The 115,343-nt window shown below is 36.4% G+C and carries 105 protein-coding genes and 1 pseudogene (2 of these 106 running past the window's edge); 58 read left to right on the top strand and 48 right to left on the bottom strand.

Translation table 11 applies throughout. The annotated features are described in order from the left end of the window. Nucleotides 1-854, bottom strand: partial view of a site-2 protease family protein gene (locus tag GGR42_RS13140; RefSeq protein WP_167964958.1) — the 5' portion only. It extends 238 nt beyond the left edge of the window; 854 of the gene's 1,092 nt are visible here — the first part of the coding sequence; its start codon is at nucleotides 852-854; its stop codon lies off the left edge, out of view. 212 nt (nucleotides 855-1,066) lie between these two features. Here GGR42_RS13140 and GGR42_RS13135 point away from each other — a divergent pair, with 212 nt between their 5' ends. Next, a complete protein-coding gene (locus GGR42_RS13135) occupies nucleotides 1,067-1,399 on the top strand; it encodes a DUF1801 domain-containing protein (RefSeq protein ID WP_167964947.1) in 333 nt (110 codons plus the stop codon). A gap of 133 nt (nucleotides 1,400-1,532) precedes the next feature. Further along, nucleotides 1,533-1,922 (top strand): DUF302 domain-containing protein, encoded by a 390-nt coding sequence (locus GGR42_RS13130; RefSeq protein ID WP_167964945.1) that lies wholly within the window; start codon nucleotides 1,533-1,535, stop codon nucleotides 1,920-1,922. 11 nt (nucleotides 1,923-1,933) lie between these two features. On the opposite strand, the gene GGR42_RS13125 is transcribed toward GGR42_RS13130, so the two are convergent. Both GGR42_RS13125 and GGR42_RS13120 read right to left on the bottom strand, forming a co-directional pair. Then, complete coding sequence (locus tag GGR42_RS13125) at nucleotides 1,934-2,566, bottom strand: WG repeat-containing protein (protein ID WP_167964943.1); 633 nt, start codon at nucleotides 2,564-2,566, stop codon at nucleotides 1,934-1,936. A gap of 18 nt (nucleotides 2,567-2,584) precedes the next feature. Then, nucleotides 2,585-3,037, bottom strand: coding sequence for a DUF2267 domain-containing protein (locus GGR42_RS13120; RefSeq protein ID WP_167964941.1), 453 nt, complete (start codon nucleotides 3,035-3,037; stop codon nucleotides 2,585-2,587). Nucleotides 3,038-3,155: 118 nt separating this feature from the next. Here GGR42_RS13120 and hpf point away from each other — a divergent pair, with 118 nt between their 5' ends. Further along, nucleotides 3,156-3,458 carry a ribosome hibernation-promoting factor, HPF/YfiA family gene (hpf, locus tag GGR42_RS13115; protein WP_167964939.1) on the top strand — a complete coding sequence of 101 codons (303 nt, stop codon included), beginning with the start codon at nucleotides 3,156-3,158 and terminating at the stop codon, nucleotides 3,456-3,458. A gap of 2 nt (nucleotides 3,459-3,460) precedes the next feature. Continuing rightward, nucleotides 3,461-4,282, top strand: a complete 822-nt coding sequence (locus GGR42_RS13110) for a universal stress protein (RefSeq protein WP_167964937.1) — start codon at nucleotides 3,461-3,463, stop codon at nucleotides 4,280-4,282. 9 nt (nucleotides 4,283-4,291) lie between these two features. On the opposite strand, the gene GGR42_RS13105 is transcribed toward GGR42_RS13110, so the two are convergent. Further along, nucleotides 4,292-4,702 carry a hypothetical protein gene (locus tag GGR42_RS13105; protein WP_245201472.1) on the bottom strand — a complete coding sequence of 137 codons (411 nt, stop codon included), beginning with the start codon at nucleotides 4,700-4,702 and terminating at the stop codon, nucleotides 4,292-4,294. Nucleotides 4,703-4,783: 81 nt separating this feature from the next. On the opposite strand from GGR42_RS13105, the gene GGR42_RS13100 reads away from it, so the two are divergent. The 6 genes from GGR42_RS13100 (at nucleotide 4,784) to GGR42_RS13075 (ending at nucleotide 10,658) form a co-directional block, all read left to right on the top strand. Continuing rightward, the gene (locus tag GGR42_RS13100; RefSeq protein WP_167964935.1) at nucleotides 4,784-6,022 is read left to right on the top strand and encodes a PAS domain-containing sensor histidine kinase; all 1,239 of its coding nucleotides are present in this window, start codon (nucleotides 4,784-4,786) and stop codon (nucleotides 6,020-6,022) included. Then, complete coding sequence (locus tag GGR42_RS13095; RefSeq protein ID WP_167964931.1) at nucleotides 6,019-7,068, top strand: response regulator; 1,050 nt, start codon at nucleotides 6,019-6,021, stop codon at nucleotides 7,066-7,068. Before GGR42_RS13100 ends, GGR42_RS13095 begins: the two co-directional genes overlap by 4 nt. A 79-nt stretch (nucleotides 7,069-7,147) precedes the next feature. Then, nucleotides 7,148-7,993, top strand: coding sequence for a universal stress protein (locus tag GGR42_RS13090; protein WP_167964927.1), 846 nt, complete (start codon nucleotides 7,148-7,150; stop codon nucleotides 7,991-7,993). Nucleotides 7,994-8,078: 85 nt separating this feature from the next. Next, nucleotides 8,079-8,924, top strand: coding sequence for a universal stress protein (locus GGR42_RS13085; RefSeq protein ID WP_167964924.1), 846 nt, complete (start codon nucleotides 8,079-8,081; stop codon nucleotides 8,922-8,924). Nucleotides 8,925-8,945: 21 nt separating this feature from the next. Beyond that, a complete protein-coding gene (locus GGR42_RS13080) occupies nucleotides 8,946-9,794 on the top strand; it encodes a universal stress protein (RefSeq protein ID WP_167964922.1) in 849 nt (282 codons plus the stop codon). Nucleotides 9,795-9,806: 12 nt separating this feature from the next. Next, on the top strand, nucleotides 9,807-10,658 hold the full coding sequence (locus GGR42_RS13075; RefSeq protein WP_167964920.1) for a universal stress protein: 852 nt from the start codon (nucleotides 9,807-9,809) through the stop codon (nucleotides 10,656-10,658). Nucleotides 10,659-10,663: 5 nt separating this feature from the next. Here GGR42_RS13075 and GGR42_RS13070 read toward each other — a convergent pair whose 3' ends face one another. Then, nucleotides 10,664-10,936 (bottom strand): hypothetical protein, encoded by a 273-nt coding sequence (locus GGR42_RS13070; RefSeq protein WP_167964918.1) that lies wholly within the window; start codon nucleotides 10,934-10,936, stop codon nucleotides 10,664-10,666. 114 nt (nucleotides 10,937-11,050) lie between these two features. Between GGR42_RS13070 and GGR42_RS13065 the strand changes: the two genes are divergently transcribed. Then, entirely contained in the window at nucleotides 11,051-12,019 is a 969-nt protein-coding gene (locus GGR42_RS13065; RefSeq protein ID WP_167964915.1) for an ROK family protein, read from the top strand. Nucleotides 12,020-12,632: 613 nt separating this feature from the next. Next, nucleotides 12,633-13,004 carry a GerW family sporulation protein gene (locus GGR42_RS13060; RefSeq protein WP_167964912.1) on the top strand — a complete coding sequence of 124 codons (372 nt, stop codon included), beginning with the start codon at nucleotides 12,633-12,635 and terminating at the stop codon, nucleotides 13,002-13,004. A gap of 95 nt (nucleotides 13,005-13,099) precedes the next feature. Here the strand turns inward: GGR42_RS13060 and trxA are convergent, their stop codons facing one another. After that, the gene (trxA, locus tag GGR42_RS13055; protein WP_167964910.1) at nucleotides 13,100-13,399 is read right to left on the bottom strand and encodes a thioredoxin; all 300 of its coding nucleotides are present in this window, start codon (nucleotides 13,397-13,399) and stop codon (nucleotides 13,100-13,102) included. A 119-nt stretch (nucleotides 13,400-13,518) separates the two neighbouring features. Here trxA and GGR42_RS13050 point away from each other — a divergent pair, with 119 nt between their 5' ends. The 10 genes from GGR42_RS13050 (at nucleotide 13,519) to GGR42_RS13005 (ending at nucleotide 21,545) form a co-directional block, all read left to right on the top strand. Next, complete coding sequence (locus GGR42_RS13050) at nucleotides 13,519-14,367, top strand: universal stress protein (protein WP_167964908.1); 849 nt, start codon at nucleotides 13,519-13,521, stop codon at nucleotides 14,365-14,367. Between the two features lie 4 nt (nucleotides 14,368-14,371). Continuing rightward, on the top strand, nucleotides 14,372-15,217 hold the full coding sequence (locus GGR42_RS13045; protein WP_167964906.1) for a universal stress protein: 846 nt from the start codon (nucleotides 14,372-14,374) through the stop codon (nucleotides 15,215-15,217). 62 nt (nucleotides 15,218-15,279) lie between these two features. Beyond that, nucleotides 15,280-16,128 (top strand): universal stress protein, encoded by an 849-nt coding sequence (locus tag GGR42_RS13040; protein WP_167964904.1) that lies wholly within the window; start codon nucleotides 15,280-15,282, stop codon nucleotides 16,126-16,128. A gap of 12 nt (nucleotides 16,129-16,140) precedes the next feature. Next, nucleotides 16,141-16,554, top strand: coding sequence for a hypothetical protein (locus GGR42_RS13035; protein ID WP_167964902.1), 414 nt, complete (start codon nucleotides 16,141-16,143; stop codon nucleotides 16,552-16,554). 42 nt (nucleotides 16,555-16,596) lie between these two features. Further along, nucleotides 16,597-17,439: an ATP cone domain-containing protein gene (locus GGR42_RS13030; protein ID WP_167964900.1), complete on the top strand. Its 843-nt coding sequence runs from the start codon at nucleotides 16,597-16,599 to the stop codon at nucleotides 17,437-17,439. Between the two features lie 7 nt (nucleotides 17,440-17,446). Continuing rightward, on the top strand, nucleotides 17,447-18,817 hold the full coding sequence (locus tag GGR42_RS13025; protein WP_167964898.1) for an MBL fold metallo-hydrolase RNA specificity domain-containing protein: 1,371 nt from the start codon (nucleotides 17,447-17,449) through the stop codon (nucleotides 18,815-18,817). A 75-nt stretch (nucleotides 18,818-18,892) separates the two neighbouring features. Further along, nucleotides 18,893-19,315 carry a hypothetical protein gene (locus GGR42_RS13020; protein WP_167964896.1) on the top strand — a complete coding sequence of 141 codons (423 nt, stop codon included), beginning with the start codon at nucleotides 18,893-18,895 and terminating at the stop codon, nucleotides 19,313-19,315. Between the two features lie 118 nt (nucleotides 19,316-19,433). After that, complete coding sequence (locus tag GGR42_RS13015) at nucleotides 19,434-19,871, top strand: hypothetical protein (RefSeq protein WP_167964894.1); 438 nt, start codon at nucleotides 19,434-19,436, stop codon at nucleotides 19,869-19,871. Between the two features lie 29 nt (nucleotides 19,872-19,900). Further along, nucleotides 19,901-20,557 (top strand): hypothetical protein, encoded by a 657-nt coding sequence (locus GGR42_RS13010; protein WP_167964892.1) that lies wholly within the window; start codon nucleotides 19,901-19,903, stop codon nucleotides 20,555-20,557. Beyond that, complete coding sequence (locus GGR42_RS13005; protein ID WP_167964890.1) at nucleotides 20,538-21,545, top strand: 2-hydroxyacid dehydrogenase; 1,008 nt, start codon at nucleotides 20,538-20,540, stop codon at nucleotides 21,543-21,545. The genes GGR42_RS13010 and GGR42_RS13005 overlap by 20 nt, the downstream gene beginning before the upstream one ends. Here the strand turns inward: GGR42_RS13005 and cls are convergent. Both cls and GGR42_RS12995 read right to left on the bottom strand, forming a co-directional pair. Beyond that, nucleotides 21,540-22,943 (bottom strand): cardiolipin synthase, encoded by a 1,404-nt coding sequence (gene cls, locus GGR42_RS13000; RefSeq protein WP_167964888.1) that lies wholly within the window; start codon nucleotides 22,941-22,943, stop codon nucleotides 21,540-21,542. The genes GGR42_RS13005 and cls overlap by 6 nt on opposite strands. 154 nt (nucleotides 22,944-23,097) lie before the next feature. Continuing rightward, nucleotides 23,098-24,585 (bottom strand): cytochrome C, encoded by a 1,488-nt coding sequence (locus GGR42_RS12995; RefSeq protein ID WP_245201471.1) that lies wholly within the window; start codon nucleotides 24,583-24,585, stop codon nucleotides 23,098-23,100. A gap of 250 nt (nucleotides 24,586-24,835) precedes the next feature. Between GGR42_RS12995 and GGR42_RS12990 the strand changes: the two genes are divergently transcribed. Next, complete coding sequence (locus GGR42_RS12990) at nucleotides 24,836-26,542, top strand: GMC oxidoreductase (RefSeq protein ID WP_167964884.1); 1,707 nt, start codon at nucleotides 24,836-24,838, stop codon at nucleotides 26,540-26,542. 2 nt (nucleotides 26,543-26,544) lie between these two features. Then, entirely contained in the window at nucleotides 26,545-27,114 is a 570-nt protein-coding gene (locus tag GGR42_RS12985) for a gluconate 2-dehydrogenase subunit 3 family protein (protein WP_167964882.1), read from the top strand. Nucleotides 27,115-27,122: 8 nt separating this feature from the next. On the opposite strand, the gene GGR42_RS12980 is transcribed toward GGR42_RS12985, so the two are convergent. Genes GGR42_RS12980 through GGR42_RS12970 form a run of 3 tightly spaced genes read right to left on the bottom strand, consistent with a single transcriptional unit; the run spans nucleotide 27,123 to nucleotide 32,787 of the window. After that, the gene (locus GGR42_RS12980) at nucleotides 27,123-29,663 is read right to left on the bottom strand and encodes a PVC-type heme-binding CxxCH protein (protein WP_167964880.1); all 2,541 of its coding nucleotides are present in this window, start codon (nucleotides 29,661-29,663) and stop codon (nucleotides 27,123-27,125) included. Nucleotides 29,664-29,706: 43 nt separating this feature from the next. Next, nucleotides 29,707-31,044 (bottom strand): GntP family permease, encoded by a 1,338-nt coding sequence (locus tag GGR42_RS12975; protein ID WP_167964878.1) that lies wholly within the window; start codon nucleotides 31,042-31,044, stop codon nucleotides 29,707-29,709. A gap of 12 nt (nucleotides 31,045-31,056) precedes the next feature. After that, nucleotides 31,057-32,787 carry an IlvD/Edd family dehydratase gene (locus GGR42_RS12970; protein ID WP_167964876.1) on the bottom strand — a complete coding sequence of 577 codons (1,731 nt, stop codon included), beginning with the start codon at nucleotides 32,785-32,787 and terminating at the stop codon, nucleotides 31,057-31,059. A 285-nt stretch (nucleotides 32,788-33,072) separates the two neighbouring features. Between GGR42_RS12970 and GGR42_RS12965 the strand changes: the two genes are divergently transcribed. Beyond that, nucleotides 33,073-34,137, top strand: coding sequence for a sugar phosphate isomerase/epimerase family protein (locus GGR42_RS12965; protein WP_167964874.1), 1,065 nt, complete (start codon nucleotides 33,073-33,075; stop codon nucleotides 34,135-34,137). Nucleotides 34,138-34,174: 37 nt separating this feature from the next. Beyond that, nucleotides 34,175-34,960, top strand: coding sequence for an SDR family NAD(P)-dependent oxidoreductase (locus tag GGR42_RS12960; RefSeq protein ID WP_167964872.1), 786 nt, complete (start codon nucleotides 34,175-34,177; stop codon nucleotides 34,958-34,960). 44 nt (nucleotides 34,961-35,004) lie between these two features. On the opposite strand, the gene GGR42_RS12955 is transcribed toward GGR42_RS12960, so the two are convergent. After that, nucleotides 35,005-36,693, bottom strand: a complete 1,689-nt coding sequence (locus GGR42_RS12955) for an ABC1 kinase family protein (RefSeq protein ID WP_167964870.1) — start codon at nucleotides 36,691-36,693, stop codon at nucleotides 35,005-35,007. Nucleotides 36,694-36,873: 180 nt separating this feature from the next. Here GGR42_RS12955 and GGR42_RS12950 point away from each other — a divergent pair, with 180 nt between their 5' ends. The 3 genes from GGR42_RS12950 to GGR42_RS12940 are packed head-to-tail and all read left to right on the top strand — an operon-like array spanning nucleotide 36,874 to nucleotide 39,433. Continuing rightward, nucleotides 36,874-38,094, top strand: a complete 1,221-nt coding sequence (locus tag GGR42_RS12950) for a sulfite oxidase (protein WP_167964868.1) — start codon at nucleotides 36,874-36,876, stop codon at nucleotides 38,092-38,094. Beyond that, nucleotides 38,095-38,550, top strand: coding sequence for a monoheme cytochrome C (locus tag GGR42_RS12945; RefSeq protein ID WP_167964865.1), 456 nt, complete (start codon nucleotides 38,095-38,097; stop codon nucleotides 38,548-38,550). A gap of 7 nt (nucleotides 38,551-38,557) precedes the next feature. Continuing rightward, entirely contained in the window at nucleotides 38,558-39,433 is an 876-nt protein-coding gene (locus tag GGR42_RS12940; RefSeq protein ID WP_167964863.1) for a sterol desaturase family protein, read from the top strand. Nucleotides 39,434-39,565: 132 nt separating this feature from the next. Here GGR42_RS12940 and GGR42_RS12935 read toward each other — a convergent pair whose 3' ends face one another. From GGR42_RS12935 to GGR42_RS12920, 4 genes are all read right to left on the bottom strand, one after another. Further along, entirely contained in the window at nucleotides 39,566-40,003 is a 438-nt protein-coding gene (locus tag GGR42_RS12935; RefSeq protein ID WP_167964861.1) for a DUF1330 domain-containing protein, read from the bottom strand. A 56-nt stretch (nucleotides 40,004-40,059) separates the two neighbouring features. Further along, nucleotides 40,060-40,626: a Crp/Fnr family transcriptional regulator gene (locus tag GGR42_RS12930; protein ID WP_167964859.1), complete on the bottom strand. Its 567-nt coding sequence runs from the start codon at nucleotides 40,624-40,626 to the stop codon at nucleotides 40,060-40,062. Between the two features lie 215 nt (nucleotides 40,627-40,841). Further along, nucleotides 40,842-41,735, bottom strand: a complete 894-nt coding sequence (locus tag GGR42_RS12925; RefSeq protein WP_167964857.1) for a hypothetical protein — start codon at nucleotides 41,733-41,735, stop codon at nucleotides 40,842-40,844. A gap of 223 nt (nucleotides 41,736-41,958) precedes the next feature. Next, the gene (locus tag GGR42_RS12920; RefSeq protein ID WP_167964855.1) at nucleotides 41,959-42,414 is read right to left on the bottom strand and encodes a DUF1772 domain-containing protein; all 456 of its coding nucleotides are present in this window, start codon (nucleotides 42,412-42,414) and stop codon (nucleotides 41,959-41,961) included. A 487-nt stretch (nucleotides 42,415-42,901) separates the two neighbouring features. Between GGR42_RS12920 and katG the strand changes: the two genes are divergently transcribed. After that, nucleotides 42,902-45,133: a catalase/peroxidase HPI gene (gene katG / locus GGR42_RS12915; RefSeq protein WP_167964853.1), complete on the top strand. Its 2,232-nt coding sequence runs from the start codon at nucleotides 42,902-42,904 to the stop codon at nucleotides 45,131-45,133. A gap of 96 nt (nucleotides 45,134-45,229) precedes the next feature. Here the strand turns inward: katG and GGR42_RS12910 are convergent, their stop codons facing one another. Both GGR42_RS12910 and GGR42_RS12905 read right to left on the bottom strand, forming a co-directional pair. Next, on the bottom strand, nucleotides 45,230-45,922 hold the full coding sequence (locus GGR42_RS12910; protein ID WP_209023997.1) for an NUDIX hydrolase: 693 nt from the start codon (nucleotides 45,920-45,922) through the stop codon (nucleotides 45,230-45,232). Nucleotides 45,923-45,973: 51 nt separating this feature from the next. Continuing rightward, nucleotides 45,974-47,179, bottom strand: a complete 1,206-nt coding sequence (locus GGR42_RS12905; RefSeq protein WP_167964851.1) for a glycoside hydrolase family 27 protein — start codon at nucleotides 47,177-47,179, stop codon at nucleotides 45,974-45,976. A 54-nt stretch (nucleotides 47,180-47,233) separates the two neighbouring features. Between GGR42_RS12905 and GGR42_RS12900 the strand changes: the two genes are divergently transcribed. From GGR42_RS12900 to trxB, 10 genes and pseudogenes are all read left to right on the top strand, one after another. After that, nucleotides 47,234-48,778, top strand: a complete 1,545-nt coding sequence (locus GGR42_RS12900) for an alpha-N-arabinofuranosidase (RefSeq protein ID WP_167964849.1) — start codon at nucleotides 47,234-47,236, stop codon at nucleotides 48,776-48,778. Between the two features lie 7 nt (nucleotides 48,779-48,785). Further along, nucleotides 48,786-50,756 carry a glycoside hydrolase family 127 protein gene (locus GGR42_RS12895; protein ID WP_167964847.1) on the top strand — a complete coding sequence of 657 codons (1,971 nt, stop codon included), beginning with the start codon at nucleotides 48,786-48,788 and terminating at the stop codon, nucleotides 50,754-50,756. Between the two features lie 5 nt (nucleotides 50,757-50,761). Continuing rightward, nucleotides 50,762-52,765 carry an alpha-L-arabinofuranosidase C-terminal domain-containing protein gene (locus GGR42_RS12890; protein ID WP_167964845.1) on the top strand — a complete coding sequence of 668 codons (2,004 nt, stop codon included), beginning with the start codon at nucleotides 50,762-50,764 and terminating at the stop codon, nucleotides 52,763-52,765. Next, a pseudogene (locus tag GGR42_RS12885) lies at nucleotides 52,765-54,432 on the top strand (ribulokinase); the annotation flags it as partial. The gene GGR42_RS12890 and the pseudogene GGR42_RS12885, both read left to right, overlap by 1 nt. After that, nucleotides 54,415-55,143 (top strand): L-ribulose-5-phosphate 4-epimerase, encoded by a 729-nt coding sequence (locus GGR42_RS16845; protein WP_209024006.1) that lies wholly within the window; start codon nucleotides 54,415-54,417, stop codon nucleotides 55,141-55,143. The pseudogene GGR42_RS12885 and the gene GGR42_RS16845, both read left to right, overlap by 18 nt. Before the next feature lie 109 nt (nucleotides 55,144-55,252). Continuing rightward, the gene (gene araA, locus GGR42_RS12880; protein ID WP_167964843.1) at nucleotides 55,253-56,761 is read left to right on the top strand and encodes an L-arabinose isomerase; all 1,509 of its coding nucleotides are present in this window, start codon (nucleotides 55,253-55,255) and stop codon (nucleotides 56,759-56,761) included. Nucleotides 56,762-56,776: 15 nt separating this feature from the next. Next, nucleotides 56,777-57,964 (top strand): aldose epimerase family protein, encoded by a 1,188-nt coding sequence (locus GGR42_RS12875; RefSeq protein WP_167964841.1) that lies wholly within the window; start codon nucleotides 56,777-56,779, stop codon nucleotides 57,962-57,964. Nucleotides 57,965-57,989: 25 nt separating this feature from the next. Then, complete coding sequence (locus GGR42_RS12870) at nucleotides 57,990-59,609, top strand: sodium:solute symporter (protein ID WP_167964839.1); 1,620 nt, start codon at nucleotides 57,990-57,992, stop codon at nucleotides 59,607-59,609. Nucleotides 59,610-59,724: 115 nt separating this feature from the next. Continuing rightward, nucleotides 59,725-60,750 carry a formylglycine-generating enzyme family protein gene (locus GGR42_RS12865; RefSeq protein WP_317169695.1) on the top strand — a complete coding sequence of 342 codons (1,026 nt, stop codon included), beginning with the start codon at nucleotides 59,725-59,727 and terminating at the stop codon, nucleotides 60,748-60,750. 99 nt (nucleotides 60,751-60,849) lie between these two features. Beyond that, complete coding sequence (gene trxB, locus GGR42_RS12860) at nucleotides 60,850-61,812, top strand: thioredoxin-disulfide reductase (protein WP_167964835.1); 963 nt, start codon at nucleotides 60,850-60,852, stop codon at nucleotides 61,810-61,812. A gap of 75 nt (nucleotides 61,813-61,887) precedes the next feature. On the opposite strand, the gene GGR42_RS12855 is transcribed toward trxB, so the two are convergent. The 9 genes from GGR42_RS12855 to GGR42_RS12815 all read right to left on the bottom strand — a co-directional run bounded on the left by GGR42_RS12855 (nucleotide 61,888) and on the right by GGR42_RS12815 (nucleotide 70,948). Next, nucleotides 61,888-62,334, bottom strand: a complete 447-nt coding sequence (locus GGR42_RS12855) for a hypothetical protein (RefSeq protein WP_167964833.1) — start codon at nucleotides 62,332-62,334, stop codon at nucleotides 61,888-61,890. Nucleotides 62,335-62,437: 103 nt separating this feature from the next. Then, complete coding sequence (locus GGR42_RS12850) at nucleotides 62,438-63,490, bottom strand: aminotransferase class I/II-fold pyridoxal phosphate-dependent enzyme (protein WP_167964831.1); 1,053 nt, start codon at nucleotides 63,488-63,490, stop codon at nucleotides 62,438-62,440. Then, complete coding sequence (locus GGR42_RS12845; RefSeq protein WP_167964829.1) at nucleotides 63,490-64,500, bottom strand: dipeptide epimerase; 1,011 nt, start codon at nucleotides 64,498-64,500, stop codon at nucleotides 63,490-63,492. The genes GGR42_RS12850 and GGR42_RS12845 overlap by 1 nt, the downstream gene beginning before the upstream one ends. Nucleotides 64,501-64,604: 104 nt before the next feature. Continuing rightward, complete coding sequence (locus GGR42_RS12840) at nucleotides 64,605-66,266, bottom strand: serine hydrolase domain-containing protein (RefSeq protein ID WP_167964827.1); 1,662 nt, start codon at nucleotides 66,264-66,266, stop codon at nucleotides 64,605-64,607. A gap of 83 nt (nucleotides 66,267-66,349) precedes the next feature. Beyond that, a complete protein-coding gene (locus GGR42_RS12835) occupies nucleotides 66,350-67,162 on the bottom strand; it encodes a helix-turn-helix domain-containing protein (protein ID WP_167964825.1) in 813 nt (270 codons plus the stop codon). Between the two features lie 230 nt (nucleotides 67,163-67,392). Continuing rightward, nucleotides 67,393-68,115, bottom strand: coding sequence for a head GIN domain-containing protein (locus GGR42_RS12830; RefSeq protein ID WP_167964823.1), 723 nt, complete (start codon nucleotides 68,113-68,115; stop codon nucleotides 67,393-67,395). A gap of 102 nt (nucleotides 68,116-68,217) precedes the next feature. Next, nucleotides 68,218-70,044: a PspC domain-containing protein gene (locus tag GGR42_RS12825; protein WP_167964821.1), complete on the bottom strand. Its 1,827-nt coding sequence runs from the start codon at nucleotides 70,042-70,044 to the stop codon at nucleotides 68,218-68,220. Then, nucleotides 70,044-70,382 carry a PadR family transcriptional regulator gene (locus tag GGR42_RS12820; protein WP_167964818.1) on the bottom strand — a complete coding sequence of 113 codons (339 nt, stop codon included), beginning with the start codon at nucleotides 70,380-70,382 and terminating at the stop codon, nucleotides 70,044-70,046. The genes GGR42_RS12825 and GGR42_RS12820 overlap by 1 nt, the downstream gene beginning before the upstream one ends. Before the next feature lie 95 nt (nucleotides 70,383-70,477). Continuing rightward, nucleotides 70,478-70,948 (bottom strand): DUF4870 domain-containing protein, encoded by a 471-nt coding sequence (locus GGR42_RS12815; RefSeq protein ID WP_167964815.1) that lies wholly within the window; start codon nucleotides 70,946-70,948, stop codon nucleotides 70,478-70,480. 159 nt (nucleotides 70,949-71,107) lie between these two features. Between GGR42_RS12815 and GGR42_RS12810 the strand changes: the two genes are divergently transcribed. The 3 genes from GGR42_RS12810 (at nucleotide 71,108) to GGR42_RS12800 (ending at nucleotide 72,628) form a co-directional block, all read left to right on the top strand. Further along, nucleotides 71,108-71,563, top strand: coding sequence for a DUF4442 domain-containing protein (locus tag GGR42_RS12810; protein WP_167964812.1), 456 nt, complete (start codon nucleotides 71,108-71,110; stop codon nucleotides 71,561-71,563). A 75-nt stretch (nucleotides 71,564-71,638) separates the two neighbouring features. Then, entirely contained in the window at nucleotides 71,639-72,439 is an 801-nt protein-coding gene (locus tag GGR42_RS12805) for a TIGR00266 family protein (RefSeq protein ID WP_167964810.1), read from the top strand. A 21-nt stretch (nucleotides 72,440-72,460) separates the two neighbouring features. After that, nucleotides 72,461-72,628 (top strand): hypothetical protein, encoded by a 168-nt coding sequence (locus GGR42_RS12800; RefSeq protein WP_167964807.1) that lies wholly within the window; start codon nucleotides 72,461-72,463, stop codon nucleotides 72,626-72,628. 23 nt (nucleotides 72,629-72,651) lie between these two features. Here GGR42_RS12800 and GGR42_RS12795 read toward each other — a convergent pair whose 3' ends face one another. Further along, a complete protein-coding gene (locus GGR42_RS12795; protein ID WP_167964805.1) occupies nucleotides 72,652-74,226 on the bottom strand; it encodes a M81 family metallopeptidase in 1,575 nt (524 codons plus the stop codon). Nucleotides 74,227-74,368: 142 nt separating this feature from the next. On the opposite strand from GGR42_RS12795, the gene nudK reads away from it, so the two are divergent. Beyond that, a complete protein-coding gene (gene nudK, locus GGR42_RS12790; protein WP_167964803.1) occupies nucleotides 74,369-74,953 on the top strand; it encodes a GDP-mannose pyrophosphatase NudK in 585 nt (194 codons plus the stop codon). On the opposite strand, the gene GGR42_RS12785 is transcribed toward nudK, so the two are convergent. Next, nucleotides 74,950-76,233, bottom strand: a complete 1,284-nt coding sequence (locus GGR42_RS12785; RefSeq protein WP_167964801.1) for a D-alanyl-D-alanine carboxypeptidase — start codon at nucleotides 76,231-76,233, stop codon at nucleotides 74,950-74,952. The genes nudK and GGR42_RS12785 overlap by 4 nt on opposite strands. Nucleotides 76,234-76,369: 136 nt before the next feature. On the opposite strand from GGR42_RS12785, the gene GGR42_RS12780 reads away from it, so the two are divergent. Beyond that, entirely contained in the window at nucleotides 76,370-76,567 is a 198-nt protein-coding gene (locus tag GGR42_RS12780; RefSeq protein ID WP_167964799.1) for a hypothetical protein, read from the top strand. Nucleotides 76,568-76,663: 96 nt separating this feature from the next. Then, nucleotides 76,664-77,089, top strand: a complete 426-nt coding sequence (locus GGR42_RS12775) for a hypothetical protein (RefSeq protein ID WP_167964797.1) — start codon at nucleotides 76,664-76,666, stop codon at nucleotides 77,087-77,089. A gap of 1 nt (nucleotide 77,090) precedes the next feature. On the opposite strand, the gene GGR42_RS12770 is transcribed toward GGR42_RS12775, so the two are convergent. Further along, entirely contained in the window at nucleotides 77,091-78,029 is a 939-nt protein-coding gene (locus GGR42_RS12770; protein ID WP_167964795.1) for a LysR substrate-binding domain-containing protein, read from the bottom strand. Between the two features lie 106 nt (nucleotides 78,030-78,135). On the opposite strand from GGR42_RS12770, the gene GGR42_RS12765 reads away from it, so the two are divergent. Further along, nucleotides 78,136-78,615 (top strand): Dps family protein, encoded by a 480-nt coding sequence (locus GGR42_RS12765; protein ID WP_167964793.1) that lies wholly within the window; start codon nucleotides 78,136-78,138, stop codon nucleotides 78,613-78,615. Nucleotides 78,616-78,691: 76 nt separating this feature from the next. Here the strand turns inward: GGR42_RS12765 and GGR42_RS12760 are convergent, their stop codons facing one another. Continuing rightward, nucleotides 78,692-79,105: a DUF2141 domain-containing protein gene (locus GGR42_RS12760; RefSeq protein WP_167964791.1), complete on the bottom strand. Its 414-nt coding sequence runs from the start codon at nucleotides 79,103-79,105 to the stop codon at nucleotides 78,692-78,694. Between the two features lie 236 nt (nucleotides 79,106-79,341). On the opposite strand from GGR42_RS12760, the gene GGR42_RS12755 reads away from it, so the two are divergent. Continuing rightward, nucleotides 79,342-81,504, top strand: coding sequence for a TonB-dependent receptor (locus GGR42_RS12755; RefSeq protein ID WP_167964789.1), 2,163 nt, complete (start codon nucleotides 79,342-79,344; stop codon nucleotides 81,502-81,504). A gap of 69 nt (nucleotides 81,505-81,573) precedes the next feature. Here the strand turns inward: GGR42_RS12755 and GGR42_RS12750 are convergent, their stop codons facing one another. Continuing rightward, a complete protein-coding gene (locus GGR42_RS12750; RefSeq protein WP_167964787.1) occupies nucleotides 81,574-82,416 on the bottom strand; it encodes a DUF4249 family protein in 843 nt (280 codons plus the stop codon). A gap of 4 nt (nucleotides 82,417-82,420) precedes the next feature. Next, the gene (locus GGR42_RS12745; protein ID WP_167964785.1) at nucleotides 82,421-84,787 is read right to left on the bottom strand and encodes a TonB-dependent receptor; all 2,367 of its coding nucleotides are present in this window, start codon (nucleotides 84,785-84,787) and stop codon (nucleotides 82,421-82,423) included. A gap of 370 nt (nucleotides 84,788-85,157) precedes the next feature. Here GGR42_RS12745 and GGR42_RS12740 point away from each other — a divergent pair, with 370 nt between their 5' ends. Next, nucleotides 85,158-86,861: a PorP/SprF family type IX secretion system membrane protein gene (locus GGR42_RS12740; protein WP_245201470.1), complete on the top strand. Its 1,704-nt coding sequence runs from the start codon at nucleotides 85,158-85,160 to the stop codon at nucleotides 86,859-86,861. Between the two features lie 64 nt (nucleotides 86,862-86,925). Here GGR42_RS12740 and GGR42_RS12735 read toward each other — a convergent pair whose 3' ends face one another. From GGR42_RS12735 to rluF, 4 genes are all read right to left on the bottom strand, one after another. Next, nucleotides 86,926-88,002, bottom strand: coding sequence for a cellulase family glycosylhydrolase (locus GGR42_RS12735; protein WP_167964783.1), 1,077 nt, complete (start codon nucleotides 88,000-88,002; stop codon nucleotides 86,926-86,928). Nucleotides 88,003-88,118: 116 nt separating this feature from the next. Continuing rightward, the gene (locus tag GGR42_RS12730; RefSeq protein WP_167964781.1) at nucleotides 88,119-88,496 is read right to left on the bottom strand and encodes a hypothetical protein; all 378 of its coding nucleotides are present in this window, start codon (nucleotides 88,494-88,496) and stop codon (nucleotides 88,119-88,121) included. A gap of 24 nt (nucleotides 88,497-88,520) precedes the next feature. After that, on the bottom strand, nucleotides 88,521-89,123 hold the full coding sequence (locus GGR42_RS12725; protein WP_167964779.1) for an FMN-binding negative transcriptional regulator: 603 nt from the start codon (nucleotides 89,121-89,123) through the stop codon (nucleotides 88,521-88,523). 2 nt (nucleotides 89,124-89,125) lie between these two features. After that, nucleotides 89,126-89,857 carry a 23S rRNA pseudouridine(2604) synthase RluF gene (gene rluF / locus GGR42_RS12720; RefSeq protein WP_167964777.1) on the bottom strand — a complete coding sequence of 244 codons (732 nt, stop codon included), beginning with the start codon at nucleotides 89,855-89,857 and terminating at the stop codon, nucleotides 89,126-89,128. A 349-nt stretch (nucleotides 89,858-90,206) separates the two neighbouring features. On the opposite strand from rluF, the gene GGR42_RS12715 reads away from it, so the two are divergent. The 7 genes from GGR42_RS12715 (at nucleotide 90,207) to GGR42_RS12685 (ending at nucleotide 94,510) form a co-directional block, all read left to right on the top strand. After that, the gene (locus GGR42_RS12715; protein WP_167964775.1) at nucleotides 90,207-90,827 is read left to right on the top strand and encodes a hypothetical protein; all 621 of its coding nucleotides are present in this window, start codon (nucleotides 90,207-90,209) and stop codon (nucleotides 90,825-90,827) included. 11 nt (nucleotides 90,828-90,838) lie between these two features. Next, on the top strand, nucleotides 90,839-92,170 hold the full coding sequence (locus GGR42_RS12710) for a 2TM domain-containing protein (protein ID WP_167964773.1): 1,332 nt from the start codon (nucleotides 90,839-90,841) through the stop codon (nucleotides 92,168-92,170). 5 nt (nucleotides 92,171-92,175) lie between these two features. Then, nucleotides 92,176-92,478: a 2TM domain-containing protein gene (locus GGR42_RS12705; protein WP_167964771.1), complete on the top strand. Its 303-nt coding sequence runs from the start codon at nucleotides 92,176-92,178 to the stop codon at nucleotides 92,476-92,478. Nucleotides 92,479-92,494: 16 nt separating this feature from the next. Beyond that, entirely contained in the window at nucleotides 92,495-92,770 is a 276-nt protein-coding gene (locus tag GGR42_RS12700; protein ID WP_167964769.1) for a 2TM domain-containing protein, read from the top strand. A gap of 10 nt (nucleotides 92,771-92,780) precedes the next feature. After that, entirely contained in the window at nucleotides 92,781-93,098 is a 318-nt protein-coding gene (locus GGR42_RS12695; RefSeq protein ID WP_167964767.1) for a 2TM domain-containing protein, read from the top strand. 12 nt (nucleotides 93,099-93,110) lie between these two features. Further along, nucleotides 93,111-93,389 (top strand): 2TM domain-containing protein, encoded by a 279-nt coding sequence (locus GGR42_RS12690; RefSeq protein ID WP_167964765.1) that lies wholly within the window; start codon nucleotides 93,111-93,113, stop codon nucleotides 93,387-93,389. A 365-nt stretch (nucleotides 93,390-93,754) separates the two neighbouring features. Further along, on the top strand, nucleotides 93,755-94,510 hold the full coding sequence (locus tag GGR42_RS12685; RefSeq protein WP_167964763.1) for a LytR/AlgR family response regulator transcription factor: 756 nt from the start codon (nucleotides 93,755-93,757) through the stop codon (nucleotides 94,508-94,510). 97 nt (nucleotides 94,511-94,607) lie between these two features. Here the strand turns inward: GGR42_RS12685 and GGR42_RS12680 are convergent, their stop codons facing one another. From GGR42_RS12680 to GGR42_RS12665, 4 genes are all read right to left on the bottom strand, one after another. Continuing rightward, complete coding sequence (locus GGR42_RS12680) at nucleotides 94,608-95,792, bottom strand: LETM1-related biofilm-associated protein (RefSeq protein ID WP_167964761.1); 1,185 nt, start codon at nucleotides 95,790-95,792, stop codon at nucleotides 94,608-94,610. Nucleotides 95,793-96,540: 748 nt separating this feature from the next. Next, on the bottom strand, nucleotides 96,541-97,191 hold the full coding sequence (locus GGR42_RS12675) for a YceI family protein (RefSeq protein WP_167964759.1): 651 nt from the start codon (nucleotides 97,189-97,191) through the stop codon (nucleotides 96,541-96,543). Nucleotides 97,192-97,244: 53 nt separating this feature from the next. Beyond that, nucleotides 97,245-100,460 carry a VPS10 domain-containing protein gene (locus GGR42_RS12670; RefSeq protein ID WP_167964757.1) on the bottom strand — a complete coding sequence of 1,072 codons (3,216 nt, stop codon included), beginning with the start codon at nucleotides 100,458-100,460 and terminating at the stop codon, nucleotides 97,245-97,247. A 75-nt stretch (nucleotides 100,461-100,535) separates the two neighbouring features. Further along, entirely contained in the window at nucleotides 100,536-101,111 is a 576-nt protein-coding gene (locus GGR42_RS12665; RefSeq protein ID WP_167964755.1) for a YdeI/OmpD-associated family protein, read from the bottom strand. A gap of 86 nt (nucleotides 101,112-101,197) precedes the next feature. Between GGR42_RS12665 and GGR42_RS12660 the strand changes: the two genes are divergently transcribed. Together GGR42_RS12660 and GGR42_RS12655 are read left to right on the top strand one after the other, a co-directional pair. Beyond that, complete coding sequence (locus GGR42_RS12660; protein WP_167964753.1) at nucleotides 101,198-101,977, top strand: NUDIX hydrolase; 780 nt, start codon at nucleotides 101,198-101,200, stop codon at nucleotides 101,975-101,977. Between the two features lie 155 nt (nucleotides 101,978-102,132). Then, the gene (locus tag GGR42_RS12655) at nucleotides 102,133-105,540 is read left to right on the top strand and encodes a ThuA domain-containing protein (protein ID WP_167964751.1); all 3,408 of its coding nucleotides are present in this window, start codon (nucleotides 102,133-102,135) and stop codon (nucleotides 105,538-105,540) included. Between the two features lie 201 nt (nucleotides 105,541-105,741). Here GGR42_RS12655 and GGR42_RS12650 read toward each other — a convergent pair whose 3' ends face one another. The 7 genes from GGR42_RS12650 to GGR42_RS12620 form a co-directional block, all read right to left on the bottom strand. Further along, on the bottom strand, nucleotides 105,742-107,229 hold the full coding sequence (locus GGR42_RS12650) for an ArnT family glycosyltransferase (protein ID WP_167964749.1): 1,488 nt from the start codon (nucleotides 107,227-107,229) through the stop codon (nucleotides 105,742-105,744). 123 nt (nucleotides 107,230-107,352) lie between these two features. Continuing rightward, complete coding sequence (locus tag GGR42_RS12645; RefSeq protein WP_167964747.1) at nucleotides 107,353-108,534, bottom strand: PQQ-dependent sugar dehydrogenase; 1,182 nt, start codon at nucleotides 108,532-108,534, stop codon at nucleotides 107,353-107,355. A 290-nt stretch (nucleotides 108,535-108,824) separates the two neighbouring features. Beyond that, on the bottom strand, nucleotides 108,825-109,553 hold the full coding sequence (locus tag GGR42_RS12640) for a nitroreductase family protein (RefSeq protein WP_167964745.1): 729 nt from the start codon (nucleotides 109,551-109,553) through the stop codon (nucleotides 108,825-108,827). 109 nt (nucleotides 109,554-109,662) lie between these two features. Further along, entirely contained in the window at nucleotides 109,663-111,294 is a 1,632-nt protein-coding gene (locus GGR42_RS12635) for a M1 family metallopeptidase (protein WP_167964743.1), read from the bottom strand. Beyond that, nucleotides 111,294-112,625: a M28 family metallopeptidase gene (locus GGR42_RS12630; protein WP_167964741.1), complete on the bottom strand. Its 1,332-nt coding sequence runs from the start codon at nucleotides 112,623-112,625 to the stop codon at nucleotides 111,294-111,296. Before GGR42_RS12630 ends, GGR42_RS12635 begins: the two co-directional genes overlap by 1 nt. Then, on the bottom strand, nucleotides 112,625-113,266 hold the full coding sequence (locus GGR42_RS12625; protein WP_167964739.1) for a TMEM175 family protein: 642 nt from the start codon (nucleotides 113,264-113,266) through the stop codon (nucleotides 112,625-112,627). Before GGR42_RS12625 ends, GGR42_RS12630 begins: the two co-directional genes overlap by 1 nt. A 25-nt stretch (nucleotides 113,267-113,291) precedes the next feature. Further along, nucleotides 113,292-115,343 carry the 3' portion of a bifunctional alpha,alpha-trehalose-phosphate synthase (UDP-forming)/trehalose-phosphatase gene (locus GGR42_RS12620; RefSeq protein WP_167964737.1) on the bottom strand. 159 nt of this gene lie beyond the right edge of the window, so only the last 2,052 of its 2,211 coding nucleotides appear in the window; its start codon lies off the right edge, out of view; the stop codon is at nucleotides 113,292-113,294.

The following is a 115,343-nucleotide window of genomic DNA, read 5'->3' as shown; positions in this document are numbered from 1 at the left end:
ACTACCCCAACAATATTTTCGTTATCTACAACCACAAAGTCTTTTTCCGTAGAATCTAAAACAAGTTTAACAACTTCGCTCATTGTGTCATTGGGTTTTAACAAGCTAATTTTAGTCAGCATGGCTTCTTTAGCCTTAAACCCTTTTAATAAAGCGTTCTGTTTTACCATTTGATATTCACTCTGCGCTCCTATAAAGATAAAGAGTGCTATTAAAATTAGGAAGGGGTTAAATATAAAACCTAAAATAAAAAATAAGATAGCTAAAAACTGTCCCAATCCCGCGGCAATGGAAGTAGCGTTCACCCTATCCATTTTAAAGGATAACAATGCCCTTAAAACTCTTCCTCCATCCATTGGGAAGGCAGGGATTAAATTAAATATCACCAGCATAACATTGGCCATTAAGAGATAGAACAAAAAAACCTCTAAAGTGGATGTCCTCAAAAGTGTTTCTAGATTGGCGATATCCAAGCTAAAATAGGTCCTAAAGGGAACTACTAATGATAATAGAAGTACAATGACAACATTGACCGCCGGACCTGCAATGGCAACAAGCAATTCTTGTTTGGGTTTTTCTGGTATTTTTTCCATTGTGGCAACGCCACCAATAGGTAAAAGGGTTATTTTTTTTGTGTTTATTTTAAACCTTTTTGCCATTTGTGCATGTCCAAGTTCATGGAGTACAACACATAGAAAAAGGACAAGAACAAATGCAATGCTTATAAGGGTGGAGTTAAGGTTTCCGCCACGTTGAAAATCTAGATAGGCAATCCACAAGAGTAGAAGTGAAAAAGTCCAGTGTACTTCAATACTGGTTCCTAAAATTCGGCCTAATTTTAATACTCCTTTCATATAAAATATTTTTGGTGAAATTATTCAGGGCAGGAGTTTTTGGCAATGACAATTATCATATATGAAATAGAACAAACCGATTATTTTTATGTATTAACTGGAAGGATGATGCACTGGCTTAATACCTAAGGACAAGGAAGAGGATATAGAACAGATATTTAGTAATAATAATAAATGTCTATAAGTTGTAACAAGTGAAAGTAATAGTCTAAATGAAAGAAGAAAAAGTAGATGACTACATAAAAAAATTGAAATCTCCACAGAAGGAAATCTGTAGTGAATTAAGGGAAATCATTTTTAGGACATTCCCTAATATCATAGAGGAAATGAAATGGGGTGTGCCATCGTACGCTAATGGAAAGTATTATTTGGTTGCTTTAAAAAACCATGTCAATATGGGATTCTCCATCAAAGATTTATCCAAAGAGGAAATAGCTTTGTTTCAAGGTAAAGGAAAGACCATGAGAATTATTGAAATAAGATCTAAAAAGGAAATTGATGAGGTCAAAATTGTTAACTTACTAAAACTGGTTAAAGAAAATTAATAAGGTCTTACTATAACACTTTGAACAATTAAATAGGATGGAAGTTCTCCATAGAAAATTTATGTAAATCGATTAACTTAGTACATTACCAAAAAATCACAGTTGGTTTTCTACTTGTAAAAATAGAAATATTATGAAATACTATTATACCAATATTTTGAACAACATAGCTTTTGATGAAGTTGTAGAGAAAGTTACAGAACAATTAAAAAAGGAAGGTTTTGGAGTATTAACGCAGATTGACATTAAAGCTACATTAAAAAAGAAATTGGACGTGGATTTTTATAACTACCAGATTCTTGGAGCCTGCAACCCCTCATTTGCCCATAAAGCACTGCTTGCCGAGGATAAAATAGGAACAATGCTTCCGTGCAATGTAATTGTTCAAGAAAGGGAAAAAGGTGCTGTAGAAGTGTCAGCTGTAAATCCAATTGCTTCTATGCAAGCCATAGAAAACCCCTCTTTAATTGATATTGCCGGTGAGGTAAGTGAAAAATTAAGAAGGGTTATTGATAGTTTATAAGAAAAAACAACCTAAAGAACTAACTTTTTTATTTCCCAGCTTTTATCACTGGATTGTATGGCGATTAGATTTTTTGAAATCATTTTTGACCTAATTTCCGGAACTTCATATCTTTTTCTTACCATTTGTATGTGGTCTCTTCTAGATAAAAATTCTACTATTTCCCCAGAAGAATCCATAAGCACTTCATGGAACTTATAATCGTAAATCTTAAGATTGAATTCATTGTTGCCCTTGAATACTTTTTCATATATAATACCTGTGGTATATCCGTTTTCAAATGAAGAAACATTTAAAAATTTTGGTTCAATGACTTGTTCCCCTTTTGAGTTGATAAACCCATAATGAGGAATATTCTCAACCATCCTTTTAATCATACACAGGCCATTTTTAAAAAGAGGATACTTAATGGCATTAATCCCCTTATCTGTGGATTTCGCATCCTTGTTCCAATGTAAGTCATCTCTATAATCGATTACCAAAGCACCTTCCTCATTTACGAATCCCCATGAATTATCTTGCCTTACGGCCGCTAATCCTTCACTAAAAGGAGCTATTTCATCAATTTCGCCAATTGTTTGGGCAGAAACCATTGTGACAGGTATGCTTAAAATAAGTAATACTATAAACAGTTTTGTTTTCATGTTTTTAAGTTTTAGTTTCTAAAAAAGAACATTGTAATAAATTATATGTTTTAATTCTTTTGGAAGGTTATCCATAATGTCTTCCATTTCTCCAAGAGAAACGTATTTCCTTAAAAAAATGAAAGTTGTTTTAATGTATCTTTCAGCAACCTCATCATCATATTCAAAATCATTTACAGCGGCCGCACCATCATGATGTCTCACTAAATCTAGAAATTCGGCAACATGTTTTATTTTAATCTTTTTCTTTTTGGAACTCCATCCATGAACATAAAGACCTTTTAAAAACATGGGTAGTTGCGCAATAAATTGTAATGATTCCTGCATTGGGATTATATCTCTAAGCGCATGTAGGGTAGAAACAAGTATGCGCCCTGCTTTGTCTCTGTCTTCTCCGAGGTTAAGTTCATACGTATAGTCCTTTAAAAATTTGTTTCCCTCGGAAGCATATTGATTAAAATTTATTGCCATGATCTATTAGTTTAATTTGGTATAAAAGTGAAAAATTTATTGATGACCCAAAATGATATTGGTCATGTTCTATTTCTTATTTGCTAATTAAATTTGACCAATTACAAAAACTAATATTATGACAGTCAACATTCAGTACGTACACATTCCAACAAGTGAATCATTAAGTACTATAATTAACAACAAGCTAGACAAGATGGCAAAAAAGTACAATTGGGTAATTAGCACACAAGTGTTTTTAAAACTGGAAAAGGACCCAACTGGCAAGGGCAAAATATGCGAAATGGAAGTGAGTGGTCCAGGACCAAGAATTTTTGCTAAATCTAATGAGGATGATTTTGAAAAAGCTGTAGTTGCCACTATCCATGATTTGGAAAGGCAATTAAAGAAGAGAAAAGAGATTTTTCATAAGCACCATTAAGAATGTATAGAATCCTAATTCCCGTCGATTTTTCCGATTACTCTGAATATGCTTTGGAGATTGCATGCTCTATTGCAAGGGAGATGAATGGGCAAATAGTTTTATTGCACATGATGGGTCTTTCGGAGTCGGTCTATGACAAGAATGAAGCCCAAGAATATAAAGAGGCTATGTATTATATGGGTTTATCCAAAAAACGTTTCAAAAGTTTTTTGGATAAACCCTATACAAAAGGAATTAAAATCACAGAAATTGTACAGAATTATAAAGTGTTTAGTGAACTAGACAATGTGTCTAGGGAACAAAATATTGATTTAATCATTATGGGTTCCCAAGGAGCAAAGGGATTAGATGAAGTTTTTGTTGGTTCCAATGCAGAAAAAGTGGTTAGGACTTCAGAAGTTCCCGTTTTAGTGGTTAAATCTCCCAATCCAAATTTTAAAATAAAAAGAATTGTGTTTGCAAGTGACTTTAAAGTAGAAGGATTGGAAGCTTTGAAAAAGACCATTAATTTTTCCAAACTTTTTTCGGCAGAACTTCTGCTCCTTTATGTTAATACTCCAGGAAATAAGTTTTTACGAACACTGGAAATAGAAGAAAAAATATCTGAATTTCAAGATAAACTAGGCACAAATTTAAAAGTAATTGTTTATGATGACTATAACGTGGAGTTAGGTATTCTAAATTATTGTACCCATAACAAAGTAGATCTCATTGCTTTGCCAACACACGGGCGAAAAGGACTTCCTCATTTTTTAATGGGAAGTATTGGTGAGGACCTGGCCAATCATTCTACACTGCCGGTGTTAACCATTAAAATGTAATTTGTAACCCTATTTATTAAAAAGTATTTTTAGATTCCCCAACATAACCAATTCTGATTTGTTCTTGCCTGAAAAAGCCATTGCAATGGAATGTGATGTATGTAAAATTAATTCTTTTATTTCTGGGGTAAATATATTTTCATGCTCCTTATAGAAACTTAAAAACTCTTTATAACAGGTTTCACCATCTTGTTCATATTCCTGTAGCCAATCAAAAACAGTTTCTATCTGGAATGCTGCGTCCGTGCCATATTCATCCTCAATTTCGTCAACATCCAACCATTTTTCCCGTATTAATTTTTTAAGTATATCAATTTCTTTGTTATGTATACGTTTATCAGAAATAGCAACAGCATAAAATATTCTGCCAAGATTTTGGTATATTTCGTTTCCGATTTTTTTAGAATTGGTCATTTTCATGATTTTATTTTTGACAAAAATAGGACTCATTTAAATTACTAAATATGACATTAATCATCTAATACTTTATAACTTTAGGGCATGAAGGTTTTTGAAAAGAATAGTGACATCTTCAATTTACTCGCTGAAGCTATTTCCGAAGGAATTATAGTGGTTAGTGAACATCAGAAAATTGTTGCCTCCAATGGATCTGCCAACGAAATGTTTGGTTATCAAAGGGAAGAGCTAATAGGCCAACCTTTAAATGTTTTGATACCAACAAAATATCACCATGGACACGGGGACCATTTTCAGTCTTTTATGCAGCGGAGTGGGAAAAGACAAATGGGAATGGGCCGTGACCTATTTGGAGTTCGAAAAAATGGATTTGAATTCCCTGTTGAAGCGGGATTAAACCCTTTTAAGCTTCATGGGAACCTATATGTAATGGCCCTTATCATTGATATTACGGAGCGTAAGGAAAATGAAAAACAGATACGGGAACTTAATGCCAATCTAGAAAATAAGATAAAGAAAAGGACTGAAGAGTTACAAAAAACAGTCAATGAGTTAACAACCGAAGTGAAACTTAGAAAAGAAGCGGAGGACAAGGCAAAAGAATCTTTGAAAAGGGAGAAAGAGCTTAATGAACTTAAAACAAAATTTCTCTCATTGGTCTCCCATGAATTCAAAACCCCCTTGAGCGGGATATTAACCTCCATTACCCTTCTTTCCAAGTATACCCAAACAGAACAACAGGAGAAAAGAAATAAACATATTGCCACAATAAAAAACAAGGTTAAATATTTGGATAATATCTTAAACGATTTTTTGTCTGTGGAACGATTGGAGTCTGGAAAAGTTAATTATAAAATAACTAGTTTTCCTTTGAGTAAAATGATCAATGAGGTGGTGTATGATTCCAATATGCTGTTAAAAACTGGCCAACGAATCCTTTACCCACAAAATATAGATGAAATTATTTTGGAATTTGACGAAAAGATTTTTGAATTAATTCTTTCCAATCTGGTTCACAATGCAATAAAGTATTCCCCAGAAAATACCACTATAGATATACAGGTGATTAATAAAAATAATGTACTCCAGATAAAAGTTGTGGATCAAGGCATAGGAATTCCTTCCCAGGACCAAAAATTTATTTTTGACAGGTATTTTAGAGCGGGTAACGCCCTTCTAACACAAGGTACTGGCATAGGTTTGAATACGGCTAAAAGACATTTAGAGGATTTGGGGGGAACCTTGACTTTTAATAGTAAGGAAAATTTAGGTACAGAATTTATTATGCATATTCCGGAAAACATAAAAACAGCACAGTCATGAAAAAAATCTTACTTATAGAGGACGATTTGTCGTTAAGGGAGAATACGGCAGAATTATTGGAGCTTTCTGGCTACGAAGTAATTACTGCTCCTAATGGTAAAGTTGGAATAGAAACAGCTGTAAAAAACGTACCTGATATTATAGTATGTGATATTATGATGCCAGAAACGGATGGATATGGTGTTTTAAAAGAATTGTCTGCAAATGAGACAACAAAACACATTCCTTTTATTTTTCTATCTGCTAAAACAGAGCATAGGGAAATTAGGAGAGGAATGGATTTGGGAGCAGATGACTATTTAACAAAACCTTTTGAGGAGGATGACCTAATTAGTGCCATAGAAAGTAGACTTGCAAAAGCACAGTTAATTGCAAAAATGGGCATAAATGAAGCAGGTACTCCAACTTCAGAAGAACAAATGCGAACGCTTCATGAACTAAAGAATTTCTTCGATGATAATGGAGAAGAGTTTGCCTTTAAAAAAGGAGAGGTTGTTTTTAATGAGGGAAACCATTCAAACAATATTTATTTAATATTAAAAGGAGTTGTTAAGTGCCACAAAATGGATGAAGATGGTAAAGAATTAATAACTTCCTTGCACCCAGCCGATGATTTTTTGGGTTTCACCTCCTTTCTTGAAAATATTCCATATCAAGAATCTGCAACAGCCGTAGAAGATGTAGAACTTGTTGCAATATCAAAAGAAAATTTAAAGGAGGTTTTATCAAAAAACCAAAGCATTTCTTTTGAACTTATGGAGCTTCTTACCGAAAATATTACAGGCATGAAAGAGCAATTGTTACAAATGGCTTATAGTTCTGTACGTAAAAAAACCGCACAGACTTTATTACAGTTTGCAGAAATATTGGATAAGAAAAAGGATGAGCCAATTAAAATCTCTCGTAATGATTTGGCAAGTGTTGCCGGAATTGCCACTGAAAGTTTAATTAGAACACTATCCGGGTTTAAAAAAGAAGGTCTAATTTCTATTGAAGGTAGAAACATTAAAATCATTGAGCTTCAATCACTTCAATATATGGTTTAGAGAATAAATTCAAAATATGATTTTTGTCATATTTTGAATTTAACATTGGGCATAACTTTGTACTATAGTATATAGTAGAATGAAGAATATCCTAATCCCCACTGATTTTTCAGATAATGCATGGAATGCCGTAGTGTATGCCAATCAGTTTTTCAAAAATGAGAACTGCAATTTTTATTTATTGCATGTAAGCGATTTTTTGGACTATGCCAGCGTGCCTGTTTCGGTTGGGACTGGAGAGAATAGTACGGAGCAAAAAACAATTCCTGCTAAAAAGAAGTTGAGCGACCTTATTAAATTGGTTGAAAAGACATTTTCCAATGAAAAACATCAATATTTTGTTTTACAAGACCATGGATTTTTTATAGAATCTATTAAAAAACATCTTTCAGAGAATAAAATAGATTTAATCGTAATGGGGACCAAAGGTGCTGCGGGAATCAGGAAAAGGATTATAGGGAGCAATACGGGAGATGTAATTACAAAAGTACAATGTAATGCACTCATTGTACCAGAGGGAGTGGATTTTAGCAAACCAGATGAGGTGGCTTTCCCAACTGATTATAATATTTTTTATTCCCATAAAATTTTGGATGCTCTATCTGGAGTTTTAAGTGTGAACAAGGGAAAAATAAGGGTTATGAACGTGTCTAAAACCCAAAGCGAGTTAACCCATTCCCAAGAAAAAAATAAAGAATATCTACGCGATTTTTTGAATGAGAGGTTTCCCGAGCGAAATAGTTTTCATACCATTACCAATAAAAAAGTGACTTCCGCAATACAGTGTTTTGTAGAAAGCAGGGAAGTGGATATGATTTTTATGGTAGCAAAAAATTTAAATCTTCTACAACAAATACTTTTTGACTCTCTTGTTGAAAAAGTGAGCTTTCATACTACGGTTCCATTTTTTGTAGTACACGAATAACCTTCAATTTTTTCTCATAACCAACTGATAATTATCATAGTTGCTATTTGTACTTTCCTATATTTTTGAGGAAAGAATACAGTTTATGAGAACCGTTTTAATTCCTACAGATTTTTCTGAAAACGCAATGCATGCCATAGAGTATGCTACAAAAATTTATAAATGTGAAAGAGCTATTTTTTACTTTTTACATGCCTATGCAGATGAGGTTTATGGCCCGTTTAAAAAGAGTGATGGTGAGTCTATTGAAGAACTAAAAAAAAGGACCAAAAAAGAGTCGGACAAAAAGTTGAACGAGATTTTAAAGAAGATCACTGATCCTATAGCTAACCCAAAACACCAGTATGAGATACTTTCATCATTTAACTCATTAGTAGATGCGGTAAATGACTTTGTAAATCAAATAAATATAGATCTGGTCATTATGGGGACTAAAGGTCAAACAGATGATAAGAAAGATACTTTTGGGAGCCATACGGTACAGGTATTTAAATATGTACAATGCCCCGTAATGGCAATTCCAAAAGACTATGAATATAAACAGCCAAAAAGAATTCTTTTCCCTACAGATTATATGTTGCCCTTTAAAAGAAGAGAGTTAAAGCTCTTAAACGAATTGGCTGGGGAATTTAAGTCAGAGATACACTGCCTACATATTACCGACTTTGATTTTTTGAGCAATAGGCAAGAAGACAATAAACTTTTTTTAAAGGAATCCCTACCTAGTTCGCGTCTCTTTTTTGAAACCACCCAGGTAAAGAATAAAGCCAAGGCCATTGTTGAATATATCAACAAGAAAAACATGGATATGCTTGTAATGATAAATTCTAGACATTCTATTGTAGAAGATATGCTCTATAGGTCCACAGTGGATAAAATTGGACTAAATGTAAAAATTCCTTTTCTAGTTATGCAAAACTTACCTAGATGATTTAATGTTAAATAAGAAAATATGAAACATATTCTGTTACCTACCGATTTCTCCCCAAATGCCTGGAATGCCATTTTTACAGCTTTGAAATTGTACGCAAATATTTCTTGTAAGTTTTATCTATTACATACTTACGAACCAAAAACTAAAAACCTTGTTGGGCAAAGAAGCTCAACTAGGTCTGGGATAATTTATGATTCAATGGATAAGGAGTCCAAAGGAGAGTTGGAGGAAGTTTTGGGGTATATAAATGAGAATCATTCTAACCCCAATCATTCTTTTGAGGTTATCTCCATACAAAATGATTTGGCAAGGACAATCAAGGATTTTGTTCACGAAAAAGACCTGGATATGATTGTAATGGGAACTAAAGGGGCAACGGGGGCAAAGAAGATTTTTATGGGAAGCAATACAGTAAAGGTTATTAAAACTGTTGATAACTGTCCAATTATTGCCATTCCAGATTCTTTTAACTTTCAATCCCTTAAGACAATTGTCTTGCCTTCGGATTACACCTATTTTTTCGATAAAAATAGTTTTTCGGAATTAATAGAATTGGTGAAATTATGGCAATCTAAGATTCTTATTTTTCATGTTGCCCAAGAATTTAATCTTACCGAAGAGCAAGAGGTGAACAAAAAGATTCTGAAAGAAAGATTGAAAGACTTGAATTATTCATTTCATAAAGTGACCCTAAAATCTACTGTGACCAAAGAAATAATCAATTACAGTAAGGAAAACAATGCAGATATGGTTGTATTGGTACATTCGAAACACACATTTATGGAAAAATTGAATCAGGAACCTGTGATTTCAAAAATAGGATTTACCTCTACAGCCCCATTATTGGTTTTGCCTGGTATTAATTAAATACTAAACCCTATGAAACATATATTGCTGCCAACAGATTTTTCGGAAAATGCAACAAATGCCATTAATTATGCCATTGGTTTGTTTAAAAATGAAGAATGTACATTTTACATTTTACATGCATACCATAAAGGGACATCTAGTATAGGAGGAGGTATTAGCGAAGAACGCAACACTAGATTGTATAAAGATATTGAAAATAAAATATTGAGAAATCTTTCCCATGTAGTGGATGAAGCTAAACGTAAGAGCAATGTTAAAAAACACCAGCTTAAAACTTTGGCAATAGCAGATTCCTTACTTAATGCAATAGGTAAAACAGTTATTGATAAGGGAATTGATTTTATCATAATGGGTACCAAAGGGGCTACGGGATTACAAGAAGTTTTTTTGGGCAGTAATACCGCAAAAGTTATTAAAGAGATTGATTTTTGTACTTTGATAGCGGTACCCGAGAATTATGTTTTTAACAAACTAAATAAGATAGTTTTTTCAACGGGGTATGAGCATTTATATGAAGAATACGAACTACAGCCCTTTAAGAGAATTGCTAAACTTTGGGGTTCCAAAATCATAGTGACCCATGTAAAAAACAGTTTGCAATTAACGCCTCAGCAGACAAAGGCAAAAAAAGTTTTGGAAAAAAAGTTGAAAGAACTCCCATATGAAATGGTTGATATAGATACCAAATTAAAAATAGTACCTGCAATAACTAAAATGGTGGATGAAAATGAGGAGATAGGCATGATTGCTATCTTGGACTATTGGCATAGTACTATTGAAAAGCTTATTCACGAGAATGTTGTAAATAAAATGGCTTTTAATTCCAAGGTTCCACTATTGGTTTCGCACTTGGTTGAATAGAGCTTTTATGCAAAAGATTTCTTTTGAAGATTAGGGTAGAATTTGTTCTCAATGGAATAAACATCGTTTTTCTGAATGTTGCATATGGGAAAACCAATTCTTGTTAATTCTCTTTTTACTTTTTCCAAAGCGTTAGTGGAATCATATAAAAAAGTAATGGCATGTTCATTTTCATCCAAGTCTACGATTCGGATATCCAATATTCTACTTAAGTTTCTTAAAATAATAGATTTATTATCTAAAGAGGTGAAGTTTTTTAGTTTCGCACGTGTTTTCATAGGAAATATTTTTTCAAAAATAAGACCATTAAATCATGGATAAAATGACATATATCATTTCTAGGGTTTTTATTCTTCTTTCTCTTTGTGATTAGGTTAACAATAAGAATTAATATGAAAGAAGAAAAAGAATATGTTTTGGGAATAGATATTGGAGGTACCTACACGAAGCTTGGTTTAGTTAACCGAAACGGAGATATTTTGGCCAATAGTTTTTTTGATACCCAAGCACAATCTTCTTTTTCAATATTTCAAAAAAAAATAGAAAAAGAAATTTCCAATTTAAAATCTAAACTTCAAAAAGAGCAACAATTGTTGGCAATTGGTATAGGTGCTCCAAATGCCAATTTTAATACGGGGAAAATGGAACACCCTCCAAATTTTAAGTGGGGGGATTATGTCCCCATTACAGATAGTATCAATAGGATTCTTGATTTGCCTCTAACCATTACAAATGATGCCAATGCAGCAGCATTGGGAGAAATGCATTTTGGTATGGCCAAGGGGATGAAAGATTTTGTAGTGCTTACTCTGGGAACGGGACTCGGAAGTGGATTGGTAAGCCATGGAGCATTGATTACTGGCGCCAATGGAATGGCTGGTGAATTAGGTCATGTAAACGTTTTTCCAAATGGTAGACAATGCAACTGTGGACTAAAAGGATGTTTGGAAACCTATGCTTCTGTAACAGGTATAAGACGTACCGTTTTTGAGCTGATTTCCGAGATGAATATCGAATCACCCTTAAAGAAATTGAGTTTTAAGGAGCTTTCTGGCCAAAAAATTTCTGAGGCTGCTCTCAATGGAGATGTAATAGCCCTTAAAGCTTTTGAATATACAGGAAAAATCTTGGGAAGTAAGATGGCAGATACTGCAGCACATTTGGACCCAGAAGCTTTTATTCTAACAGGTGGGCTAAGTAATGCTGGGAAAATACTTCTTGATCCTATTATTTCCAGTATGGAAGAAAATCTCTTTAATGCTTATAAAAAGAAGATAAAGGTCTTAATATCCAGCTCTCCCAGTTCAAATGCCGTATTGGGTCCAGCAGCACTAGCATGGCAGAGTTTGGATTCTAATTAGTATCATACTTCATTACACTTTTCGATTACAAAAACGATGCCTCTATGACCTAGGTCATTGTGGTAGTTGTTTGAATTAAATTACTTTATATAAAAATTAAGATCATGTTGTTATCTGTTTTTTTTGCGTTCATTGGAGTTGTGCTCATATATTTTTTATTTGTACCCATTATTATATATGTAGAAACCGAAACAAACCAATACTACATTCAATTACCAGGTTTGATCAAGGTGGGTATTGAAAGCCATGACACAGAAATTTTGAGAATTAAAACCAAGGTTTTTTTTTAACCTTTTATTACTATCCATTTAGAAAAGGAAAAACAGAAGAACAGAAAAAAAAGAAGAAAACTGTTAAAAAGAAAAGTAGGAGAAAAGGGGGTATTCAAATATATAGAATACTAAGGTCCTTTAAAATTAAGAAATTCTTTTTGAACATAGATACAGGGGATTATACTTTAAATGCAAAATTATACCCCCTATTTTTCATTCTAAATTACAGAAAAGAAAGATTTCATGTGAATTATAATGGACAGGTTCAAATGATACTTCGTATGCAGGGAAGATTAATATATATGCTTAAATCATTTATTCATCATTAAAATAATACTATTATGGAATTACATTTTGAAGAATTATTAGGAAAGATCACTGATTTTATTAAGTCCGAAGCCAAGACGGAAACAGTGGTCGGGGAACAATTTGAATTGGGAGAATTTAAATGTGTACCCGTTATTAAGGTAGGAATGGGGTTTGGTTCTGGAGGAGGAGAAGGAACTGAATCTAAAACACGTTCCGGACAGGGAATGGGAGCTGGTGCGGGTATAGGAATAGAACCAATTGGTTTTTTGGTAAGTAAAGATGATGAAATTTCATTTTTGGCTGCAGGAAAAACCAAAGGTTTGGCCACTCTTTTTGAAAAAGTACCTGATATTATTGAAAAAATAACAGAAAGCAACCGGAGTAAAGAAACAGCTACGGCATAAAGTACTTGTTCAACTTATTGCTAATAGGGCCGAGTGCATTTAATGCACTCGGCCCTATTATATTTATTATCATTAGACTTTCACTAATGGGAAATTCAATTGTGCGACTTTATTACATTAACAATATCAGATTTTTGTAATACACCAGATTGTCTCCATAGTAGTTTTCCTTTCTTGAACAAAATCATGGTTGGAACACCTCTAACTTGATATTTCCCAGAAATGGACTGATTTTTATCAACATCAATTTTTACAATCTTAATGGCATCCCCCAGCTCATCTTTTACTTGCTCTAAAATGGGTGCCAACATCTTACAGGGACCACACCAATCAGCATAAAAATCAACGAGAACGGGTATATCGGAATTTATTATAGTATTAAAAGATCCTTTCATTTTTTATTTCTGTTTTACATGCAATTTACTAAAATGTATAGTTAATGAACTGACATATATCATGGTTTGTTCTGTACCCATATCCTAGTTTTGGGAAACTTAATTTAAAAAGGAATATCATGAAACGTATTGTATTGCCAACAGATTTTTCAGGAAATGCCAATAACGCAATAGATTATGCCATGCAGTTATTCGCAGAGGAAGAATGTGTTTTTTATTTGTTGCATACCTATTCCCCTGCTATTTATAGGGCAGATTATATGTTACATAGCCCAGGACAAATAGGCTTGGGGGATATTTATCAAGAAGCTTCAATGACCCAATTGGAAGAACTAAGTGCAAGGCTAAAAAAGAAGTTTAAAAATGACAAGCACAAATTTGTGGAGCATGCCGCATTCAATCTCTTGGTAGATGAAGTAAATGAAGTAGTTGAAAAAGAAAATATAGAACTCATAATAATGGGAACACAAGGAGCGACCGGAGCAAAGGAAATCTTTATGGGCACCCATACCATGCACGTTATAAGAAAGGCAAATTGCCCAGTAATTGCCATTCCACCAAATTTTGCATATGAGAAACCAAAAGAAATATTGTTCCCAACGGATTATGAGGTTGATTACCAAAAAGAACACATAAAACAATTGTTATATATGGCCAAAGAGCATATATCTAGAATAAATGTTATGTATGTGCATTCAGGATATGATTTAACAGAGGACCAATTGGCCAAAAAAAACAAATTGGAAAAACTTTTAAGGAATACTTCCTATTTATTTCATGAAATGCCCGATCAAGAAGTTGTTTCGGCAATAAATAATTTTCAGCTGAAAACCAAAATCAATCTTTTGGTGATGATTCAAAACCAGCATGGGTTTTTTGAAAACCTTTTTCTAAAATCCGTAATCAAACAAATTGGATTTCATACCAATGTTCCATTCATGGTATTTCCACCAATTATTAAAAACTAACAATATGTTGAACATCCTTACGCTTACAGATTTTTCCAATGATGCTTACAATGCATTGTTTTATGCAACTCAATTATTTAAAGCAGAGAAATGTAATTTTTATATACTCAATACATTTAATGAGCACACTGCATTGAAAAAGGCGAGTAATGCAAAGGGCAAAAGTTTGCTAAAAATATTGGAAGATGAATCCGTTGAAGAATTGGAGCATGTCTATCACAGAATCATGCTGGATACGGATAGTAATCCTTTGCACACGTTTACAACCCTTTCGAAAAAGTGTGATTTACTGGATCACCTGGAGAATATTATCCAAAAGGAGAAGATTGATTTTGTTTTTATGGGCAATAAGGGAAAAACGGGGGCAAAAGATATATTCCTTGGCGGAAATACTATTCATGCCATAAAAACAATTAAAAAATGCCCGCTAATATGTATTCCAAAGGAAATAGATTTTAGACAACCTGAAAAGGTGGTCTTGTCGGCAAACTATGAAGAGGAATATAGCCCGTTTGCGATGAACTATATAAGTAAAATAATGTCGCTTACTAAAGCCTCATTACATATTTTGCACTTAAGTAATGCAAAAGGTTTAAAGGAAAACCAAATCAGCAAGAAGAATGCTTTATCCAAATCTTTGCAAAATTTTATTGTTGAGGAACACCTGGTTCCTTATAAGAAAACCAAAGCAATGGCCATAAATGAATTTATTGAAAAAGAGCATATGGACATGGCTATTTTGGTAAAACATCATCATAGTTTTTTACAAAAAATCCTTCGGGAACCGGTCATTTTTGACATTAGTTTTTATTTAAATATACCATTTGTAATCATTCCTGATGAAGACTGATATTTATCATGGCACGCTTTGGTAGAGGATTATATTTTTATGTAACAACTTAAAAAAACATCATGAAAAAAAGGATATTGTTACCGACAGATTATTCCAAAAACGCATTGAATGCAATACGATATGCGTTGGATTTATATCAAGATTTTGAATGTGACTTCTATTTTTTGAACAAGTACACTGTTACTGGATATTCTCTGGATAGTATGATGGTTCCAGAACCTGGAGAAAAATTATATGAAGCTGCAAAAAAGGCTTCTGAGGATGGGATGGAAAGGTTAATGGAAATATTGAAATTGCACCCAGAAAATTCAAAACATACATACCACACCATTTCAACCTATAATTCATTACTTCTTGCAGTGGAAAACATTATTGCAAAAAAGGATATAGATGTTATAGTTATGGGTACCAAAGGGAACACTGGGGCATCTTCAGTAATTTTTGGGACAAACACGGTTGCCATTATGGAGAAAATAACAAATTGTCCGGTCATTGCTGTACCCGCCAATTATAGTTTTTCCCCACCTAAGGAAATTGTGTTTCCTACAGATTATAAAGCGGATTATAAACGAAAAGAACTCATATATCTCTTGGAAATTGCTAAGGCCCATAAATGTGCTATTAGGGTACTCCATGTTTCTGAGGAGGCCGAGCTAAATACAAAACAAAAAAACAATAAGATACTGTTAGAGGATATTTTAGAAGGGTTGGATTTTAGTTTCCATACCTTATCCAATATAAAAGTGAGCAAAGGAATAAACACATTTGTTGAGAGTAGGGGAAGCGATATGGTTGCTTTTCTTAATAAAAAACATTTCTTTTTTGGAAGCTTACTGTCCAACCCATTGGTTAAGGAAATAGGGTATAATACAAATATCCCCGTACTAGTTCTAAAAGATAACGATTAAAAAAAACATACCATGAAAAATATAGGAATTTGGATAGATAAAGAAAAAGCGCATTTGGTTACATTGACCGATTCGAATGAGAAATTTGAAACTATTTTGTCAGAATTGGAATTTTTTAACCCTAAGGGAGGGTCACGAACTAAAACTACCAAATGGGGGCCGCAGGATGTGGTTCAGGACAGTAAATATCTAGAAAGGGAAAAGCATCAACTAAAGAAATATTTTCAAAAATTGGCAAATGCCATTGATGGTGCGGATGCCGTGGCAATTTTTGGCCCAGCAGATACCAATGATAAATTTAGAAAGGAACTTAAAGAAAACCATCCTCTATTGAACCAAAAGGTAAAAACGGTTGAAAAAGTTGATAGTATGACCGATAACCAGGTAAAAGCATTGGTCAGAGAATATTTTGGTAGTCAAAAATAATTTTCCAACTTTTATAGGTTGTTTTTTTAGACCACTTCATTTATGGAAAATAAAGGAATAGAGATAATTAAATCTTCTGGAAACAAAGTTTTTTTTTCCATAGACAAATTAAAAAATTCTTTGAGGAGAAGCGGGGCCAATGATAATTTGGTGGAGAAAATAGTTCAAATAGTTCAGAACGAACTTTATAACGGTATTACAACCAAGGAAATTTATAATAGGGCCTTTGCTTTACTAAAGAAACACAAATCCATTTTTGCATCCAAGTATAAGTTAAAGAAGGCCATCTATGAGTTGGGACCTACTGGTTTTCCCTTTGAAAAATTTATCCATGCAGTTATGCAATATTCAGGATACAGCTCAGAAACTAACATAATATTAAATGGTTTTTGTGTAAAGCACGAGGTAGATGTAGTAGCACTTAAGAATAATCTAAAGATTTTAATTGAATGTAAGTTCCATAGTGAAGAAGGGCGTAATTGTAATGTGAAAGTGCCTTTATATATCCATTCTAGATATACGGACATAAAGAAGCATTTTGATCGTCTAAAAAAGAATAACTTAGAACTGGATAAAGGTTGGGTGGTAACCAATACACGTTTTACAGAAGATGCCCTTGCATATGGCAAATGTGCCGATTTATTTCTTTTAAGCTGGGATTATCCATATGAAGATGGTTTAAAAGACAGAATAGATAGGTTGGGACTTTATCCTATAACTGTATCCACAATCCTTACAAATAGGGATAAGCAGTTTTTATTGAGTAGGGATGTTGTATTGTGTAGACAACTCATAAAAGACAAGTTCTATTTGGATTATTTGGGAATGTCAGAAATAAGAAAGAAAAAAGTACTGGAAGAAATAGATCTGCTGTGCAACTATTAAGGAGTTTATGAAAGAAGTTACTGTTCAATTTTTGGGAGCCGCGGAGACGGTAACCGGTTCTAAATATTATTTGGAAACACCAGAATTAAACATAATGGTGGATTGTGGTATGTTTCAAGGTCTTAAAGAGTTAAGAGAAATTAACTGGAACAAACTGCCCATAGATGCTTCTGCCATAGATATTGTGCTTTTAACACATGGCCATTTAGACCATACAGGTTATTTGCCTAGACTGTTCAAAGAAGGATTTAATGGAAAAGTTTATGGTACTGCTCCTACATTGGCCATAACAGAAATCATTTTATCGGACAGTGGAAAAATACAAGAGGAGGAAGCTAAAAAAGCGAATGAAGAGCACTATACCAAACACCAGCCAGCATTGCCTTTTTATACAATTAAAGATGCCCAAAGGGTTTTTGGTTTTTTTCAACCCATTGAAAAAGATATATGGACAGAGCTAAGCCCAAATATTAGATGTAGGTTCAATTACAATGGACACATTATTGGAGCAACTTTTATAGAATTAGAAATCTACGGAAAGCTTTTTGTGTTCTCTGGGGATATTGGCAGGAACCAGGATTATTTGTTAGACGAGCCCAATAGACCAAAATGGGCAGACTATTTATTCATGGAAAGTACCTATGGACATAAGCTTCATCCCATTGAAAACATAGAAGATGTTTTGGTTTCCCTTGTAAATGAGACCATTCACAATAGGGGTAATTTAATTATACCATCATTTGCGGTGGAAAGGTTACAGTCAATCATGTATGTTCTTTGGAAATTGTACAAAAGAAATCGTATTCCCAATGTTCCCATTTTTGTGGACAGCCCTATGGGAAACAATGTACTCTCTGTGTTTAAAACCTTTTCCAATTGGCATCAGCTTCCTATAGATGAATATAATGCCATGTGCAGACACATAAATATCATAAGTTCTTATAAAGAAACTTGGGAAACAATAGATGATAAAAGACCTAAAATAGTAATAGCTGGAAGTGGTATGGTAACTGGGGGTAGGGTTTTGACTTATTTAAGACAGCTTTTGGACCAAGTTTCAACTTCTGTTCTTCTAGTTGGCTATCAGGCAGAGGGGACTCGCGGAAGAGAGTTGTTGGAAGGGGCACATGAACTAAAAATATTTGGAAAATATATCCCTGTAAAAGCTAAAATACATCACTTGGAAAGTCTTTCTGCACATGCGGATCAGGCAGAACTAATGCAATGGATGAAAAGTATAAAAAAGATACCCGAGAAAGTCTTCTTAGTGCACGGTGAGCCAACTGCTTTACAGGCTTTTGGAGTTAAAATAAAGGACTCATTGGGTTGGCAAGTGGAAGTGCCCAAACTATTCTACAAAACTACTTTATACTTATGAAATAAGAAAAAACTGACTTATATCATTTTAGGGGTTTAATATGTGATGTAGTTTTATATAATAAGATATATTCTCATGGAAGAACCCTTCATTAAAAATAAACAAACCAAGAAAGTTGAAGAACTGCATTGGGAGTGCCAAAAATGGAAATCACATTTACAATTTATTGAAGATGAAATTGTATTCATTGACCGTCTATTGAACTCCTATATTTTTCAACCAAATACGCCTAATTTGTTTGAACGTTTACAAGGTTATTTGGAAAGGCTCAAGAAAGTAAAATCAAATAAGAAAATAGTGCGCAATCTTATTTCCCAGCATGAAAATGATTTGGGAGGAATGATAGAATGTACAACAGACAGGTGTGATATGGAGTTTTATCAAAAACACAACAAGCTAAAAGCAGAGGTGGTTGACCGTATGGAAAATTTTATGGCTTTAAAATCCGAAGTGTTCAATTACGCTGGTGGAATACTTAAAAAACGAAAACCAGAATAATGATTGCCCAATTTGAAATTAAAACTGACTTTTATCATTCTAATTCCTGATGCCAACTAGTAATTTTGAAAAGTATTAAGCACGATGATTAAACATAAACTTTTCAATTCATAAAATTATGGGAACAAAAGAATATTCATATATAGAATGGTTAAGTGCCGAAGAAATGCACAGTCAGTACAGAAATTGGTTTTCTGAGCTTGTTTTTATAAAAGATGAGGAGCTATTCCTTAATAATTTGATTAAATCTTTCACTTTGCAAATTTTGGATTCTGAAAATTATGAGAAAAGCAAGGAGTTGGTGAGTTCCTTGCTGGATATGGAGAAAAGAATAGTGCCCTTGTTCAAAAAAATACAATTACATGGAAACCAGTTGCAAATCATGATCGATGATATTGATCAATTGGATCTGGAAAAGGCCTATAGAGATGAGCACAGGAGTCTTCTTCATGATTTTAAGCAATACACAATGGAGTATAGAATCTTAAAGAAAAAGTTGTTTAAGTTGGTTTCAGGATTTATAAAGGACCAAAAGCAAAGGACATTGCTTAAATAAAATGTAATAATAATGTTTAATTGAAGAAAATGAAAAAGAGTTTAATTTTATTGGTAATAATTCTTACAGGTTGTTCATCAACCCATATAGTGAACAATTGGAAAAATCCAGATATTGTTTTATTTGATGCTTCGAAAGTACTCATTGTGGGCATGACCCAAAATGATAGCGCCAGGGAACAATTTGAGACAGACCTACAAAATGAATTTTCCAAACGTGGAGTGGAGTCTTTTAGAAGTATAGATCTTTTTGATGTAAAGTTTACTTCCAGTAAACAATCTGAAGAAGAATTATCAGAAGTTGAACAGCAATTGCTGGACAAAGATTTTGATGCAATTTTATTCACCAAGGTTGTAGGGTCGGAAAATAAAAGAATCCTAAGAAAACGAATATCAGAGCTCGACGAAATTTATGGAAATTTTCATGAGGACTATATGGGTCATCAAGGAATTTATTATGAATCGGATTATTATGATGAGTTCAAAGTATATCATTCAGAAACTTCACTATACTGTATATGTGTTGGTAAGGAAAGGGAATTAATCTGGAGAGGAGCAATAGATATAACAGACCCTGTAAATATTGACAAAACTGTTGATGATTATGTAAAATTGATAGTCGTGGCTATGGAAGAACAGGATTTAATTTTTAGAAAAGAGCAAAAGAATGAAATTACTGGTCTATAGTGCTAAAGATTATGAAATTCCATTTTTGGATAAAGCCAGAGATGAAAGAATTAGGACAACTTATACAAGTGCTGCCTTGGACAGTCAAACTGCCCTGCAAGCGGCCGGGTTTGATGCCATATCCATATTTTCAGGGGATGATGCATGTTTGTTGGTGCTGGAAAAATTAAAGGCATTGGGGGTAAAGTATATTACTTTACGATCAGTGGGTTATAATAATATCCATGTTAAATCCGCAAAGCGTTTAGGTTTAAAAGTGGCAAATGCCCCAAATTATTCTCCGCATTCCATTGCAGAATTTGCCATGGGATTGTTATTGTCCATCAATCGGAAAATAGCTATCGCAAATACACAGGTACATAAGTATAATTTCTCCCAAGATAAACTCCTAGGGTTTAATTTGCGCGGTAAAACCGTGGGACTTGTGGGCACGGGAAGAATTGGCAAGGTAATGGCAAAATTAGTACATGGATTCGAATGCAATATTATTGCACATGACTTAATTTCGGATACAAATCTTGTTAATGAGTATGGGGTAGAATATATGAGCTTGGAGAATTTATGCAAGAACTCAGATATAATCAGCTTGCATCTTCCATTAACTCAGGAAACGCACCATCTATTAGGTAGGGAAGAATTTAAGATAATGAAAAGCACTGCAATTCTTGTTAATACGGCAAGAGGGGCGGTGGTAAATACAAAAGCTCTTATAAATTCTATTGAAAAAAAGGAAATTGCCGCGTATGCCACGGATGTTTATGAAAAGGAAAAAGGAACATTTTTTAGGGATAATTCAAAAACAGGAATAAGCGATGAAATGCTAAAGAAGTTGTTGTCTTTTGAAAATGTACTGCTAACACCGCACCAAGCCTTTGTAACCCATGAAGCTTTGGAAAAAATAGCAGAAACTACGTATTTTAATTTAACATGTTGGTTGGAAGGAAAAGAATGTGAAAACGAACTTGGTTATGAAACGTTGATTTCATAGAATGGGGCTCAGGATTTTGGCGGCCCCTTCTTTCAGTCTATGAATCCAGGGTCTTCTAGTATAAACTTCATAGTGTAGTTCAATACTTTTTCCGCTATCAATTAGAAAATCCTCTTTTAGTTTTTTTGCAAAATCGCTATTGTAAACAATGGCATTTACTTCATAATTTTGATGAAAACTACGAATATCCACATTGGCAGTACCAATGGACACAATAGCGTTGTCACTAACAACAATTTTGCTGTGTAAAAAACCATCCGGATAAAGAAAGATTTTAATTCCTGCTTTTAAAAAAGATTCAAAATAAGATTTCACTGTCCAATTCACTATGGTGCTATCAGCACTTTCCGAGACCAACATTCTAACATCCACACCACTTAGTGCAGCGGTTTGTAATGCATGTAAAATGGCTTGGCTTGGAATTATGTATGGGTTGGTAATGTATACATACTCCTTGGCTGTAGTTATAATGGAAAAATAAGCCTGCTCAATGGAAGAAAAATCATCATCGGGGCCACTTGGAACTATCTGCACTATCTTTCCGTGAATTTTGTTAGGGTCAATAATAGGAGCTTTTGTTGCAATACTCTGTTTTGTTGCCAAATACCAATCAAGAATAAAAATTCTATTTAAATACCATGCTGCCAAGCCTTCAATTCTCAAGTGCATATCATGCCAAGTGCCTAAATTTGGATCGCCTTTTAAGTATTTGTCGGAAACATTGATACCGCCTGTGAATCCAATTTTATCATCAATAACTATTATTTTTCGATGGTTCCTATAATTTAAAGAAGATAGGAATCTGCCAAATCTAAAAGGCAAGAACGGATATGCCTCTACACCAATAACTTTTAACTTCTTTAAATAGGATTTACTTAATGAGTAACTTCCAATACCATCATATATCAATCTTATTTTTACGTTTTGGGCAATTTTTTTTTTGAACAGCTCTAGAAGTTTATTGGCCAACTCTCCTTCTTCAAAAATGTAGTATTGTAAATGAATATAATCCTTAGCCTTCTCTAAATCATCAAAAATACTTTGAAACGTAATTTTTCCATCCTTTAACAGTGTTAATTCGTTGGTAAGAGTGGGTGCGTGGTCGGTATTTCTCTGTATAAGATGTATAATTTTTTTATTTCTTTTATAAAGTTCATTTTCTACGGAAACATTTTGGTGCAATGAGGATAATTTTTCATCTTTTTTTGAATGGTATAGTTTCTGCTTTCTTCTATTGCGCCCAATCATAAGATACAACAGGATTCCACCCACAGGAATAGTGAAGATTGCCAATAACCATCCTAAAGTTTTAGCGGGTTTAACACCATGTATAAGAAGACTTAAAACAATAGATATAGCAAGAATTATATATAGAACTAAGAAAATAATGAGCCACATGAAGTCATTTTTAGGAATTTATGAAACTAATTTATTGAACTCTTTTTTCTTATGATAAAAATCATTTAAAAGAATAGTAGCTCTGGCATCTTAACAAAAAAAAGAGCGATATAAAAACACCACTCTTTTTTATATAATATTGAAAGTGTATTTCCTACAAACACATCATGTATGCAGTAATAGCATTCTTTTCTTCTTTTGTTAGGTCCAACTCAAAGATTAAATTAAAAAACTCGGTAGCGTCATCCAGAGTGGGCAACCTACCATCGTGCAGATAGGGAGGGGAATCTTTGATACCTCTTAAAGGAAACGTTTTTATTGGGCCTTCTGGGCGTCCTTTATAAAAGCGTTCCACTTTTAGGTCATGCATATAATCATCCACAAAGGCAGGACCATAATGGCAGGAAACACATTTTGCCTTTCCTTTGAACAATTTTTCACCCAATAGTTCTTGTTTGGTAGCTTTTTCAGGAATTAATTCTCCCATGCCATTTAGTTTGGGGGCAGGCCCAAAATCTAGCATGGAGTTAAAATCTCCCATTCTATTTGTGGTTGCTCTTTGTTGGCTTCTTGGGCCAATGTGCTGTTGCATTCCAGGGTCACCATCAAAATATTCTTCTACTTCAGAAAAATGATCCATACTTCTAATGGACCGTTTGGAAGACAATTGCATTAAATTATAGTTTCCTCGCATAGTTGGTGTATCTGTTCTTAACCTTGCAAGGTTAGGTCTACTATCTGGTCCCAATTCTATAGCGCCATTGGTATGCCCATTTACATGGCATGAAAAACAGGAGACCCCCGCACTCGGTTCTATAGTCACCCTATGATTGGTATGATTAAACCATGTGGTAGGAGTGGGACGTAACAATTCTTTTAAACCTTCCATTTGCTCAGGAGTGAGCAAACCATCAAAAATCTCATAGTAATTGGCGATGGTCACTTCTCTTCCCTTTGTTACATCACCTAATTCCTTATGGTTGGACAAAAACATTGGTGGAGGAAATTCCGGTAAATATTCATCTGGGAAATCATGGTCAACATCAATCCTGTTATGTTCTGGATGCGCTTTGTTCCAACTATTAGGGAATAGCATGTGTGCTGTTGACTGCAGAGGATGTGCCAAGGGCTTAAACGGGAACAAATCTTTGCTTTTAATTTCGTTGGCCGAAAGCTTGGCTAAATTTTCAAAGGAAGCCACACCTTTTGGCAATTTGGCAATAGGGCCTTTCATAATTGGTTTTCTACCTCCGGACATTACTTTGCCATCATATACCTTTCCATTGAAATCAAAACGCGATGCCATATATTTTTTTACATCGGCCATGAGTTCAGGTTTTTGTTTTTTGTGGAAAGCTACCCATTCATTCCATGCCATTGGGAGTTCTGGTGTTGTAAAGGAACTTTTACCCTTTCCTCCATATCGCCATAGATCAAAAGGAGTACGCTCTCCCTTCTTTATACTGGGATAAGGAATAAGGGAGTCTATATGTCCCGCTCCCAATTCGTAATCTGGTTCCTCATAATCTTCTACCACGGCTCCGGGCGATTGTAATAAATGCAGTTGGTTGTTAACTACCTGAAAACCAAGAAGTACTAAGCTTCCCAGAACAATGAAAAAGGCAATTTTTTTCTTTTTCATATCCATTGAACTAATAAATATTTGTGTTTCTCTAAAGTAGCAAAAAAAAACCAAATTATTTATGTAGCTATTTACGCTCAAAAGGTAAGGGCTATTATAAATATATAATTTCCTGTTCTAGCCAAATTAGAATTTGTTATCTTGGAAGGTGCCAAAAAGCGAGTCTAAGAAAAAGGCTTTTATTAGGAAACATATTTTTTTGTTGAAGACGATAAAGTTGGCGTAAATAATATATAGGAAGAAAATAAAAATGAAATCAGTAAACTTAAATATTACCGCCACAGCAGAGAATACATATGATGCCATTGTTATTGGTTCTGGTATCAGTGGAGGCTGGGCGGCCAAGGAGCTTAGTGAAAAAGGTCTAAAAACATTGGTCTTGGAGAGAGGTAGAAATGTAGAGCATATTAAGGACTATTCTACTGCCCATACCCATAAATGGGAGTTTCCCCATAGGAATCAGTTACCAACAAGTGTAACTGAAGCAAACCCTATTATTAGCAAATGTTATGCTTTTAGGGAGGCCACTGAGCAATATTTTGTGAAAGATGCAGAGCATCCGTATGAACAGGTAAAACCTTTTGATTGGATTAAAGGATACCAAGTTGGAGGAAAATCTTTAATGTGGGCAAGGCATACACAGCGTTGGAGTCCAATGGATTTTGAGTCCAATGCCAACGATGGCCATGGTGTGGATTGGCCAATTAGATATGAAGATTTGGCCCCATGGTATAGTCATGTAGAAAAATTTGCTGGTATTAGTGGTAATAAAGATGGGCTTCCCCAACTTCCAGATGGTGAATTTTTGAAGCCGATGGAAATGAATTACTTGGAAAAACATGTAAAAGAATTATTCAAAAAAAATTATGAGGATAGACCTTTGATAATTGCTAGAACGGCCAATATAACGGAGAAAGTAGGAGATAGAGGACCCTGTCAATATAGAAGTCTATGTGAAAGGGGTTGCCCTTTTGGGGGATATTTTAGCAGTAATTCATCAACATTGCCTGCGGCAATGAAAACGGGGAACATGACTTTGAGACCGTTTTCCGTTGTACATTCCATTATATATGATGATAAAAAAGGAAAAGCAGTAGGTGTAAAAGTGATTGATACCAATACAAAAGAAATTATAGAGTACTATTCAAAAATTATCTTTGTTAATGCGGCCACTCTTAATACAACATTAATTTTAAAGAACTCAAAATCTGACCGTTTCCCCGATGGTCTTGGGAATGATAGTGGTGAATTGGGACATAACCTAATGGATCATAATTACAATGCCAGGGTAGAAGGTGAGTTTGAAGGCTTTGAGGATAAGTATTATTCTGGAAGAAGACCAACCAGTACCTATATTGCCCGTTTTAGAAACTTTGGTAAGGATAAACAAACAGCCTTTACTAGAGGATATGCCTATTCCTGTGGAGGCAGAAGAGGAGCGGGTACCGAAGTTAGTGAGACGGTTATTGGCAAAACACTTAAAGAAGATCTAACCGCTTTGGGTCCATGGAAGTTTACTATGGGAGGTATGGGAGAGTGCTTGCCGTATCATGAAAATAAGGTGACTTTAAGTAAGGACAAGGTAGATGATTGGGGAATGCCAATTTTACAGATTGATGCTGAACTAAAAGAAAATGAGCGGGCAATGGAAAAGGATATGGTGCAGACGGCCATGGAAATGTTAGATACAGCTGGGTTCAAAAATATAGAGAACCGAAAACAAGCTAGAAACATGGGGCTTAATATTCATGAAATGGGAACCGCTAGAATGGGAAAAAGCCCAAAAACTTCTGTGTTAAATAAACACAACCAAGTTTGGGGTGCAGAAAATGTTTTTGTAACAGATGGGGCCTGTATGACATCTAGCGCATGCCAAAACCCATCCTTGACCTATATGGCAATGACAGCCCGTGCTGCCAATTATGCTGTTGAAGAATTAAACAAAAGAAACTTATAACCATGAATAGGAAAGACTTTATACAACGCGCTGCATTATTGGGAGGTACTGCCATGGTACTTCCTATTGGAATTTTACAATCTTGTGAATATAAGCCAGTATTAAGAACGGAATTAACGGATGCAGACATTCCTTTATTGGATGAAATAGGAGAAACCATAGTACCTACAACTCCAGAATCCCCTGGGGCCAAGGAAGCAAAAATAGGAGCTTATATGGTGGTCATGATAAATGACTGTTTTTTGCCAGAAGACCAAGAAATTATTCTAAATGGTATTAATATGTTGGATACTTATTGTGCAAAACAGTACAATAGCTCTTTTGAACGTTTAAGTTCTGATGAGAAATTTAATGTTCTTCAAGGCTTACAAGAAGAGGCCACAGCCTTGGCCCTTGAACAGGAAGGTATGGATGAGCCTGTTGTGCATTATTTTGACCACTTAAAAGGTTTAACTATATCTGGATATTTTTCATCAGAGATTGGTATGACCATAGCAAGGGAATATGTACCTATTCCAGGCAAGTATGAATCAGTTATCCCATACAAAAAAGGAGATAAGGTTTGGGCTTAAAATAAATCTTACTTTACATCAAAAGTAATGGTGTCCAATTCTGATTCTTTCCAAGGGGTTATTTTACCTTGGGTTCTAAAGCGAATTCCACCCACGGTTCTACTGCTCACTTCAGATGCTGTATGTCCCCAGGAGTTTCTTATATAGGTTATAATGGCCGCAATTTCCTCATTTTGAAGCGTTGAGAAAGATGGCATGCTTGGAAGAATCTCTGGGATGTCATATTTTTTACCATTAACGGTCACAGTTCCTTCCATGCCATACAATAAAATCATGGTCAATTTATAATCTTCGCCGGTGACCCATTCAGATTGCTTTAAGGGTGGGGCAAACCTTGCCATACCCTCTCCTTGGGTGCCATGGCAACTGGCACAAAGGTTAAGGTATTTTTGCCTTCCCGTTGCATATACATTTTCATTAATTTCATGTGCCAGGGATGTAGTAGTTTCAACTTTTTCTGGTTTTCCTGGCCATGTAAAAAGGTTCTGTAAATTATCTATTTGTAGTTGGTTATCTACACCCGCCATGTTTGTATCCCTAAACAAATTGGGCCTATCGGCTAAGTTGATTTTTAGGGTATCATTGGTCCGGCCATAATTTAACATCCCATTTATGATGGCAGTCTTGACCCATGTTTCTGATTCTGCTTTAGAACTTTCAACGGTATGGAACAATTGGTTAATCTCATGGGTTGATTTTTTTCTGGTGATTGCCGTCACCAACATTTCTAAAAATATCTCCCTGTTTTGATTATAGTCCTTCCACGTTTTTTCGGTGAGCAAATACTTTAAAAGATTGGATTCCCTATTCTCCAGACTACTCATGGCTACATCCCTCGCAACGGGTAGTTCACCATAACTTTCTAAGAATTGTTTTATAATGGAAAATGCAATTTCTTCTTCCATCTCGTTACTGGCCAGAACCATTTGCATTTGCACCATTGGAGGGGCATTTTGATAATTATTTTCAACGTACTCTTCAATGGCTTCTTTTACTTTTGGCTGTTCAGGAATTAAGTTTACTAAAAGCCTTAAGGCTGCTTGGCCTACTTTTGAATCTTTTGTGCTAAGTGCGGAAATATAGGTTTCAGCATGGGTATACTTTAAACCTTCCAAAGTCCATAAAGCATGCAATTGGCCCAAAGGATTGCCACTGGAGACCATTTGTTCCAATTCTGGAAATAAAGAGGGGTCGTTTTGTTCAACCAAAAGACGTTGTGCCATATCCCTGGTCCAACCATTTGGGCTTCCTAATTGGGCAACAAGTTCAGTAGAGGACATGGAGGAAAGAGGGGTAATTTTAGGTGTTTTTTCCTTGCTGGTAATTCGCCAAATACGCCCCATATTAATAGGTTTATCCAGTTTTCGGTTTAATGTAATTTCACGTAAATAAGGTGTCATATAGGGCCCATGCTGAATAATACCTTTGTACATATCCACTACATATAATGCCCCATCTGGACCAGAAGCAAGAGAAATGGGCCTAAAGCGTTCATCGGTTGAAGCAAGAAACTCTCTTTTATCATAGGCGCCTTTGGCACTGAGCATAAATCCATTTTCAAAAACCTTGTTTCGTTTGATCAGGTTGGCCGTTGGTTCACAAACAAAGGCATCACCCAAAAAAGTATTGGGCATTGCATCTCCACGATAGACCAATGGGCCACAGGCAGACGCAAATTCCAACAGCTTTCCCTCATCGTCCAAAGTACCCGGAACATAACCTCGGTTTACGGCCGTATTGCTTCTAATGGGATATATTTCCCGCTCCAATGTTAGTCCATGATCAATACCACTGGAGGGAACATGGTTTTTATTGTTTTGTAGCGCATTGGGCGGTACCAAATCGGCATGTAGCTGTGACCAATTATAGTTGTAAAACAGACGCCCGGCATTATCATGGCTAATGCCCCATTGTCCTCTAAACTCGGTGGGGTCTTTAACCCATTCACCATTAATTTTTTTATATCTGGATTTTGATTTGGCATTGTAATACCAATTGTCCAAGCCTCGCCAAAGGCCATTGCCAGAATGCTCTGGCATGCCAATGCCTCCGTAAGTTGAGTCAATTAATATTTTGGAATCCGCTACAAAATCTCCATCTGTATCTTGGGCATACCATAAGGGAAAATTCTCCGCAAACAGTGCTCCGCCTTTCACTACGGCAATTGCCCTGGGCAGAACAAGGCTATCTATAAATATAGTGCTTCTATCCATTTTTCCATCACCATCATCATCAAATAAAACGGATATCCTCCCTATTTTGTCCTTTTCCCCTGTTCCATCAATGTCCTTCATAAAGCCCAACATTTCCACAACCCAAAGTCTTCCACCTTCATCGAATGTAATGGCAACTGGATCTTGCACCAGAGGTTCGGATGCCACCAATTCTATCTGTAAATCTTCTTCGGCCAGCACAAAGGATTTTAGGGCATCGGATGGGGATAGGGGAGGAGAAGGATCAAGGGAAGGTTGTTGGCAACCTAAAAGGAACATGGGTATGCCAAAGAATATCATATATCGAATATGAAATGGATGAATGTTCTTTAACATAGGAATTGGTTTTAAAAGGTTTTTGTCACACAGCTATACCGCTTTAGAGAATAAAAGATGCAATAAATACAAAACATGCCATGGATATACCCACTACAAAAGTTCCAAGGGTGTATAGTCGGTATCCAGTTTTAACATCCATATTGGAGAATTGGGTCAAAATCCAAAATCCACTGTCATTGGCATGCGATACTACCATAGCTCCAGCTCCAATTATGGCAACTACCAGCGCTTTGTCTATTTCGGAGACAAAACCTAGGGAGGGCAACATAGGAGCGATTATGGAAGCTGTTGTAATAAGGGCAACCGTAGAGGATCCTTGGGCTGTTTTAATTGCTGCACATAGCAAAAAAGGCAACCAAATCCCCAAACTTGCGCCTGATAATGTTTCGGCCATAGTGGTGGCAATACCACTGTTTTGTAGTATGGTTCCAAAAATTCCACCAGCACCTGTTATTAAAATAATATTGGAGGCATCACCCATAGCTTTGCCAACCCATCCCGTAGTGGAAAGAATTTCTTTGTCCAGTTTTTTGGGAAGCAACAATGCAAACAACATGCCTATCAACAATGCAATAATGGGAGAGCCAATAAAACCAATGAATTTTGCCCATCCCGCTTCTTGCTGTACATCTGTTAAGCTAAATTCCATTAAGGATTTACCTATGATAAGTAGAATGGGAATTAATATGGGCAAGAATGATTTTATGGCACTTGGAGCTTGTTTTAATTTTTCGTTGATTTCCTCTTCAGAGGTTTCTGGGTTTGGGTCAATATATGTTTTGGCGGCTACCTTCTTGGAATAAATAATGGCAACTATCAACGCCAGGGCACCAAGTGCCAATCCTATGAGCATAACCAGGCCAACATCTGCCCCAATAATTCCTGCTGCTGCAATGGGACCTGGAGTAGGGGGTACCAAAACATGGGTGATCATTAAACCCAAGATCAATGCTACTGCAGTTCCTGCAATGGACAACCCGGCTTTTTTTGTCAAACTTTTATTTAACGGCGTTAGGATTATGAATCCACTATCTGCAAATACAGGAATGGAAACAACAAAGCCAACTATGGCCATGGCTTCATGGACACGTTTTTTTCCAATTAGTTTTAGGACAACCTCTGCTAATTTGTAAGCACCACCGGAATGCTCTAAAAAAGCCCCAATGATAACACCAAGAATAATAACAATTCCTATTTTTCCCAAGGTTACTCCAAAGCCATCATTAATGGACTGTACCATGGTCTCAAGGCTCATTTCGGAGAAAAGGGCAAAGAAAATTGCTGCGGCCAAAAGGGCCAAGAATGGATGCACCTTAAGTTTTACGGTAAGTAAAATAATAAATGCAATACTGAGTAATAATAATACAATTGACATCATAGGATTGGTGGTTTAATGTGCGTCTCTAGTTACTTCTGAGCCAGATTTTCCCACCAAGAAATCAAAATCGGCACCAAGATGGGATTGTTGTACGGATCTGGTATATAAGCTAACATAGCCTCTTTCCATGATAGGGTTGGGAGGTGTCCATGCAGCTTTTCGTTTTTTAAGTTCTGCTTCATCAACATCTAAATGAAGTTTTCGGTTGGGTACATCCAATATTATGTTGTCGCCAGACTCTACCAATGCCAATAATCCTCCAATTGATGATTCTGGGGAGATATGGAGTACCACGGTGCCATAAGCGGTTCCGCTCATTCTTCCATCAGAAATACGGACCATATCCTTAATACCTTTCTTTAATATTTTTTCTGGTAGTTCCATATTGCCAACTTCGGCCATACCGGGATAACCAACAGGACCCACGCCTTTAAGTACCATGACACTGTTTTCATCTATATCCAGGTTGGGGTCATCAATTTTTTCATGGAAATCTTCAATGGTTTCAAAAACTACCGCTTTCCCTGTATGGGACATTAATTCCGGAGTAGCTGCAGAAGGTTTAATGACCGCGCCATCTTCACATAGGTTGCCATAGAGCACTGCAATGCCTGCTTCCTCTAAAAAAGGTTGGTCAATGGATGCAATTACCTCAGGATTATAACATTCTGCTCTTTGATTATTTTCGCCAATGGGTTTTCCATTTACCGTAATGGCTTCATTATGAAGATGCTCTTTCATTTGTTTGATAACCACAGGCAATCCTCCGGCATCAAAAAAATCTTCCATTAGAAATTTTCCTGAGGGCATTAAATTTACAAGGAGTGGAATTTTACTTCCCAGGTTGTCAAAGTCCTTTAAATTGAGTTCTACTCCAATTCTACCGGCAATGGCCAATAAGTGGACAATAAAGTTGGTCGATCCGCCTACCGCGGCATTTAATTTTATGGCATTTTCAAAAGCTTTCCTGGTAAGGATTTTGGATAGTTTAAGGTCTTCTTTTACCATTTCCACTATGCGTCTTCCAGAAAGCTGGGCCAATACTTTTTTTCTTGAATCAACTGCTGGTACGGCTGCTGCTCCAGGTAAGGTAAGTCCAAGGGATTCTACCATACATGCCATTGTGGATGCCGTTCCCATGGTCATACAATGTCCAGCGCTTCGGGAGGAGCATATTTCTGCCTCTACTTGATCTTCTGGAGTAAAGCCTTCATTTTGTATTTTGTCTTTTAATTGCCATACAAAAGTTCCAGAACCAATAAGTTCTCCCTTGTATTTTCCATTTAGCATGGGACCTCCGGGAACCACAATGGTTGGTAAGTCCACACTGCATGCTCCCATGACCGTGGAAGGTGTAGTTTTATCACAACCGGTCAATAGCACAATACCATCCAAGGGATTGGCCCTTATGGTTTCTTCGGTGTCCATACTTGCCAAGTTTCTAAAGAGCATGGCCGTAGGCCTCATAATGGTTTCACCGGTACTTGTAACCGGAAACTCAAAAGGAACACCTCCTGCTTCTAAAATGCCCTTTTTTACAAATTCTGCAAACTCGCGCAAGTGTCCATTACATGGAGTAAGTTCTGACCATGTATTGCAAATTCCAATTACGGGGCGACCTCTAAAATAATCATCGGGATATCCTTGGTTGCGAAGCCATGAACGATGGATAAATCCCTGCTTTTCATCATCTGGGTTAAACCACTCCTGACTTCTTAATTTGGGTTGATTTTTTTTACTCATTTTGGTTGATTGGTATTTTGTAAATAATGCAATAAAAGGGGTTAGTTTTTATTAACACGATTAAGTTATCATCTTTATATCATTAAAAAAAATGGGAATAGCATTTTTTTGTGCTAATCTTTAATTTGATGTTTCACGATAAGACTTTGTACGTATAGAAATCAATATATTGAAGAGTTTTCTTTAATTTATGTAATGTACTCATTTTCACAAGTGAAATATTATGGGGTTGGAAAAAAAAATGGTATTTTGGTATGTATTCCATAATCACCTAAACCACCCATCATGAAGCGTAGAAAATTCATCCAAAATTCAGTGGCTGGCACACTTGCCATGTCCATGCCCATCTTTCCAATTTTTCCATCCTTGGACCCAGAAACCCGATTTGGGGTAGCGGAAGCTTCCTATATGTTACGAAAATATAGAAAACTGGAAAGTGTAAAATATCCCCAGTTTACCAATGCTTTGGATATGATAGATCACTTTGATTCCCTTGGTTTTGGGGGCGCACAATTGACCATGCACAGTTTGGATTCCAAATTGGCAAAAAAGATCAGAAAGCGTTTGGATGAATTGGAATTTTTTATGGAAGGGCAGATAAGACTTCCAAAAAGCGATAGTGAATTGGCAAATTTTGAAGCGCAGGTAGTGGAAACCAAAGAAATGGGTGTTACCGTTATACGAACGGTTTGTTTGTCAGGCCGCCGCTATGAAAATTTTGATACCATGGAAGCCTTTCAAATATTTAGAAAGGAATCGTTGGAATCCATTCAACGGGCAGAGCCTATTTTAAGAAAACATAAAATGAAACTGGCCGTAGAAAACCATAAAGATTGGAGAGCGGATGATTTCCTTGAAATCCTTAAAGCAGTGGATAGTGAGTGGATTGGTGTAACCCTGGATACAGGAAACAATATCTCCTTGTTGGAAGACCCAATGGAGGTAGTGGAAGCCCTTGCTCCCTATGCCTTTACTGTACATTTAAAGGATATGGCCGTGGAAGAATATGAAGATGGTTTTTTAATGTCGGAAGTAAACCTTGGGGATGGCTTTTTGGATATTGATGGAATGATTTCCACCATTAGAAAACACAACCCAGAAATAAAATTTAATCTGGAAATGATTACCAGAGATCCATTGAAAATTCCTATACTTACAGATAAGTATTGGGCAACATTCGATAAAATATCGGCCATGGAATTGGCCCAGTACATTAAAAAAATTCGGAGGCATAAAACCATGTCATTGCCAAGAGTGTCCAATAGATCGGTAGAAGAACAACTTGCTTTGGAAGTTGAGAACAACCGAACATCTCTGGTTTATGCCAAAGAGCATTATGGCTTTAGTTAAACCAAAAACCAAATACCAATCAACCAAATAGTAAAATATGTCAGACACAGTATTGCCGGGAATAAAACAATTTGATTTAACAGGGAAAGTAGCTTTAATAACGGGAGGGTCCAAAGGACTTGGATTGGCTATGGGTGCCGGACTTGCATCTGCAGGGTGCAACGTAATGTTGGTGAACAGAAACCTAAAAGAAGGTGAAGAAGCTGCGAAGCAGTTGGTGGAAGATTTTAAAGTGAAAGCAAAAGCCTACGCGGCCGATGTGACCAATTTACCGCAATTGGAAGCGGTTACAAAATCCATTGTGGATGAATTTGGCAGTGTGGATGTGCTTATCAATAGTGCCGGGATAAATATTCGTGGGGCTATTGATGAATTGGCCCAGGAAGATTTTGCCCAAGTAATGAAAGTCAATGTGGACGGTACATGGAACGCTTGTAGAGCGGTGACCCCCTATATGAAAAAACAGGGCAGGGGCAGTATCATCAATATGGCCAGTACCTTGGGATTGGTGGGTCTATCCAATAGAACTCCATATGCTTCCAGTAAAGGCGCCGTGGTACAAATGACCAGAGCATTGGGATTGGAACTGGCTCCTTTTAACATCAATGTAAATGCCATATGTCCAGGGCCGTTCTTAACGGAAATGAACATTCCCATTGCGGGGACCGCAGAAGCCAAAAATTTTATTGTCGGGGCAACTGCTTTGGCCAGATGGGGAGAATTAAAAGAAATTCAAGGAGCTGCCATTTTCTTGGCCAGTGACGCATCCAGTTATATGGTAGGGTCTATGTTGACGGTAGATGGTGGATGGACAGCTAAATAAACCGGAAACAGGACTGAGCAGCAACACGGTTGAGTGGTGTTTATTTAGAAAATTTTCTTTCGAATGATGGAATAGATTACTATCAACCCCAAGATTCCTGAGATTATAAACCCAATCAACCCTAGTGCTGGGACACCATAAATTCTTGGGGGCATATCCGCAATGACCAGCAGGGCAGAGCCAATGGAAAGCGCTGCCAGTATAATGGCAAGAACTACACGGTTACTGGCTATATTAAGGGTAGTTCTAAAGGCGTCCAGACCATTGATGTCATGAACCACTTTTAGCTCCCCTTTTTTTACTTTTTGAATTATGGAGTCTAAGTCATCTGGAATGGTATCAATAAATCTATTTAGATTTTGAAACCGTTTAATGCTCTTTTTTAGAATACGGTTGGGACTTATCCTTTTAAGGCCTATGCTCTGTAAATAGGGTTTAATATTGTCTAGGATATTGAACTCAGGATCTAATTTTTGCCCCAATGCCTCTATAATGATCAATGCCCTAATGAGCATATAAAAATAATGGGGCAGTATAATTTGGTTATGGGATAATATTTTTTTGAATTCATTTAGGGTAACGTTCAATTTAATATCCTTTAGCGTGACATAATTTTCACTTTCATGTAAAAACTCATTGATGTCATTTTCCAATTTCTTCCGGTTTGGAATGTTAGAGGTAAGCGCTATTTTCTCAACGGTAACAATAATTTTGGAGGCATCTTTTTTTACGAAACTGAATAATAGGTCTTCCAACAGTTCACTATCTGTAGATGTTAGGCTTCCCATCATTCCAAAATCTACAAAACATATTTTCCCAAGTCCAGGTAACAAAAATAGATTTCCAGGATGCGGGTCTGCATGGAAAAATCCATGCTCCAATACTTGTTCCAAATAAAGGTCCACCCCAATTTTTGCCAGCGCATTTCTATCTATCCCCATGGCATCTATTTCTTCTATGTTGGATATTTTAATGCCATTTATATACTCCATACAAATAATATGGTCATTGGATAGGTCCCGGTATATTTTGGGCACATACACCAAAGTATTGTTTTCAAAATTTTTTGCAAACCTTTCTACGTTGTTCAATTCTCTGGAAAAACGCAATTCTTCCTTAATGCTTTTTTCAAAGCTGTTGACTATCTCTTGGGGTTGAAAAGATTTTGCCTGTTCACTGTACTTGGCAAGGCTTTTTGCCAATTGCTTCATGACTAAGATATCGGATTCTATGGTTTCCGTAATATTTGGTCGTTGGATTTTTAGGATGACCAAATCCCCATTTTTAAGTATGGCCTTGTGTACCTGTGCCAAAGAAGCTGCCGCCAAAGGTTCTGGGTAAATGTATTCAAAATGGTCACTGGCCTTTATGTTCAGTTCCTCTTCAACTGTTTGTATCACGCTAAAATTTTCCAAAGGCGGAGCATGATCCTGTAATTTTTCCAGCTCTGTGGTCAACTCCTTGGGAAACAAATCTTCCCTATTGCTAAAAATCTGTCCAAGTTTAATATAGGTGGGCCCTAATTCTTCCAACACCATTCTCACCCGTTCATATTTGGAAAAAGAGAGGTTTTTGTCCAACTCCTTATGACTGGTCAAAAATGATTTGGGGATGTATTTTTTTAAATCGGAATTTGCAACAATATCTTTAAATCCGTATTTCATCAATACACTTAAAAGTTTGTTGTATCTCTTTATTTCTGTCTTATGGAAACGGATGCCTGCTATTGCCATGGGTCTTGTTCTAGAACGTTACATACAAAAGTAGTTTCATGGCAGGTGAAGTAAAATGATAATTATCAGGATATGGGGCCAAAGAAGTGTTTTCCCATTAATTAATTTTAAGGGTAACTTTTGTTACTTTTAGGATTGATAATTATTCGTAAGTTTAAAAATTCAATCTTAATTCTTTTCATGGAACGTCGTAAGTTTTTAAAGAAAACCGCACAAACCTCTGTGTTCACTGTGTTGGGCATGGAAATCGTTTTTGGGGCTACCATGCCAAAAGGGTATTCCCCATTGGCATTGCAAGACCCAGACCCTTTTAAAATGTTCAACAAAGACCCACAAATGGTGGTGTTGAACGATAAGCCATGGAACATGGAGGCCCAGGCCCATTTACTGGATGATGCCGTTACACCCAATAAGTACATGTTCATAAGAAACAATGGGTTGATTCCAGAAAAGATTGATGTCGCCAATTGGTCCGTAACTTTTAATGGAGAGGCCATATCCAAATCAAAAACCTACACCTTAGCGGAGTTGAAATCCAAGTTTAAACACTATACCTATCAATTAACATTGGAATGCGGTGGAAACGGTAGGAGCGAATTTAATCCACCAGCCAAGGGAAACCAATGGACCATTGGTGCGGTTTCTTGTGCGGAGTGGACAGGTGTTAGGTTAAAAGATGTTTTGGCAGATGTGGGCGTAAAAGGTGATGCGGTCTATATTGGGTACCATGCTGCCGATGTCCATTTAAGCAGGGACCCCAATAAAGAACCTATTTCCAGGGGCGTCCCTATGGCAAAGGCCCTGCAGGATGAAACCTTATTGGCCTTTAAAATGAATGGGGAAGATATTCCTTTGGCACATGGGTATCCGTTACGTTTGGTGGCAGGGGGTTGGCCGGCATCTGCATCGGGGAAATGGATAAATGGCATTAGCGTTCGGAACAAAGTACACGATGGTGAAAAAATGGAAGGAAGCTCGTATCGCGTACCCTGTGAGACGGTGGCTCCCGGTGAAAAAGTGGAAGATGAGGATATGTGCATCATAGAATCCATGCCCGTAAAATCCTTGATTACCTACCCAAAAACAGGTGCTGTATTGGAACAGAACAAAAAGTTGAACATTAGGGGGCATGCATGGGCCGGGGAGTTGCAGGTAAAAGAAATGCACTATTCCATAGACTTTGGAGCAACATGGAAAACCTGTAAACTGGAGCCTGCCAGTAACCGACTCGCATGGCAGCGTTTCTCTGCTTCCATTGCGTTTCCCAAAAAAGGATATTATGAAGTTTGGGCAAGGGCAACAGATTCCAACGGAGTTGCCCAACCTATGGTATTGCCGGGCTGGAACCCCAAAGGATATTTAAACAATGCCTGCCATAGGATTGCAATTAAAGTGAGCTAAATGGGGACAAATAAAAATATAAAATCAAAGCTTTTGAACCTAGTGGTAATTGTCTCCCTACTTCTGGGAGGAATCTATTATTTTGTTACTAGGGAAGGTGCCCCCAAAGTTATGGATGCCGAAGAAGTGGTAGATGTAAATGGCTTGGAGGAAGACTTGGATAAAATAGAAAATGGCATCCATGTGCGTACCGGTTTTGTGGATGCGGAGGGGTTGGACCAAGTGGTACAAAATTGCACCACCTGCCATTCTGCCAAATTGGTGACCCAAAATAGAATGAGCAAGGAGCAGTGGCAGGCCACTATTAGGTGGATGCAAGAGACCCAAAACCTATGGCCTTTGGGAGAAAATGAGGAACTAATAGTAAACTATTTGGCAACCCACTACGCCCCAGATAAAAAGGGGAGGAGACAAAACCTTGCCAATGTGGAGTGGTACACCTTAAACGATAAGTAGTTTTTAAATGGAAAAATATATAGACGCCTTTACCAATGCCTTTATGGGTTCCGTAAATTGGACCTGGAAATCCATAGTGTTGGAGGTACCTTGGTACACCAATTACTTTTGGGGGCTTATTATAATCTCTTTAGTGGTCTGGGGGTTGGAAATCCTCTTTCCATGGCGAAAGGAACAGGCTATTTTTAGAAAGGATTTTTGGTTGGATGCCTTTTATATGTTCTTTAACTTCTTTCTTTTTTCCATTGTTATAAGTGGGTTTTATGAGGTATTAAAAGTACTCTTTAAAGATATTGGGATAACGGCAAAAAGCTTGGCCATAGTGGATATTGCGGCATGGCCCATGTGGGTGCAGTTGTTGGTGTTTTTTATAGTCCTGGATTTTGTACAGTGGTTCACCCATGTACTGTTGCATAGGTTTTCTGTGCTGTGGAATTTTCATAAGGTGCACCATAGTGTAAAAGAAATGGGCTTTGCGGCACACTTGCGCTACCATTGGATGGAAAATGTACTCTACAAGCCGTTAAAGACTTTTGGGGTCATGATCTTGGGTGGGTTTGAGCCCAGCCAGGCCTTTATTGTACATTTTATAGCCATTGCCATTGGGCATTTTAACCATTCCAATATTAAGATTACCTGGGGCCCGTTAAAGTATGTTTTTAACAACCCCGTAATGCATTTGTACCACCATGCCTATACCTTGCCCAAGGGCACCTATGGTGTAAATTTTGGGATAAGTCTAAGTTTGTGGGACTACATCTTTAAGACCAATTACATCCCAGAGGACAGCGGCAAAATTGAGCTGGGTTTTAAGGGTGAGGAGCATTTCCCAAAAGATTTTGTACACCAAAATTTATACGGTTTTTGGAAACCTAAAAAATAGAGGTTTTGGGAAGGTTTGTTATCGGTTTTGTTTAAGATTAGTTGTGTTGTTTAAGCACCTAATTTAGCAAATACAAACCGAATAGAAAATCCGCTAGGATTTTCGTAAGTAGGCTAGAACTAGCAATTAATTTTATACACTGTTAGGTGTAGTTTTTATTTCAGAAGTTGGTAATAATCGAGAATCTTCTAATCCAGCGGTTCTATGACCTACATTATTTAAATAAGCATTACTTTTAGAAAACTCCATAAACTTCAAGACGGATTCGTGCTCAACTATTAAAACAGCATTCCATTTTTCAGATTCAGGTCCGATTAGAAAATCATTACTTTTTCCATAATAGATTATTCGACTGCCCGATTTTTTTAATTCTGGCAATGTACTTTTCATATACAATTCGTACGCTTTTTCTCCGCTAACTTCTTCTTCGGGTTTTATTTGTTCCAAATCTGTATAGTCAGCCTTTTGTCGGAACTTTAGCAAGTTCAGCATTACAATTTTTCCTTTTTGAAGAAAATCTAAATAGAATTCTTTGCCAGCTACTTCTGTTGCATTAATGTACTTACTCATATTTTATAATTTTCCACAAATTTCATACTAATATTACAAATATTCATTGATGTACATCAAGAAGGAAGTGTAAACTTATTTCTAATTCGACTTACTGTTTCTGGACTTACATTTAAGTACGAGGCAATTTCATATTGTGGAATTTCGGTTATAAACCTTTTATTCATTTTAACCAATTTTGAATATCTTTCTTCAGCGTTCAAAAGTCTAAAATCTTCAAGTTTTTTTGCTGTGGAAATAAATAGTTGTTCAGATACTTGTCTAGCTATTTTTTTTATAAATGAATGTTTATTTGCTAATTCGTCAAGTTTCTTTCTAGTTATTATTCTTAGCTTAGAGTTTTTTAGGCAAACTATTTCTTTATTTGATTTTTTTTGTCTTAAAAAACTATAATAATTTGCTACAAACTGATTCTCAAATACAAAGTCATCAATAACTGATTTGTCATTTCCAATTAAAGTGCACTTTAAAAGCCCTTTCTCAACAAATCCAATTCTATTAGAAACTTTACCGAAGTCTACAAATTTCTCACCCTTAATTAAATCTATTCTTTCAAAAGAAGCTGAGAATACTTCAGCATCAGATTCTGAAATTTCAAAGTTATTTATAAGGAAATTTTTCATTTTTGTGAGTAATTACACCTAACGTTGCAGCTATGGCAAGTAGGGCAGGCAAGGAAACTTTTTGTTTCCGTCTGGTCTGCGAGCCAGAGCTTTTTGTTTTGTAATTATTTTTTCTTTTTTAATTGCCAAATCCAAAAGATTTGGCGACTTTATAAATATACACAGACCTTTCGTATTTGCCCTAAAGTCCGCATTACGTTTAGGCATTGTTAGGGCTAGTTTTTATTCACTATATATTTAAAAGCAAATCCGTCTTTCAATACAATTCCTTCTAAAGCAATTTTATATAAACTCCATACTTTTTTAGCGAAACCTTCTCCATCATTTTCTTTTATAATAATAGCTTTATTATGATTTATTTTCGGACAAAATAGCATTCCAAAACCACCTTGAGGGAAATGAATTGCTACTCCTGGTTCATATACGTTAACCGACCTCAAATAACAGATGCCATATCCGCCAATCTCAGCTCCACCAACTTTAATTGGATTAAGTTGTTTGCCAGAGCGAGCTTTTATAATTTGATTGGCAAAGCTAAACTCTGCTTTAAATTCATATATAAAAATCAATGATTTTAATTCTTCATGAAATACTGTGTCGATTCCAATTCTAAAGTCACTTACAGACGGTATTTTTTCATCTTTGATAACTTCAGAAAATGCAATATCCATTCTTGCAAAATCTGCTTTATTTGTATTTTTTTTGTTATGATATTCACTTTGATATTTATTAAACCCTTCTATATCTCCAATCCATAAATTGATATGGTCTAAAAACATTTTACCTTCTGAAATTTTATAAATAACTGGTTTATTATCAAATAGGGTAGCGAGAATAAAATCTGTTTTAAAGTTTGATTCATGATGTAATTGACCACATCTATTAAAAAGTTCTTTGAAGTTTTTGATTTTTTCGCCATAAAATTCGTCCAATACTTTTTCTGCAAAGTAGACTTTACCAGCATATCCAATGCAAGTATCTGGACTTAGAATTATCGTTTTGAGATTTCCAAAAAGAGGATTATTTCTTACTGCTGCTTCGTCTGTTATTTTGGAATCAGATACGATTTTGATTTTATCTTCTTTGATTTTTGCAACAATAAGCGTCATTAAATTTCTTAGGTTTTTAAATTAGCCCTAACGATGAGTATAAGAATAGTAGCGGATTTACACACCTACTTTACGGTTAAACACAGAGCCGAATTTTTAATTGTTTCTTTTAAATTCTCAAAAAGCCAAATTTTTAAATTTGGCTGTCTTTGCAAACACACTAAAACCTCTCGGGAAGCCTGTATTAGCTATGTTTCATAGGGTGCGTTGTTGGTAGTAGTTTTTAATCTTTTTTCATGCTTGTCCATACAATGAGACAAAGACCAATAAAGGCGGTCAAGGTTCTTATTTCATGGTAAAACCACCACTTGCTTCTTAGTTCCATCCAATTATTTGGAAGGCTTTTCAAATCCCAGGTCATTACAATACTATTAATCGGTTGATTTCCAAATTTGGTTATGAGGCCGCTAAAAATCAAAAAAGCACTTGCCACTAACAGGAGTATAAAGGCCATTTTTTCTTTTCTCCGTAGAAATGCAGAAGCCAATGTCAATATTATTGTAATCAGTCCCAATATTGGCATAATATCATTTAAGGCTATAATTATATTCTGTTGTTGTTCAATGTAGGTTGCGGCAGATAAATCCATTGGATTATATCCAATCCATATTCCAAAGATTGTTCCAGCTACCAATGCTGCCATCAGTATGTTACTAAATCGAATAATTTGTGTTGTCATTTTTATTGATTTAACTATTTAGATTTGTTGCGTTAAGTTTTTTGAATGCTGAATGTTCCTTTACCGTACCAAATTACTACCAACAATTGAATATAAATTATATGATCTATATATCTAATATAAATGTATAGCTTATCTATTGATTTATTGTTAATTGCAGTTCTATTTCTATGGAATATGGATTAAAAATGTGGTATTTAGACCCTGATACATCGGGGGAAAATAAAAAAAACAAAGATTTCTCACACTCGCTTTGCTTGGTTCAAAATGTCTCTTAGTTGGTCATTCGGAAATGAGAATTCAGCTCCGATTAAGGAATCTTAACCAACAATCCTGGACTTTGGATGTTGTTTTTTCACTATTCATAGATATTATTGATAGTGAATTAAATTAAATATATAACCATCTTACCAGAAGCCGTAAAATATTTGGGTAAATTTGAGAGTGTGAACTTATATAAAAATCAAATCTAAAAATCATTTTAATTATGGATAACAATAATAACAGTCATGGTGAGGCATGGGATGTTAACGAATCTAGTGGAAAATGCCCCTTTTTAAGTGGTGACATGAAACATGTTGCGGGTGGGGGTACCACAAATCGCGACTGGTGGCCCAACATGTTAAATTTAAGTATCCTAAGACAAAACTCATCCATGGTAGACCCAATGGATGAAAACTTTAATTATGCAGAAGAATTTAAATCCTTGGATTTAAAAGCGGTTAAGGAAGATCTATACAAACTAATGACCGATAGCCAAGACTGGTGGCCTGCAGATTACGGTCACTATGGTCCGTTCTTTATACGTATGGCCTGGCATAGTGCCGGTACCTACCGTATACAAGATGGTAGAGGTGGAGCTGGAGCCGGGCAACAACGTTTTGCTCCCCTAAACAGCTGGCCAGATAATGCCAACTTGGATAAGGCGCGTCTCTTACTTTGGCCTATCAAGAAAAAATATGGAAAGAAATTATCATGGGCAGATTTATTGATTTTGGCAGGAAATTGTGCACATGAGTCCATGGGATTAAAAATGTTTGGTTTTGCAGGAGGCCGTGAGGATGTTTGGCAACCAGAAGATGATGTGTATTGGGGTGCAGAAACCGAATGGTTGGGCAACAAAGAGCGTTACGCAAAAGACCAATTGGAAAATTCTTTGGGTGCCGCACATATGGGATTGATCTATGTGAACCCAGAGGGACACAATGCAAACCCTGATCCAGTGGAATCTGCACATTACATACGTGAGACTTTTGGACGAATGGCCATGAACGATTATGAAACTGTAGCATTGATTGCTGGTGGCCATACATTTGGTAAGACCCATGGTGCTGCCAATCCAGATGAATATGTTGGGGCAGAACCTGCGGCAGCTGGTATAGAGGCCCAAAGTATGGGTTGGAACAATAGCTTTGGAAGTGGTAAAGGTGCAGATACCATTACCAGTGGAATAGAAGGGGCTTGGACCAATACACCAACAAAATGGAGCCATACTTTCTTTAAAAACCTATTTGGGTATGAGTGGGAGCTAACAAAGAGCCCAGCAGGGGCACACCAATGGAAACCAAAGGACAATGCAGGTGCAGGTACCGTACCAGATGCACATGACCCTACAAAAACACATGCGCCGTTTATGTTGACCACGGACCTTTCTTTAAGAATGGACCCTGCCTACGAAAAAATATCAAGACATTTTCTAGAGAACCCAGAGGAATTTGCAGATGCCTATTCTAGAGCTTGGTTTAAATTAACACACCGTGACATGGGGCCAAAAGACCGTTATTTAGGTCCAGAAGTGCCACAAGAGGAATTGATCTGGCAAGATCCTATCCCTGCAGTGGACTATGAAGTAATCAATGCTACCGATATCGCTGGTTTAAAAGCAAATATTTTGGCATCAGGACTATCTGTTGCAGAATTGGTTTCTACAGCTTGGGCATCAGCTTCTACTTTTAGAGGTTCGGATAAACGAGGTGGTGCAAATGGAGGACGTATACGCTTGGCACCCCAAAAATTCTGGAAAGCAAACAATCCAAAGCAATTGGCAAATGTATTGGATACGCTTGGTCGTATTCAAAAAGAGTTCAATGAGGCGCAAGCTGGCAATAAGAAAGTGTCCATGGCAGACATAATTGTTCTTGGAGGAAGTGCAGCTGTTGAAAAGGCGGCCAAAGATGCGGGCCAGAACATTACAGTTCCTTTTGCTCCAGGGCGTACAGATGCCTCGGCAGAACAGACAGATGCAGAAGCGTTTGAGGCATTGGAGCCACTTGCCGATGGTTTCCGTAACTACTTAAAGGACAAGTATGATGTTGCCGCAGAGGAACTTCTAATAGACAAAGCACAATTATTGACACTTACAGCACCAGAAATGACTGCTCTTGTGGGTGGTATGCGTGTGTTGAATGCAAACTATGATGGTTCCAAGCATGGGGTGTTTACCAGCAATCCTGGAGCACTTACCAACGATTTCTTTGTAAACCTTTTGGATATGGGAACTACTTGGAAAGCCACTACGGATGATGATAGTGTATTTATAGGAAGTGATCGTAAAACAGGCGAGGTTAAATGGACAGGGACCAGAGTAGATCTTATCTTTGGTTCTAACTCGGAGTTGAGAGCACTTGCTGAGGTATATGCTTGTGAAGATTCTAAAGAGAAATTTGCAAAAGATTTCGTAAAAGCATGGAACAAGGTAATGAACCTTGATCGTTTTTAATTTGGATTAATACAATCAGTTATATAGTTAGGTTAAAAAGATGGTTCAGAAATGGGCCATCTTTTTTTGTTCTGCCAGCTAATACTATAGAACTGTTCAAAATCTAAGATCAAAACCACTGACAAGATTTTTACGGTACCTTGCCTCATCAAATTGGTATAAGAAAGAGCCTTTTTTGGAAGAAGTTCTGTCTTTTTCTTCCAAACGCTTTACAATTTTTAAGGAGTTTATTTTGCTTACAAAATTGCGCTTGTCCAGCTTTTTTCCAAGAATGGCTTCGTACAATCTTTGTAGTTGCAACATGGTAAATTTTTCTGGCAACAGTTCAAAGCCAACGGGCTGTGTTGTTGTTTTATAGCGCAGTCTCCTCATGGCCCTTTCCAACATAAGGTCATGGTCCAAGATTAAATGGGGAACGGAATCTATGGAAAACCATTGGGCGGAATACTGTTGCTGCAATTCCTTATCATGTTCTTCTATATTGATCAAGGCCGAGAAAGCTATGGATATGGTTCTTTCTGCAGGATCACGGTCTACCTCACTATAAGCTTCCAATTGCTCCATGTAAATATCACTGAGTCCGGTAAGGTTTTTTAAAACACGTTGGGCGGCTTCATTTAAGGTTTCGTTCTTCTTTAAAAAACCTCCCATTAAGGACCATTTCCCTTTTTCTGGCTCAAAGGCACGTTGTATGAGCAAGACCTTTAATTTTTCCTTATCAAACCCAAAAATTATACAGTCAACCGCAACAATTAATTTGTCTTCATTTTTGTAATTATTTATTCCCAAAACTATATGGCTTAAAAATTAAGAGCTTGGCTGCAAGTTATGTGGTTTGGTTTATTTTTTCTTCAATTTGACCATTAAAATGTCATGGCCTTCAATGGTAGCTTTAAGATTGTTCTTGGTAGTGCCAAGATCTTGTTTTTTGAACAAGTCCCTAATTTCGTAAGTGAATTTATCCACCTCAAGATTTCTGTTTACCGTATTATCCCCAATATGTTCCTTTTTCCAATCATAATTAAGTTCCTTTTTAGATTCGCTCATATTCACAAAATTAATGGCCCATCCATCATTTGCCAGAGGTTTTATCCAAATTTCAATGTCGTTCTCGTTCATAAACCGGAAGCCTTGGATTCCCAAAGGATCTTGATTTACCGAAATGACCTCTTTGTTGGTCAATATTTCCAAGGTTTCTTTTGAGGCGGCTCGCAAATCGTTCCCCATAATTAATGGTGATGCAAAAAGGGCCCACATACCAAAATGCACTCGGTCTTCACCTTGGGTCATACCATTACCGACTTCCATCATATCAAAATCGTTCCAATGCCCAGGTCCGGAAGCCTCTCTAATGCCTTTTCTCATGTTAATGATTTTCCATATTCCCCAAGAAGACCAGTTGCCATGACCCAATTCACAGTCCCAACATGGGGTAATATCTCCAGTTACCCTCCAAAGATGGCCTACGTCCTTGCCCCATTTCCATGGCTCATTGTCACCCCATTCGCAAATACTGAAAACAACAGGTCTTTTTGCTGCTTTTAAACCATCCCTCATGGTAATATAAGCTTCTTCCGCATTTAATTTCCCTGTGTTGCACCAGTCATACTTTAAATAATCCACATCCCAAGAGGCATAGGTTTTGGCATCTTGATATTCATGCCCACGACTGCCAGGGTATCCTGCACATGTTTTTGAGCCTGCACAATTATAAAGTCCAAATTTTAATCCTTTGGAATGAATGTAGTCTGCAAGGGCCTTCATTCCAGATGGAAATTTTTTGGGGTCGGCAATCAGTTCTCCATTCTCACCCCGTTCCCTAGTGGACCATCCATCGTCCAGAACAATATATTCGTACCCAGCATCTTTTAATCCCAAGTCAATAAAAGCATCGGCAATATCCTTTACCAGTTCCTCATTGATATCGGTAGCGAAAGTGTTCCAGCTGTTCCATCCCATAGGAGGAGTTTGAGCTAGATTGTCAAATTTTTGTGACTGTAGTACATTAATTAATAGTATAAATAAAAGAAATGTTAGTTTTCTCATGGTTTTTTGTATTTTTATAAGTGTTAAAATAACACTTATAATTTAATTTGCTCTATGAAACTACAAAATAAATTAATCAAGTTTTTCTTCTTTCTATCACTTTACGCAGGTTTTGGACAAGATGAAACAGTGAGTATCACTATTACTCCAGAAACAGCAAAAGATACCATCAGCAGACATATCTATGGTCATTTTGCAGAACATTTGGGCCGTTGCATCTACGAAGGTCTCTATGTGGGTGAAGAAAATAAAATTATTCCAAACACAGAAGGAGTAAGAAATGATATCATTGCCGCTCTTAAAGAACTGAACATTCCCAACCTGCGTTGGCCGGGAGGTTGTTTTGCGGACACCTACCACTGGAAAGATGGGGTAGGACCAAAGGCTGAAAGGCCAACCATTGTAAATCGTTGGTGGGGCGGTACTACGGAGGACAACAGTTTTGGAACCCATAACTTTTTAAATCTATGTGAAGTGCTGGACACAGAACCGTATTTATCTGCAAACGTGGGCAGTGGCACCGTACAGGAACTCATAGATTGGGTACAGTATACAAACCATGACGGAGTGAGCCCTATGGCGGATTGGCGTCGTGAAAATGGTCGCGAAAAACCATGGAAAGTAAAATATTGGGGCGTGGGAAATGAAACTTGGGGCTGTGGGGGCAATATGACGGCCGAGTATTATGCAGATATTTATCGCCAATATGCCACTTTTATGCCGGGATGGTCTGGTGACACAAAAATTTACAGAATAGCATCTGGTGCTTCGGAAGATAATTATCATTGGACAGAAACCTTAATGAAAAATGTTCCCCACCAATTAATGGAAGCTGTGGCACTACATGATTATGCCGTTTTTAATTGGTCGGCCAAAGGGCCTTCTGTAAATTTTGATGATGAAGTTTATTATAAAACCATGGATCAGGCTTTGAACATGGAGGAATATGTGACCAAGCACATTGAAATTATGGACAAGTATGACCCTGATGGCAATGTGGATCTCTTTGTGGATGAATGGGGTGGTTGGTACGATGCAGTCCCTGAAGTGAAGAAAGGAGTATTGTTCCAACAAAATACGATTCGGGATGTGATGATTGCAGGTACGGTCCTTAACACCTTTAATAACCACGCAAGAAGAGTAAAAATGGCCAACTTGGCTCAAATGGTGAATGTGTTACAGGCGGTAATTCTAACAGATGAGGAGAAGATGATTCTTACCCCCACCTATCATGTAATGAATATGTACAAGGTACACCAAGATGCCCTTTTGCTGCCTTCCAGAATTGAGAACAATGTAGAATACAGGGAACTTCCCGTAATTTCGGTATCAGCTTCAAAAGATGACAATGGAGCCAATCATATTTCATTGGTGAACATTGATCCAAAGAGAAGCATTACTGTGGATATTGATGTAAGTGGGATGGATGTGGATGAAGTTTCTGCCTCTATTTTAACCTCGGAAAAATTACAGGACCACAATTCCTTTGACAACCCAGATAAGGTAAAACCGGCGGTTTTTAAAAAGTTCAAATTGAAAAAGGGAATTTTATCGGTGGAAACACCTCCATATTCATTGATAGTATTTAAAGCAAACTAGAATAAAAATGTATTCAAGAATTGTTTATGTAGCCTGTTTTATAATGCTTCTTGCTTCTTGTAAAGAAAAGCATGAGGAAGTCGCGGATCATGAAGTAGAAAAAAAAGGGTATAAAATCAGCCCTGTAAATATTCAGAACGTAAAATTGACCGATGATTTTTGGTTGCCCATTATACAACGAGTGCAGGAAACCACCATTGATTACGCCATAAAAAAGTGTGAGGAAGAAGGAAGGTTGGATAATTTTTTGATTGCAGGTGGACAATTGGAAGGGGAGACCAAAGGGGAAATGCCTTTTGATGATACAGATGTTTACAAAATTATAGAAGGAGCCTCCAATTCTTTAATAAGTGCACCCAATGTCGCTCTTGAAAGCAAGTTGGATTCGCTAATTTCCATTGTCGTGGTAGGCCAGGAAGAAGATGGGTATTTAACAACCTGGCGAACCATAAACCCTGCCAAGCCACCAGCAGAATGGGTTGCGGTGGGTGAGGGAAAGCGTTGGTCTTCCCTGGATGCCAGTCATGAACTGTACAATGCCGGGCATATGTATGAAGCAGCCGTAGTACATCACCTTGCAACAGGAAAGAATAATTTTTTGGACATCGCCCTTAAGAATGCAGATTTTATGGTAAAAACCTTTGGAGACGGGGAAGGGCAAGTGGCCAATGTTCCAGGACATCAAATCATTGAAACTGGGCTCATAAAGTTATTTCAACTTACAGGAAAGCAAGCTTACTTTGATTTGGCAAAATATTTTTTGGACAATCGTGGTAATCCAGAGCATCATCGATTACTTGACAGGCACAGTAATAACTATTTTCAGGACCATATTCCTGTAATTGAGCAAAAAGAGGTAGTGGGCCATGCGGTGCGTGCCGTGTATATGTATGCTGCTATGACCGATATTGCTGCAATAAATAATGATAGCACCTATTTAAATGCCGTGAATGCCCTTTGGGACAATATGGTAGAGAAAAAAATGTACATCACGGGAGGTATTGGTTCCCGGCACGATGAAGAGGCTTTTGGGGACAATTATTCACTTCCCAACCTTACTGCCTATACAGAGACCTGCGCCTCTATTGGTGATGTGTATTGGAACCATAGACTGCATAATCTTACGGGTGATGTTAAATACTTTGATATCATTGAACGTACTCTGTACAATGGTCTTATTTCAGGGATTTCATTGGATGGTACTAGATTTTTTTATCCAAATGCGCTGGAATCCGATGGTAAGTTTGAATTTAATAAAGGTTCTTGTACACGTCAATCGTGGTTTGATTGTTCCTGTTGCCCCACCAATGTCATTCGATTTTTGCCTTCAGTACCTGGATTAGTGTATTCAAAGACCGATGACGAGATATACGTGAATCTTTATGCGTCAAACAAGGCAAGTATCCAATTAAAGGAAACAGAAGTCTCCATATCCCAAAAAACCGATTATCCATGGAACGGAAAGGTGGAAATAAGGATAAATCCAGCTACAGAATTCAATTTTACCTTAAAATTGCGGGTTCCCGGTTGGGCAAGAAACGAAACTTTGCCCAGCAATTTATACCAATATTTAAATGATTCAGGGAACGAATCGGTCATACGTATAAATGGAGAACTTGTTTCAGCAAATGAAAATGGCGGGTATTTCACAATTACCAAAAATTGGAAAAAAGGGGATGTTATTGAAATTGATTTTCCAATGGAAGTGAAAATGGTAAAAACAGATGATATGGTAGAAGAAAACAGGGGTAAGACTGCTTTGGAATATGGCCCAATTGTTTATGCTATTGAAGAAATAGATAATCCAAACATTGATGAAATTGTACTCAATAAATCAGATGTATATAATGTAAAAATGGAAAAAGACCTTTTAAAGGGGGTGAACACTTTGACAAATGACAAATTAAAGGCCATTCCATACTATACATGGTCTAATAGGGGAGTAAACAAAATGAAGGTATGGATGAATATAAGATAAGAATTATGAGAAAAAAAACTTTGAAAACTTTAGTGCTTTACGGAATTATTATACTTGCAATAGCATGTAATCAGGAAAAACCAAAATCAGTTGAGATTGGTGAACCTATTGATTTAGATATTAATACGACTTCAATTGCTAAAATTCAACCCACAATGTACGGCATCTTCTACGAGGATATCAATTTTGCTGCAGATGGGGGACTGTATGCAGAACTTATAAAGAATGGCTCTTTTGAGTTTCCAGACCCCAAAATGGGCTGGGAGGAGACCAATAGTCTAAAATATTCCCTGAACAAGAATTCCGGTTTTGGAAACATAACCAATTATATTAAGGATCAAAACAACAAACGCTTTTCCCATTTTGTAGTTCACCAAGCCGATAATTATCAAATTATTAATGAAGGTTTTCGAGGCATTGGGGTCAAAGAAGGAGAAAAATATGACCTTTCACTAAAAATGGCCCATGCAAAAGGAATTGATAAAGTTCACTTTAACTTAATCGATTCATTGGACAACACCTTGGCATCCGTAAGTTTTGTCCCTGATTCTGAGGACTGGAAAACGTATGAAGCTGTTTTGGAGCCTAACAAGACCAATGCAAAAGCCAAGTTAAAACTAACTTTTGAAGGCAAGGGAAGTGTGGATATAGATAGGGTATCCCTGTTTCCACAAGAAACATGGAAAGGCAGAAAAAAAGGGCTTCGTAAAGATTTGGTACAGCTGTTAGATGATATGGACCCTGGGTTTCTAAGATTTCCAGGAGGGTGTATCGTGGAAGGTAGAACACTGGCACAGCGCTACCAGTGGAAGAAGACCGTAGGTACATTGGACCAAAGGGAATTGCTTATAAATAGATGGAACGATGAGTTTGCCCATAGACCAACTCCGGACTATTACCAAAGTTTTGGTTTGGGATTCTTTGAATATTTTCAATTGTCAGAGGATATGGGAGCAGAGCCATTACCCATATTAGGTTGTGGTATGGCATGCCAGTTCAATACTGGGGAGCTGGTTCCTTTAGGAGAACTGGACCCTTATGTACAAGATGCTCTTGATCTAATTGAGTTTGCCAATGGAGGGTTGGATACCCAATGGGGAAGTGTTAGAAACGATATGGGACATCCAGAACCCTTTAACATGAAATATTTGGGCATAGGAAACGAACAATGGGGCCCTGAGTATTTTGACCGGTATAAAATTTTTGCAGATATAATTTCAGAAAAATACCCAAATATTGTTCTGGTATCTACCCCTGGTCCTTTTCCTGAGGGAGATATGTTCGACTATGGATGGGAACAGGTGAGAAAATTAAATGTACCCATTGTGGACGAACACTATTATCAAAACCCAAAATGGTTTTTGGAAAACGCAGATAGGTATGACAGCTATGACCGTAACGGTCCAAAAGTTTTTGCAGGGGAGTATGCTGCCCAAAGTGTGCAGACGGTAAGTCCCGAAAACAAGAACAATTGGGAGTGTGCCTTGGCAGAGGCTGCTTTTATGACCGGCTTGGAAAGAAATGCCGATTTGGTCCATTTAACTTCATATGCCCCGTTAATGGCCCATGAAGAGGGATGGCAATGGAAACCAGACCTTATTTGGTTTAATAATTTGGAATCCTTTGGATCGGCCAATTATTATGTTCAAAGATTGTTTTCCAACCATAGTGGAACCGATTTAATTTCTATAACCCAAGGAGGGAAACCCTTGATCGGCCAAAATGGTATCTATGCCTCTGCTGTAAAAGACTTGGAAAGCAATGAGCTTATCATAAAACTGGTGAACACTAAAGATGTTACAAAAAATGTAGATTTGAACATGGGATTGAAAGATTTGACAAAAATAGGGGAGGTCGTATTGTTAACGAGCCCTAACCTTACGGATGAAAATTCTTTTGAACACCCTAAAAATATAAGTCCGGTATTGAAAGAGGTCAATGTGGAAGAGGGAGTTGTAAATTATGGAATGCCTCCATATTCGGTATCTGTTTTAAAAATTAAAATGTAATGAACGATTACGTCATAGGACTGGATTATGGTACAGATTCGGTCAGGGCTGTTTTAATTGATGCTGGTAATGGTAAAGAACTGGCTTCAAATGTCCATTGGTACACCCGTTGGAAAAAGGGACTGTACTGTGACCCTTCCAAAAATCAGTTTAGACAGCACCTTTTGGATCATATTGAGGGTATGGAAAATACGATTAAAAGTGTTGTCAAGGACTCTGGTGTTGCTGTAGATGAGATAAAGGGAATTTGTATCGATACTACAGGTTCATCGCCTATTCCTGTTAATGCTGAGGGTATTTCTTTGGCAGAAACCAAGGGTTTTGAGAAAAATCCCAATGCTATGATGGTATTGTGGAAAGATCATACGGCCATTAAAGAAGCAGAAGAAATTAACTATTTGGCCAAGACCTGGGGTGGTGTAGATTATACCAAGTTTGAAGGGGGCATTTATTCGTCGGAATGGTTCTGGGCCAAAATATTGCATATTTCCCGTGAAGAAGAAGCAGTAAAGAGAGCAGCTTATTCTTGGATGGAGCATTGTGATTATATGACCTTTATATTGACCGGTGGTCAATTGAAAGATTTTAAAAGAAGTAGATGTGCTGCGGGCCATAAGGCCATGTGGCACAAAAGCTGGGGTGGATTGCCTTCTGATGAGTTTCTTGCCCAATTGGACCTTAATTTGGTAAAACTTAAGCAGAACTTGTACACCAACACCTATACATCTGATGAGGCAGCTGGTACATTATGCAAAGAATGGGCAAATAAATTAGGACTTACAACAGATACTGTAATTGCTGTAGGAACATTTGATGCACATGCAGGAGCTGTAGGTGCAGAAGCCGAAGAAAATACTTTGGTTAGAATTATGGGCACATCCACCTGTGATATCATTGTGGCCTCGGATAACGCTTTGGGCGATAAAACCATAAAAGGAATATGCGGACAAGTAGAGGGTTCTGTTATTCCCAATAAGATTGGGTTGGAGGCAGGTCAGTCGGCCTTTGGAGATGTGTTGGCATGGTTCAGGGATGTCTTGGTGGAGCCTTCTGTGGATATTATTAAAAATTCCACAAGGATTGATGAAAAACATAAATCCGAATTGATAGAAGAGTTAAAAGATAAACTCATAGCAGAGTTAACAACCCAAGCGGAGAAACTTCCTTTTTCGGAAAGCGTTCCCGTAGCATTGGATTGGATAAACGGACGAAGAACACCAGACGCAGATCAGGCGTTAAAATCAGCAATTGTCAACTTAAATTTAGGAACAAAGGCTCCCCATATTTTTAAGGCTTTGGTGGAATCTATTTGTTTTGGCTCTAAAAAGATTGTAGATCGATTTGAAAGTGAAGGCGTAAAAATTGATGAAATAGTGGGAATTGGGGGAGTTGCCAAGAAATCTCCTTTTGTGATGCAGGCCTTGGCCAATGTATTGGACAGACCCATTAAAATTGCAGTATCAGAACAAGCACCTGCATTGGGCGCAGCAATGTACGCAGCTGTGGCAGCTGGAGTTCATAAAACTGTTGAAGAGGCCATTAAGGCCATGGGCAATGGTTTTGAAACCACCTACCATCCAGAAAAAGAGAAAGTGGAGGTATATCAACAATTGTATAAGGACTATGAACTTTTAGGCAATTTTGTTGAAATGGGTATTAGTGAAAAATCAATAGGTTCAACATCAAAATATCAGGCTTTAAAACAAGAATGTTATGAAGCCAATATGCAGCTCAATGAGTTGGATTTGGTGGTATATACCTTTGGTAATGTGAGCGCAGTGGATAGGGAAAACAAAGTCTTTGCCATAAAACCAAGTGGTGTGCCTTATGAGGTGTTACAACCAGAAGATATTGTGATTGTGGATTTTGATAACAATGTTGTGGAAGGAAGTATGAGACCATCGTCCGATACCAAAACCCATGCATTTTTATATAAAAACTGGGAGCATATTGGCGGAATTGCGCATACACATGCTACGCATTCGGTGGCTTGGGCCCAAGCACAACGGGATATTCCTATTTTTGGCACTACTCATGCAGACCATTTAACCCATGATATTCCATGCGCCCCGCCCATGAAAGACGAGTTGATACAGGGTAATTATGAGTATAACACCGGGATCCAGATTTTGGATTGTTTTAATGAAAAGGGATTGTCCTATGAGGAAGTCCAAATGATATTGATAGGCAATCATGGCCCTTTTGCATGGGGTCAAAACGCCGCAAAGGCCGTCTATAATAGTAAGGTTTTGGAAGAAGTTGCAAAAATGGCATATATGACCCTACAGATAAATCCCAAAGCCGAAAGGCTTAAAGAATCCCTAATAGAAAAGCATTACAACCGTAAACATGGAAAAGATGCGTATTATGGACAATGACCTCTCTACTTCGCTAGAGGGGAACCAGATGGATTACAGTTAAAAGATGCCAGGTCAATAGGAATCATGAAGACCTACTTGAATAAAGAAAAATAGAGTAAAAAATATAATGATAGATATCACACAAAAGGAAATTTGGTTTGTTACCGGGAGTCAACATCTTTATGGAGATGAAACCTTAAAGCAGGTTGCGAACAATTCAAAAGAAATAGTAAAGGGTTTAAATGCATCCGCCCTTATTCCAATTAAATTAGTTTTTAAACCCATTGTTAAAGCCCCGGATGAGATTACAAGTATTTGTATTGAGGCAAATGGGAATACCAATTGCATTGGAATAATTACATGGATGCACACTTTTTCTCCTGCCAAAATGTGGATCAAGGGCCTGTCCATTTTAAATAAGCCCTTATGCCATTTACATACCCAGTTTAATGCAGAAATTCCTTGGAACAGTATTGATATGGATTTTATGAATTTAAATCAATCAGCCCATGGGGATAGGGAATTTGGACATATGATGACCAGAATGCGCAAAAAACGGAAAATAGTGGTTGGGCATTGGCAAGATGCAGAAATTCAAAAAAAATTGGGAATATGGTCCCGTGTTGTTTTAGGATGGGATGAGCTTCAAAATCTAAAAGTGGCTCGTATTGGCGATAATATGCGTGAAGTAGCTGTTACTGAAGGGGATAAGGTGGAGGCTCAAATACGTTTTGGCTTTTCGGTCAATGGTTTTGGCACATCGGATGTATTAAAATTTGTGGAGGCCGTTACCCAGGAGGATATTAATAAAGTAGTGGGCATTTATGAATCTGATTATACCCTAACTCCCCAACTTAAAAAAGACGGGAAGCAAAGGGAATCACTTCTTGAAGCAGCACGAATAGAATTGGGCCTAAGAGCCTTTTTGGAAAATGGAGGGTTTAAGGCCTTTACGGATACCTTCGAAAATCTAGGTGCATTTAAACAATTACCGGGTCTTGCCGTACAGCGCCTTATGGCAGATGGGTATGGTTTTGGTGCAGAGGGAGATTGGAAAACGGCAGCAATCCTCAGGGCAATGAAAGTGATGAATGTAGGATTGGATAAGGGCACTTCCTTTATGGAGGATTACACCTATCATTTCAACCCAAATAAATCTTATGTTTTGGGTTCCCATATGCTGGAGATTTGTCCTTCCATTTCAGAAGGAAAACCATCTTGTGAAGTACATCCCTTGGGAATAGGAGGAAAGGCAGATCCCGTCCGTTTGGTTTTCAATGGACAAGTGGGGAATGCCATTAATGTTTCACTGGTGGATATGGGAAATCGTTTCCGATTACTGGTAAATGAGGTCGAAGCAGTAAAACCAAATGAAAAATTACCTAAATTACCGGTTGCTAGAGTTTTGTGGGATGCAAAACCGGATTTAAACACAGCAACTACGGCATGGATTTTAGCAGGAGGAGCACATCATACGGTCTACAGTCAGGCAATAACGACGGAGTATATGGAAGATTTTGCAGATATAGCTGGAGTTGAGTTATTGGTTATTGATGATAAGACATCAATTAGAGAGTTTAAGGATAAGCTTAATGCAAATGAAGTATATTATCATTTGTTTCAAAATAATTTATAAACCAAAACAAATAAAATGAACCGACTTAAGCAAATTACCCACTGCTTTCTTATTTTTAGCGTTGCTTTTACATTAATGCAATGTAAAGACGGGAAAAAAGAAAAGGTTAATACAGAAGAAATGAAGGAAATAGTTGAAACATCAACAATAGAGAAAAGTGAATTTGGAGCAAATGCCAAAGGAGAAAATGTTGATTTGTATACACTTACAAATAGAAACGGAATGGAGGTTAAAATAATGACCTATGGTGGAATTATTACTCACCTGACTGCTCCGGATAAAGATGGTGTTTATAAAGATGTTGTTTTAGGTTTTGATACTTTGGAGGAATACCTAGATGGGAATCCATTTTTTGGGGCACTTCTTGGCCGATATGGAAATAGAATAGCCAAAGGAAAGTTTTCTTTGGATGGTGTTGAATACACCTTGGAAACCAATAATGGCCCAAATCATCTGCACGGCGGAAGCAATGGTTTTGACAAAGCAATTTGGAAGGTTTTAAATGCAGAGGTTGTTGATGGCAATTCCATTTTAAAATTATCCTACTTTAGTAAAGATATGGATGCTGGGTTTCCAGGAAATGTGGAAACCATTGTAACCTATACCTTGGACAATGATAATATGTTGGCGGTAAATTATGAGGCTACCACGGACAAGAAGACCATTTTAAATTTATCGCAACACTCCTATTTTAATTTATCTGGGGATTTTGATCAAGCTATTTTGGACCATGAGGTTGTCTTAAACGCAGATCAATTTGTTGCAGTAGATGAAACATTGATTCCAACAGGTGATTTAAGTGATGTTTCTGGAACTCCCTTTGATTTTAGGACTGCCAAAGTAATTGGAGAAGAAATTGATGCTGATCATGACCAAATTGTAAAGGGCGGTGGATATGACCATTGCTGGGTATTGAATAACCAAAATGAAGGGGTAAGACTGGTGGCATCCGCGCACCATCCCGGTAGTGGAAGATTATTGCAAGTGTTTACAGACCAACCGGGGGTACAGTTTTATACAGGAAACTTCTTAAATGGAACTATACCATCAAAAACGGGTGGCACTTATGGTAAGAGAAGTGGTTTTTGCTTGGAGACACAGCATTATCCAGATTCTCCCAATCAACCCACTTTTCCTTCTGTGACCTTGAATCCAGGAGAAAAATATGCAACCATGACATCATTTAAGTTTACAACCAAATAAACCAAATAAACTAAACCAACCAAATATGAAAACATTGGATACTTTAGATTGGGTATGTATCGCCATTTACTTCCTAATTCTGATTGGTATAGCCGTATGGGTTATCCGAAAAAAACAAAATAATACAGAAGACTATTTTTTAGCTGGACGTAATGTGGGCTGGTTTGTTGTTGGAGCCTCTATTTTTGCCTCTAACATTGGTTCAGAACATGTAGTAGGGCTTGCAGGAGCTGGGGCAGGTGATAAATTGCCCATGCTTATCTATGAAATACATGCATGGGTTGTATTAATGCTAGGTTGGGTGTTTTTGCCCTTTTATGCTAGGAGTGGGGTGTTTACCATGCCAGAGTTTTTGGAAAAACGTTTTGATGCCCGTTCAAGATGGATACTCTCCGTATTTTCCATAATTGCCTATGTGCTTACCAAAATATCGGTTACTATTTATGCAGGGGGTATTGTGGTTTCTGCCTTATTGGGAATTGATTTTTGGACTGGGGCGATAGCAACTGTTGTTCTAACTGGGGTCTATACCATTTTGGGTGGTATGCGAGCTGTGGTTTATACGGAAGCACTACAAGCTGTTATTTTGGTCGTGGGTGCGGCAGCATTAACTTTTATTGGTTTGGACCATGTTGGAGGCTGGTCGGAAATTAAACAAACGGTTACTCCAGAATATTTAAACATGTGGCGATCAGCATCTGATCCTGATTTTCCATGGCCATCTTTGGTCATTACAAGTACCATAGTGGGTATTTGGTACTGGTGTACCGATCAATATATTGTGCAAAGGGCATTGACCGCCAAAAATATAAAAGAGGGGAGAAGAGGTACTATCTTCGGGGCATTGTTAAAATTGCTTCCCGTATTTCTGTTTTTGGTCCCTGGAATTATTGCATTGACCTTAAAAATGAAAGGCGAGCTGCATTGGGATTCCCCCGATGAGGCTTTTCCTGTGTTAATGAGCAATTTATTGCCTTCTGGACTTAGGGGATTGGTTGCAGCGGGTCTTTTGGCAGCATTAATGAGCTCTTTGGCTTCGGTATTTAATTCTTGTTCTACGTTATTTACGGTAGATATTTATAAGAAACTTAGACCAAATACCCCAGAGAAGAAATTGGTGAGAACAGGTCAGATAGCAACTGTTATTACCGTTATTATCGGAATTATCTGGATTCCCATTATGGCAAATATTTCAGGTGTATTATACGAGTATTTGCAGAAGGTACAGACGTATATTTCACCACCTATTGCAGCAGTATTCCTGTTGGGAATTTTCTATAAGCGTATTAATTCGCAAGGAGCTTTTGTTACTTTAATAGCTGGTTTTGTTGTTGGTGCATTGCGCTTGATTATGGAACTTGGTAAAAGTTCCTTGGACCCAGACGGATTTTTCTTTAAAATGGCCGACATGAACTTCCTGACCTTTGGGGCATGGTTCTTTTTATTTTGTGTAATCATAGCCATAGTTACTAGTTTGTTAACAAAAGCGCCCAGTGCTGAAAAAGTGAAAAACTTGACTTTTGGTACAGTAACAGAGGAGGAAAAGGCAAACAACAAGAATAGTTATAGCACTATAGATATTATAGTTTCTTTGGCAATAGTTGCTGTAGTTATCGGGATTATGATTTTCTTTAATGGTAAATAATTTTATGAAGAGATTAAGCCTGCACAGTTTTATAAATAAATATTGTGTAGGCTTTTTTATACTAATTTTTTTAGTTCATTGTAAGCCAAAAAATACGAAAGCAAATGGTTCTGAAGTGGAAAAGGTTGTCGAAAAAAGTTTGGTTGTTGAACTTCCTCATGGGTTAAAAGCTCCTAAGGAAATGGTTTGGATTCCTGGCGGGCAGTTTCAACAAGGTGCTGTGACCCATGATAAAATGGCTATGCAACACGAGAAACCCTCCCATATAGTAGGGGTAGATGGTTTTTTTATTGATGAACATGAAGTTACCAATTCCCAGTTCTATAAATTTGTGGAAGAGACCGGCTATAAGACCATTGCAGAGAGAGAAATAGACTGGGAAGAATTGAAGAAGCAAGTGCCTTACGGCACTCCTAAACCCCATGATTCTATCCTAAAACCTGGGTCCTTGATTTTTAAGAAATCAAAATCTGAACTACCCAATTTATATGACTTCTCCCAATGGTGGGAATGGAAAATCGGAGCCAATTGGCGTCATCCCAAAGGACCAGGAAGCTCCATTTTAGGATTGCAAAACCATCCTGTTGTGCATATAGCTTATGAAGATGCATTGGCCTATTGTGAATGGGCCGGAAGCCGTTTGCCAACGGAGGCAGAATGGGAATATGCAGCAAGGGGAGGTTTGGATAGTACAATATATCAATGGGGAGATGAGGTGAATAATTTAGCAGGCAAGGCCAACACCTGGAATGGCATATTTCCTATGACCAATACCATAGCCGATGGCTATGAAAGTACAGCACCTGTAAAAACTTTTGAAGCCAATGACTATGGTTTGTACGATATGGCTGGGAATGTGTGGGAATGGACCAGTGATTGGTATAATACCAAATATTATGGGGAGCTTATGGCTTCTAATACAGTTGTATTAAATCCAGAGGGGGCAAATGAATCTTTCGTCCCAAATAACCCGTATGCGCAAGAAAAAGTAATTAAAGGGGGGTCTTTTCTATGCAATGCATCGTATTGCGCAAGTTATAGGTTGTCTTCCAGAATGGGTTCCAGTATAGATTCGTCCTTGGAGCATTTGGGTTTTAGAACCGTTGTTGATGTATCCATGCTTCAACAGAAATCAAAATAATTCCATAGACATTATAACAACTTTTGATAACTTTTAAAGTAAGTTTTTTGCTAAAAACCCTACTTTTGTTTTAATAGATTTTTAATGTAGCAATAGATTATGTCAGAAACAATAGAACGTATAAAAACATTGATTATAGGGTCTGGTCCAGCTGGGTATACGGCAGCCATATATGCGGCAAGAGCCGATTTAAAACCTGTGCTTTATACAGGAATGGAGCCTGGGGGACAATTGACCACAACTACAGAAGTAGATAATTTTCCTGGATACCCGGAGGGTATTGATGGTCCAACTATGATGGTGCAATTACAGCAACAGGCAGAGCGTTTTGGTACAGAAGTGCGTATTGGAATGGTTACGGCTGTTGATTTTAGCAAAGAGGTTGGAGGTATTCATAAAGTTACCGTTGACAACGATAAAACACTAGAGGCGGAGACAGTTATTATATCTACTGGGGCCACTGCCAAGTATTTGGGTATTCCAAGTGAGCAACGCTTAAGGGGCGGAGGAGTTTCTGCCTGTGCGGTTTGTGATGGTTTTTTCTATAAGGGCCAAGATGTGGTAATTGTTGGTGCGGGAGATACAGCAGCGGAAGAAGCTTCTTATCTGGCAAATATTTGTAATAAAGTCACTATGTTGGTTCGTAAAGACTATATGAGAGCCTCTAAGGCCATGCAACACAGAGTTACAAGTTTACCAAACATTGATGTTCGTTATAATACAGAAGTTGATGAATTATTGGGAGACCAAGTTGTGGAAGGCATTCGTATTGTTAACAATATAACCGGTGAAAAGGAAGAGTTGGCCATTACTGGATATTTTGTTGCCATTGGACATAAACCAAATACAGACATTTTTAAAGGGCAATTGGAAATGGACGACACTGGGTATCTTATTACGAAAGGAAAGTCTACCAAGACTAGTATTCCTGGAGTTTTTGCTTGTGGAGATGTACAAGATAAAGAGTATAGACAAGCGGTTACTGCAGCTGGTACAGGTTGTATGGCAGCATTGGATGCAGAGAGATATTTGGCAACAATTGAAACCGAAGCCACGGTATAATCTGTAAATAGAGATAAATATAAAGGGCGTATTACTTTTGGTAATACGCCCTTTATATTTTAGTTTCTTTAAACTTTAATCAAGGCGTTTGTAATTTTCAGAAAAGAGCCTGTTTCCTTCATCGTCAATGTTTATTTGGCTGTAGGAGGTTTCATCAAGAATCAGTTCCAGTTCAAAAACCATTAGGGTATCGGCAATTTTCATTATGGCCGCGGAGCCAAACTCTAATCTTTCCCTAAGCCTATCTTCAGTGGTTTCATAAGAACCATAACCGAACCATTCCGTTGAATCTTGTGGAACATATCTTGCCCACATAACTTTGCCATTGTAAAACATTTTTACCTGTCTTAGGTTTTCATTGGCAAGTATGGTATCTGTAATTATATTGTTGTCATAATTGTAATGACTAACAAGTTCCCAAGTCCCTTCAATAGACTTTTTTGCGTGCGGTTTAGGTGAGGTCATCTCCGTTGCCGAAATTAGAAATAACATCAAGAAAACCAATCCAAGTACTTTTTTCATGGTTATATTTTTTTTATAGTTGTTACACAATAAAAAGATACGACATATTTTATTAAATATGTAAAAAATTAACTATATAAAAATGAATATAAAAATTTATGAACTATTTTAATGTGAAATAATCATTTATGCAATTGAACAGGTGTTCAACATCTTCTTTTAAATGTGAAGCACTTAATACAATTCTACTCATTAAGGAAGCATCCTCATTTGGATAGCTAAAATCGGTCACTAGGATGTTGTTTTTCTCCAAATGTTTGGTAAGGCCTGTGTCCAAATAGCTAAATGAGGGGTGCCCATGCATAAAACTGAATTTTTCGGGAAAGTCAAAGGACTTTAAAAAATAATCTATGTTGCCCAGTAAAACGTTTCTTTTTTCTTTATAGATAGAATCACCTGCCAAAAGTGTAGCCATACCAGAAGGGGTAGCTGGACTTGCTCCTCCAAAAAAAGCGGTCCCCGATAACGAACCAATTCTTTTTTTTGTTCCGAAAACTGCACCTCCCTGTACACCATAACCTTTTCCAAGGGAGCAACAAACTATAAGTTCCTTTGTATTTAAAGTAGCTAGGGTCTTGTAAACTCCTTGACCATTTTCACCAACAATACCTATACCATGGGAATCATCCGCAACAAGTATTATCTTATCTAAGGGAAGGTTTTTAAGTCCATCAAAATTTGGATAATTAGTACCAGAAAAATCTATGGAATCCAATAAAACTACTGGGGTGGTATGTTTCTTTCTCAAATGCTTCTTAAGGGCATTATTCAATGAGGTATAAGTTGTATACGGAACAGTTTTGGATTGGCACAATGCCGAATGCGTATTGGGAGCGTAAAATAGGCTGTAGTCTGGGTTGTTAAACGATTGGCTAACTAACTGACCTGCCAAATAACCTGAAGATACCGTAATACAACTTTCGCTTTCAACAAAATTTGCCAAATACTTTTCTACCTTATCATAAACTGCAATACGAACATTGGACTTTCTTGAAGCCCCATAATTGGTTCCATACCTTTTAATGTTATCAATGAAGAGCTGTTGAAATTTGGTATCGGTCTGTAATCCTAAATAAGCTGTACCACCAAAATATAAAAAGTTGGAATTACCCATCTTAATTTCTCGGCCAGGAAATGAATCTATATAGTTTTCCATTATAGTAAAGTTATACCACTGCCACCGAGGGTTGGAAATTCTACTTGCCCGTTATTTAATATATTAACTCCATTGGCTATATCTTTTTTTAACAACATGGCACCATCCATATCTACATAATCCAATTGTGGCAATAATTGTGCAATGGCCGATATTCCAACTGTAGATTCCGTCATACAACCTACCATTACGTTTAATCCAAGTTCTTTTCCTTTTTTTATCATACGTAGGGCGGGGGTGAGACCTCCGCATTTGGTCAGTTTTATGTTTATACCATTAAAATGGAGCGCACATTTTTCCACATCGGTTTCTAAAATACAGCTCTCATCCGCAATGACCGGTAGTACACTATAGTGCATTACTTTTTCCATGCCTTCCCAATCATTTGCTTTTAGAGGCTGTTCTATAAACTCTACACCCAATTCTTTAAGTAATGGGGCATTAAATATGGTTTCCTCTGCAGTCCAAGCGCAATTGGCATCAACCCTAAAAATGGCATCCGTATTCATACGAAGCTCCCTTATGATGGCCACATCATCTTCTGTACCTAGTTTGATCTTATAAATGGGCCATGGCATTTCTTTCATTTTAGTGACCATGTTTTCAATGGTATCCAATCCTATTGTATAATTGGTTGTTGGGTAGTTGTTTGTGGAAGTACCCCAAATAGAATGCAAAGGTTTTTCAAGAAGCTTACCATAAAGATCCCAAGCCGCCAAATCCAGTGCGCAAATCGCAAAATTACTCAAACCCTTTTCTACTAGAAATTGATGAAAAGTTTCAGGGGCAGTAAACACGAATGTCTCAATATCAGTTTTGATGTCCTCTATTTCATTTATCATGCTTTCAACCGTGATGTTATAGTATGGGTTTGAAGTTGCCTCACCGTATCCAGTACGCCCATCTTTAGACAGACACACGATTAATGTGTTTTGATGATCATGGGATTCTCTAGAAATGCTAAACGTATGTTTTAGTTGAAGTGTGTATTTTTTTAACTGAATTGCCATTCCACTAATTTTAAGTTAAATATAGGAAACAGAAATTGGTGTAATAAAAAAACCCACCAAATATTGATGGGTTCGAGGTATATTTTAAATAATGCGTTTTTGGATTATTCTAACATGGCAGGTAAAATGTAGTCCTGCATTATTTGATTTGCCTGTGGATGTGCATAGGCTTCTCCATATGCAGTAGCAGTAATCACAACTACAAGGGGTTGGTCTGTAAAGAAGAATATTTTATTGCCTCCATTTCCACTACTAAAAAACGTTTCATAAGTTTTATTGTTTACCTTAAAAGATTGATTCCAAAACAAGTACCCATAACTTGGTTTGTCATCTTTTTCCATAAAATGTTTGGTCATACTAGCTTTTACCCAGCTTTCAGGAAGAATTTGGTTGCCTTCCCACTTGCCACCATTTCTGTAGAGTTGACCATATTTGGCATAATCCAAAGAGTTCATTTGTAGGCCACCGGCCGTGTTTGCTACTTTTTGTGGTGTATACTGCCAAGTGTAATTAGTGATACCTAATGGTTTAAACAATTTTTCATGTGTATATTTCTCTAATCCACCTGGTACGGACTTATCTAGAATATCTCCCAATACCACAACACCAGCTGTGAAGTAATCCCAGTTTTTGCCAATTATTTTGGTTTTGTCCATAGGTAAGTCCAAGGCAAATTTCACCCAATTGTCCGTGGGATACATATATTCTTCATTCCCAGGGGAGTCCATGGTAAAGTCATTGGCATCAAAACCAGAACTCATAGTCAATAAACTTTTTAGCGTTACACTATCTTTTTTTGCTGAGTAGTTTTTATATTGAGTAAGGTCATAAAACTCTGCTAAGCTTTGATTTTCACTTTTTAAATATCCATCCCCAATGGCAATACCTGTTACTGTTGAGGCAAAGGATTTACCAACGGAACGCGTATTATGCTGTGTACTTCTATTAGCCCCATTAAAATACTCTTCAACAATAAGCTTTCCGTTTTTGACTACTACAATGCTTGTTATTTTTTTAAATTTATATTCTGCAATATCTCGGTTAAGGGCTCTTATTCTTTCTCTGTCATAGTCTTCTTTGGATATTTCCCAACCTTTATAGGGTTTAATAGGTTGAATGGCCACTTGTTCTTCAGTTGCTTTTTCTGGTTCTCCAAGTTTTAATTTTAACTCGCCTTCTGCGATAAGATCCCCAATAATGATTTCTTTACTTTCAAGGTAGGGTCTTATTTCTATTTTAAGAATGTGGTTTCCTGTTTTCAGAGCTGCTTCTCCACCATTTCTATAAAAAAATCTGTCCCACATATATGAGCTCCAGAGTTTATAGCCCAAGTGCTCATTTTGCAACGGTATAGTTAATATGGTTTGCTTATTTTTTTGCTCGGGAAGCCCAGCTCCAAAGTTTAGGTTTTCCTTATAGATCAGTTCTCCATCAATGAGAAAAGAGAATTGGTAGTTTCCTTTTTTGTGTAGTTCCTCTATAGTAAGATCGGGGGCTAATTGATGAAGATAATTGGTCAAGGAATTATTTAAAAAAGCACTTATGTTTAAGTCGTTTGATGGGCTCAATTCAAATGTTTCCAAGAAATCACTTTCTTGATACTCCATATTGGGGATAAAAACTATTTTTCCAATATTGACCTCATGCAATGGGCTTATAATTCCATCACTTTTAGTAATATCTGTTATTTTGTTGGATTGGCCCTGTCCACATGATGTTAAAGTATACATAACACCTAAAAAACCTACAATTTTGAAATTTATCATTACCTAAAATTAAATTAATAATACTCAAAACTACTGTGCACTATGAAACCAAAATAGTATGAAATTAACATTACAATTAATTTCTATTGTGATTTTTTCAAATACTTTCTATAGGCTGATGGGGTATTTTTGAAGTACTGTTTAAACAATCTGGTAAAATGACTTTGGTCGGAGAATCCACATAAGTAAGTTATTTCTGTTAAGGAATATTCTGAATCTATTAAATAGTTTAAAGACTGTTTTATTTTTTGTTGTCTTATATACTCACCTAAACTACATGATAAATATTTGGGAATGGATCTAGAAAGATGCACGGGATGAATGTTAAGTTGCTTTGACAAATAATCTAAATCTATGTTTTCCGTGCTGTAGTGTAGAAGCTCCTTCAGGGGTTCTATCCAGTTCGGGATGTTTAGTGTAGTTTTTTCTTCGGAATTGCCAATGGTCTCACATAATTGCAACAACAACAATTCAATAGATGCTTTGCTGTAATGATCTTGGGTAATAAATTCATAATAGATTTTTCCAAAAATATGGTGAATTTTTGGGTTCTCCAGTAGCTTACTACCTTCCCATAAACTAACATCAATTTTTTTCTGTTCAAACCAATCTCTTTCAAATTCCAAATGAAAGCCTCTTCCTAGTTCAGATTCTTTCGAATTATAGTGAGTTTCTTGCCAGTTATTGTAGAGTATGCTTCCAGAGGGGCACGCTGTTTTTTGTTTTTTGTTGAAATCATACATATTTCCATGTAGAACGTACATAAAATATGGGTTTTCATGGTAGTGCCATACTGTCTTTGGCTCATGATATGAATATTCAGAAAGTACAATTCCATTAAAACTAAGTTCTAATTTCTTTTTTCCAAAATACTCTCCTTTACTTAATATTCTCATTTACCTAAATAGTTTGAAAGATGTTGAGCTATATAATTATAGACGATGTCTTATTATTTATGTTTCATAAAATGATGAATCTTTTGTTCAAAGCTTAAAGTATGGTAAATTAATTTTGATTCCCAACAAGGTACACCCAACTGTTGTAATAAAAAAAACCCATCAACATGTGAGGGGTTTTTTTTGGTTAGATTGGAACTACAACCTTTTTATTTAGCTTCAAATAATTTCTAATATTTATGCACACTACCAGAAGCCGATTTTTTGGCCTGTACATTGGCGTCCCCAGAATATTTAATATCGGCTCCGCTACTGGCATCGGCAACTAGCGATTCTGTTACATTTACAGTGATATCTGCACCACTACTGGCATCCGCATTACATGTTTTGCTTACTAGGTCGTTTGCCTTTATATCGGAACCACTACTGGCATCTGCATACAACATATTGGTTTCCCCGGCCAACCTAATATCTGCACCACTACTGGCATCTGCCGATATTTCATCTGCAACCACCTCCAGTTTTAAATCAGCTCCACTACTAGAACTTAAGGATAGGTTGTCCGCTCTAATGATGTTGGTGGCGATTAGATCGGCCCCACTAGAACTACTTAAGCTTGTGATTTCTGGCATGGATACATAGACCTTTTTGGTGGCCCTACCAATGTTTTCAATGGCATGTATGCGGAGCTTTCCATTTTTGATATCAGTGCCAATAAGGTCAATAATGTTTTCATCGGCCTCTATTTCAATGCTAAAATCGTCCGCCTGTGTAACATACACGTCCAAACCTTCGGAAGCCCAAACCTCTGTGAATTCCTCAGATACTTCTCTTGTGTCTTCTGCAACTACTCCGTTGCCGTGTTTTCCGCTTCCAAAATTAATATCAAAAGCACAGGAGGACATAAAGAGTGCCATTAATAATGCGATTGCAATTTTTGCTACTGTTGTCATGATTGTTGTTTTTTAAGATTGATTAAAATTCTTGTTTTTTATTTGATGCTTATAGTATTAAATGCTGAACTGTTGAAAATTTGTACTGAATTGTAATATGGCTTAATCCTTGGCAATTGTCTTTTTTGTTGTGACCCCATCTTCTTCAATTTTCATTTCAAATTTGCCATCGTCACTATCTATATTAATGTCAACTTTGTCTTCATCATTATCCTTTGCTTTAATTTTAACACCATCTTCATTAATTTTCATTTTAAATGATTCACCATTGCCATTATCATTTATATTAATGTCAATACCTTGTCCGTTGATTCTAATCCTATTTTCATCATCATCGTCATTCCAACTTTGTTCTATTTCTTCCGGACAATCTTGGCATTTTAGTTCCCCGTCATTTCCCATTTTCCAAGTATATTCATCTACATCGCACCTACCAATGTTTTTGTCATTGTTGGTACTCCATCGGCAATTACGGCTTTCTTCAAAGTCTATAACCATGTTTTTTGGCACAAAAAGATTTATCCTGACTTCTTGGTCACTAAATCTAGTGCCATCATGGACAGTTAAAAAATCATTTAGAACAAGAGTGTTGCCTTCAACAACATATTTATATTCTATTTTAGTTGCTTTACCTCGTGCATCTTGGATTGATGACCCGTTAGCTTCTTTTCTTACCTCAATATGAATTAAGGAATCATTTGATTTTTTTATGCGAAACCTAACATCATTAGAGATTAATATTTTTTCACCATCTTCATCATATACCATTATCATATCGTTCATTCTAACATTGCCTCGGGCATCCCACAAATCCGATGATGCCAATGAAATGTTCAATGTATCTGGATTTGAGATGTGCAATTCATTTTTTGTAGTGACGCTTCCTGTATAAGCATGTGCGGCTGCTTCCCTAACTCCCATAACAATCAGTGCTATGATGGATATTAGCCAAAGTCCTAACAAAGAGAACTTTGCAATATTGCCAATGGATTTTAAATTGGTAATCAATATTTTTAATCCCAAATAGAGCAGGAAGAAAAAAGGAATACCAACGGCGAAGAACGTTAATAAGGAAACCAACCAAATGGGTGAATTGGTAGAATTAACGATAAAATCATCCATCCAAGGAAATTGAACCCAATCCAAGGTGCCTACTGTAAGTAGGCCAACAAAAAGACCTATTAATGTTGCTGCACCGGTAATGATTAAGATTATACCAATGAATTTTCCGAAGACTTTAAAAAGAAATAAAATGATGTCCCCTATAGTGTCAAAAAAAGTTTTGGAGCTGCTTTTAACTTTGTTGCCCATGCCATCATAGTCAACATTTTTCACCTTTTCGGTAACATCATCAAACCCCTCTTTAACTTTGCGTTCTATATTGCTGATGTTGATAGGCTTTCCCGTCATGTCCAATTTTTGTGACGTAGTAGCCGCTTCTGGAACCAATATCCACAACAAGATATAGGCAATAAAGCCAAAACCGGTAAAGACACCCAACAATAAGAAAATGATACGTATCCAAAGGGCATCAAAACCTAAATAGTGTTCTAGACCAGCACATACACCACCAATATACTTATGGTCTATGTCACGGTATAATTTTTTAACCCTTCCTGTGGTATCAGAAGTCTTGGCTTTGGGCTCATCTTCAAAAATATCCTCATCCACCATATAATCTTCTGGCTGTCCCATGATATTGATGACCTCGTCCACTTCTTTAGAGGTTATTACCTGTCTTTCATTTTCCATTTTTTCATGGAAAAGTTCAGCAACTCGAGCTTCTATGTCGGCAATTATTTCATCGCTTCCAGCGGTACCAGCAAAAGATCGCCTTATAGAGTCCAAATAGCGTTGCAATTTATTGTAGGCCTTTTCATCAATGTGAAAAAGCATATTTGCGAGATTTATATTTACTGTCTTGTTCATTACTTCTTTTGTTTTGTGTTGGTTACCAAGTTAACTGCTGTTCTAAGTTCGTCCCAGGTAATATTTAATTCCTTAAGAAAAATTTGGCCTGTTTCTGTAAGACCATAGTATTTACGTGGTGGTCCAGAGGTAGATTCTTCCCAACGATAGTTAAGAAGCCCAGCATTTTTAAGTCGTGTTAAAAGCGGATATATTGTACCTTCTACCACAAGCATTTTGGCATCCTTTAAGGTGCCCAGAATCTCGGAAGCATATTTGTCCTCTCCATTGAGAATAGAAAGAATGCAATATTCCAAAACCCCTTTTCGCATTTGTGCTTTTGTGTTTTCTACATTCATAGTTTCATGATTCTATTGATTTGACTGTTCGTTTTTTGATAATTCATTTTGGTTGATTGATGATTGATGATTGATTGATGAATAACTCCTGGTATTTATTTTATAAAATTAATTGTAAACGGATATTTAAAAGTTTGACCTTCATTGGTTCTAATAGTGGCCAATATGGTGTAAACTACATTGATAACGGTGATTGCGGCTTGCACTAACCCTGTTATCCCTAAGGGCCAAATAAAAGGGAAATGGTCTGTATCAAAATGTAGTCTAAAACTATCATGATGAAAATCGTTCCAACTAAGAAAACCCCCATCAAATAAATCTGGTAGAAATCCAATAAAGAAGGGAATGCTAATAGCTCCAAGTACTATTGAATAAAGCAACATGCTTATTTGAAAATTTAAAGCCTGCTTTCCGTTATAGTCCACAAATTTGTAATCTTTCTTGTTTGCCGTCCATAATATCAATGGCAGTATAAAATTTCCAAAAGGAATAAAATACCTGCTAAAGGTAGATGCATGGATAATTGCAGATAGGTTTCTTTCGTGTTTACTTAATGATTCTGTCATGGTTTTTAGATTGATGAATTCAATAACATAATATCTTCCTATGCAAATATATGGCTAAAAAAAGGTATTATGCAAAACATAGTACTAATATTTAACATAATATTAACATTTAATAATTCATCTATTTTAGGTACTTTTAGGGAAAATTAAAACAAGGATATGTCCAAAGAGACCAGTAAATATAATGCGTTTACCTTTTTTAAGTTACCAGCGGCATGGTGGTGCGGAGTACGTCTAAAATACATAGATGAACAAAAGGCAGTTGTGACAATAAAACACAAATGGTTTAACCAGAACCCATTTAAAAGTATGTTTTGGGCCGCACAAGGAATGGCGGCCGAGTTTAGCACGGGCACTATGGTTATTAACCAGATTAGAGATAGTGGGAGAAAAATATCCATGTTGGTAGCTAGCAATAAAGCCACTTTTTCTAAAAAGGCAACGGGCAGAATTACTTTTACCTGTGAGGATGGCCATTTAATTAAAGATGCTATTGACAAAACAGTCGCCAATGGAGAGGGTCAAACATTTTGGATGAAATCTATTGGGGTAAATGAAGATGGGGTAGTGGTGTCCACTTTTGAGTTTGAGTGGACGGTGAAACTAAAAAAATAAAAGTTGACTTGTAACAAAATTCAATTTCAACCAACTTATAATCAAATCAATTAAAATAGATCAAAGAACGAATATATGAATGCACACGAAATAGACTACGAAATTTACGGCGAAGAAATGCAGTATGTGGAGATAGAACTAGATCCCCAAGAAGCTGTTGTTGCCGAGGCCGGTACCTTTATGATGATGGATACGGATATACAGATGAACACTATTTTTGGGGATGGATCCAATCAGGACAATAGTGTATTGGGCAAGATTTTTTCCGCAGGAAAAAGGGTCTTGACAGGGGAAAGTCTTTTTATGACCTCGTTCCTTAATGTTGGCCAAGGGAAAAAGCAAGTGAGTTTTGCTTCGCCCTATCCAGGTAAAATTGTCCCCATCGATCTTTCCGAAAAAGGAGGAAAGTTCATCTGCCAAAAAGATGCTTTCTTATGTGCTGCCAAAGGAGTTTCCGTTGGTATAGAATTTTCCAAAAGACTGGGAAGAGGATTTTTTGGGGGAGAAGGTTTTATTATGCAAAAACTGGAAGGTGATGGCTTGGCTTTTGTGCATGCAGGGGGTACCATGGCCAAAAAAGTACTTGGACCTGGTGAGGTTTTAAAAGTAGATACAGGATGTATTGTAGGATTTTCCCAAACGGTAGATTATAATATTGAGTTTATAGGGGGAATAAGGAATACTGTTTTTGGCGGTGAAGGATTGTTTTTTGCTACCTTAAGAGGTCCGGGAACGGTTTATATCCAATCTTTGCCTTTTAGTAGATTGGCAAGTAGGGTATGGGCAGCAGCTCCAAAAGGAGGAGGAAAAGATAAAGGAGAAGGTAGTATTTTGGGGGGACTGGGAGACCTATTGGATGGAGATAACAGATTTTAATAAGCTTTTAATTTATATATTATGACAGCAAGGAATAAAACAATTACAGCCATACTATGGGCTTCAATAATAATAGCGAATAGTATTGTGACGGGTAGCAAAACAATGTTCATGATTTTAATCGTAGCAGCAACAATGAATATTTTATTGCCAAAAGAGGCTGCAAAAACTAAAACATGTGCAAAGTAGTGTTAGGTTTTCCTAACAAATAACTACTGCGACCCATTTGATGCTTTCATCAATCGTGCGGAAAGATCAGGATTTGTCATGTTCTTGTCTAATGGAAACATAGGTCTTTTGATGCGCTTATAGCCCAAACGTTCCAAATCTTGGTCTACCCCGCCTGGGGTTAATGCCATAATCCAATCCCCACGCATTTCATATAATTCGGGTACCAGATACCCAATTTTTACCACTACAATATCGCTTTCACGAGGATGGAGACCAAGTCGGGCAAAGTCGATTTCTCGGTGATATGGTTTACGTTTTTTGGTGACAATGACAGAAATACTTCCAATTTTTACCACCACTTCGGTTTCAGCATGTACATCGCCATGTTCTATGGCAGTGATAGTTCCTGTTAATTGTAAAGGGGGAGCAAAACGATGGTCGATTGCGGCACCGGCCATTGCGGATATTTTTTCACCCACACCCACTTTAATAGCTTCTTCAATAAATTCCGGTCCAGGGATTGATGCATAGATAAGGGAAGGGCCGTTTTCTAATTTAAACTCTGGTCTTGCCAATATTTCCTGAAGTGTCCAAGTAACATCACCGGCTCCACCAGCTGTTGGGTTATCACCCATATCACTGATCATATATGGTTTTTGATCACTGGATATGGCCATATCCAAACTTTCTTTTAACGTTGCTGTTGGAGCCACAAATTCAAATTGGGAACGTACATCCCAGAAACTTTGTGCTAGTTTTTCTGCACCCTCAGTCACTTGTTTTTGATTATCACCTGTGACCATTACCACAGCATGGTTGCGTGGTTCATCTGCCCACGCATAGCCAATCCAAATGGCAGCATCTATAACACCTTCTTGATGTGTAACGGAAGGAATTTGGGTATACAAGCTTTTTCCCGGTTCTATACGTGTGCTGGTCTTTTCACCCGGCAATAAAATTGGAACGGGAATCCACGCTTTATATCTTGGTTTTCCTTTTCCATTTTCAAGTCGCTCCAATAGGTTGTCAACAGCTCGCTTTTTTGATTCTATGGCATCCTCATGGGGGGCCATGCGATAACATGTAATTAAGTCTGTATGTTGAGCCAGTCTTTCAGAAACATTGCCATGAAGATCCATGGATGTCGATATTAATGTTTCTGTACCAATTTCTTTACGAATTCTGGAAATAAAATCCCCTTCTGGGTCATCCAGATCAACAACACTCATAGCTCCATGAATGTCAAAAAAGACCCCATCATATGGACCATTTTCAGCAAGCATTTTTAGGGTTTTACCCACTAAGGACTCATAGGCTTCTCGAGTGACAATGCCTCCCGGTAATGATTTGCCCACTAACAAGGGCACCCATTCTGCCCGATTACGATTTACAGAATCCATTGCTAGAAAGGGATATCTGGAAAAAATAGAGTCGCCTGTTTTTGCATGAAAAGCTTCTTCGGTACTTTGGGCAGGGGAGAAGGTGCTGGATTCAATACCAAGGCCTGCAATGGCAATTCTAGGAAGTTCCTTCTCTGATTCGCTACTAGGTTTAGGCTGTTGCTTACAGCTTATAGTTAAAAAAAGAATAAGCGCTATATATGGTACTAGTTTCATAGGTCAACTTTGATTGGATATCAATAATGGTATTCTTTTATGGAAGAATAAATATAACCATATCTAAGCAATGTACAGTTTTTTAAATGAGGGGATACAGACATAAACCCATACCTTTGGTTTTCATCTATAGCTGGATATTTTGAAAAACGGAAAAGTAAAGAACATTACAAAAGAGTTGTTGTCAGATAATTGGTACACGCTGAATAAAATCACTTTTGATTATCAAAAAGAGGATGGCACATGGGAGACCCAACAACGAGAAGCCTATGATAGGGGTAATGGCGCAGCCATTCTTTTGTACAACAAGAAAAAGGGAACAGTGGTTTTAACAAGACAGTTTCGCATGCCAACATATGTAAATGGGAATGAAACAGGGATGATGATAGAAGCCTGTGCCGGACTTTTGGATGGGGACCACCCAGAAGACTGTATAAAAAAGGAAGTGGAGGAAGAGACAGGATATAAAATAAATCAGGTTGAAAAAGTAATGGAATCTTATATGTCACCCGGTTCTGTCACGGAAATCCTTTACTTTTTTATTGGGGCCTATGAGGAAAAAATGAAAGTTAGCGAGGGTGGCGGTGCCGATGACGAAAGTGAAAACATAGAGGTTTTGGAAATGTCTTTTAATGAAGCCGTGGGGATGATAAAAACAGGAGAAATTAAAGATTCAAAAACTATTATGTTGTTGCAATATGCACAAATAAATAATCTACTTTCCTAGTAGGTGTCCCTAATGTGTTCAAAAATAGATTGCATGCGGATTTTAACTTCCGTAGTTGGCTTTCTGAAATGATTGTTCATAAAGCTAAAAATTAGGGTTTTTCCAGAGTTGGTCAATAAATAACCACTTAGACAATAGTTGTTCCCCAACGACCCAGATTTTGCATAGATATACGGGCCATGGATTCCATTGTACCAATCTTTCATTGTGCCTTCATCTCCACCAGATGGAAAAATTGAGTATAATCTTTCTTTGGGGACATTCGAATAAAGCTGGTTTAAAATATCTAAAATGGATTCTGGGGTAAATAAATTGTATCTGGAAAGCCCTGAACCATCTACCCATCTTGGTTGCTGTTTTAGATTTAATAGTTCATTTTCCAAAATATGTTCTATGCTTTTTGAACTAGTTAATGTATCTGATAAGGTAGAAGAACCAAGTACCAACAATTGCTCTGCAATGAAGTTATCGCTTTGGTGCATCATTCTTTTGTAAAGAGAATCGGAAGAAATACTATATAGTGTTTTCTTTCCCCCCTCGGGCATTCTATTTATTACAGATACTTTCTTTTGTAGTACCTCCTCCAATAATTCTTTTGTATGTAAGGAATCAATAATAAAGGGTACTTCCAAGGTATCTTCTCTTGATGGTTCAAAAAAGAAGCTGTTGTTAAAGGCTTTTCTATTTTTTGGTTGTTTTAGCTCCCCTACCTTATTTCTAAAATAACTAGGAATTACATGTAATGAATCATTTTTAAAAATAGTCACAACATTTCCGTAGATGGGGAAACTATTTCTTTCAGGCGAAAAATAAAGGTCGTAATCTTCCCATGCCCATCCTGGTCCATATTTTTCTTCTTCATAATTATTGAAATGAAAGGCAATGTTTTTATACTGTTTTAAAAACTTAATAGAAGAACTGTCGTTATAAGAAGAATGAAGTAAAGAAGGATCTCCAGTACCTTCTGCATATATTGTATCGTTCTTAACTAAATATTTTAATGAAGGGATGCTATCTGGTAATAATTTTAAAGAAGCATACAATGTGAAAATTTTGGTGTTGCTGGCCGGTGTAAAATATTTATTGGAATTGTGCTGAAAAATTGTGTCTTTAGTCAAGGGATCAAAAAGAATAACTCCTGTAAAAGAATTTTCAAAAAAACTGGAATTCAACCTAAGGCCAATGTTTTTTTTTATTACCCTACTCTTTTTGGAAGAGGCACATCCTTGTAAGAGCAACAAACCAAGTAATGTAAAAAGTAGATTTCTCGTAAATTGCACAGAAACAGTGAGTTTTAATTTTTGTAAAACGAATTTAACAAGAATTTATCCAATTTTTAACTAAAGCCAAGCAATAGTTTTAATCTTTTTTAGTTAAATTAGAGGCAACAACCTAATCAATTTAAATCATATGGATATGGCGAGAGCTATGCTAGAATACACCAAAACTGTACTCCAAAAAGTTAGTTTTGATGCTAAATTATTCAGTAAAGAACTAAAAAAAGCAATTTCTAGATTATTACCCAATGAGATTGAAGAACTAAAAGTTTGGTTACAACATTTTATAAATGATAAACCAGAACTTAAACAGAGCCTAATTTATTTGAAGGCATGAAAATTTAAAACCGCTTTTTTTAAAAGCGGTTTTTTTATTTAAGACAAGCAACCATTTATCATTTTAATATCTTATAATATATACACTTGTTAAATTATGAGGTATCTATCCCTATTTATTTTTCTTCTTTGGGTTAGCTGTGAGAAAGAAAATGGCCAGGTCATTGATAATGAAATAGAGCTTTCCAAAACTAATTTGTTGGGAAAATGGAAGCTTGAAGCTACAAGGGTGAGCCCTGGTTATCCTGTGGATTGGTCTATGGTGGAAAATGGTAATGAATTCATTTTTCTTATGGATGGTTCATATACTGAATATGATTCCAAAAAGCCCAGTGGAATAAGTGGAGGAATTTATTCTATTGAGGACCAGGAATTTTATGGTACTGTTTTACTACTAAAATATGAGTATTTGGATCAACAACATGAAAACAGGTATACCGTAGAATTGAGCTCAAAAAAAATGATTATGAGCGGAGTAGGATGTATTGAAGGCTGTTCTTATAGTTATAAAAGAATAAACTAGTTTATTTCCCTACAGGGCTTATAATTTTTACATCCTGAAATTTAATAGCTCCCCTTACTATTCCCGAAATAACATCTCTCAAAGCCTCGGTAATTTGTATTTTAAGCTCATTTTTATGATAAATAAGACTAATTTCCCGAGCCGGTGACGGAATGTTAAAATGTTTTAGGTTCTTTTTTTTATTTTCATCTAGTTCCAATGTATTTAAGTAGGGTATTAAGGTCATTCCCAAACCTTCATTTGCTAAATTTATCAAAGTCTCAAAACTCCCGCTTTGTAATTGAAAATGCTCATCCTCATGTTTCTTTGGGGTGTTGCACAAATTAATGACCCCATCCCTAAAGCAATGGCCATCCCTTAATAAAAGAATATCCTTGATGTCCAAATCTTCTGGATTGAGCATTTTGGCGTCTTTTAATCTATGATTGTTGGGAACATAACCTACAAAAGGTTCGTAATACAAAGGTCTCTCCTTAAGAAACTCAATTTCCAAAGGAGTAGCAACAATAGCGCCATCAATATGGCCATCTTGTATATTTCGTATGAGACTTTCTGTACTTTGCTCTTTTATAATAAGATTAATTTTTGGGTATTTATTTATAAAGGTCTTTAGAAACATGGGCAAGAGTGTGGGCATAACCGTTGGGATAATTCCAAGGATATATTCCCCGCCTATAAACCCCTTTTCTTGATCAACAATGTCTTTTATACGATTGGCTTCATTTACAATATTTTTTGCCTGTTCCACTATTTTTTTTCCAACCTCCGTTACCTTAATGGGTTTTTTGCTACGGTCAAAAATCAATATGTCCAATTCATCTTCAAGCTTTTGAACTTGCATGCTTAATGTAGGTTGGGTAACATAGCTTTTTTCTGCAGCCAAAGTAAAATTTTGGTGTTCGGCCACAGAGAGCACATATTGTAATTGGGTAATGGTCATGAATAATAATTTTAGATGATAAAAGTATAAAAACTATCAATAAAATTTATGATAAATATGAATTTATATTCATTAAATTTATAATGAAACCAAAAGAGATAAAATAATGAAACTAAATAGTATAGGATTAAGTGCGGAAAAATCACACATATTAAGTGGGGAACTAAATGGATTGTTGGCAAACTTCCAACGATATTATCAGAATTTAAGAGGCATACATTGGAATATAAAAGGGAAACGTTTTTTTGACTTACATATTAAGTTTGAAGAACTTTACACAGATGCCAATATTAAGGTGGATATGATAGCTGAACGGATTCTTACCTTAGGAGGAATACCATACCATACGTTCGAGGATTATATTGAAAATTCAAAAGTTCCAGTTGGGAAAAAAATTAGCCAAGATGAAAATGCCATTAGATTGATCGTAGATTCCATTAAAGAATTGTTATTGATCGAAAGAAGAATTTTAGGTTTATCCGATGAAGCAAATGATGAGGGAACCAATTCTATGATGAGCGATTTTATTACGGAACAGGAAAAAACGGTTTGGATGATGAAGGCCTGGTTGGCAGAGGATATTTAATTTAGTTTAGGGTAATTAAAAAAGGCTTGCCAAATGGCAAGCCTTTTTTGTTGATTTTTTGATTGATGTATGTCATTTAAAAACGGATTTCTAGATCCATGTCCGTATTGGTTACTTCAAATTTTGCAGATTCAAAAGTTGGAGGTCCATAGCTCATGGGGTTATTGGACATTCCATAGTGTTCTTGTGGCATTCCAGCAGCATCAAAATCCATTCTCCTGTTTTCATTTGCATCATGTAAAGCCATAATAGCATAGTTTCCGGGAGCAACGTTTTCAATGGTAAATGTTACTTTTCCATTCTCAATAACACTTTCCACATTTTGAATACCAGGGCCTTTCATAAAGGTGTCCGCTGTGTGAAGAGAAACCATTACTTTGCCCTCATTGCTTTGTACATTATCAATGGACACTGTAAGGCTTACATTTTCTTGTGCAGTAGAAATAAAACTTGTTAATAGACATCCTACAATAAATAGTGCTTTTTTCATTTTGTTTGCTTTTTAATGCTGAATTAATTTCAGTATGTGGTTAATATCACTACAAAGATGTAAACGCAGCTTTGTTTTTTGAAATCTCTATTGCCGAATTGTTGAATTTACTTCCTGAATTGTATAGGCACTTTCCCCGTTTCATTTCAATCCAAAAAAACAACAGTTCGGTATTTCTTAATTGAATCATGATGGCTTTGTCGTCAATTTTGTCCCATCAACAAAAACGAGCAGTCATGAAAAAAATCACACTATTTACTTTTACTTTATTACTTACATTTATAGGATTTGGGCAGAACTCCATAACTGGAACAGTCACCAATGACAAAGAGGAACCCATTGTTGGGGCCAATGTTTACTTGGAGGGTACTTATGACGGCAGTTCCACAGATGAGAATGGTTATTTTACTTTTGAAACCTCTGAGTCTGGTTCCCAGACATTGGTCATTTCCATGCTTTCTTATGAAACCCATTATGAAATGGGAGAGGTTACTTACTTTAAGGACTTAAAAATACAATTGGTTGAGGCCATGAATACCTTAACTGGTGTAACTTTAACCGCTGGAACTTTTGAGGCTGGGGATAATTCAAAGGTTTCTGTATTAAAGCCTTTGGATATTGTTACTACAGCTGGAGCTGCAGGGGATTTTATTGGGGCATTGCAAACTTTACCGGGAACATCAACGGTAAATGAAGATGGACGTCTCTTCGTAAGAGGTGGAGCTGCAGGGGAGACTCAAATTTTTATTGATGGTCTTCGTGTTTTTCAGCCCTTTAGCCCTACAGCCAATAATGTACCAACAAGAGGCCGATTTTCCCCATTCCTTTTTAAAGGGATAACATTTAGTACGGGAGGGTATTCTGCAGAATACGGACAAGCTCTGTCCAGTGTACTGCTATTAAACTCTACAGACGTTCCTGATCAAGAAAAAACAGATATTTCCTTAATGTCAGTTGGTGGTGGTATAGGACATACAGAAATATGGGGAAACGAATCTTTGAGCATTAACACATCCTATGTAAATCTGGCACCTTACCAAGCACTGGTGCTACCAAACAGGGGAACTCGCTGGAACAAACCATATGAAACCTTTTCAGGGGAAGCCATATACAGAAATAAGGGCGAACGTAGTATGTTTAAATTATATTCTGCATTTTCACATTCCAATTTTGATATTGAGCAAGAGGATATCAATTATGATGACTATGTACGTTTTAATCTAAAAAACAACAACATTTATTTTAATGCCAATTACAAGCACTTCTTTGAAAACAACTGGACAATGTTTACAGGAGCCAGTATTTCCAGCGATACAAACGATATTGGGATAGAGGAAGATGATGTTAATTCCAAAGAAACAGCATCACACCTAAAAGCTACATTGACCAAAAGTTTTAACAGTAGGTTTAACTTAAATTTTGGCGCAGAATACTTCAATACCAACTATGATGATACTTTTACAAATGTGGATGGATTTACTTTAGATAGTGGTTTTGATGACCAAATAATTGCAGGATTCTCTGAGGCTGATATTTTCTTTAATAACGATTTGGCAGTGAAATTAGGCGTTAGGGCAGAACATAGCTCGGTTCTGGATAAGTTTTTGGTTTCCCCTAGAGTTTCTTTGGCCTACAAGAGCAGTGAAAAAGGACAATTTTCATTGGCATACGGCGATTTTTATCAAAATCCATTAAATGACTATTTAAAATATGACCAAGATTTAAGTCCAGAGAAAACATCGCACTATATTTTAAATTATCAACATGTGGGTGATGGAAAGACATTTAGGGCGGAGGCTTACTATAAAGATTATGATAAACTAGTAAAGTATGATACAGAACTTGCTCAATTTAATTCTGATTTTAACAATGATGGTAGCGGTTACGCCAGTGGATTGGATATATTCTGGAGAGATAACAAGAACATAAAAAATTTGGACTATTGGGTTTCTTATTCTTATTTGAATACGGAACGTGATTTTAGAAATTTTAGAGAGAAGGCCACCCCTAATTTTGCTCCCAAACATAGTTTCTCTTTAGTGACCAAGTATTGGATAGATGATTTGCGATCTCAAGTAGGGATGTCATACAATTATGGCTCAGGAAGATCATATGATAATCCAAACACTATGTCTTTTATGTCAGAAAAAACCAAGGCTTACAATAACCTAAGTGTTAATTGGGCCTATTTAATTTCTCCCCAAAAAATATTGTATTTCTCGGTAAGTAATGTATTGGGCTTAAACAATGTCAACGGATATCAATATTCCAGAACACCCAACGCAAATGGAAATTTTGACCGAAGGGCCATTACTCCAACTGCGGACAGTTTCTTTTTTGTAGGGTTCTTTTGGACCATTAGTAAGGATGGTAAAAGCAATCAATTGGATAACCTCTAGGGAAACTTGATTTCATAAAAAAGGGCTATTCTATAACATTGGAATAGCCCTTTAATAGTTTAGATAGAATTATTGAACAGTATAAGAAGTTCTTATCACTTGGGACAATCTAAAATAACCATTTGCATAGTTGTCGGGAGTTGTTAGATTTATACAGTTTCCTTTTAATGCAACAGGAGTTGAACTAAACGGACCATCACTTTCAGTTTGCTCTATAAGTATGGACATATAATTGTAATATGCATCAGAAATACCATAAAAATTAATAGCTACCACATCACCAGGAGCCAATGGTTCTATATTTTCATATTCATCTTCTTCAATCTCGTACCACCAATCAATTTCATTACCGTTTACAAACTCATCATCACCTACCTCCAAATACGGTAAAAGATCTCCTTGTCTTTGAAATTTAAAGAAATAATAATTTTCCTCCTCCTCAGGATCCGTAAAAATGGTGCTTATTTCAATTGCCTCCTCATCAAAACCTTTGTCTTTGGATTGTACTATGTCCGTGATATCTGTAACTGACATTAATTTTTCCGTAGCACTGTAAATATCACCGTTATAAATAACTTCTAGAGTATAGGAATCATCTAGAATTGGGACAAAGGTGTCGTTAGTGTAGTTGCCATTATTTTGATCAGCAAATATGAATTCTGCGCCATCTGCATCATGGGTTACTTTAACAGAGGCCCCGGTCACAATGGAATTTGTGGTTGTATCAAAATATGGGGTGGATGTACTCAGCTTGATAGTCTGGTTATTTCCTACTGTGCCTTTTTCCCAATCTAGAGATGCCTCAATTACCAATCTGGCCGGGGCGTTTTGCACATCAACATCTATTACATCTGTACAGCTCGCAAGAGCTATGGTTAAAAACAGGATTGATATTCTTATATATTGTTTCATTGTATTAAAATTTAAAATTATAGGTTGCAGAGGGTACTATTCCAAAAATGGCAGTTCTCGTTGCTTCATTTGCACCAGTTTCTAAATTTTGCCCAAAGCTAATGGACGCAGCATTCTTCTGGTTATAGATATTGTATATTCCAAATACCCATTCTCCCCGAATCCTCTTATGAGGTTTTCTATTGGGAGTATAAGTGGCAGAAATGTCCAATCTATGGTAGGCCGGCAATCTGTCAGAATTTCTAGGGGCAAAACTGGTAACGGAAATCCCCTCATATTCATACTGTCCATTGGGGTAGGTTACGGGTCGTCCTGTTTGGAATACCATATTGGTGCCAAAACTCCATTTATCGTTTAACTTATAAGCGCCTGTTATGGATAAATCATGTGTTCTATCATATGATGTGTTATACCAATCCCCATCACTTATGCCGAGTCCACCAGCATTGCCTCCTGGAGTTCTTTGTTCAGATTTGGATAGGGTATAGGCAATCCAACCTGTAAAGTCCCCTTCATTTTTACGAAGTAACAGTTCTAAACCATAAGATCTGGATTCACCATTTAAAATCTCTTGTTCAATAGTATTGTTTCCAATTAGGTCGGAGCCATCAATGTAATCAATTCTATTGTCAACAGTTTTATAATAAATTTCGGACTCCAAAGAATATTTGCCTCCCATGAAATTTCTAAAATATCCCAATGCGTATTGATCGGATAATTGAGGCTTTATATATTTTCCACTAGGTGTCCATACATCTAGAGGGGTTACACTGGAGGTGTTAGAAAGTAAGTGGATGTATTGCGCCGCCCTAGAATAACCCGCTTTTAATGACGAATCATCATTTAATTGATATGCTAAAGAAGCCCTAGGTTCTATATTCCCATAATTAGCGATAGTTTTTCCCTTGTCATAATTGGTTTCACCAATTGACTCACCCCTTTCATAAATCCCTAAAAAGGGATTGTATACAACTGGCAGATCGTTGGCATAATCCGTCATGGCCTGACCTCCCAATCTACTAAAAGTGCTGTACCTAAACCCGTACTGGGCAGTAAGCTTATTGGTGAGTTTATGCTCGGCGTTTATGTAGACACCACTTTCCAAGGCCTTTTTTCGGTCTAAAGAGAGTGGATTAATAGCGGACGTTTCCGTTGTAGGCCTTATTTGACCAGGGTCAAAATCATAATAGATACTGCTTACCCCAAAGTCTAATTTATATGTGTCGCTTACATAGTATTTTAGATCATACTTTATATTGAAATTTTCTATGGCGGATATCCAATCGAATTCAGCAAATGTTAGACCTAAATCATAATCATATTTACTATAGATAAGAGACAGATTGGAGAAAAGACGTTCATTAAAAATATGGTTCCATCTTAAATTACCCGATAAATTGCCATAACTACTATTAAAACTATTACCAATATTAAAGGCATCCCTGCCAAAATAACCAGATAAATATAACCTGTTGTTTTCATTGATTCCGTAGTTGCTTTTTAGGTTTAAATCATAAAAACTTACGGCATCTTCTTCCCCGGCAGCTTTTAACAGATGGTGTACATAAGAAGCTCTACCTGCAACTAAAAAAGAACCTTTATTGTTGAACATAGGCCCTTCTGCTGCCAATCTGCTTGAGATTAGACCAAGACCACCTGTCATAGCAAAGTTCTTATTGTTTCCATCTTTTTGTCGGATATCCAAAACCGATGAAACCCGACCTCCAAAACGGGCAGGAATACCGCCTTTGTAGAGTTTCATGTCTTTAATGGCATCTGCATTAAAAATAGAAAAGAAACCAAGCATATGAGAGGAGTTGTAAATAATGGCTTCATCCAAAAGAACCAAATTTTGGTCTGCAGCACCGCCACGAACATGAAATCCACTTGAACCTTCACCATTATTGGTAACCCCTGGGAGCATTTGTAATGATTTTAGAACGTCTACTTCACCCAAAACCACAGGCATTTGCTTTACCGTGTTAATATTTAATTTGTTGACACTTACCTCTGCCTTTCTAAGGTTAACACGTTCCTTTTCCTCATCGGTGACAACAACTTCATTTAATTCGGTAGAAAATTCTTGAAGTTCTATATTTAGTTTCATATTGGACTCCAATGTTATTTCTTGCCTAAAATCAGAATAGCCCATATAAGAAACTACCAAAGTATAAGTGCCTTTTGGAGCGGTAATGGAATAAAACCCATATTCATTGCTAATACCACCAATAGAGGTGTCTTTTAGATAAATTGAAGTGCCAAATAGGGATTCTCCATTAATTTTGTCGGCAATAGTACCACTAACCGTAAAACTTTCCTGTGCCGTTAGAAAGGAAGTGGAAAATAGAATTAATAAAATGATTTTTTTCATGTAACTGTTTTTTGATTGTTTAACTATAGACAGCCCAAAAAGGATAGGGTTGCACATGAATATTAATCTTTTTATTGTTGGGGACTACTTTAAAGGAAAAATGGAATTAATTACCTATTAATCAGTATTATACATGATAATATGTTTTTTTGTGTCTACGATGTTCTGATAATTTTTTAGTGCAATTCATCGAAAAAATTGCGCTGTTTAACTAAAAAAGATATAACTTCGGTAAGAATCCCAAATCTAATAAAAGTTTAACCTATGCTCTAAAAATTACTCCTACACCCCTTTATATTTTAGTTTTCACCTTAACAATAGGCTAACCTCCTATTGAGGAGATATTTTTAGTGCAGAAAATACGTATGCTATGTTTTGTAATAAAGTATCATTTTCGACAAGCTCACCTAAGCTTGGTACAACATTGGCATGTACCTTCTTTATAATGCTCTCACTTTCTTTTAATCTTGTAAGCGCACAAGAAGATAGTCCTTATATAACCTATGATGTTCCTTTCCAGAATTTGCTTAAATTCAATAGGTTTTTAATAAACCCAACTTTTTCTACTGTACGAGAGGACAAATCTTATATCAATATGTTTCATAGGAGTCAATCTGCGTATTATCAAGACAATATTCAAAATTACTTTTTAAGTTATAGTGGTAGGATAAATGACCGTACCGGTTTGGGAATCAGTCTTTATAACCAGCAAGAAGGGGTTATTTCCAATTTTGGTATATTGGCCAATTATGCCTATGGTATTAAGTTGAGTGATAAAAGCAACATGACCTTTGGTGTAAACATACCATACTATAGTAGTAGATTTGATAATACCAGGGCGATCACAGCTGAAGAGGATGTGTTATTGAACGATTTAGAAGATAATTCTATTTTATCGTTTCAACCGGGTATTAATATTTCTTATGGAAAGTTCGACTTTGGTGTGTTTGCAGAAAATCTTTTTGATTTTAACCTTAAAACAGGGGAATCCCTAACCGAATTCAACGAAAAAACGTATTCCGGTCATATACAATACACACATGAATTAAAGAACACCCGTGGTATTTTTGAAGAAGGAAGAGTTCTTCCATTGGTACGAACAAAAATGATGGGTGAAGAAGGTTTTATATTTGGTGGTGGAGTTATATTGGATTTACCCAAATTAGGATGGTTACAGGGAGGTTATGATAGTTATTATGGAGTCTCAGCGGGTACAGGATTTAATCTAAATAGAAGACTTTCGTTTGGATATAATTTTGAAAAAGGACTTTCTAACAGTATTACCAACCTTGGTATTACACATGAAATATCCATAGCCTATTCTTTTGTTCCCAACCTAACAGAAAACATGGTTAACAGGGATGATGAAGAGGATGAGGCTTATGCCCCAGAGGAAAAAGAGGGAAATATGCCCTCCAACAGTCTATTGTTAAAAGAAATAGAAAAGTTAAAAAGAAAGAATAGCGAAAGTTATGCAGTAATAGATGAATTAATTCTTAGAATGGATTCTTTGGAATCTAGCAGGAACATGGACTTGGAAAATCGTTTTGAGTCTGTTATGAGAATGGTACAAAGGGAGACCAAAGGAGAACGTCCTGATATTGATGAGAAAGCAAAACAAATCTACTTCGTTAATAATGATAAAAGTGTAAAAGACGAAAATTCTGGACTTGCTGTTTTGGATGAAGCCAAACTTAATCTTGACAAGCAGCTTGCAGCCATTAAGAATGATGGTGTTGGCATGAAGTCCTATGAAAAGGATATTAAAATCCGTGAGTTTAGAAACCTTTCAGGAATTAGTGAAGGACATTATATTGTAGCCAATGTATTTGGCACTAAAAAATATTTAGAGAATTTTGTTAACACCCTTAAGGAGCAAGGACTTGACGTAAAATACTTTACCAACCCCGAAAACGACCTCAATTATGTGTATTTAGAACACTATGATAATAGTGTTGAGGCGGAAAATGCCTTTATGTCCAATTTCCATGGAAAATACTTTGAAGATATGTGGATTATGCATGTGGACAATAGCCGTTACGAAGGAATGGCTACATTGGAAATAGAGGACTAATAGAACTGTGCCGTACATCTCATCCTTTCCTGGACTTCGTATGGTTCAGGAAGGGTGTTTTGTACTAAAATGTATTGGCATCATTTAATAGAGACTTGGGCCTAACAGACGTGTTTTGAATACTGTTGTCATCATCAACCATTGTGAGTCTTCCCCAATCATTGTTCCAGTTGCCATATAGGCCATCAGAAGTAATATTGTACTTGCTTTCTCCGTTAGGCTGCTCACAATCTCCATTGTTTACAGTACCCCAGGACCAACTTAACCATCCAATTTCCTTTTCTTGGCATTGTTTCATCCCATCAATATAGGGGAAAGTGGTATTGCAATCATATCCGTTGGGTTGTGGGCCTTCCCCAAATAGAAACGGTATACCATCGCTTACAACAAGGTTTAAAAAGTTGTCCATTCTAATTTTACTATTGTCTACCCAATAGGTATGCACAGAGAACATTGTGTTTTTTAAAGGGTCATAATTTAAAAGTTCTTTCCAATTGCGGGCAATAATTCCTTCATCTTTTCCCCAATCCGATGAGTCTATGATTAAGGGAACCTTATAACCTTTGTCACGGAGTTTGGTGATGGCATCTTTATAATTCCTCAAGAATATTTCATCACCACCATTGGGACCTACTTCGTTGGCAATATTGAGCAACACCCATTTCTTATATTTATCCACTAGGGCCTTAACATCATCTTGCAACCAAAAGTCCAGAACAGTTGGAAGTTTACTCCAATCCCCAGTAGCATCGTGCATTTCTATCATGGGAATCATACCGTTTCGAATAGAATTGGCAATGAGCTTATCCAACTCAACTAAATCCCCTGTAGTGAGCCACACCAATCTAACACTATTGGCCCCTGTCTTCGCTATTTCTGGCAGGATGGATTCACCAGATTGGTCATCGGACCAAATCATCATCTCATTTACCCCTCGAATAATTACTTTCTCACCAGCCATGGTATATAAAAATCTTCCGTCTATATGCATAGTTTCTTTGTCTGTCTCACTATCTATTTCTTTTGCTTCCTTAATTTGTTGGTCAGCTTGTTCTTCCAAAATCGTAGAACTGGTAGAAGTACATTCAATAAAAAGGAAAAAACAGATTAAAAAAGTTAAGGGTGTTGTTATATGTTTCATAACGATGTATGCTGGTTTGCGACCATCAAAGTTATGCGAATTGGTATTTTCTTAATAATTAAGAAATGTCAATTGCTGCTAGGATATTAAGAATTTCTCTAATTTTTGAACAATACTCAATCAGAAAAGGAAGTTTCCTTTCTTTTATTTATGATTTCGACAATCCAATAGATAAGTTGGCCAATACCACCCACAAAAATAAAGAGCAATACCCAGACTAAAACCATGTTATTTTCCTTTAAATTGGGATTTTGTACGGCATGAACAATATAAAAAATAAGACTTCCCAAGGATAAAAAAATCATTGCAAAAATCATGATAAAAAATATTCCAAAGCCTCTCCAAAATTCCATTGGTGGGTGACTACCTTCTTCCAGTTCTGGGAGATTGTTAAAAATGGAATACATAAAGAAAAAATACCCAATAAGAATAAAAAACAAAGAAATAAAGGGTGCCAATGCGAAAAATCCTTGCCAAAATTTATTGTGTAACATAATTTTGAGTTTTACTAAAGATACTTATTTTTTTAATAAATTGGCAATGGCATGGCTACCCACATCCTCTGTTTCTGTTAGTTTCTCTATGATTTTTGGATGGTCCTCTGGTCTGGTTTGTGATAGTTTGTAAGCCGCTTGGATTTCTGTAATAGCAATCTTAAAACCAACCACACCTTTTATTTGTTTCATTGTTTTTGGGGATAGGTTATCTATTGAAATGGGATTTTTAGAAGCTTTTTCATATTTATTGACCAGTTTATGCATAGAAGCCAATACCTCTTCTTCGGTAAGGATGTGTATAATACCATACACGTGAACTGCAATATAGTTCCAGGTTGGTACTTCTTCTTCTTTATACCAGGATGAAGAAACATAACTATGGGGTCCATTAAAAATGCATAGAACTTTTTTCTGTTCTTCAAAAGTTTTCCATTGTGGATTGGCTTTGGCAATATGGCTGACAAGAATATTATTCCCCTTGGAATCAACATCCAATTCTAGAGGAATGTGTGTTGCCCAAGGTTTTCCATCCACTTGGTTTACCAGAATACCAAAACTGTTTTTTGTGATAAAGTCTTTAACTTCTTTAATATTCTCATTTTTGTAATAGTGTGGAATGTACATATCTAATCAGTATGAGTTTTAGAAGATGTTTCTACCAATTCATTAATTCCTTGTAGTTCCTCTTTTGTTAAGTTCCTCCATTTACCAACAGGCATATCCAAAGAAACGTTCATTATACGAACTCGCTTTAGTTTGGTAACTCTATAATCGAGATACTCGCACATTCTGCGAATTTGTCTATTTAGACCTTGTGTTAGAATAATTTTAAATGTTTTTTTATCAAGCATTTCTACATGGCACTTTCTAGTGACCGTATCCAAAATTGGAACACCAGAACTCATTTTTTGGATAAAGTCACTAGTAATAGGTTTGTTTACTGTAACAATATATTCTTTCTCGTGGTTATTACGTGCCCTAAGAATTTTATTTACAATATCTCCATCATTGGTTAAAAAAATGAGCCCTTCACTAGGCTTGTCCAATCTACCAATAGGAAAAATACGTTTTGGATAACCAATAAAATCAATGATATTATCCTTTTCCACTCCCGTATCCGTTGTGCAGACAATGCCCACAGGTTTATTTAAAGCGATGTAAACAAATTCATCTTTTGGAGTAGAAATTAGCTCACCATCTACTTTTACAACGTCACCAATGGTAATTTTGGTTCCCATTTCCGGGACAACACCATTTATGGTTACCCTGCCTTTTTCTATAAGCTTGTCGGCAGCTCTACGAGAGCAGAACCCTACTTCACTAAGGTATTTGTTAATTCTTGTTGCTTTTTCTTCCATTGCCTATTAACCTATTTAATAAAACAATATTACGATAATGGATTGGGTTTGTCATTTTGAAGGGATAGAAATGCTAATGATTATTCTTAATGTTGGAGTTCTAAATCTAAACTTTGATTTTCATATTGAAATAATTTTCGGCAGATTTTTTCTTAAGTATTTTATCATAAATGTTGGTTTAGGAACCATTCTTACATGTAACAATAGGACACTATGTTTTTTTATTGAAGTTGTAATTTTCTTTTTTAACAATCCATCCCCCAATTACTACAATTCAGAATTATTTTTTTCCTATCCCTAATAGGCTGCCCCATATTTGCCCTGTATTAATCAATTAAAATTTACAATCATGAAAAAAACAATCACATTATTTTTCCTTTTAGTGGTAACCTTACTGAGTGCACAAGACCAATACACTAAGGGGATGGAAAAGGCATTTCAATTTTGGGGAGAAGGAAAAACAACGGAAGCTTCAAATCTTTTTGAGCGAATCGCTATGGCAGAAATGGACAATTGGTTACCCAATTATTATTTGGCACAAGTAAATACGGTAGCTGCTTTTACAGAAAAGGATAAAGAGAAGCTTGCCCAGTTATTGGGAAAAGCACAAGAGGCAATAGATATAGCCAAAGCGATTTCTCCAGATAATGTTGAAATTATGGTACAACAGGCCATGATACATACTGCATGGGTAGCATCTGATGGAGCAACGTATGGAATGACCCTTTCACCAAAAATTGTAGCTATTTACAACAAGGCTTTGGCAATGGCTCCAGATAATCCACGTGTGGTTTTAAATAAAGCAGAATGGGATATGGGTAGTGCAAGTTATTTTGGTCAGGATACAACACCTTACTGTAAGGACATAGAACGCTCCTTGGAACTTTTTGCTAACTTTAAACCAGAATCCCCTTTCTATCCAAGTTGGGGAAAAGAAAGAGCAGAAACAGTATTGGCAAATTGTAAATAATAATTAGAATAATGAGCGGGACAGTTAAACAAATATTAACCCTTTTTGGAATAGGCACACTAGTTTTTGTAATAGACAGTGGTGTCTATAGAGGAGGGTTTCAATTTAAAAGTTTAAATGATGCATTAATCAGTTTTGGTTTTAATCAATTGTATTCATTTGTCCTGGGCTATATTAACATTGCTTATTTTGATTATTTAGAGAAAAGGAAATGGAAGCATAATCGTAAGGAACAAATTAAGAGAATACTTGTAGGTATTGTTGGATCGGTTGTTTTTACATTAATGGGATTGTTCTTTTTGAACATGCTTACTGGGATGACTTTGGGTGGAGAGACATTTAAAGAATTTATAGAAGGAGAAAATATAAAAAACTATCAATTTGGACTTTGGATTACCTTATCAATAGTAGCTGTAGGTCATATTATTTATTTCTATAATCGCTACCAGCAAACCAAAGTAAAAGAATCACAAATTGTAGCTAAAACAGAAACGGCAAAGTTCGAGTCTCTTAAAAATCAATTGGATCCTCATTTTTTGTTCAATAGCTTAAATGTGTTGACATCTTTGATAGGAGAAAATCCACCAGCTGCGGAGAAGTTTACCACTAAACTGTCAAAAGTGTACAGATATGTCTTGGAACAAAAGGATAAGGATTTAATCTCCTTGGAAGAAGAATTAAGGTTCGCCAAGTCATATATGGAGCTTCTTAAAATGAGATTTGAGGATGGTATAGATTTTAGTATACCAGAAACAGTAAGTAGTCCAGAGTTGAAAATAGTACCTCTGTCTTTGCAGTTGTTATTGGAAAATGCAGTTAAGCATAATGCGATTACATCCAATAATCCATTAAAGATTAGAATTTTTGAAGAGAATGGTTATTTGGCAGTAGAGAATAACATAAGCCCTAAAACAGCTTTTGAAAAAAGCACTAAAGTGGGGTTAAAAAATATTAACCAGCGTTATAGCCTAATTACAACCAAAAAGGTAGAGGTAATAAATAATAATAAAGTATTCAAGGTAAAACTACCCTTATTAACACAAGAAATTAAAAAAATGAAAACAGACTATATAAACGACAGCAATAAATATATACGGGCGAAAAAGCGCGTAGATGATCTAAAAGAATTTTACGGTAGCTTATTGGCGTATTGTTTGGTTATTCCATTTCTAATATTCATAAATTATAAAACATATTGGGGACACCAATGGTTTTGGTACCCTATGTTAGGTTGGGGATTAGGGCTGGCCATACAGGCATATAAAACTTTTGGCTATGGACTTAACTGGGAAGAGCGTAAGATTAAAGAGTACATGGATAAGGATAGGAACAGTAAATTATAACAGCTATGGAAAGAGATTATTTTGAAGAAGAGAGCTATTTAAGGGCTCAAAAAAGGGTAAAGGAATTAAAAGGTTTTTATTGGCACTTATTTTGGTATATGGCGGTAAATATTTTTATCCTAATTATGATCTATAGGGGTTTGGGCAAGAACGATAGTTTTTTTAGATACGAACATTTTGCAACAGCTTTCTTTTGGGGCATAGGTATATTAGGACATTGGTTTGGTGTTTTTGGCATTAAGGGTGTTTTTTCCAAAAATTGGGAAAAACGTAAAATTAAAGAGTACATGGACAAGGATAAATTTTAAGAATATTATGGAAACAATGGGTAATAAAGAAAATGCAAAATATTTAAGGGCCAAGAAAAAAGTGACGGCTCTAAAAGGGTTTTATACCCATACGTTTGTGATAGCCGTGGTTATGCCTTTTTTATTATTTATAAACTATAAAACATACTGGGACTATCAATGGTTCTGGTACCCTTTGGTGAGTGGCATCTTAAGTGTTATAATTCATGGGTTAGTACTTATGGGTAATAATTCCAATTGGGAAGAGCGTAAGATACGGGAGTATATGGATAAGGATAACATCAACTATTAAAAAACAAACAATGGAAAAGAACTATTCCGAAGAAGAGAGATATTTAAAAGCTCAAAAGAAGGTGAGAGAACTATCCGGGTTCTATTGGCATGTGTTTTCCTATGTCTTGGTGAATTTAATTATAGGTTTTGTAAAAATAGACAACGATTTTTTGTTAGGAAAAACTTTTCACAATGTCTTTGATAATTTTGCAGGGTTTCCTCTCTGGTTCTTTTGGGGCATAGGCTTGTTTTTTCATGGGGTAAATGTGTTTAAGGATCGTCTAGACTTCTTTAGAGGTTGGGAAGAAAGAAAAATCAAAGAGTTAATGGAAAAGGATAATAATTAATTATAAGAAGTTATGGATTTTAAAAACGCAGAGGAGAATAGAAGATATGCAAAGGCAAAAAAACGTGTTAAGGAAGTTAAGGGTTTTTATACCCATATTATAGCATATATCGTCCTAATACCAATATGGATTTTTATAAATTATATGACCTATTGGGACTTTAAGTGGTTTTGGTTTCCTGTTGTGGGAATGGGAATCAGTATTATTGTCCATGCAATTAAGGTATATGGATATGGAAAAGATTGGGAAGAACGTAAAATGAAAGAACTAATGGAAAAAGATACATTATAATTTCTATTTTTTATTTAAAGGAATTCTTTCCAAGATAGTATATCAACAAAGTACAACCTTATGGAACAAGATTATTTAGAAGAAGAACGCTATTTAAGCGCAGAAAAAAGTAAAGCAAGTTAATGGGATATGGATATTTAGCCACGGCCTTATTATGAGGAGTGGGAATTGGATTTCATTTCATTGCAGTGTTTTGGTAGAAATATTGTCTTTTCTAATGATTGGGAAGAAAGAAGGATAAAAGAGTTGATGGGCAAAGAAAATTGAGAATGTAATGTGAGTTGTTTAAGGAAATAGGTCTTTTGTTTTTTATACAAGTTGGAAAACTTATAAAATAGGATATAAATAAGATAAGAAATAATAAAATGAATGTACTAATAATTGAAGATGAAAAACCAGCTGCAAGGCGCTTGGCTCGTTTATTGGGAGAATTGGGAGTTGAGGTTTTTAAGATGCTTCACTCAGTTGAAGAGTCCATAGAATGGTTTGGCAACAATGAACACCCAGATTTAATTTTTTTGGATATTCAATTATCGGATGGATTGTCCTTTGAAATTTTTGAGGAAATCCCGGTGCATAGTGCCATTATTTTTACCACGGCGTATGATGAATATGCACTACAGGCTTTTAAGTTAAACAGCATTGATTATTTGTTAAAACCCATTGATGAGGAGGAGCTGGAAAGCGCTGTGAAAAAGTATCAAAATAGAATGCCAACAAATCAAAAAATATCATTGGATTTTAATGATATAAAAAAGCTACTGGGAAACCCTATAGAGAGGGAGTATAAAAAAAGATTTACCACTAGGGTAGGGCAGCATTTAAAAATTATTAATGCAGATGATGTGGAGTGTTTTTATAGTGAAAATAAAGGAACCTATGCCGCCACTATAGATGGCAGAAATTATTTATTGGACACTACTTTGGAAAACTTGGAGGAGGAACTCTCACCTAAAATGTTTTTCAGGGTAAGTAGAAAACATTATGTGAATATAAACCACATACAGGATATAGTTTCTTACACAAATTCTAGGTTGAATATTAAAATGAACAAGTTTAATGGGCAAGAAATCATTGTAAGTAGGGAGCGAGTGAAGGACTTTAAGTCATGGCTTCAATAAAATGATTCATAATACTGGTTAACAACAACATAAGATGTCATAAAAAACCACTATAAATAAAATTTATAGTGGTTTTTTTTGGTTAATTTTAAATAATCTATTCCACCCTGTTGTCATCAAAAGCCGATGGGAGTAATTTGGGTATCAATTTAATGAAAATTGGTAACAAAACCGCTCCTCCCGGTAAAATAAAAATGGCCAGGGAAGGTATGCTTTTGAAAATATCCAATAACTGATTTTGTATTTTTTTCTTCTCCTGGGCAGTTAATTCCTTTGTAGTAGATTTAGATAAAAGAGAAACCAATTCTTTACTTTCTGATAATTCCTTTTGTAAACGTTTGCTATTTCTTAGGATTAATTTTTTAACCATTTTGCCCATACTATCATAAAATTGAAAGGCTAAATTATGGTCCTTTAAATGGGGTATAAGTTCTGCGTTTTTATCAAAAAAAGAGGCTACATTTTCTAGGTGTTTTTTTACGTTTTTTTTATCAAATCCCAAGTCGTTTCCAACATCAAAAATAAACTGCGATTCCTTAAAATCCAGAGATTGATCTTCCCATACCGTAAGACAGGCTATATCCAAAAAATAAATGCTTTCTTTTGGTGAGGAATATTTGGCTATTTTTTCTAAAAAACCTTCATCAAACTCCTGCTTAATTCCATCAATAAATGATAAGGAGGATGCAAATAAGTGAGCCAATTTTTTATCTTTTTCGTTGGTCTCTTTAGAATTAAGAGCATGGTATGCTAGATTTATGGTTACCTGTTCCAAGTATTGTGCATAAGCTATAATATTGTTTTTCCCTTTTAAATAATTTTCAAAAACCAGCACGTCCATAAACAGAAAAGAGTTGGTTATGTTACTGTTAAAGGTTTTGCTAATTACATTGTCCTCAATATATATTCGGGAGCTTATTAGTTTTTCCAGCTGAGCGGATGTTTTTTTTCCTGTCAACAGTTTGTCAATAAAAGAGATACTTGTAATATCAAGTTTTTGATAGAATGAAAATACACAATCTATGAACTCATTAAAATCAACTTCTCCTTTTGAAAATCTATAACAATAGTATAGAGCGGTTAGTAAGTTTATTTTTGCCTTTTCATCTTCTGTTAGTTCATGTTCAGAGATTAAAAATTTGGGAGAATCAACATTTATTCCATATACAAACCCCATTTCTTTGAGGTTTTCATATAGCTCGTGGAAGGTTGAGTATGGTAATGGGTTTTCACTTACAAGATGCCCAAATTTTACAATCCAACCAGATGACGAAGGGTTCATGGGCTTTTATTTTTAAAAGACAAAATTAGAACAATTAAGTTATTTTCCTTAGATAATAACTGCTTTTACCATTAAATTTTTATTGAACGGCAGTCCTTACGAAACAATTGGAATTTGATTAACGTCAACCATTGTCTTTTTGTCATTCTACTTGGTGTAATACAATTCAGCAATAACTTAATTAAATATTCTTATAAATGATTGTTGTTTTTGAATAGGGTTTTTGAAAAAGGCATCATATGGGGTGGGTTTTGATGATATTTTGTAGGAATTAACACCTTTTGAACATTTTAACTTTTTATAAAATCCTAATAAACATGTCATAAAGACTTTAAATCTGCATGAACAGGGTATTTATATTAACAATTATAAAAAAATGGGACGTGTTAATAAAAAACTTTAATAAAAGTACGAAAAGGACTACAAAAATATTATATTTGATTATACAATGTTAAAAGTTGTTCTTGTCTAACGATGAAAATTACTTTATGAGCATATGGTTATTTATTCTTTACACAATTATATTGCTATGGATATGGATCTTTATATTTTTACTGCTTGGTTTTTTATTATGTTAATGCTGGTTTCAAAACTTTTTATGGGTGTAAGAGCCTTTCAAAAAGAAATGAAAAACTTAAAAAAATAGCGACTCTAATATGACCAAAGATTTACGCTAATACATTTTCTAATACAAAAAAAGCCACTTTTAAAGCGGCTCTCTTTTTAATTCTATTTATATTCTCTTTGTTTATTTCTTTTCCAGTAACACTGAGGCATTAATAGCCACATCACTCCATGTCTTGCTTACACCATCTTCACCGGTGTGGAGAATTTCACATGCTTTGTTAAGAGATGCAAGGGCATCTAAGGCGTTCCATTTCTCCAAATTTAAGGTTCCATTTAAAACCACATGATTATCCTCTGTGAGTTCATAATCCATAGGTAATGAAGCGGTAACACCATTTAAACTTAAGTCTACTGTGCATTTTTTATTTTCATCAAAAACTAAAACGCCACTTATAAGTTCGGTATCTGCCATCATTCCAAAAAAGAATTCAATAATTTTTGGGTCACGTGTCCCCGTGGCATCATTGGTAAAAAGGCTACTTACAGGAATTGAAAACTTTAAACCATCCAAAGTTTCCGTTATCGTATTTCCTGAGTGTACATTATTTAGATTGATGGTATTGAATTTACCACCAACAGGTAACTTTTTAGTGGTTTTGTAGGCAGTAAAACTAACAGCAGTGGAATCTTCTTGTATTACATACATTTCTTCTTTTTCTGCCTCCTTTTGGGCATCATCATAACCTTCCTTAACCCCTTTTTTAAAATCTTTGCAGCCAGATGTTACAATAAGCATGGCTACCAACATTTCAATAAATATCCATTTTCTCATTTCTATTGTTTTTAATTGAGTTTAAAGTTACAGAATTAATAGTTTTTCTGTTTCTAATCTATATTAAATATTTTCGTTTCTTTAAATGGCGAAACCTCTAGTTGGTCCATGGTTTCCCTATAGGCTTTCCATTTATCGGTAAAAAAGCCATTGGTTTTTTGTAAAGCACTTTTTAACTCTTCCTCTGCAAATTCTATTAAACGTTTTTCTGTATCCGTAACACCGCTTTTTCTTGTAGCTGTGTACCTATTGGCATTATTAATACGCTGTATAACTGTAATCTCTGGGTTTCTTGTAATTCCCTGTCGTTTATCCACTTTTCCAATATATAGAGCCACTATGGAATCTATTTCTTGAGCAATGTCCTTAGAAGCTTTTATTTGGTCTTTAAATTTATCCTTGTCCAATTCCTTTAATTCTTTTTGATATTTCTCGGCCACATTTTTGCTTTCTACCAATTGTTTCACTGCATTGGCCGCAGTTTGGGTATATTCTTGTATTTGCTTGGAGGTTTCATAGACTTCATTGATAGATGCTATAGATACATTGAGTCTAGGGTCGCTTTTTACAGTTATTGTAGTTTCTTCTTCCAAATCACCATAAAGCATTTTCACGCTATATGTTCCCGGTTTTACATTGAGCCCTCCTCGTTCTGTTTTTCTTTTACTAATTTTTCTAGCGGGTCTATCAGGTCCTTTTTCATCCATATACCAGTAAATTCTATGAAACCCTGGTTTTTTCGGTGTTTTCTGTTTCAAAGTTCTAATCAACCTGTCACCATCATAAAACGTAAAGAATACGGTGTCTTTTGTTTTTTCTTTTGGCTTATTGTCTTCATTTTTAGATTCCTCTTTTTCCTCTTCCTCTTCCTCTTTTTTATCTTTTTCTTCTTTTTTTGTAGTTTCCTTTAGATAGTAGGTAAGCATGGCACCGGCCTTTTTGTTTTCACCATTATATATGGCATCGCCACCAAATCTACTTCCTGTGGGTTGTTGGTATGCTGCTTGATAGGCCACTGGAGGGCTAAACAGCTCAATTTCTTTCTCAAAAATAGAGTTGTCAGCAGCCAAGGCACGTAAAGGACGAATATCATCCAAAATCCATGCGGCGCGACCGAAAGTTCCAATAATCAAATCATTTTCCCTAGGATGAATTGCCAAATCCTTTACAGAAACTGTAGGGAATCCTTCTGTCCATTTTTGCCATGAACCTCCTGCATTAAATGAAATGTACAGACCATCATCGGTCCCAAGAAACATAAGATTTGAATTTTCTGGATCTTCAATGATAGAAAGAGCATAGCTTTTTACGTCATTGGCATCCACAATGCGAGTCCAGATTTTACCATAATCTTTTGTGCGATATGCATAAGGGGTATAATTAAAACGCCTGTAATCATTTGCAATTAAAAGCGCTTCTCCTTTATTTTTTTTAGAAGCTTTTATTTGGGGAATCCAGCTGCCTTTGGGCAACCCTTTTATGTTTTGGGTAACCTCAATCCAATTTGCACCTCCATTTTGTGTATAGTGTACACGACCATCATCAGTCCCTGCCCAAAGCATATTTTGTTCTACTGGGGAAGGTTCTATCACCAAAACGGTACAATGGTTTTCTGCTCCCGTGGCGTCCATGGTCAATCCACCACTTTCACTTTGCTTTTGTTTTTCAGGGTCATTAGTGGTTAAATCAGGGGAAATAACTTCCCACGTTAATCCTTTATCCGTACTCTTATGAACAAATTGACTTCCAAAATATACAGTACTGTTATCAAATGGGTCTTGGCCAATACCAGCATTCCAATTAAATCGAAGTTTAGTGGTAGCATCTGGTGGAGTAGGACGTACAATATAATTATTGCCCGTTTTCCAATCATAACGAGATACAAATCCCTGCTGACTCATAGCATATCCATATTGGGAATCATCCAAATCTGGAACCACATCAAAACCATCACCAAAAGCAATTTCCTGCCAATAGCTATTACGGATTCCCTGGGCCCGCCAAACGTAGGCAGGACCTCTCCAAGAACCATTGTCCTGCATTCCTCCATACACATTATATGGATATTCATTGTCATAATTTATATGATAAAATTGGGCCACGGGAAGGTTGCCAATGAAGCGCCATGTTTTTCCACCGTCTTTGGTAATGTTTAAACCTCCATCATTTCCATCTATCATAAACTGACCATTGTTTGGATGTATCCACCAGGCATGATGATCTGGATGAACTCCATTGTCCACTCCATAAGCGGGCATTAACTGCTTAAAATTTTTTCCTCCATCCTCAGATACGTTTATATACGTAAAGACAGAGTATAGGCGATTTTCATTCTGTGGATCTACATAAATTTCCGAATAGTAAAAGGGTCTATTTCCAATATCAGCTTTATCGCTAGTTTTTTTCCACTTAAAACCTCCATCCTCAGATTTGTACAATGCATTTTTTTTAGCTTCTACAAGTGCATAAACTACATTAGGTTTGTTTTTGCTAATAGCTATTCCAATCCTTCCCAAATCTCCTTTTGGCATGCCATCTTCATCAGAAAGTTTTTTCCAATTCCCCCCCCCATCATGGGTCATATAGAGGCCACTTCCTTCACCACCGGATTTAAAAAACCAAGGATCTCTTTTGTGTTCCCACATGGCAACTATCAATTTATTGGGATTGGTGGGATCCATGACCATATCGGCAACCCCTGTTTTGTTATTTACAAAAAGTACTTTTTCCCAAGTTTCACCACCATTTGTAGTTTTAAAAACCCCACGTTCTGGATGTTCACCCCATGGAGAGCCAATAGCTCCCACATAAACGATATCTGGGTTCATAGGATCTATAATAACCCTATGAATATGTCTAGTTTTCTCTAACCCCATGGATTTCCAACTTTTGCCACCGTCCAAAGATTTGTAGATACCATATCCACCATTGAGACTATTTCTGGGGTTGCCTTCCCCAGTTCCTGCCCAAATAACAGAAGGGTTGGATTGTTGAATGGCAACAGCCCCTATGGAAGCTGTTACTTCTTTTTCAAAAATAGGCTCCCATTTAATGCCCCCAGAGGTAGATTTCCATAATCCACCAGAGGCGGTGCCCACATACATAATATCTGGGTTGGAGTGCACCACATCAATAGCCGTAACACGACCGCTCATACCGGCAGGGCCAATATTTCTGGGCTTCATGTCTTGGACCATGTCCATTTTAAATTGTTGTGCGGTAATAGATAGGAATGCAAAAAGCATTACCAAGGAAAGAAGTTTTCTCATCAGTATTGGTTCAGTTAATTAGTCGCTTAAAGGTACAGAAATCTTATAACTCATTTCTAAAAACAGATGTAGAAATTACCAATTGTTTCTAGACTTTACATTTTGTTCACATAACGCAACGATTTCCAATATTCTTTTTAAACGTGTTTCTTCCCTTTTTGCCTGATTGAGCCAATACAGATAACTTTTGCGATACCCAGGAGCAAAACCCAAGTAGTTTTTATAGGCCAATGGATTTTTATTAAATGCCTCCTTTAAATCCTTGGGAACAACACCATTTTCAACATCATCCAGTGCTTTCCAAGAACCATTTCTCTTTGCCAATTTTATCTTCTCAAGACCACTTGGATGCATCAATTCATTTTTCAACAAATCTTCAATATGAGTTTTGTTCACTTTACTCCAGACACTTCTATCGTTTCTGGAACAAAAATATTGACGCCGCTTACCGTTCCCCAAACTTTTAACAGTACTGTCAATCCAGCCATAACATAAAGCAACTTTTACAGCTTCCTCCCAGCGCATACTTTCCATAGGATGATCTACTTTGTAAAAAATTAGGTAAACACCTTTGGAAGTTTCATGGTTTTCATGTAACCATGCACGCCATTCCGTATCATTTTTAAAATATAGCTCAGGTAATAGTGACATTAGTTTTGTCTTCAATTCTGTAAAAATAAGTAAACAGGAATAAGTTATTATATTTAAGCAGGTTTTAAACGTATAATTTTAAGTGAATGAAAACCGAAAAAGAATTTCATGATTTTCTGGAAAACGGGGACAAGTATTATATTCCTAACCTTACAATTGATTGTGCAATATTTGGCTATCATGGGAAAGAGTTGAAAATATTGTTGGCAAAATGGAGAGGATTGGATGGATGGGGATTGCCTGGGGGGTTCATAAAGAAAAAGGAAACCTTAAGTAATGCTGCGACCAGAATTCTCAAAGAGAAAACATCCTTGGATAAACTTTATCTAAAACAATTCCATGTTTTTGGAGATAGTGAATTTAGGAGAAAGGAAAAGGAAGGCCTTTCTTTTTCCCCTGGGAATAATCGGTATCTTCTTCCCAAGAATAGCTGGTTGCATGAACGAACCATTAGTATTGGATACTATGCACTTGTAGAGTATTCACAAGTTAATTTGATGACCGATTACTTCATCGAGGAATTAGTTTGGCAAGATATAAACCAAGTTCCAAAACTTTTATTTGATCATAATGAGATGTTGTCGTATGCCCTTAGGAATATGCGTATAAATTTGTACCACATCCCAATAGGATATAATTTATTGCCAAACAAATTTACGCTCCCAGAAATTCAATCCTTATACGAGACCATATTGGACAAAAAGTTGGACCGTAGAAATTTTTCTAAAAAATTGTTGAAATTAGAATTGATAAAGGATACCAAAGAAGTTAAAAAAATAGGACAGCACAGGTCACCTAAACTGTATCAATTTGATATGAAAAAATACAATGAAGCTCTTAAAAATGGAATAGTGCTGGCCATTTAAATTTTTGGCTAAGCAAAATTATATTGTGTTTTTTATACACAATAAATAAATTTTATATTAGTTTTAAGAATTTAATTTTTTTAAATGCTTATTTTTTCATCTTAATTAATACGAAATCAACAAAAACTGACTTAAAATTTTAAAAAACCGAACGAATGAAGAGAATTGTTTTGTGCATTATTGGATGTCTAGCTATTGTACTTGCTGGATGTAGTAAGAAAAGGGAGGGGAAACCCAAAGTTTTGGTGTTTTCCAAAACAATGGGCTTTAAGCATGCCTCCATCCCCAATGGTATTGCGGCCATTCAAAAATTGGGAGATGAAAATGGTTTTGAAGTTGATACCACAACTATTTCCGATTCTTTTAGTGAAGAAAATCTAGAAAAATACGCCTCTGTTATTTTTTTAAACACAACCGGGGATGTGTTGGATATAAAACAGGAAGTTGCTTTTGAGCGTTACATACAGGCAGGAGGTAGTTACGTAGGAGTCCATGCTGCCGCTGATACGGAATATTCTTGGGGTTGGTATGGTAAATTGGCAGGAGCGTGGTTCCAAAGTCACCCAGCCGGAACACCCGAAGCGGATTTTCATATAAAAGATGCTAATTTCCCAGCAACAAGTTTTTTTACAGATTCAATTTGGCACCGTGCCGATGAAATGTACAATTACAAAAAAATTAATCCAGATGTTAATGTAATCCTTACAGTTGATGAAAGTACCTATGAAGGTGGGGAAAATGGAGATTTTCATCCCATGAGCTGGTACCATGAGTTTGATGGAGGGAGAGCCTTTTATACAGCTTTAGGACACACAGAGGAAAGTTATACAGAAGAAAACTATCTAAAACACTTATTAGGTGGTATACAATATGCAATTGGTGATAATTTAAAATTGGACTACTCCAAAGCTACTTCCATGGTGCCACCAGATGCAAACCGTTTTACAAAAGTAGAATTGGTTGTAGGTGATTTTTATGAACCTACAGAAATGGCGATTCTACCTAACAGAGATGTATTGGTAGCCCAAAGAAGAGGAGAGATAATGTTATATAAGCATGATACCAAAGAGGTAAAACAGGTGGGCTATTTGGATGTGTACCATAAAACCTTGAATACTCCTGGGGTGAATGCAGAAGAAGGGTTGATGGGATTACAAAAAGACCCAGATTTTGCCAATAACCATTGGGTTTATATGTATTATGCTCCTACTGGGGATAAATGGGTGAATAGATTGTCCAGATTTAAATTTGAAAATGATACCATTGATATGGGCTCCGAACAAATTATTCTTGAGGTTGAAAGCCAGAGGGAAATCTGTTGCCATACCGGAGGTTCTATTGCCTTTGGGGGAGACGGCCTTTTGTATTTATCAGCAGGAGATAATTCAACTCCTTTTAATGAGCAAGGAGAAAAATATGTAAATAATGGTTTTGCGCCATTAAACGATACCCCAGGACATGAGCAATTTGATGCTCGTCGTTCTTCTGGTAACTCCAACGATTTACGAGGAAAAATTATGCGTATAAAAGTAAATGAGGATGGTAGTTATGATATTCCAGAAGGGAACCTATTCCCAGTGGGAACGCCAAAATCAAGACCAGAAATATATACTATGGGACATAGAAACCCATATAGAATTTCAGTGGATCAAAAGAATGGAAATTTATATTGGGGAGATGTTGGGCCCGATGCCCGTGCGGACAGTTTGGAAACCCGCGGCCCCAGAGGGTACGATGAAGTAGGACAGGCTCGTGAAGCAGGTAACTATGGCTGGCCCTATTTTATAGGTGATAATTATGCCTATAGAGAATATAATTATGAAACAGGAGAGAGTGGAATGGCTTTTGACCCAGAGAAACCTCTGAACAATTCTAGAAATAATACAGGTTTAACCGAATTGCCATCTGCAAAATCAGCATTTATTTGGTATCCATATACAGCTTCCAGTGATTTTCCTGGAGTGGGGACTGGAGGTAGGAATGCTATGGCCGGGCCAGTATATTATACAGATATGTACCCTGAAGGAGAAAGCAGACTACCAGATTATTATGATGGTAAAGTAATTATCTACGAGTGGATTCGTGGGTGGATGAAAGCTGTAACCTTGGACCCTAATGGAGATTTTAATAAAATGGAACCTTTTGCCCCGGATATTAAGTTAAATAACTTAATAGATATGGAAGTTGGTCCAGAAGGTAGAATTTATTTATTGGAATACGGTAGTGGCTGGTTTGCCAATAATGATGATTCTGGTTTAAGCTATATTGATTTTAATGGAGGAAACAGACCTCCTGTGATAGAAGGCGTTGAGGTTGATGTAACCTCTGGTAAATCACCAATGGCCATTAACGCCAAGATTATGGCCGAAGATTTAGAAGGAAACGATATAACCTATGTTTGGGATTTTGGAAATGGAGAAACCAAGGAAACCAATGTACCAGAAGTTGCCTATACCTATGCTGATAATGGAGAGTATAAAATATCGGTTGAAGCAAAAGATGATGAAGGAGCTTCTGCCAGTAGTGAGGTAACCAATATTTTTGTTGGAAACACAAGACCAGAAGTCAAAATTGATATTGTTGGAGGTAATCAGTCTTTCTTTATTCCAGGCCAGGCTGTGGAGTATAAGGTTTCTGTGACCGATGATGGTAGTTCCGATACAATTGATGATTCCAATGTCTATGTATCCGTAAATTATATGGAAGGAATGGATGAGGCTTCTTTATCCAATGTAGGACATCAACAAGCCTCTGCGTCCATTGCTGGGAAAGTATTGACCCAGACCATGGATTGTAAATCTTGTCATAAGGAGAATGAAAAATCCATAGGCCCGTCCTATTTGGAGGTTTCTAAGAAGTACCAAACAGGTAGACGAAGCAGTAATTTTAGGTATATCCAAGAAAAGATTGTTCAAGGTGGTAGTGGAGTTTGGGGAGAAGTAAACATGCCAGCTCATCCAGATATTACTGTAGAGGAAAAAGCGCAGATTGCCAATTGGATTTTATCCTTAGCCGATACAAGACCTAAAAAGGCTTCTTTGCCATTGTCTGGAAAAATAGTACCGGAAGCAAGTAACTCTGGTTCAACAATGGTACTGAGTGCCAGTTATACAGATGGTGGTGAAAATGGAGTGAAACCCTTGACCGGAGTTAAGACAGTTGCTTTAACGAGCAATACAGTTTCTTTTGATCCAGGTGCAGATAGTGAAGGTTTTATGAGTATGAACTATAACGGGATGGATTTACTCATAGTGAACAGTGCAACGGGATGGTTTGTAATGGAGGATATTGATTTGTCTGGTGTAAAGGCTGTTACCTTAATGTCCATGTGGCAAGCACCACCGGTAGTTGGTTTTGATTTTGAAGTGCGTTTAAACAATGCCGAGGGTGAATTAATTGGCTCCGGAAGTTTAAATACCCCATTGGGACCACAAGGAGCGCCCATTGTAATTCCATTGACAACCGCCTTAAGTGGAAAACAGACTTTGTACATTAGTTATAATAGACAAAAGGAGACTGAAGAAGCTGTAATGGTTGCTTTGGCCAATGCTACTTTTAATTAAAAAAGGAATAATTAAGTTTGAAAAAAAGAGCCGGCTTTAAGCCGGCTCTTTTTTTATACAAGGGTTTGGTTATTATTTTGTTTTGGGAAATGTGTTTGAAAAACTTTTTCACTGTAACCCCATAATTGCAATGACAAAGAGCTTTAATTTAGTAAACATATGAGCGCTTAATTGCATATGGTATGGTAGTGTCTTTACCTTTCAATCAAATATATGTTCTTCATAACCTTCCCACCATTTTTTGATATCAATTTTTGGCTCTTTACAAATAAAAAGAGGTATTCCATTTTCTTCGTCAATTGCATATTTGTGAGTAATTGTCTTCACCAATATTACTTCTTCAAATACATGTTCCACAGACGTTTTTTCGTTGCCCAGGCTAATCCAAACATCAGCATCTATCTTTCCATACCCCCAAGTCCAAAAACTTCCATGTCTACTAATTGGATTTGGAAGGTTATATTTTTTTCCCAATATTTTGAGAGCACCAGCCTCTCCATAGTTTTCAGCCCATAAAACACAATTGTTTTTTTCTTTAGGACTTAACGTTTGGTATACACTATCCACTAATTTTACTTGTTCTTCCCAACCAAACATATCTGCATAATCTTCCTTTAATTCTATTCTTCCGTTTTTCTCTTTAAGTTGGGCATATTTAACATACTTTTCTATAGGTAAAATAGGTGTTGCTTCCGGAATAAAATATATTGAAGGCAACAGGACAATTCCTGCAATTGCGTATATATACCATTTTTTTTTGGACAATGAAGATTCTAACTTCACTGCACCACCAGCAAAAAGAACCGGATAAATGGCAAACACATAATATGCTTTAGAGTTTAATAGCCACATGGTACAAAAAATAACTAACGATGCAATTCCAATTGTTCTGTATTTTTTTAAGTTTTTATCTATTATAAATGCGCCCAAACCAAAAAGGCTAACAATAAGTGTAAATGGAAAGTTTAATTGCTCAAGCCCGAATTCCATTGGATTCATATCATCCAATTGGGTTTTATTAAGAGCTTGTAAATGTTTTAAGAGTGGAAAATCATTTTGAACTTGCCAGATAATATTTGGCAAGAAAATAATTAATGAAATTAAAGCCGAAATGTATGTCCATTTTCCTTTAAACACACTTCCTTTTTGGTGGAAAAATAAGCCAACAAATAGTCCAAAGGCCCAAACTAGTATAGTGTATTTGTTCATTAACCCAAAGCCTAAGGTTATTCCTAAAAGGATAAGGAATTTTTTGTTTTGTGAGTTGATAAACTTAATGACAAAGTAAAAGCCTAAGGTCCAGAATAATTGGTCAAAAGCTACGGGTTGGAATAAGGTATGGTTTCTGTAAAATGGAAGAAATGCCAAGACACATATACCCGCAAGTAAAATGGCTTTTGCTTTTCCACCAAGCTCTTTAGCAATTAAACAACATAAAATTAGAATACCAACACCGGCAAGAGTTGGAAAAAAGCGTACTCCCAATAGAGAATAATCAAAAAGCCAAAAAGATATTTTCCCCAGTAAACCTATAAGCGGTGGAAATTCCATAAATCCCCAATTTAGATGCTCACTAACTGATAAATGAAGTAATTCATCACGATGAAATCCGTAGTTCCGATTTCCAAGCCATTGAAATATTAGTTTAATAGTTGAAAGAATTAGAAGTATTGGCAAGTATTTTTTCATTGGGGTATTTTTGGCTGTATTGGATAGTTAGGGAAGAAGTAGTTGCTTTTTATCTTCACTGTTTTTGGTTGGGTTTCTAATAGAATGCAATAGTGTAAACAATAAAATGTATAGACCTTGTTTTCAATTCTTTATTCTTACTATTTGTCCATTTGCTTGGTTGAGATTGTTTCGTTCAATTAAAGCCAGTATATCTCCACTTGGTAATTGTTTTAGTGTTCTAACCCTTCCTTCGATATCAAGGCCATATGTTTCATTGGTTTCACGGTTATATTTCATAAGTCTTCTATATGCCAATGAACCAAAAAGAAAATAGTCATTCCAATCAGAAATAGTACTTCCATTTACTTTTAATAAACATGCAGGAGCAACAGCTTGTCCTCCATCATGTGTTGGAACCGTCCAGTAATGTTCTGGCAACACCGTAAAGACAGCAGCAGAGTCTTTTGAAATTGTGGATACGGTAGCTCCATCATAATTAATGCCATAAGAAAAAAGAGGCCAACCATAATTCTTTCCCTTTTCAATGATATTGAGTTCATCTCCTCCTTTGGGGCCATGCTCAACTCCAAACAGGGTATGGGTTGTTTTCTCATAATATAAACCTTGTACATCTCTATGTCCATAACTCCAAATGGTTGTGGGGGATGTAAAACCCTCAAAAATAGGATTATCGGAGGGTATGCTCCCGTCCTCCATTAACCTATGTATCTTACCAGCATCGTCATTTAGGTCTTGTGCATTTAAAACTGGGTTTGTGCTCGTTGAAAAATTGGAATTTCCAACATTTAGAAAGAAATGGGTGTCATCCTCCCAAATTATCCGCATTCCGTTACCGGTATAATTTGTTTTTCTTGTTTGGAAAATAGTCTCTAACTGGGTAGCAGCATTGTTCTGTATTTTTAATCGAGATACCTTTGCCAAACCATCAGAATCCAAATAGGAAATATATATCCATGAGTTGGTTGGGTAATTGGGATGAATACTAACATCCATAAGCCCACCATGTAAAATTGCACGTAATTCAGAGATGCCAAAAGTTACAACTTGGGGCATTCCAGTTATTTCGGTTTTAGTACCATTTTTAAAGTGGAACATTTTCCCAATCCTGTCTGTGATGAAGTATTCGTTATCTTCAACTATGGCTATTCCATAGGGAATGGTAAACCCTTGTGCAATGGTATCCATAGTAAAGGAATCATTGCTAATAGGGTAGGGGGAATCCGGAACCTTAACAATGTTGCTTTGGCAGCTTATTAGACAACCGACTAAAAGGAATGCAAATAATAGTTTAATGGACTTCAAGGTTGTTTGGTTTACACTAGTATTTTGTTAACGAGAATCCCAATCGAAATCATCCGCTTAGATTCACTATTCCTTAAAGTTAAGGATTTTTGTTTAAGAAATTCCACCGAAATGAGCTATACATGTTGTTGTGCTTTCCTTATTTTAATTCTGGTTGTATTGTATTTTTAAAATTGAAATTTCCAGATAAGTTTCTTTTATTTTGTCTGTTTTTTTGAGGTGGCACTTCATAAGGCTTTCCTTTATATTTTGAATTAACAGGACAAGTATGTAATACGCACAGAAATGAATTAAATTTCATGATATACTTCATCAAATGGAACTCTAAAACGTGGTCCATAGATTCCTTTATCATCTCTTATTCCACATGCAATAACCATTGTTATTTCTGCATTCGTAGGAAGCTTTAAAATTCTTTTTACCCTTAAGGTATCACTACCTTCCATAGGACACGTATCATAGCCAATTGCTGCCATACTTATCATGAAGTTTTCGGCGGCTAATCCAGCACTTTTATGGGCTACAATCCGCATATCACTTAATCGGGTTTGCCTATATGTTGGTTTAAAAAAACCAATGATTTGAAAGACAATATATTTAATGAAACCTAGTATTCCCAAAAAATCTGTATAAATAGTTGGAATCAATTTACTATAATAATCAGAAGCCATTTTTTTTCGCTTCAAATCGCGATCACTAAGACCTTCTTTATCATACACCTTGTTTAAAAAATTTATATTGGCTTTTGCTCTTTTTCGCCACAAATCTTTACGAGCTACAACAACAACCAGTTGCTGTGCGGTCTTTGCCGCACTCTGGTTTAAACAAGCCTTGGCCATTTCACCTAATATTTCTTTATTGGTAATGTGATAAAACTCCCAAAGTTGAAGATTACTGCTCGTTGGAGCTAAGGAGGCATTAACTATGCATTGTCTTACTTTTTTAGAATCAATGGATTCGTTTTTATATACTCTTACAGATCTTCTGTAAGAAATAGCTTCTGAAACTGTTTTTTCCATGTTTTTATTAAGTAAGAATTAAAAAGTAAAGTTTGTTTCCATGCCCAATGTTCAAAATGTGTTGCAACAATTGTATAAACGTACCTTTGTGCGTTTATTTTTTTTAGGCTTACCTCCTTTCTGTTTCTATATAAAAATTAGGATCTACCTTAAAAGATGCCACATCACCCTTTAATTTTTCTGTTTTCCATGCTTCATCCTTTTGGGGAAATAACCAGTGTTCTGTATCTCCGGTAAAAACACGAACGGGCATATCAAAATCCTCTACCACATTGGTATATCTATAGGTGATGGTATTGCCCTCTATAGTATATTCCAAAACAGGAATTTTGGTTGAACGTAAATATTGGTTAAAAAAGGCGCTTAGGTCTTTTCCTGTTTTTTTACTTATGTAATTTTCTATTTGGGCCGTAGTCACTGTTTGGTGATAGAACTCTTTGTTGAGCCCCCGCAATATTTGGCGCCATTTTTCATCATCTTCTATTAACTGTCTTATGGTGTGGAGAATGTTTGCACCCTTATTGTACATATCGCCGGAACCTTCTTTGTTTACATTGTAAATACCAATAAGAGGGCTTTTGTTTCTAATACTATTTCTAACCCCAAGGATATATTCAGAAGCTGCTTTTGTGCCAAAATGATAATCTAAATATAAGCTTTCCGAGTACATGGTAAATCCTTCGTGCACCCACATATCTGCTGCATCTTTATAGGTAATGTTGTTTGCAAACCATTCATGGCCTGCTTCATGGATGATAATATAATCGAACTTTAGACCCCAGCCAGAGCCAGAAAGGTCACGCCCCAAATACCCATTGCCATATTGGTTCCCATAGGTAACAGAACTTTGGTGTTCCATGCCCAGATATGGAACTTCCACTAGTTTAAAACTATCTTCATAAAAAGGGTAGGGGCCAAACCAATGTTCAAAAGCTTCCATCATTAAAGGAGCCTGCTTAAACTGTTCCTGTGCTTTTTCGAGGTTATCCTTTAGTACATAGTAGTCCATGTCCAATGGGCCTTTTTCACCCTTATATTTCTCCCCAAAATATACATAGTCACCAATATTTACATTCACCCCATAATTATTTATAGGGTTTTCCACTGCCCAGTGATAGGTGGTAGTGCTTTGGTGCTCCTCCACTTTTATAAGTCTTCCATTGGAGACATCCATTAAACCCTTGGGCACGGTGACACTTATGTCCATACTATCCACTTCATCATACATATGGTCCTTATTTGGCCACCAAACGCTGGCTCCCAATCCTTGACAAGATGTGGCTATAAAATCTTTGCCATTACTATCTTTTTTCCAAGAAAACCCGCCATCCCATGGAGCACGGACTGCCTCTTTTGGATGCCCAGAATAATGCACAATAATTTCATAGGTTTCACCTACTTTTTGCTTCTTTTTTAGAGAGATAAAATGGGCGTTAATATTGGACTCCACTTTTAATTCTTTACCATTTTGAGTGACTTTGTCAATCTGCATAGGGGGTTGCAAATCTATCTGAAGTACTTGGTTCTTATCCAGCACCGTATAGCGAATGGTATTGGTGCCCGAAATAAATTTCTCATCAGGATTCACTTCAATGTCCAAATGGTAATAAGTAAGGTCCCACCAGGCACGTTCTGGAGTAATACTTCCTCTTAAGGTGTCTTGTTCTGTGAATTTGGGCTCTTGGGCTTTGGCAACCAAAACAGTTCCCATTAGGAAGGTAAAAAGAATTTTTTTTATCATTATCTCAATATTTTATTAGGAAATACTACTAAGCTTTCATGGCCATTTTCTCCGACAGCTGCAATTCCGAAAAAGAAATTATCAATCACTATGCCATCCAAAGTATATTCGGTTACATTACCTACATATCTGCTATTGTCCCAAGTTGGGGAAGTGGTGTCCCGCCAATAGATTTTATACCCAATAGCTCCGTCTACCTTGCTCCATTCAAATTTGGCAGAAGGTTCTACAATACCTCCAATTTTAACTTCTTTGGGAGCGGGGGGAGCCCATGCTATGGATGCCAGATTAATGGCGTTGACCGCTGTGAGCTTTTTGGCATAAGCAAAGTTTACATGCTTTAGTACATCACCATATTCAATTCCGTCCTCAACACGAATATCTTGATGTTGTTGCGTGTAATTTTCATGCGCTTCCATAATACGAATTCCAGCATGGCCAGCATCATTAAAAGGTCTATGGTGGCCACCACGACCAAACCTGTCCAATCTGTATATAAGCATGGGGTTCATTTCTGGCATGTATGTTTTCGTAGTTTTGTGGACATAGCGGGCCAATTGTCTGGATATACCATCCACTTCCCCTCCATAAAAACGTCTTGCACGTCTTTCTTGTTCCGTTTCTGTAGGCGGAACAGGTTCGGAGAATATTCTAAAATCCACATTGCTCACTATACCATCCACACCTTTGATGTTTCCAATCATATCATTGTTAAGAATGCCGATGATTTCCCAACCTTTTTCTTTAGCATATGCCGCGAGACCCTTACCGCCATATAAACCTTGCTCTTCACCAGAAATACCGGTGTAAATAATACTGTTCTCAAACTTATACTTGGAAAGTACGCGGGCGGCTTCCATGGTTCCTGCCATGCCACTGGCATTGTCATTGGCCCCCGGTGAATCGGAGGTGAAATTTGTGGGGTCGCTTACACGGGAATCTATATCCCCACTCATGATTATGAAACGGTTTGGATATTTTGTGCCATGTTGAACGGCAACAACATTTACCACCCAGACATCATGCACAATTCTTGCATTATCCCCTTTTTTTATAAAATCCTTTTGGTAAAAAACATCCAGGCAACCTCCACAATCTGTTGATGTTTTTTCAAATTCTGACTTTATCCATCTTCTAGCAGCTCCAATACCTCTGGTTTCAGAAATGGTATCACTCAGAGTATGGCGAGTTCCAAAATTGGCAAGTGTAGTAATGTCCTTTTCTATTCGATCCGCTGAAACGCTATTTATAATGTCATAAATTCGACTATCTGTCTGTGAAAATAAGTTTACGGTCGCTAGTAAAGAAATTAAAAAAAGTGTTTTTTTCATTATATTAAAGTGTTGTGTTTTTTATTGAATTGTTTGGCATGGAGATAGCAAAAAAGACCAATTAAGGAATAGATGAATCCTGGAGCGCCAATAATTAATCCAAATTCTGATACCGAAAGTAGAATTGATAAGACGGCAACCCCACAAAAAATGGCAAAATGCCTAGTATAGAACAATAGGGTTAGTGCATTGTCTATTTCCTTACTTCTTTTATAGGCTCTATAATACATTAGAGAAATGCATAGGAAAATTAAAAAGAAACCCACCCCATAGAGTAAAAACAATTGAACGAGTTCATTTTTGGTCATGCCCCCACCATTTCTAAAAAATAAATTTGTTAGGGAACCAATCATGGATTTTAATGGAAAGACATAATATAGGACCACAAACAGCAAAACAGAGTTAAACGCGATGATCCAATTGTCTATATAATTTGTTCTTCTAAAAAAATTATAATGCATTTTCCATAGCATGATCAACACGAAAAAGCTAATGGCAAAACCTATAAAGGCTGTAAAACTTATGTGTAATACAGAAAACCCATCCACAGCTTCCAAGGAAACAACCATTAACGTTGCCGCAAACGCAAAAACTGCATCACTAAAAGCCTCTATCCTACTAATGTTGTGAAGAAATTTCATTTGTCTTATGCCATACTAATTTTAGTCAATACTTTGTAAACTGCTTCAAAAGTTCCCTTACTTTTTTAGTGTTTTCCACAAAATATTTTGCTTGTGTTTTTTGCACTCCCACTTTAACGGTTACCGTACTTTCTGGAAGTTCTTGGAACATGTATTCATCTGTCCAGTCATCACCTATTGCAAAAACAAAATCATAAGCATCTTCTCCCAGCATTCGCACAGAGGCTCTTCCTTTGTTTACATTACTACTTTTTACCTCCATTACTTTGTTACCATTTAGAACACTTATATCATCGTTTCCAATTAGACCAGTTAGAACTTCGTTGAGTTCATTTGCTCTTTTGGCACCAAAATCTGGGTCGGTATTTCTATAATGCCAGGCCAGAGAATAATTTTTTTGCTCAATAAATGATCCTGGGGTACGGTCGACAAAAGAATCCAAAACGGGTTGAATTTTTTCCATCCAATCCCCATTTACTTTTTCTAAAAGCTTAAATTCTTCACCATTGCGGGAAATCCAAACACCATGTTCTACAATCATATTGTACTTTTTAGGCAGGAACCATTTGGTGAATGTTTGTTTATCACGACCACTGATCAAGAAAAGAGTTGTATCTTTTTGATTGTGCAACACATCCAAAAGGTTATAAAGTTCCTCATCTGGAGAGGCTTTCTGTGGGTCTTTGTGAAAGCCTGCGAGCGTGCCGTCGTAATCTAAAAATAACAACCGTTTTTTGGCTTTTTTGTAATCCTTGGTAACAGCGCTTAAAATGGAATCGTTCATTTTTCTTGAAACAAAATCATTGTTTCCATTTTTTTGGTTGACAAGAGTTTCCATAAAATGATTGGCCCAAGTTTCCACATTGTACCTACTTAATCTATTTTGTAATAAAGTATTTCGGCGTATTTGTTCCTCAACAGGCATGGTAATGGCCATTTTTAGAGTATCCGCTTGTTGTTCAAAATTGTTTGGGTTAATTAATAGGGCTTCATTCATTTCGTAAGCGGAACCTGCCATTTCACTCAAAATAAGAACACCGGTCTTATCCGTTCTCGTGGCAATATATTCTTTGGCAACCAAGTTCATTCCATCCCTAAGGGGTGTCAACCAAGCAATGTCACTGGAGGTATATAAATCTATTAGGTTTTCAAAAGGGAGTGATCTGTAAAAATACCAAATGGGTGTCCAGTTTACCGTGGATAGCTCTCCATTTATTCGTCCAACTAGTTCATCTACTTCACGTTTAAGCAATTGGTATTGTGGCACATTGGAACGGGAGGGCACCGCCAATATAATAAGGCGAACCTTTTCTTTATATTCCGGGTATTTATTTAAAAAATATTCAAAGGCATTGATGCGCTTGGCAATACCTTTACTATAATCCAACCTATCAATGGAGACTATTAATTTTGTATCTGGAGAGGATTCTTTGTGTTGGTCCAATCTTTTTTGAAAATCTGAACGTTTATCTTTTTTATTTGCATCATGTAATTGGGCAGACTCACTGAACTTTTTATAATCTATCCCCATTGGGAAAGAATCAACTTTTATTGTCCTGTTCTCTAGATAAATATCATTAAAACTTACTTCCAGCCCCAGCAAACGTCTTACAGAACTTAAAAAATGTCTTTCATAATCATAGGTGTGGAAACCTATTAAATCTGCCCCTAACAAACCTTGCAACAATTCTTGACGCCAAGGCAGTGTTCTAAATATTTCATAGGATGGAAATGGGATATGTAGAAAAAAACCAATACTGGCGTTTGGCCTTTTTTCCTTGACCAGTTGTGGCACAAGCATTAGTTGATAGTCATGAACCCAAATAATATCATCTTCATCCGATTGCTCAATAATGGCATCGGCAAATTTTTGATTGACCGATTTATACGATTCCCAGAAATTTAGTTCAAACTCAGAGTATTCAAGAAAATAATGGAACAGTGGCCAAATGGTACGGTTACTAAAACCAAAATAATATCCATCTATATCATTTTGCGTTAGTTTTACTTTTGCACAGCCTTGCTCTTTTAGGGCATTGTCAATGGCGGGAGCAAGAATTTGTGGTATTTCTTCATC

It is taken from the genome of Saonia flava, assembly GCF_011927795.1.
GTDB classification, from domain to species: domain Bacteria; phylum Bacteroidota; class Bacteroidia; order Flavobacteriales; family Flavobacteriaceae; genus Saonia; species Saonia flava.
Note: the sequence above shows the minus strand (reverse complement) of the source record. Positions and strands in the feature narration are given on the sequence as shown.

Bases quoted from the DNA above. Each gene is read 5' to 3' on its own strand.
- GGR42_RS13135 (WP_167964947.1), top strand. From the start codon at position 1,067: ATGAAAGAAGAAAAAGTAGATGACTACATAAAAAAATTGAAATCTCCA.
- GGR42_RS13130 (WP_167964945.1), top strand. From the start codon at position 1,533: ATGAAATACTATTATACCAATATTTTGAACAACATAGCTTTTGATGAA.
- GGR42_RS13125 (WP_167964943.1), bottom strand. From the start codon at position 2,566: ATGAAAACAAAACTGTTTATAGTATTACTTATTTTAAGCATACCTGTC.
- GGR42_RS13120 (WP_167964941.1), bottom strand. From the start codon at position 3,037: ATGGCAATAAATTTTAATCAATATGCTTCCGAGGGAAACAAATTTTTA.
- hpf (WP_167964939.1), top strand. From the start codon at position 3,156: ATGACAGTCAACATTCAGTACGTACACATTCCAACAAGTGAATCATTA.
- GGR42_RS13110 (WP_167964937.1), top strand. From the start codon at position 3,461: ATGTATAGAATCCTAATTCCCGTCGATTTTTCCGATTACTCTGAATAT.
- GGR42_RS13105 (WP_245201472.1), bottom strand. From the start codon at position 4,702: ATGAAAATGACCAATTCTAAAAAAATCGGAAACGAAATATACCAAAAT.
- GGR42_RS13100 (WP_167964935.1), top strand. From the start codon at position 4,784: ATGAAGGTTTTTGAAAAGAATAGTGACATCTTCAATTTACTCGCTGAA.
- GGR42_RS13095 (WP_167964931.1), top strand. From the start codon at position 6,019: ATGAAAAAAATCTTACTTATAGAGGACGATTTGTCGTTAAGGGAGAAT.
- GGR42_RS13090 (WP_167964927.1), top strand. From the start codon at position 7,148: ATGAAGAATATCCTAATCCCCACTGATTTTTCAGATAATGCATGGAAT.
- GGR42_RS13085 (WP_167964924.1), top strand. From the start codon at position 8,079: ATGAGAACCGTTTTAATTCCTACAGATTTTTCTGAAAACGCAATGCAT.
- GGR42_RS13080 (WP_167964922.1), top strand. From the start codon at position 8,946: ATGAAACATATTCTGTTACCTACCGATTTCTCCCCAAATGCCTGGAAT.
- GGR42_RS13075 (WP_167964920.1), top strand. From the start codon at position 9,807: ATGAAACATATATTGCTGCCAACAGATTTTTCGGAAAATGCAACAAAT.
- GGR42_RS13070 (WP_167964918.1), bottom strand. From the start codon at position 10,936: ATGAAAACACGTGCGAAACTAAAAAACTTCACCTCTTTAGATAATAAA.
- GGR42_RS13065 (WP_167964915.1), top strand. From the start codon at position 11,051: ATGAAAGAAGAAAAAGAATATGTTTTGGGAATAGATATTGGAGGTACC.
- GGR42_RS13060 (WP_167964912.1), top strand. From the start codon at position 12,633: ATGGAATTACATTTTGAAGAATTATTAGGAAAGATCACTGATTTTATT.
- trxA (WP_167964910.1), bottom strand. From the start codon at position 13,399: ATGAAAGGATCTTTTAATACTATAATAAATTCCGATATACCCGTTCTC.
- GGR42_RS13050 (WP_167964908.1), top strand. From the start codon at position 13,519: ATGAAACGTATTGTATTGCCAACAGATTTTTCAGGAAATGCCAATAAC.
- GGR42_RS13045 (WP_167964906.1), top strand. From the start codon at position 14,372: ATGTTGAACATCCTTACGCTTACAGATTTTTCCAATGATGCTTACAAT.
- GGR42_RS13040 (WP_167964904.1), top strand. From the start codon at position 15,280: ATGAAAAAAAGGATATTGTTACCGACAGATTATTCCAAAAACGCATTG.
- GGR42_RS13035 (WP_167964902.1), top strand. From the start codon at position 16,141: ATGAAAAATATAGGAATTTGGATAGATAAAGAAAAAGCGCATTTGGTT.
- GGR42_RS13030 (WP_167964900.1), top strand. From the start codon at position 16,597: ATGGAAAATAAAGGAATAGAGATAATTAAATCTTCTGGAAACAAAGTT.
- GGR42_RS13025 (WP_167964898.1), top strand. From the start codon at position 17,447: ATGAAAGAAGTTACTGTTCAATTTTTGGGAGCCGCGGAGACGGTAACC.
- GGR42_RS13020 (WP_167964896.1), top strand. From the start codon at position 18,893: ATGGAAGAACCCTTCATTAAAAATAAACAAACCAAGAAAGTTGAAGAA.
- GGR42_RS13015 (WP_167964894.1), top strand. From the start codon at position 19,434: ATGGGAACAAAAGAATATTCATATATAGAATGGTTAAGTGCCGAAGAA.
- GGR42_RS13010 (WP_167964892.1), top strand. From the start codon at position 19,901: ATGAAAAAGAGTTTAATTTTATTGGTAATAATTCTTACAGGTTGTTCA.
- GGR42_RS13005 (WP_167964890.1), top strand. From the start codon at position 20,538: ATGAAATTACTGGTCTATAGTGCTAAAGATTATGAAATTCCATTTTTG.
- cls (WP_167964888.1), bottom strand. From the start codon at position 22,943: ATGTGGCTCATTATTTTCTTAGTTCTATATATAATTCTTGCTATATCT.
- GGR42_RS12995 (WP_245201471.1), bottom strand. From the start codon at position 24,585: ATGAAAAAGAAAAAAATTGCCTTTTTCATTGTTCTGGGAAGCTTAGTA.
- GGR42_RS12990 (WP_167964884.1), top strand. From the start codon at position 24,836: ATGAAATCAGTAAACTTAAATATTACCGCCACAGCAGAGAATACATAT.
- GGR42_RS12985 (WP_167964882.1), top strand. From the start codon at position 26,545: ATGAATAGGAAAGACTTTATACAACGCGCTGCATTATTGGGAGGTACT.
- GGR42_RS12980 (WP_167964880.1), bottom strand. From the start codon at position 29,663: ATGTTAAAGAACATTCATCCATTTCATATTCGATATATGATATTCTTT.
- GGR42_RS12975 (WP_167964878.1), bottom strand. From the start codon at position 31,044: ATGATGTCAATTGTATTATTATTACTCAGTATTGCATTTATTATTTTA.
- GGR42_RS12970 (WP_167964876.1), bottom strand. From the start codon at position 32,787: ATGAGTAAAAAAAATCAACCCAAATTAAGAAGTCAGGAGTGGTTTAAC.
- GGR42_RS12965 (WP_167964874.1), top strand. From the start codon at position 33,073: ATGAAGCGTAGAAAATTCATCCAAAATTCAGTGGCTGGCACACTTGCC.
- GGR42_RS12960 (WP_167964872.1), top strand. From the start codon at position 34,175: ATGTCAGACACAGTATTGCCGGGAATAAAACAATTTGATTTAACAGGG.
- GGR42_RS12955 (WP_167964870.1), bottom strand. From the start codon at position 36,693: ATGGCAATAGCAGGCATCCGTTTCCATAAGACAGAAATAAAGAGATAC.
- GGR42_RS12950 (WP_167964868.1), top strand. From the start codon at position 36,874: ATGGAACGTCGTAAGTTTTTAAAGAAAACCGCACAAACCTCTGTGTTC.
- GGR42_RS12945 (WP_167964865.1), top strand. From the start codon at position 38,095: ATGGGGACAAATAAAAATATAAAATCAAAGCTTTTGAACCTAGTGGTA.
- GGR42_RS12940 (WP_167964863.1), top strand. From the start codon at position 38,558: ATGGAAAAATATATAGACGCCTTTACCAATGCCTTTATGGGTTCCGTA.
- GGR42_RS12935 (WP_167964861.1), bottom strand. From the start codon at position 40,003: ATGAGTAAGTACATTAATGCAACAGAAGTAGCTGGCAAAGAATTCTAT.
- GGR42_RS12930 (WP_167964859.1), bottom strand. From the start codon at position 40,626: ATGAAAAATTTCCTTATAAATAACTTTGAAATTTCAGAATCTGATGCT.
- GGR42_RS12925 (WP_167964857.1), bottom strand. From the start codon at position 41,735: ATGACGCTTATTGTTGCAAAAATCAAAGAAGATAAAATCAAAATCGTA.
- GGR42_RS12920 (WP_167964855.1), bottom strand. From the start codon at position 42,414: ATGACAACACAAATTATTCGATTTAGTAACATACTGATGGCAGCATTG.
- katG (WP_167964853.1), top strand. From the start codon at position 42,902: ATGGATAACAATAATAACAGTCATGGTGAGGCATGGGATGTTAACGAA.
- GGR42_RS12905 (WP_167964851.1), bottom strand. From the start codon at position 47,179: ATGAGAAAACTAACATTTCTTTTATTTATACTATTAATTAATGTACTA.
- GGR42_RS12900 (WP_167964849.1), top strand. From the start codon at position 47,234: ATGAAACTACAAAATAAATTAATCAAGTTTTTCTTCTTTCTATCACTT.
- GGR42_RS12895 (WP_167964847.1), top strand. From the start codon at position 48,786: ATGTATTCAAGAATTGTTTATGTAGCCTGTTTTATAATGCTTCTTGCT.
- GGR42_RS12890 (WP_167964845.1), top strand. From the start codon at position 50,762: ATGAGAAAAAAAACTTTGAAAACTTTAGTGCTTTACGGAATTATTATA.
- GGR42_RS16845 (WP_209024006.1), top strand. From the start codon at position 54,415: ATGGGTATTAGTGAAAAATCAATAGGTTCAACATCAAAATATCAGGCT.
- araA (WP_167964843.1), top strand. From the start codon at position 55,253: ATGATAGATATCACACAAAAGGAAATTTGGTTTGTTACCGGGAGTCAA.
- GGR42_RS12875 (WP_167964841.1), top strand. From the start codon at position 56,777: ATGAACCGACTTAAGCAAATTACCCACTGCTTTCTTATTTTTAGCGTT.
- GGR42_RS12870 (WP_167964839.1), top strand. From the start codon at position 57,990: ATGAAAACATTGGATACTTTAGATTGGGTATGTATCGCCATTTACTTC.
- trxB (WP_167964835.1), top strand. From the start codon at position 60,850: ATGTCAGAAACAATAGAACGTATAAAAACATTGATTATAGGGTCTGGT.
- GGR42_RS12855 (WP_167964833.1), bottom strand. From the start codon at position 62,334: ATGAAAAAAGTACTTGGATTGGTTTTCTTGATGTTATTTCTAATTTCG.
- GGR42_RS12850 (WP_167964831.1), bottom strand. From the start codon at position 63,490: ATGGAAAACTATATAGATTCATTTCCTGGCCGAGAAATTAAGATGGGT.
- GGR42_RS12845 (WP_167964829.1), bottom strand. From the start codon at position 64,500: ATGGCAATTCAGTTAAAAAAATACACACTTCAACTAAAACATACGTTT.
- GGR42_RS12840 (WP_167964827.1), bottom strand. From the start codon at position 66,266: ATGATAAATTTCAAAATTGTAGGTTTTTTAGGTGTTATGTATACTTTA.
- GGR42_RS12835 (WP_167964825.1), bottom strand. From the start codon at position 67,162: ATGAGAATATTAAGTAAAGGAGAGTATTTTGGAAAAAAGAAATTAGAA.
- GGR42_RS12830 (WP_167964823.1), bottom strand. From the start codon at position 68,115: ATGACAACAGTAGCAAAAATTGCAATCGCATTATTAATGGCACTCTTT.
- GGR42_RS12825 (WP_167964821.1), bottom strand. From the start codon at position 70,044: ATGAACAAGACAGTAAATATAAATCTCGCAAATATGCTTTTTCACATT.
- GGR42_RS12820 (WP_167964818.1), bottom strand. From the start codon at position 70,382: ATGAATGTAGAAAACACAAAAGCACAAATGCGAAAAGGGGTTTTGGAA.
- GGR42_RS12815 (WP_167964815.1), bottom strand. From the start codon at position 70,948: ATGACAGAATCATTAAGTAAACACGAAAGAAACCTATCTGCAATTATC.
- GGR42_RS12810 (WP_167964812.1), top strand. From the start codon at position 71,108: ATGTCCAAAGAGACCAGTAAATATAATGCGTTTACCTTTTTTAAGTTA.
- GGR42_RS12805 (WP_167964810.1), top strand. From the start codon at position 71,639: ATGAATGCACACGAAATAGACTACGAAATTTACGGCGAAGAAATGCAG.
- GGR42_RS12800 (WP_167964807.1), top strand. From the start codon at position 72,461: ATGACAGCAAGGAATAAAACAATTACAGCCATACTATGGGCTTCAATA.
- GGR42_RS12795 (WP_167964805.1), bottom strand. From the start codon at position 74,226: ATGAAACTAGTACCATATATAGCGCTTATTCTTTTTTTAACTATAAGC.
- GGR42_RS12780 (WP_167964799.1), top strand. From the start codon at position 76,370: ATGGCGAGAGCTATGCTAGAATACACCAAAACTGTACTCCAAAAAGTT.
- GGR42_RS12775 (WP_167964797.1), top strand. From the start codon at position 76,664: ATGAGGTATCTATCCCTATTTATTTTTCTTCTTTGGGTTAGCTGTGAG.
- GGR42_RS12770 (WP_167964795.1), bottom strand. From the start codon at position 78,029: ATGACCATTACCCAATTACAATATGTGCTCTCTGTGGCCGAACACCAA.
- GGR42_RS12765 (WP_167964793.1), top strand. From the start codon at position 78,136: ATGAAACTAAATAGTATAGGATTAAGTGCGGAAAAATCACACATATTA.
- GGR42_RS12760 (WP_167964791.1), bottom strand. From the start codon at position 79,105: ATGAAAAAAGCACTATTTATTGTAGGATGTCTATTAACAAGTTTTATT.
- GGR42_RS12755 (WP_167964789.1), top strand. From the start codon at position 79,342: ATGAAAAAAATCACACTATTTACTTTTACTTTATTACTTACATTTATA.
- GGR42_RS12750 (WP_167964787.1), bottom strand. From the start codon at position 82,416: ATGAAACAATATATAAGAATATCAATCCTGTTTTTAACCATAGCTCTT.
- GGR42_RS12745 (WP_167964785.1), bottom strand. From the start codon at position 84,787: ATGAAAAAAATCATTTTATTAATTCTATTTTCCACTTCCTTTCTAACG.
- GGR42_RS12740 (WP_245201470.1), top strand. From the start codon at position 85,158: ATGTTTTGTAATAAAGTATCATTTTCGACAAGCTCACCTAAGCTTGGT.
- GGR42_RS12735 (WP_167964783.1), bottom strand. From the start codon at position 88,002: ATGAAACATATAACAACACCCTTAACTTTTTTAATCTGTTTTTTCCTT.
- GGR42_RS12730 (WP_167964781.1), bottom strand. From the start codon at position 88,496: ATGTTACACAATAAATTTTGGCAAGGATTTTTCGCATTGGCACCCTTT.
- GGR42_RS12725 (WP_167964779.1), bottom strand. From the start codon at position 89,123: ATGTACATTCCACACTATTACAAAAATGAGAATATTAAAGAAGTTAAA.
- rluF (WP_167964777.1), bottom strand. From the start codon at position 89,857: ATGGAAGAAAAAGCAACAAGAATTAACAAATACCTTAGTGAAGTAGGG.
- GGR42_RS12715 (WP_167964775.1), top strand. From the start codon at position 90,207: ATGAAAAAAACAATCACATTATTTTTCCTTTTAGTGGTAACCTTACTG.
- GGR42_RS12710 (WP_167964773.1), top strand. From the start codon at position 90,839: ATGAGCGGGACAGTTAAACAAATATTAACCCTTTTTGGAATAGGCACA.
- GGR42_RS12705 (WP_167964771.1), top strand. From the start codon at position 92,176: ATGGAAAGAGATTATTTTGAAGAAGAGAGCTATTTAAGGGCTCAAAAA.
- GGR42_RS12700 (WP_167964769.1), top strand. From the start codon at position 92,495: ATGGGTAATAAAGAAAATGCAAAATATTTAAGGGCCAAGAAAAAAGTG.
- GGR42_RS12695 (WP_167964767.1), top strand. From the start codon at position 92,781: ATGGAAAAGAACTATTCCGAAGAAGAGAGATATTTAAAAGCTCAAAAG.
- GGR42_RS12690 (WP_167964765.1), top strand. From the start codon at position 93,111: ATGGATTTTAAAAACGCAGAGGAGAATAGAAGATATGCAAAGGCAAAA.
- GGR42_RS12685 (WP_167964763.1), top strand. From the start codon at position 93,755: ATGAATGTACTAATAATTGAAGATGAAAAACCAGCTGCAAGGCGCTTG.
- GGR42_RS12680 (WP_167964761.1), bottom strand. From the start codon at position 95,792: ATGAACCCTTCGTCATCTGGTTGGATTGTAAAATTTGGGCATCTTGTA.
- GGR42_RS12675 (WP_167964759.1), bottom strand. From the start codon at position 97,191: ATGAGAAAATGGATATTTATTGAAATGTTGGTAGCCATGCTTATTGTA.
- GGR42_RS12670 (WP_167964757.1), bottom strand. From the start codon at position 100,460: ATGAGAAAACTTCTTTCCTTGGTAATGCTTTTTGCATTCCTATCTATT.
- GGR42_RS12665 (WP_167964755.1), bottom strand. From the start codon at position 101,111: ATGTCACTATTACCTGAGCTATATTTTAAAAATGATACGGAATGGCGT.
- GGR42_RS12660 (WP_167964753.1), top strand. From the start codon at position 101,198: ATGAAAACCGAAAAAGAATTTCATGATTTTCTGGAAAACGGGGACAAG.
- GGR42_RS12655 (WP_167964751.1), top strand. From the start codon at position 102,133: ATGAAGAGAATTGTTTTGTGCATTATTGGATGTCTAGCTATTGTACTT.
- GGR42_RS12650 (WP_167964749.1), bottom strand. From the start codon at position 107,229: ATGAAAAAATACTTGCCAATACTTCTAATTCTTTCAACTATTAAACTA.
- GGR42_RS12640 (WP_167964745.1), bottom strand. From the start codon at position 109,553: ATGGAAAAAACAGTTTCAGAAGCTATTTCTTACAGAAGATCTGTAAGA.
- GGR42_RS12635 (WP_167964743.1), bottom strand. From the start codon at position 111,294: ATGATAAAAAAAATTCTTTTTACCTTCCTAATGGGAACTGTTTTGGTT.
- GGR42_RS12630 (WP_167964741.1), bottom strand. From the start codon at position 112,625: ATGAAAAAAACACTTTTTTTAATTTCTTTACTAGCGACCGTAAACTTA.
- GGR42_RS12625 (WP_167964739.1), bottom strand. From the start codon at position 113,266: ATGAAATTTCTTCACAACATTAGTAGGATAGAGGCTTTTAGTGATGCA.